The organism is Amycolatopsis echigonensis (assembly GCF_002846615.1).
In the GTDB taxonomy this organism is placed as follows: Bacteria; Actinomycetota; Actinomycetes; order Mycobacteriales; family Pseudonocardiaceae; genus Amycolatopsis; species Amycolatopsis echigonensis.
Map to the genome: position 1 here is coordinate 7,693,185 of NZ_PJMY01000003.1, position 113,107 is coordinate 7,806,291.

Below are 113,107 nucleotides of genomic sequence, written 5' to 3' on the forward strand. Positions count from 1 at the left end.
CCCGGCGACTGGGGCTCGGCACCGGTCACCCCGGTCGCCCCCGCGCCGCTCCGCGATCTCACCGGCACCGGCGTCGCCGCGCTCACCGACAACACCAGCCGCACCCAGGCCGTCTTCCGCACGCCCAGGCCGATCGTCGCCTTCACCGCGGACGGCGAGCCGCGTGAAGTCGTCCTCTACACGCTCACCTCCGGCAGGAGCGCGGGCGATCCGCGGGACTGGGTGCTCGAAGGCTCCGACGACGGACACCAGTGGCGGCCCCTGGACGAACGCTCCGGCGAGGTGTTCCGCTGGCGGCGCCAGACCCGGCCGTTCGTGCTCGCCGAGCCTGCCGCGTGCCGGCACTACCGGCTGCGGGTCCGCGCCTCGACCCGGCGGAGCGTCGCCCTCGCCCAGTGGGAGCTGCTGGCCCGATGATCACCGACGTGCGCAACGCCTTCCTCGACCGGCTGGCGGCGGCCGATCCCGGTCTCGTCCGGCTGCGGCTCGCCGCGTCGGCGGTGCTCGGCATCGTGATCGCGGTTCTCGCGCTGCAGCCGCTGCACTTCCCGCTCACCACCACGCTCGTCGCGGCCATCGCGGCGATGATGAGCGCGTTCACCGTCAACGACGCCACCAGCGGCGGCCAGGCCGTCACGCTGCTGCTCGCGTTGCTGGTCGGGGCCGCGTCGATCACCACCGCCTGTTTCGGCTCCGCCTACGCGCCGCTCGACAGCATCGTGTTCGTGCTGCTGATCTTCGTCGCGGTGTACGTCCAGCGGTTCGGCGCGCGCGGCACCGCGCTCGGGTCGATGGCGTTCTTCCTGTTCTTCTTCCCGATGTTCCTGCAGGCGCACCTCGCGCAGGTGCCGCGCCTGCTGATCGCGCTGGCGATCGGCGTCGCGTCGAACGCGGTCGTGCGGTTCCTTCTCTTGCGCCGCAACGCCGAAAGCGAGCTGATCCGCTACCGGCAGGCGTTCCGCGCGCGGCTCGGCGCGGCGGTGCGCGCGACCGAGGCGTACATCTCGTCCGGCGGTTCGGACCGCAGCAACCGGCAGATCCGCACCTCGATGGAACGGCTGCACGAGGTCGTCCTGCTGATCGAGGACCACGCGCCCGACGTGGTCGACGACCGCCGCGCCGACCAGCTGCGCCGCCGGGTGATCGAGGTCGAACTGGCCGTGCAGTGGCTCGTGATCACCGTGCGGCGGACGTGTTCGCAGCCGCTGCCCGAGGGCGTCGCGGACGATCTCGTGGCCCGGCTGGCGCGGTTCCGGTCGCTGATGGAACGCGATCCGCGCGACCTGCCGCTGATCAGCGAAACCGGCGAGTACAGCCGGATGCTCGTGGAGGGCAGCCGGATCGACGAACGCGCGCACCCCGGCGACGGCGTCCGCCGGGCGATCGCCGAACTGGCCGTCGCGGACGACCGGGCGCAGCGGACCGCGAGCCGCCAGGCAGGAGTGGACTTCCCCGCCGAAGAGGACGAGGAAGACGAACCGACCAAGGCCTTCGCCTACGACAACCAGACCCGCGGGGCGATCCAGGCGGTGCTCGGCGGCGGGCTCGCCGTGCTGGCCGGGCAGCTGATCTCGCCGCAGCGCTGGTACTGGGCGGTGCTGACGGTGTTCGTCGTGTTCATCGGCACGTCCAGCGCGGGCGCGCGGTTCGTGAAAGGCATGCGCCGCACCGGCGGGACTCTGCTGGGCATCGTCGGCGGCGTCGCGCTGGCGCTGCTGGTCAGCGGCAACACCCCGGCGATCCTCGCGCTCCTGCTGCTCTGCGTTTTCGGCATGGTCTACACCGCGCGCGTGTCGCAGTTCCTGATGGCGTTCTTCGTGACGAGCATGCTGGGGTTGCTCTACAGCCTGCTCGGCACGTTCAGCATCGAGGTGCTGTGGATCCGCGTCGCCGAGACCGCGGTCGGCGCGGCCTGCGGGCTGCTCGCCGCCGTCGTCGTGCTGCCGGTCCGCACCCGCGCGGTGATGCTGGACGACATCGCGGTCGCGCTCGACGAACTGCACGAATTCGTCGAGTCAGCCGCGACCCTGCTGTCCGGCCGCGAGAACGTGAACATCATCGAGATGTCCCGCGACCTCGACCGCGCGGTCGAGCAGGTGCGGCTGACGATCGAACCGCTCACCCACCCGATCAACCTGCGCAGCGCCCGGCGCGACTACGGCTGGCACGTGCTCACCACGTTGGAGGGCATCGCCTTCCGCGCCCGGCACGTGGCCGCCCGCGCTCAGCCCGGCCAGCTCGCCGGCCCGGTCTCGGAGCGGCTGGACCAGTTCGCCGGCCGGATCATCGCGAACGTCGACCTGGTGCACGAGGCGGTCAGCAATCCGGGCAGCACGCGGACGCGCAAACTCGTCCGCGACGACGGGACCCCGGTCGCCGACCGCATCGACGAGGCCGAGACCCGCGCCGTGCTGTCCAGCCTGAGCCATCTCGACGAAGGGCTCATCGCGCTGGGCCGCGTGCTGGGCGTCGGCGCACAGGACCCGCCGCGGCACAGCTGACCTACGCGGAAGCGGCGTCGAGGATCCGCAGCTCGTCGTCGCTCAGCCGCACCTCGTGGATCGCGACCAGCGCGGGCACCTGCTCGACCGTGCGCGCGGACGCGATCGGCGCGGTCACCGTCGGCTGCTGCGCGAGCCAGGCCAGCGCGACCGTCGCCATCTCCGCGCCGCGCGCCTTCGCGACCTCCTCCAGCGCGGCGAGCACCTTCACGCCGTGCTCGGTGTCCGCGTAACCGCCCGCGAGCCCGGGCAGGTTTCGGACGTTGTCGACCTGCTCGCCGGGCCGGTACTTGCCGGTCAGGAACCCGGACGCCAGACCGAAATACGGCACGCAGGCCAGCCCGTGCCGCTGCACGATCGCCCGCTTCTCGCTCTCGTACCCATCCCGCGCGACGAGGTTGTACTGCGGCTGCAGCGCGACGTACTTCGCCAGGCCTTCGCGGTCGGAGAACTCCAGCGACGCGGTCAGCCGCTCCGGGCTGATGTTCGACGCCGCGATCGCGCGGACCTTGCCTTCCTTCACCAGCTCGTCGAGTGCGGTGACGATGTCTTCGACCGGGACGGACTCGTCGTCGAAATGCGTGTAGTACAGGTCGATCCGGTCGACCCCCAGCCGCCGCAGCGATTCCTCGGCGGCGGCCTTGATGTTCGCCGGCGCGAGCCCCTTGAACTGCGGGTGGTCGCCGACCTTCGTAGCGACGACCACGCCGTCCCGGTTCCCGCGCGAGGCGAGCCACTTGCCGATGATGGTCTCGGACTGCCCGGCCTCGTTGCCCGGGAAGTGGTACATGTACGAATCGGACGTGTCGAGGAAGTTGCCGCCCGCCTCGGCGTAGGCGTCCAGCACGGCGAACGACGCCGGTTCGTCGGCGGTCCAGCCGAACACGTTCCCGCCGAGGCACAGCGGGGAGACGGCGAGGTCGGATGAGCCCAGTGTGCGAAGTGCGACCATGATCGCATTCAATCACTCCCGGACCGGGAAATGCCCCTGCCGACAGGAAAATCTGCCCTCTCGTACCTCGCCCGGAGCTGGCATGATCAACGGTCTCTGACAGCGTTCTGGGGAGGGCAGCTGATGAGAAGACCGGCGGTCGACGACCCGCTCTGGCTCGGGCGGTACCGGGTGCTCGCGGAACTGAGCCGAGGCGAGAAGACCCGGGTGCTGCTCGGCAGCGGACCGGACGACCGCCTGGTCGCCCTCATCCTCCGGCATTCGGCCGACGACAACGGATTCCGCACCGAGGCCGCGGCCTTGAGCGCGGTTCTCGAAGCCGATCCGGACGCGGCGACACCGTGGTTCGCGCACGAGTTCCATCCCGGGCCTTCGCTGCGGGACATCCTCGACACCGTCGGCACACTGCCCGAACCGGCGGTGCTTCGGCTGGCCGCCGGAATCGCGGCCGACTTGGCTCAGCTCCACAGCGCCGGACTGGTGCACGGAAACCTGGACCCGTCCCACGTCCGGCTCACCAGCACCGGAGCCAGGCTGATCGCCCGCGCGACCGGCGACGAGCCGGCCGACGACCTGTACGCGCTCGGCTCGCTCCTCGCCGCCGCTGCGGAGACCGCGCTGCCCGAGGCAATCCGCCCATGCCTGGCGGAAAACCCGGCCGACCGGCCCACCGCCGCCGAACTCCTGGAGGTGCTCGGACCGTCGACCGCCCCCTGGCCGCCCGCCGTCGACAAGCTCATCGCCGAGCGCACGGCCGAACTCGCCCCATTCCTCGACCAGCCGATACCGCAGGACGAGCCCGATCCGATCGTCTATCAGCTCTCCGACGCTCCTGCGTCCCCGCGACGCCCGGTCCCCCGTCGGCGGCTCCTCATCGGCGCGCTCGCCCTGGTGATCGCTGGACTGGCCGCTTGGATCGCGTGGCCGAATCCGCCCACACTTCCGCCCGCACCGCAGCCGCCGCTCGTCGAATCCGGATTCCTCCTCGCCCGCGGTCATCCGGAAGCCCTGCGGTTCAGCCACGACGGCAGACTGCTCGCCACGGTGAACGCCGACTTCACCATCGACGTCCTGGATGTCGTGACCCGCAAGCCGGTCGGCACGCGCCTCGGCCCCTTCCCCGACAACGGCCTCACCGGACTGGCCTTCAGCTCCGACAACGCCGCCCTGACCGTCTCGCGCGTCAAGGACAAGCAGCTCACGACGCAAACCTGGGACGCGCGAACCGGCCGGGAAACCGGCGCACCACTCGTGCTCGAGAACAGCGATCCCGACGGCGGCTGGCCCACGATCAGCCCCGACGGCATCCTCGCGGCGGTGCCGATGGACTCCCCGCGCCGACTGGAACTGTGGCGGATCGCCGACCGCACCCGTATCGGCAACATCGACACACCGGCAACCTTCCGGCACTCGGAGTTCAGCCCCGACGGCCGGACGCTCGCCGTGTACCAGTGGGACGGCCACTCCGCGCACACCAGCCAGCTCGGCCTGTGGGACACAGCTTCGCTGAGGCCGACCGGTGACCCGATCACCTGGACCGAAAACGACCGGCTCTGTTGCGTCGCCTTCCAGCCCGACAGCCGGACGCTGATCACCACCAGCGGCGAAGCCCGCAAGGCAGCGAGGGTGCAGCAGTGGGACACCGCCACGCGGAAGGAACTCCGACCAGGCTTTACTCTGGCACCCACGCGGATCGACGAGCAATCCGGCGACGCCTGGTTCGCCATGGCCTTGCCCGGCCTCGACGACCAGCACCTCCTCGCGCTCTCGGCGGGCACGCTCACCGTCGTCGGTCTCGACGGGAAACAGGAGGGCGCGGGCCTGCCCGGAATCGCCTCGCTCGCGGTCAGCCCGGACCGGAAGACCGTCGCCACCACCTCGGGCTCGACGGCGGACACCACCGTCCACCTGTGGCGCAAACCCTGACCCTGCACCGGGTGGCACCACTGCCCGGCCGGTCCGTGAAGGGCCCCTTCACGGACTTGGATTCCCATGCCAGCGCTTCAGTCGGCACGAAAGGCGCGGCTGCCTCAGGTCGAAGGAGCTCGCAGGTCCGGGCGAGCCGGTAGCGGGCCAGCCTGATGGCACGGACCACTAGACCCAGTCAAACGGTGGCAACTCGGGCGCTTCGCGGAGCTTGGCGTCCTTTGTGGACGCACACCAGCCGGTGAGGCCACGCCGCTCAATCCCCTGGCATTGGGCTTAGATTCCCTCAAGGAGCCCTTCACAACCCGCTTTCTCCACCGCGGACGCGCCCGATGTGGTGTTCGGCGCGTCCCTGCACCCAACGCCACGGGTGCGGAGGACGCACCCATCCGTCGAGTGCGCTCTCAGCGCGGGCAATGCGGCCCATCCGTTGAGACTGTGGCGCTCCGCCATACCTCTGCTGGGCCGCCCAATCCCGCATCGCGATCCCGGCTCAGCGGGCGAAAGCAGGCGGCGCGCCCATCGGGCTGAGATGCATCCCCGCGATCCGCCAGCCGTCCTCGCCGCGGACGAGCACGTGTGTCGCCCGGAACGTCCCGTCGACGCGGTTGCCCTGGTGGGTCGCGTCCTGATCGTGCACGCCGATCGCGATCGCGGTGTCGCCGTGCACGCGCACCTCGACGTCGCGCCAGTCGAGCCGGAGCGTCGCCAGCGCGCCGGACCGGTAACGGTCCAGCCACTGCTCCCGGTCGAGCACGAAGCCGAGCGGCCCGACGAGCCGGAATCCGTCGACGACCATGCCGCCCAGCGTGTCCGTGTCGCCCGCGACCTCGGCCGCGGCCCAGCGTTTGCCCAGTTCAGCGATCTCTTCGGGGTCCATGATGTCCTCCAGCGCCAGTCAGTGAGACACCATAAACGTTAGACATCTAATCCTTAGTCGTCAAACGGTTAGAGTTCGATGATCCTGGTGTACGGTCTTCCCCGTGCCCCGACCCGCCACCCCGCCGCTCGGCGTCCTCCTCGCCCGCACCGCCAAGACCGCGGGCCAGGCGTTCGACCGCGCGCTGGCCGAGGTCGGCGGCTCCCAACCGGTGTGGCAGATCCTCATCGCGCTCAAAACCCGCCGGCACGCGAGCCAGCGCGAACTCGCCGACGCCGTCGGCATCCAGGGCGCGACGCTCACCCACCACCTCAACGGCATGGAGACCGCGGGCTTGCTCACCCGCACCCGCGACCCGGAAAACCGGCGCGTGCACCAGGTCGAACTGACCGAGTACGGCGAACGGACCTTCCACCGCCTCGCCGACGCCGCGATCGCGCACGACAAACGGATGCGCCGGGGATTCACCGACGACGAGATCGCGACCCTGGCCGCATTGCTGACCAGACTCGCGGAAAACGTGACGCAGACGGACCCGTGAGCGGCCGAGGAAACGCTCACGGGTCCGGGTCGCGCCGTTACCGGACTGCCGGACAGCTCTTCCAGGCGAAGCGGTAAACCGTCTGAACACTGCCGTCCGTCGAATCCGTGGTCAGGAAGCTCGTCGTCTTCGCCGGGTCGGAAGTACCGGCATACGCACGCAATTCAGTGTTGAGGTTCAGGTTGCGCTCCTGGCCGCACGGTTCGTAGATAATCGCGTCGATGTCCGTCGAATCCGAGAACCGCCAGTCATTGTCGTAGAACCCGTCGAGCCGATGCGTCTCGTACGCGGTCGGCGAGTTTCCCTGGAAATAGTAGTTCGCGCGCTCCACGCCGTACGCACCGTTTTCGAGGTGCCCGAATCCGCGGTAGTCCGCCGAAACCGAAACCGCGGCGGTGTCCGGTGGGCAACCGGTCCCGGTCACCGTCGCCACGTCGATGATGATTTTGTCCAGCGGCGGATTCTGCGGCCAGGAATGCGGGGCAACCGTCGAAGAAAGGGCCAGCAGGGCAACCGCACCTGTTTCCGCGCCCCCTGCTTCCCGGCGGGTTTCGGGCGGGCAGCGCCGCCGCTGCCGTCCGCCGCGAACCGCGGCAGCTCCGCGCCCGCCACACCCGGTAACTGGATCGTGATGTGGAGTTACGCCCTTCGCCCCACGACTTAAGGCGGATCCGCGGCAGCGGGCCCGAACGTGATCCTGGCTACCGTGACTGGACGCACCCGGACGACGCCCGCCGGTAGGGCTAGCATCCTCGGTACTAGCCAAAGTCGTCTCAAGCTGGAGAAGCGCAATGACCCAAGCCCCTGTCAACGTCACCGTCACCGGTGCGGCCGGCCAGATCGGCTACGCGCTGCTGTTCCGCATCGCGTCCGGTCAGCTGCTCGGCGCCGACACCCCGGTGAAGCTGCGGCTCCTGGAGATCCCCCAGGCGGTCAAGGCGGCTGAGGGCACCGCGATGGAGCTGGACGACGGCGCGTTCCCGCTGCTGGCCGGCATCGACATCTTCGACGACCCGAAGCAGGCCTTCTCCGGCGCGAACATCGCCCTGCTGGTCGGCGCCCGCCCGCGCAGCAAAGGCATGGAGCGCGGCGACCTGCTCGAGGCCAACGGCGGCATCTTCAAGCCCCAGGGCGAGGCGATCAACGCCGGCGCGGCCGACGACATCAAGGTGCTCGTGGTGGGCAACCCGGCCAACACCAACGCCCTGATCGCCCAGTCGCACGCCCCCGACGTGCCCGCCGAGCGCTTCACCGCGATGACCCGCCTCGACCACAACCGCGCGCTGGCCCAGCTGGCCAAGAAGCTCGGCGTCGCGGTGACCGACCTGAAGAAGGTCGCGATCTGGGGCAACCACTCGGCCACGCAGTACCCGTCGGTGCAGCACGCCGAGGTCAACGGCAAGAACGTCGCCGAGACCATCAACGACCAGGCGTGGCTCGCCGACACCTTCATCCCGACCGTCGCCAAGCGCGGTGCCGCGATCATCGAGGCCCGCGGCCTGTCCTCGGCCGCCTCCGCCGCCTCGGCCGCGATCGACCACGTCTACACCTGGGTCAACGGCACCCCCGAGGGCGACTGGACCTCGGCCGGCGTCGTCTCCGACGGCTCCTACGGCGTCCCGGAGGGCCTCATCTCCTCCTTCCCGGTCACCGCGAAGGATGGCAAGTACGAGATCGTGCAGGGCCTGGAGATCGACGAGTTCTCCCGCCAGCGCATCGACGCCTCCGTGGCCGAACTGGCCGAGGAGCGCGACGCGGTCCGCAAGCTGGGCCTGATCTGAGGTTCGTTTTCCGCGATGGCCGCCCCGGTTTCCGGGGCGGCCTTCGTTCGTCTTCAGCTGTTCTTTCAGGGCTGAGGTTGGCGGCGGAAGTGTCTCGCGCTGGGTTGTTCTACCAATCGCCCGCTGTATAGGGCGTTATACAATTGAGAGTAGTTCGTGTAGTCGCCGGGCGACGCCGAAGTCCGGCACCGTGTGCGTGCCGTCTCGGAGGTCGGCGGCCAGCAGGTCGTAAACCCGGCCCACATTCGCGGCCTGGACCGGCAATCCGCTGACCTCGCTCACCGGAACCACCGTCCACTCCGGACTGCCGGGACGGGACGACTGGAGATCGAGCCAGCCGATCTGCGGTTGCGCCGCCCACGGATCGGTCTCCGGCGCGGAGGTCAGCGCAAGATTTCCTGCGGTCCCCGCGATCTCGATCCGCGTCCGGGGCATCGCCGCGTCCCCGTCGTGCAGATGGACGGACACCACTGCCCCACTGTCGAGCTCAGCGTGGGCCAGGAAGTGATCCGGCGCCGTGACTTCGAGCGGCTCTCCCGTCTCGGCGACGCGATGCGAGCCGTTCCGGATCGCCGTCCGGGCCGTCAGTTCACGGATCGGACCGAGCTGGTACTGCACCAGATCGAGCGTGTGTCCGCCGAGGACTTCGACCAGTCCGGCCCCGGCACGACGGTCGTAGGTGTAGGCCGTCCAGCCGGGGACGTCGCGAGTGTTTCCCTTGCCGCGCGAGCTGTACACGGTCGCGGACTGCACGGTGCCGATCTCGCCCGCTGAGATCATCGCGCGGGCGCGACTGACGCTCGGCGAGAACCTCGCCTGCAGGCCAACAGCAGTGTGGACCCCAGCCCGCTCCCCCGCCGCAGCCAGCGCGGCGGCCTCCTCCGCGGTTGTCGTCAGCGGCCACTCGCAGTAGACGTGCTTGCCTGCCTCCAGCGCAGCTGTCACCAACTCGACGTGCGCGGGCACCTTCACCGTGACGACAACCAGGTCGACATCAGGATGCTCGGCGAGGCTCCGGGCGGCGGTGAAGGCGTGTCGCGCCCCGAATCGGGTGCGCGCCGCTTCGGCAGTGCTGGACCGCGTGGTCGCGACGCCGACGAGAGAGAAGTCGGGCGACGCGGCGATCGCGGGAACGTGCGCCCGCCCAGCCCAGCTCCGATCCGGACTCGCGCCGAGGATTCCGACGCCGATCGGCTTGGTCAAACCTCCACCTCCACTAAGCGGGTCACCATGTTCCGGTTCTGCCAAGCTATCAGAAGCGGAACATGGTGACCCGCTTGGTTTAGACTGCGGGAATGCCGGACTCCGTCGCAGCGCTGCTCGCCCAAGACCGACCGCGTGCCGATGCGCAACGCAATGTCGAGCGACTGGTCGCAGCGACCCGCGAAGCACTGGACGAGCTGGGGCTCGCCGTCACGACCCGCGACATTGCGCACCGCGCGGGCGTCGGCCTCGGCACGCTGTATCGGCGGGTGCCCTCGCTGGACGCACTCCTCGCCGCGATCCTCACCGACACGATCGATGAAATGACGGACGGCGCCGCACACGCCCTCGACTCCCCCGACCCGTGGCAGGGATTCGCCGCGTTCGCCGAGACCTACGTCCAGTTGCGCGCCTCCAGCTGCGGCCTGCACGACGCACTTTCCGGCCGCGGCGAACGCCTTGACCTGGAGCCGCGCATCACCCGGCTGCGGCGGGCGATGCGCCAGCTGGTCCAGCGAGCCCAGGAGGCCGGGGTGTTGCGCGCTGACGTCGACTGGCAGGACGTCCCGTTCGCGCTCGCCACCGCGATCCCGCCAGGACACACGATCGGACTCGTCCCGCGCGACGATCAGTGGCGGCGGAACCTCCGGATCGTCCTCGACGGCCTGTGCCCGGCACGGTCACCTGCTCCCCCGGAATGAGCCCAGCTCGCGGCGAATCCAGGACGCGCCCGGTCGAGCCGCCGCTAGGGTCGGTCGTATGGCCCGGCTGATCCACCTGAACGGCCCGTCCGGCATCGGGAAATCCACCGTCGCGCGGCGCTATGCCGATCTTCACCCGGGAGTGCTCGATCTCGACGCCGACCAGGTAGTCATGATGATCGGCGGCTGGCGCACCGCGTTCTGGGACACGCTGCCCGCCGCGCGCCGGCTCGCGCTCGCCATGGCGGAAACCCATCTGCGGGCCGGGTACGACGTGGTCATGCCACAACTGGTGACTCGCCTCGATCAAGCCGAGCAGTTCGAGGAGGCAGCCCGCGCGGCAGACGGCGAGTACGTCGAGATCATGCTCACCGCGCCCCGTCCGCAGGCGAAAGCCCGCTTCGCCGCGCGCGGCGACCACGCGGCGACGGACGCGATGGCCGAACTGGGCGGCCCGGTCGTGCTCGACCGGATCCACGACCACGTCGGGGTGTACCTCGCGCTCCGTCCACAGTGCACAGTGCTGGACACCGAACACCTGGGCCCGGACGAAACCTGTGCGAAAGTCGCGGAAGTCGTTGCCCGCGGGGCAGCGTCAGAGCGTGCGCTGAACGGGGAGCAAAAGGGAAAGCGGCCGTCCGACCCAGTCTGAGCGCGGTCTGTGTCGAGGAGTGCCCCGACACAAAGCCGACGCGGTCCGGCCGGGTTGGACGGGCACCTCGACGTCCTCACCTCCCACCGGCGCGCGAACAGACTGCCCGCCGTGCTCGGCGCGGTGTCGGAAGCGAAGAACCAGTCCTGCTCGGCCCCGGCGAGAAGATGCCATCCGTCATCGGGTCCACCCGCGCCAGATCGCAATACTCAAGGCCATGAACAAGATCCGGACCGAGCCGCCGCCGCTCGCGGGACGCTCCGCGCTTACCCGGCCGCCGCCCGAAGCCGATGTACTGCCTGTACCGCGGCTTGATCTCGGCCCTCGGCCGGTCCTGAGCTTTTTGGTCGGTACGCAAGCCGGGCACTAGACAAACCTTGCCCAATGCCCGGCTGTATAGGTCGTTATACACCATTCAGCTGACCGAGATGTCGTCCGCGTAGATCGGGCTTTGGCCGTACCAACCGTGGATGTACACCGTCACCGCGCCGGACGAGCCGGTCGTGAACGGGACGGTGAGCTTGGTCCAGCTGGAGTTGGGCGTCCACGAACTGGCCGTCGCTCCCCCGCGGACCCCGGCGTAGGCGTAGCCGCCCTGCACCCACGCCGTCAACGTGTACGCGTGGTTCGGCGCGAGCGTCAGGTTCTGTGCCGCTTCCCCAGTGGTCGACGCCGTCGGCGCCACCTGCAGTGCGTGGCTGCCGGAGTGCACCGGCGAGGACACGATCGTTCCCCCGCTCCACGGGCTGAGCGCACCCGTTTCGAAGTTGCCGTTGACGACGCTGCCGGTCGGGCTGGTTCCGTTGACTGTCAACGTGTATGTGGCAGTGTGGCTGCCGCCGTCCGGTGTCGTGCCGGTGATGGTCAGCGGGTAGACGCCGGGCTGCGTCGCCGCCGTCGTCGTGATCGACAGGTTCGCGCTGTCCCCTGCCTGGACCGTGGCCGGGCTGACCGACGCGGTCACACCGCCCGGTGCACCGCTCACCGAAAACGAAACCTGTTGCGCCGCACCGGAAGTCACCGCGGTGGTCACCTTCGCCGTCGCCGAACCGCCCGGGTCGACCGAAGCCGAGGCCGGGCTCGCCGACACCGAGAAGTCGTTGCCCGGCACCGGGGTTCCGCCGCTGAACGGGGCGAACGTGTGGCTGAAGTACCAATTGTCCTGCGGGATGCCGGAGCAGGTGTCCTGCGCGCCGGTGCCCGGGCAGCTGCCGTTGTCGCGCTGCAACGCCCAGAACGACAGCAGGTTGATGCCCTTGGACACGGCCCAGTTGTAGACGGTGGTCGCGTCGGCAGTGGTGAACGTTTCCGCCGCGCCGAAGTCGTCGATGCCCGGCATCTCGGTAACGCCGACCATCCCCCACAGCTGCTGCTGCGTCTTGTCCGGATACAGCGACGCCAGCTGCGACACCAGACCGGCCGCGGCGGTCTCAGTGTCCTGCGCCATCTCGTGGGTGGCGTTGTCGTAGTAGTCGAAGGTCATCAAGTTGACCACGTCGACCTTGGCTCCGTTGGAAACCGCGTTCTGGAGCACGTCCAGCCCGCTGGCGAGACCGCTCGTGGTGGTCGGCAGCGTGTAGGAGATCTGCAGCTGGCGCCCATTCGCCGCGGCCCAGTCCTGGACCTTCTTGATCGCCTTGTTCCGGCGGTCGATGCCGGCCGAATTGGTCAGCGAGTTGTCCTCGATGTCCAGGTCCAGGCGCGGCACGTCGTAGGTGGTGATCAGCGATTCGTACGCCGCCGCGATCTGGTCGACGTTCGTGCAGCTGTCGGCGATCTCAGTGCCGTTGTGGTCGGCCGTGTAGCCGCCGAACGACGGGATCACGTCCCCGCCGCGCGAGCGGATGGTGCGGAAGTCGGCACCGAACGTCGAATCCGACACCGGCAGGCCAGCGTCGCCGTTCCACAGGACAGTGCACGAACCCGAGGACGCTGTCTGCAGGAACGCCATCGTCAGGTGTTTGACGCCGGCCTCCTGGGCCATCGCCGCCGGACTCTGGCCGTTCCAGGATTCGAAGTAGGGCGCGAACACGTGGTCCGGCAGCGGCGTCGCGGCGTGCGCGGGCGCCGCGGTGGCGACCAGCACCCCGAGCGGAGCCGCGGCTGCGGCCAGGACAGCGGACAATCGTGACAAGTGACTTCTTCGTCGCATGCGGGCTCCAGTGCCGGAAAAGGGGCCGTGCGGCGGCGGCGCACGGCCGGAACCTTCCCAGAATTGGACTGGACCAGTCACCCGTCAAGGTCTAGACCACTAATGCGGCCGAACGGCCGGGTCGGATCGTCGGGCGCCACCGGGGCTCGGTGGTCCGCTGCCGGACCGCCGAGCCCCGGTGGGTCAGCCCACCTGTTCCTTCGCCGGAGCAGGCGCGCCGAGGGACAGCTTCGTCGACCGCGTGGTCAGCGAAATCGCCGCCGCGGCCAACGTCGACACCGCCAGGAAGCCGAAAGCCGCGGCGAATCCGAACCGGTCCGCGAGCCAGCCCATCACCAGCGGCGCCAGCACGCCGGCGAGCTGCCCGCCGGTGTTGACCAGGCCCATGCCCGCGCCGACGAGGTCGCGCGGCAGCACCCGCAGCGGCAGCCCGACGATGCCGATCGAGGCGAGGCCGCTGATGAACATCGCGACGGTCTGCAGCACGGTGAATCCGGTCGCCGAATCCGACAGCAGCATCGCGACGAGCACCCCGGCCGCCGCGACGAGCGCGGGCACCACGAGCCAGCGCGGCCGCTGGTCGAAGTACCGGCTCATCAGCCAGCCGCCGAGCAGCACCGCCGCCGCGCTGACCAGCTGCGGGATCGCCGCCGAGATCCCCGCCGCGACGAGCGACAGGCCCTTGGTCTCGACCAGGTACGACGGGACCCAGGTGATCATTCCGTAGGCGAGCATGTTGAAGCAGGCGAACATCGCCGCACAGCGGATCACCAGCCGGTTCCGCAGCACCTGCGACACGGGCACCTTCACCGGGGCGACGCGCGCCTCGGGCTCGGTCAGCTCGCGCGGCAACGGCGCGGGCAGCAGCCGCCACAACGCCAGCCCGACGATCAGCCCGGCCACCGCGACGATCCAGAACGTGTGCCGCCAGCCCGCGGCGACCACGAGCGGCGCGACCAGCAGCGGCCCGAGTCCGGCCCCGACCGAGTTGGACGCGAGCAGCAGCCCGGCACCGCGGCTGCGGCCCTCCTGCGTCGTGCGCTCGGCCAGCGCCTTGAACGCCGCACCGGGGAACAACGCCTGCGCGAACCCGAACGCCGCGCGCAGCACCAGCAGCACGACCAGACCGGGCGCGAACCCGGTCGCCGCGGTGAACACCGACCAGGCCGCCAGCGATATGACCAGCAACGGCCGCGCGCCCACGCGGTCCGCGAGCAGCCCGCCGGGCATCTGCCCGACCAGATAGGCGATCGCGAAGGCGGAAACGACCAGCCCCTGCGTGGTCTTGGACAGCCCGAACTCCGCGCCGATCAGCGGCAGCGCGACCGCGATCATGACGCGGTCGATGTAGTCGATGATGAAGACGCCGACCAGCAGCGTCAACGTGGTCCGTTCGGTCCGCCGCACGACCGGGGCGGAACTGCCAATGCTCACCGTCGGATCCTCCTTGATTCGGCGACGCCGCATTGTGCGGTCATGCACCCCCTCCGCGGCTTCGTCGGATCCACCGACAGTCCGGCCCCGGATTCAGCCGATCCGACGAAGAGCCGGTTTCGCGCAGGTCAGGCGCTCTCCGCCGAGGCGGCCCGGTTCGCGTCGAAGCCGGTTCGGTCCGGTCTTTCGCGCGGAAACGCCAACGGCGGGGCCGGGATTTCTCGTCCCAGCCCCGCCGTATAGTTCGTTATACACCCAGCTTACGCGCCGGCGAGCCCCCGGCGCTTCAGCAGCGGCTCGATCTCCGGCGCGCGGCCGCGGAAGGCCTCGAACGCCTCCATCGGGTCGACACTGCCGCCGCGGCCCAGGAGGGTCGAGCGGAAGTGGTCGCCGTTCTCCCGCTTCAGGCCGCCGTTCTCGGTGAACCACTCGACGGTGTCCGCGTCGAGCACCTCGCTCCAGATGTAGGAGTAGTACCCGGCGCTGTAGCCGCCGGAGAAGACGTGGTTGAAGTACGTCGTCCGGTAGCGCGGCGGGACGCTTTCCAGTGCCACGCCCGCCTTTTCCAGCGCCTCGGCTTCGAACCGCTGCACGTCCTCCACCCGGTCGTCCGGGCCGAGGCGGTGCCACGCCAGGTCGAGCAGAGCCGCCGCGAGGTACTCGGTCGTGCGGAAGCCTTCGCCGTACTGCTGCGCGGCCTCCAGGAGCTCGACCTGCCCGGCCGGCAGCGGCTCCCCCGTCTCGTGGTGTTTCGCGTAGTTGGCCAGGATCTCCGGCCACAGCATCCACATCTCGTTGACCTGCGACGGGTACTCGACGAAGTCGCGCGGCACGTTCGTGCCGGTGAACGTCGGGAACTCGACGCTGGACAGCAGCGAGTGCAGCGCGTGCCCGAATTCGTGGAACGCGGTGCGCACCTCGTCGAGCGAGAGCAGCGTCGGCTCCCCCTCGCGCGGCTTGGTCACGTTCAGCACGTTGACGACGACCGTGCGCCGCCCGAGCAGCCGCGACTGGTCCACGAAGTTGTTCATCCACGCGCCGCCGCGCTTGGAGTCGCGGGTGTAGTAGTCCATCAGGAACAGGCCGAGACCGCTGCCGTCGGCGTCGAAGACCTCGAAGATCCGCACCTGCGGGTGGTACTTCGGCAGGTCGTGCCGTTCGGTGAAAGTCAAGCCGTACAACCGGTTCGCGGCCGTGAACACGCCGTCGTGCAGCACCCGGTCCAGCTCGAAGTACGGCCGCAGCGCCGCGGTGTCCAGCTGGAACCGCTCGCGCTCCACCTTCGACGCGTAGAACGCCCAGTCCCACGGCTCCAGCGTCGCGCCCGGCACGTCCGCTTCCAGCAGCTGCTGGAGTTCCGCGGCTTCGGTGCGCGCGTTCGCGACCGCCACCGGCGCGAGCCGCTCCAGCAGCCCGCCGGCGGCCTCGACCGTCTTGGCCGTCTCGTCCGCGATCACGTACGCCGCGTGGTTCGGGTAGCCCAGCAGTGCGGCCCGCTCGGCACGCAGCCGCGTGATCTCCTCGACGATCGCGTTGTTGTCGTGGGCGTTTCCGCGATTGCCGCGCGACACCGACGCGGTGAAAACGCGCTCGCGCACCGCACGGTTTTCCAGCGAGGCCAGGGCCGCCTGCGCGGTGGGCAGCGTCAGGGTCAGCACGTACTTGCCTTCGAGACCACGCTCGGCCGCCGTCTGCGCCGCCGCCGCGATCGCGCTTTCGCCGAGCCCGGCCAGTTCCGAAGCGTCGTCGAGCACGACCGCGAGATCATTGGTGTCCCGCAGCAGGTTCTGCGAAAAACGGGTCTGCAGGGTCGAAAGCTGCTCGTTCAGTGCGCGCAGCTTCGCCTGGTCCTCTTCGGGCAGCCCGGCTCCCGCACGGCTGAAGTCCGTGTACCGGCGCTCCAGCAGCCGCAGCTCCTCGGGGTTCAGGCCCAGCTCCGCGCGCTTCCGGTACAGCGCGTCGATGCGGGCGAACAGCCGCGGGTTCAGGTGGATCGCGTCCTCGTGCGCGGCCAGCTTCGGGGCCAGCTCCGCCTGGATCTCCTGGACCTCGTCGGTCGCGTTCGAGCCCGAGATGTTGAAGAACGTGCCGGACACCCGGGTCAGCAGCGCGCCGGCCCGCTCGAGCGCCGCGATCGTGTTCTCGAAGGTCGGCTCGGCGGGGTCGGCGGCGATCCGCTCCACGTCGGCGGCGTGCTCGGCGAGCCCGGCCTCGAAGGCGGGCCGGTAGTGCTCGTCGGCGATGCGGTCGAACGGCGGCAGCTCGTACGGCAGGTCGCTGGGGACGGCGAACGGGTTGTCCGGGGAAATCATTCGGGTTTGCGCTCCTGGTTCTCCACAGGGTTCTCCGCGTGGTTCCGCCCACCCTACGGGGTCCGGCATCCGACGGAAGGACTGTCGATCGTCAGCGGCCCGTGCTTCCTCCCACGACGGCGTCGCTGGACGCCTTGGTGCGGCCGCGCTTCTTCTTGGGCGGGGGCGGCACGATCGCGGCCAGATCGCCGCCGTGCTCGTTCACCCGCAGCACGAACGGCCGCGTTTCGGTGTAGCGCACGACCGACACCGCGGCCGGGTCCACGACGATCCGCTGGAAGGCGTCGAGATGCTGGCCCAGCGCGTCGGCCAGGATCGACTTGATCACGTCGCCGTGGCTGCACACCACCCACACCGCGTGGTCGCCGTGCTCGGCGGTGACGCGGGCGTCGTGCGCGCGGATCGCGGCCACCGCGCGCGCCTGCATCTCGGCCAGCCCCTCCCCACCGGGGAAGACCGCCGCCGACGGATGCGCCTGCACCACGCGCCACAGCGGTTCCTTGACGAGAGTCTTCAGTTCCCGTCCGGTCCACTCGCCGTAGTCCACTTCGGACAGCCGCGGTTCGACGACCTTCGTCAGGCCCTGCGCGGCGGCCAGCGGCGCGACGGTCTGCTTGCAGCGCAGCATCGGCGACACCACCAGCTCGGCGACCGGCACCCCGGCGAAGCGCTCGACCAGGGCGGCGGCCTGTGCCCGGCCGGTGTCGTCCAGCCCGACCTTCGGGGTGCGCCCGGCGAGGACGCCCGAGCCATTGGCTGTGGACTTTCCGTGCCGGAGCAAGATGACCGTACTCACGACGCCACCCTAACCGGTGATGCGCGGGTTCAGCCCCCGGCGGGTCCCGCGTTCGGGTCGAGCACGCCGCCGAAGACCAGGCCGAACAGCACCACGCCGAGCACGACGCGGTAGATCACGAAGGGCACGAAGCTGCGCTTCTTGATGTAGGCCATCAGCCAGGCGATCACCAGGTAGCCGACGCCGAAGGCGACCAGCGTGGCCAGGATCGTCGGCCCCCACTGCGCGTTCTCGCCGTTCTTGCCGATGTCGGTCAGCTTGTACAGCCCCGAACCGAACACCGCGGGCACCGCGAGCAGGAACGAGTACTCCGCGGCTTCCGACCGCGTGTAGCCCATCAGCAGGCCGGCGCTCGTCGTGCCGCCCGAGCGCGAGACGCCCGGGATCAGAGCGAGCGCCTGCGCGAAGCCGTACGCCAGGCCGTGCGGCACGTTCAGGTGGTCCAGCGTCCGCTGCTGCTTCGCGGTCCGGTCGGCGAACAGCAGGATCAGGCCGAACACGATCAGCGTCGCCGCGGTGATCCGCAGGTCGCGGAACGCCCGGTCGATCTCGTCCTGCAGCAGCAGGCCGAGCACGACGATCGGCAGCGAACCGACGATGATCAGCCAGCCCAGCCGCGCGTCCGGCTCGCGCCGCCAGTCCGGGCGGTAGAGGGAGAAGAACCAGGCGCGCAGGATCCGGCCGATCTTCGGTCCGAAGTAGAGGATCACCGCCAGCTCGGTGCCGATCTGGGTCACCGCGGTGAACGCCGCGCCCGGATCGCCCCAGCCCGCCAGCGCCGCGACGATCCGCACGTGCGCGCTCGAGGAGATCGGCAGGAACTCCGTGAGCCCCTGCACCAGCCCCAGGACCAGGGCCTCGAACCATCCCATCAGGCCGCTCCCGCCGGTTCGCCCGCCCGCACGGGGCGCAGTCCGATTCGCACGGTCGCGAACCTATCGGGTGGTTCGGGAAGACTCCCGCGAGGGCGCCGGTCCGACACGGGGCGACCTTGATCGGGCCGGGACGGGTCCGCCGACTACGCTCGGCGGTCGTGGAAAAGCGACAGCTCGGCCGGTCGGGACTGCGGATATCGCGGATGGCCCTCGGCACCATGACGTGGGGCGGCGACACCGATCCGGACGAGGCGGCCAGCCAGCTGGTCGCGTTCGTCGACGCGGGCGGCACGCTCGTGGACACCGCCGACCTCTACGCGGGCGGCGAGGCCGAGCGGATGCTGGGCGAACTGCTGTCCGACCTGGTGCCGCGCGAGGACATCGTGCTGGCCACCAAGACTGTCGCCCGCCGCACCGACGGCCCCTTCGGCGGCGGTGCTTCGCGCGGTGCGCTGCTGTCCGCGCTCGAAGGGTCGCTGCAGCGGCTTCGCACCGACCACATCGACCTGTGGCAGCTGCACGCGTGGGATTCCGGCGTGCCCATCGAGGAAACGCTCTCCGCGCTCGATTACGCCGTGTCGAGCGGCAAGGTCCGTTACGTGGGCGTCTCGAATTACGCGGGCTGGCAGCTGGCCACCGCCGCCTCGCTCGCCACGGTGCCGATCGTGTCCGGGCAGTTCGAATACTCGTTGCTGGAGCGCGGCATCGAACGCGAAGTCGTCCCGGCCGCGGCGCATCACGGGATCGGCGTGCTGCCGTGGGCGCCGCTCGGCCGCGGCGTGCTCACCGGCAAGTACCGCACCGGGACGCCCGCGGACTCGCGCGGCGCGTCCGCCGAGTACGCCGGATACGTCGAACACCACCGCACCGAGCGGGCCGCGCGGATCGTGCAAGCGGTCACGACCGCCGCCGAAGGCCTCGGCACGTCGCCGCTCGCGGTGGCGCTCGCCTGGGTCCGGGACCGGCCCGGAGTGGCCGCGCCGGTCGTCGGCGCGCGCGACACCGGCCAGCTCACCGGGTCGCTCGCCGCCGAGGACTTGACGCTCCCGCCCGCCATCCGCAGCGCGCTCGACGACGTGAGCGGCATCGACTTCGGCTATCCGGAACGGGGCACCCGGTGAGCCGCAGGTGTCGGCTCGGTGACACGGACGTGACGGCTCGGCGATCCTGGAGGATATTGGAGGGACCCGCTCGCCGGAGTTCTGCTGGAGGTTTCAAGGTGCGTCGGCTCACCGCCGCGTCGCGGATCGCGATCCCGCTGGCCGGTGCGCTCGCGCTGTCCGCCTGTTCGTCCTCGGCCCAGCCGAAGGACAATCTGCAGGTCGTGGCCAACCCGACGGCCGCGCAACCCGCCGTCTCCCCCGCTCGCTCGGTGCCTCCGGCCGGGCAGGTGCTGCCCATGCCGGTGGTGTCCGCGATCGCGGCCGACCAGCAGAGCCACACCCTCGTCGTCGCCCTCAAGCAACCGGCTGAGCTGCGGATTTACGATCTCGGCTCGCTCGGCGCGCCGAAGACGACCGTCGCCCTGCCCGGACCGGCGGAATCGCTCACCGTGTCCGCGGGCCAGGCGCTCGCCGGGATCCCGGGCAAGGGCGTGCTCGCGCGCGTCGCGCTGCCGAGCGGGCAGCTGACCGCCGAGAAGATCGCCGGGCAACCGGCCGCCGCGGTCGCCGACGGGCCGGACACCCTCGTCGCGGTCCGCGACCGCAAGGCCGTCGACGTGCTGACGAGCGGTTCGGTGGCGAAGACGATCACCGGGCAGCTCTACAGCGCCGACGACGTGGTCGACACCGGCAACGGCATCGTGGTCCTCGACCGGCTGCGCACCGCCGTGTTCAGCGTGGACGTGCAGGCCGGGACCATGGACGAAGGCCTGCGCGCGGGCGACGGCGCGGCCAACGCGGTCGCCGACTCCTACGGCCGCGTGCTGGTCACCGACGCGCGCGCGGGCGCGCTGCTGGCGTTCTCCACCAACCCGCTGATCCTCCGCCAGCGCTACCCGGTGCCGGGCGGCGCGTACGGCCTCGCCTACGACGCGAAACGCAGCCTGGCGTGGGTCACCCTGACCGGCCGCAACCAGGTCGTCGGCTACGACGTCCGCGGCGGAGAGCCCGTCGAGAAGTACCGATTCCCGACCGTGCGCCAGCCGGACACGGTGGGCGTCGACGACCAGAGCGGCCGCGTGTTCGTCGGCTCGGCCGCCGGAGAAGGGACCCAGGTGATCCAGCCATGACGACAGTCGACGAGGCGGTGGTCGAAGGGGATTGGGAGTATCGCCGCCTGCGCCTCCCCCCGGCGGTGTCCCGGCGCGCGGCGATGATCCAGCTCTCCATCCACGCGGAGTTCGCGGGCTGGGAACTGCGCACGGTCCGGCTGTACGCCGACGGGACGCGGCGGGTATGGCTGCGGAGGAAGCGCTCAGCGGCCGACCATTCGACGGGGCTACCGGTCTGACAACCGCTGGTGAGCGGCTATGCCGGTTCTCGCCGGGATGAACGCTCGCGGGCCCCTGGAGTTTCGGCTGCGCCGCGCCGTCAGCTGAGCGCGGCTATCCACTCCGTCCACTTGGCTTCTTCCGCCGCCGCGTCGACGTCTGGGGCCACGAGGTGGTGAGTCGCCACCAGCGGGCCGCGAAAGCCTTGCATGAAGCAGAAAAGCCCCTCGTCCGTGCGGATCCCGACGGTCTGGTCGTTGACCGCGTACACCGCGCCGTCCGACCCGGCCAGCCGGACTTTCGCGCCGACGGTCAGCTGTTCCACACCCACTTCTTTCGCCAGCGCGGCCCACAGCGCCGGCCAGTCCGTGACGACGTTCGGCCCGAACGCGGTGACCGGCTTCGCCATCCGGCCCGGGAAGTGCTGCACGAATTCCACCAGGTTGCGGAAGAACAGCGCGCCGCCCGCCTGCATGGCCTCGAACTCGTCGGCCCAGTCGTCGCCGGGCAGGAAGCCGCTCGTGACGCAGCGGATCACCGAACTGCCGCCGTCTCGTCCCTCGACCAGGAACTCGTAGGCGATCCGCCGTCCGTCCCGTTCCGGCTCGCCGCCGTAAGCCAGCCGGTTCGGCGGGTCCCACGCGGTGATCGGGTGCGTCGGCTCGTAGGCCGCGAACGCTCCGCGCACCGCGCCGCCGACCCCGCCTTCGACCTCGTTGCGGCCCATGAACCAGGAGTCGATGCCCGGCCCGGTCGCGATCGCGGCCCAGACCTGCTCCGGTTCGACCGGGACCTCGGCGACGTCGACCTCCCGGAATTCCTTACCCATGCTCGTTTTCCTCCCCCATCGGCACGCTCGGGTGCACCGCCAGCACCACGCGGTGCACGCGGCCGTTCTCGGCTTTCTCGTCGTGGTATTTCCCCACCAGCGTGGTCACGGCCGTCGCCAGTTCCTCCGCGAACGCGGCCCGGTCGGCAGCCGAAGCGAACCGCACCTCGCCGTCGAGCGCGAAGGTGGCCACGCGCTTCTTCGCTTTCGCCGCACCGGTGATCAGGATTCCGACGTCGCGCACCAGCCGTCCGGCGACGGCCAGCAGCCACCGCGCCGACAACCGGTCCGGCGACTGCGCCGGGTCGGGCTGCACAGCCGCGAGCGCGGACGGCGAAATCACGTACGACGCCGCGGTCGCCCGCATCATCCGCTCGGTGACGTTGCCCTTGCGCCGCTCTTCCACCAGCTCCACGAGCCCGTGCTTTTCCAGCGCGCGCAGGTGGTAGTTGACCTTCTGCCGGGGCAGGTCGACGCGGGCGGCCAGCATGGTCGCCGAGGCCGGCTGGGCCAGTTCGGCCAGCAGCCGGGCGCGGACCGGATCCAGCGACACCTCGGCCGCGGCCGCGTCCTCGATCACCGCAACGGGAAACATGGGTCCCATCGTGCGGTCTGAACACTCAGCTTGTCAAGACAGGTTTTCTTGTCGGTAGACCTCGTGCACCACCGAGGCGATCCGCGGGACGACCTGGGCGGCGGCCTCCAGCGGCACGACGTGCCCGACGCCGGGCAGCACGACGGCGTACCCCTGGGCCAGCCCGCGCACGAACTGCTCGACGTCGGCGGGCGCGACAATCCGGTCCCGCTCCCCGACGATCGCCGTCACCGGCAGGTCGCCGGCCAGCGACAACGCGGCCTCGCGCGCATAGGCGTCGAGTGCGGGCCGGAACTGCGCGATGGTGTGCGGCCAGTTGCCGCGGATCATCTTCACGGTCAGCTCGACCAGGTCCGGATCGGGATCGTCGCCGAACAGCCACCAGCGCAGCCCGGCGCTCACCGCGCGGCTCGTGTGCTCGCGGACCAGGCCGTAGAGCTTCGCGCCGAGCACCATTTCCAGGTCCTGCGCGAGCTTGCCGAGCGCGTTGGGCCAGGCCGCGGACGCCTCGGTGGCCAGCCGTCCGGACGACGTCGAGAGCAGGACCAGCCCGCCGGCGCGTGCGGCGAACAGCTCGGGATGCCGCTGGGTCAGCGACATGACGGCGAGCCCGCCCATGTCGTGGCCGACGAGCACGACGCGGCCGTGCGGGACGGCCCGCTCGATCACCTCGGCAAGGTCGTCGGCGAGCTGGCCCATCGTCGCGGTGCCGCGCGCGGCCCGGCCGGATTCGCCGTGCCCGCGGTGGTCGTAGCTGACCACCGCGAGCGGATGCTCGACCGCGTCCGGCAGCACCGGGGCGATCCGGCCCCAGCTGCGCTGGTCGAGCGCGTAGCCGTGCAGCAGCACGACGGTCACGGCCGCCGCCGGGTCGCCCCTGCGCACGAGGTGCAGGGGCGTGCCGTCGGCCAGCCGGAACCCGGGCATCAGGACGAGCGGAGGAACCGGTCCAGCACGCGGACGCCGAACTTCAGCGCCTCCACCGGGACGCGCTCGTCCACACCGTGGAACAGACCGGAGAAGTCGAGGTCGGCGGGCAGTTTCAGCGGTGCGAAGCCGAAGTTGCGGATGCCGAGCTGCTGGAACGACTTCGCGTCGGTGCCGCCGGAGAGCATGTACGGCAGGGTGCGGGCGCCCGGGTCTTCGGCGAGCACCGCGGCGGTCATCGCGTCGACGAGCGCGCCGTCGAACGTCGTCTCGACCGGCGGCAGCTCCATCCACTCCTTCTCGATGTCCGGGCCGAGCAGCTCGTCCAGCTCGCGGTCGAAGGCCTCGATCCGGCCCGGCAGGATCCGGCAGTCGACCGCCGCCTCGGCCACCGACGGGATCACGTTCGACTTGTAGCCCGCGGTGAGCATCGTCGGGTTCGCGGTGTCGCGCAGGGTCGCGCCGATCATCCGGGAGATGTTGCCCAGCTTGGCGACCGCGCCCTCGAGATCGTCCTCGGGGAAGTCCCAGCCGGTGATCTCGGTGACGCCGGCGAGGAACTCGCGCACGGAATCGGTCAGCACCAACGGGAACTGGTGCTGACCGAGCTTCGCCACCGCTTCGGACAGCTTCGTGACCGCGTTGTCGCGGTGGATCATCGAACCGTGGCCCGCCGTGCCGCGCACGCGCAGCTTCATCCAGCGGATGCCCTTCTCGGCCGTCTCGATCACGTACGCGCGGACGTTGTCCTTCAACGTGATCGAGAAGCCGCCGACCTCGCTGATCGCCTCGGTGACGCCCTCGAACAGCTCCGGCCGGTTCTCGACCAGCCACTGCGCGCCGTACTTGCCGCCCGCTTCCTCGTCGGCGACGAACAGGAACACCAGATCGCGCGGCGGCACGATATTGTTGATCTTGTAGTGCCGCGCCAGCGCCAGCGTCATGCCGACCATGTCCTTCATGTCGACCGCGCCGCGGCCCCACACGTACCCGTCCTGGACCGCGCCCGAGAACGGGTGCACCGACCATTCGGCCGGATCGGCGGGGACGACGTCGAGGTGGCCGTGGATCAGCAGCGCGCCCCGGCTCGGATCCGCGCCAGGCAGCCGCACGACGACGTTGTGCCGGTCCTTGCCGCCGGACTCGACATACGTGATCTCGTACCCGGCGTCGGTCAGCTTCTCCGCGACGTACTCGGCCGCGACCCGCTCGCCCACGAGGGTTTCGGGGTCGCCGGTATTGGTGGTGTCGATGCGGATCAGCTCGCTGGTAAGCGTGACAGCCTCGTCCGCGGCGGCGTCGATCAAGTTCGGTTGGGTCACCGGCCATTCCTATCATCCGGCGCGCCACGACGCCGTCGTCCCGGCGAGTGGAACCGAGCACCTGGGCGCGGCGGCCCGAAGTCCGCGGGGACCCCCTCACGGACCACAGCCGCTCAACCGCAACCGATGCGCCCAACAATCGAGGCACCCACCCCCTCCCCCGCACCCCGATACGAAGCCGCCCTGCGGTCGCCGGGTGCTTGTCAAGGCATCTTTCCCGCCTTGACAAGCACCCGGCGACCGTCAGCACAATCAGGCTTCGGGGTGCCCCACCGCACGAGAACACCCGACCGCACCGACTGATCCGCCAGTCAAACCAAGATCGCAACTCCTTGACACACAACGATTCTCCGAAACCGTTACACCCCGACCCCCACAACAGTTGCGATTTTCGCAACACCGGGTTAGCGTCTCCGGCCATGGACGAGACGGAGCAGCTGAGGGAGCGGGTGCGGCAGCTGATCCAGTCCATGCCCGGCGCGCAGCGGGAGTTCGCCGCCGCCATCGGGCTCGACCAGACGAAGCTCTCGAAGGCCCTCAACGGCACCCGCCGGTTTTCGCCGCACGAGCTGGTCCGCGTCGCGGAGTACTCGGGCGTCACGGTGAACTGGCTGCTCAACGGCAGCGACGACGCCAAAACCGTCACCGCGGTCCCGGCCCCCGCGGCGGGGACCGCGAGCGATCCCGACGACCTTGCCCATTCCGAGCCGCGGCGGCGGATCCTCGAGACCGCGTGGCAGCTCATCGCGGAGCGCGGCTACCACCGGGTGCGCATCGCCGACATCGCGCAGGCGTGCGGCACCAGCACCGCGGCCATCCACTACCACTTCCCCACCAAAACCGAAGTCCTCGACGAAGCGTTGCGGCGCAATGTGAAGCTCGCCTTCGACCGGCAGGTCGCCGAGCTGCACGCGGTGCCCGGCGCGCACGACCGGCTGCTGAAGCTGGTCGAACTCCAGCTGCCCACCGAGGGCCTGCTGCGCGCCGAATGGTCGGTGTGGCTGCAGGTCTGGAACGAGGTCGCGCTCGACCCGCGGCTGCGTTCGCTCTACACCGATTCCTACGACCGCTGGTACCAGACCATTCTCATGACCATCCGCACCGGCCAGGAGCAGGGCGTGTTCCGCCTGGCCGACCCCGAGGCCGCCACCGCCCAGCTCACCGCGCTGATCGACGGCCTCGGCATCCAGGTGCTGACCGGGCGGCCCGGCAGCACGGTGGGCGCGATGCGCGCGCACCTGCACGACTTCATCGACCGCTCGATCGTCCAAGGAGCCTGATGAACCACGAGGTCATCGTCACCTGCGCGCTCACCGGCGCGGGGGACACCACCCGCCGGAGCCCGCACGTTCCGGTCAGCCCGGCGCAGATCGCCGAGAGCGCCATCGAAGCCGCCCACGCCGGCGCGGCCGTGGTGCACATCCACGTGCGCGAGCCCGAAACCGGTGCCCCGTCGCGGGACGTCGCGCTGTACCGCGAGGCGGTCCGGCTGGTCAAAGAGTCCGGTGTGGACGTTGTCGTCAACCTCACCGCGGGCATGGGCGGCGACCTCGTCATCGACGCCGAGGACCCGCTCAAGCCGGTCGACGGCACCGACCTGGTCAACGCGCACGACCGGCTCCCGCACGTCGAAGAACTGCTGCCGGACATCTGCACGCTCGACTGCGGTTCGCTGAACTTCGGCGAGGGCAACCAGCTGTACGTGTCCACTCCGGACATGCTGCGCACCGGCGCGAAACGCATCCAGGAGCTGGGCGTGAAGCCCGAACTGGAGATCTTCGACACCGGCAATCTCTGGTTCGCCACGAAAATGGTCGAAGAGGGCCTGATCGACCCGCCGCCGCTGTTCCAGCTGTGCATGGGCATCCCGTACGGCGCGCCGCCGGATCCCGGGCTGCTGCAGGCGATGGTGCACCTGCTGCCGGAAGGCGCACAGTGGGCGTCGTTCGCCATCGGACGCGACCAGATGCCGTGGGTCGCGCAGTCGGTGCTGCTGGGCGGGCACGTCCGCGTCGGACTGGAGGACAACCTCTACCTGGCGCGCGGGGTCAAGGCCACCAACGGCCAGCTCGTGGAGCGCGCGGTGGACATCGTGCAGAAGCTCGGCGCGGACATCGCCAGCCCGGACCGGGCGCGCGAAATCCTGGGGCTGAAGGAGCGCGTCAATGCCTGACGAATCCACTGTGGACACGGTCGCCTGCATCGGAGCCGGAGTCATCGGCGGCGGCTGGGTCGCGCATTTCCTCGCCCAGGGCTTCGACGTCCGGGCCTGGGACCCCGCACCGGACGCCGCGGAAAAGCTGGCAAGGCTCGTCGACGCGGCCTGGCCCGCGCTCACCGAACTAGGCCTCAAACCGGGCGCGAGCCGCGACCGGCTCACCGTCACCGCGACGCTCGCGGAAGCCGTCGACGGCGTGGGCTTCGTACAGGAAAGCGCGCCGGAAGACCTGTCCCTCAAGCAGAAACTGCTCGCCGACATCGATGCGGTGACCGCGCCCGACGTCGTGATCGCCTCGTCCACTTCCGGCTACGGCATGACCGAAATGCAGGTCGCCGCGAAGACGCCGGAACGGCTCGTGGTCGGGCATCCGTTCAACCCGCCGTACCTGATTCCGCTCGTCGAGGTCGTGGGCGGGAAGCTCAGCGCGCCGTGGGCGGTCGAGCGGGCCGCCGCGTTCTACCGGCGCGTGGGCAAGTCCGTGATCACGATGGACCGCGAGGTGCCCGGCTTCATCGCGAACCGGCTCCAGGAAGCGCTGTGGCGCGAAGCCCTGCACATGGTCGCGAACGGCGAGGCGACGGTCGAGCAGATCGACCTCGCGATCACCGACGGACCCGGCCTCCGTTGGCCGGTACAGGGCCCGATGCTCACCTTCCACCTCGCCGGCGGCGAGGGCGGCATGGCGCACATGCTGGACCACTTCGGACCGTCGCTGAAGTCGCCGTGGACGCGGCTCGATGCGCCGGAACTCACCAAGGAGCTGCGCGACGCCGTGGTCGCCGGTTGCGACGAGGAGGCGGACGGGCGGACCATCGCCGACCTGATCGCCGAACGCGACCGGGCGGTCATCGCGATCCAGCGCGCGGTCGGGCAGGCCCGTCGTGGCTGAGTACCGCGACCGGGTCCGTCCGGAGTGGATCGACTACAACGGCCACCTCTCCGAGCCCTACTACGTGCTCGTCTTCGGCGACGCGACCACCGCGCTGATGGACATCGTCGGCCTCGGCCCCGGCTACCGCGAAAGAACCGGGGCGTCGCTGTACACAGTGGAGGCTCACGTGCGGTACCTGCGCGAAGTCGGCGCGGACGCCGAACTCGAGGTGACGACCTCCGTGTTGTCAGTCGGCGCGAAAAAAGTGCGGCTGTGCCACGAGATGCGGGTCGGCGGCGAACTCGTCGCCACCGAAGAGCTGCTGTGCCTGCACGTTTCCGGGGGCCGCGCGACGCCGTTCCCCGCCGAAATCGCCACCGCGCTCGAGACGCATCTCGCCCCGGTCCCGGACTACGCGGGACGTGCCATCGCCTGATCCCTCCCCTCCCCCCGTGAGCGGCGATCCCGGTTCGCGCCGGGATCGCCGCTCACCCACCCGAAAGTCACCCATGGAAGCCCGATGTAAACCGACCAACGTCTCCCGCCGCCGATTCCTGACCACCGCGCTCGCCGGCGCCGCGCTCGCCGGCACCGCTCCCCTTCTGGCCGCCTGCGGCCCCACGGTCGCCGCGGCCGTGCCCTCCGGCCCGCCCAAGCGAGGCGGCGCCCTCCGGGTCGGAGTCACCGGCGGCGGAGCGTCGGACACGCTCGACCCGCACATCCCCGCCACGAACCCGGACATCGCCCGGGTGCTCAACCTCTACGAACCGCTGCTGATGCGCGATCACGACTACCGGCTCCAGATGCTGGTGGCCGAATCGCTGAAGTCCTCGCCGGACGCGCGCACCTGGACCGCCGTGCTGCGGTCGGGCATCCGCTTCCACGACGGCCGCCCGGTGACCCCGGCCGACGTCGTCGCGACCTTCCGCCGGATCACCGACCCGAAGGCCCCGAAGAGCGGCGCGGCCGGGCTGACCATGCTCGGCGAGGTCGTCGCCACCGGCGACCGGACCGTCGAATTCCGGCTCACCACCCCGAATTCCGGCTTCGACGACCTGCTCGGGCAGTACAGCCTCGGCATCGTCCCCGCCGACTTCGACGTCAAGCGCCCGATCGGCACCGGACCGTTCAAGGCCGACACGTTCACCGCCGGCCTGCAGAGCACCTTCGTGCGCAACGAGCACTACTGGCGCCCGGGCGAGCCGTACCTGGACCGGTTGTCGCTCATCAACTTCTCCGACGACGACGCCCGGATCAACGCCTTGCTCTCGTCTCAAGTGGACGCGATCGACCAGGTCCCCGTGGCCCTCGTGGACGTGCTCCGCAGCGATCCGCGGGTCCAGGTGCTGCGATCGGAAACCGGGACCTGGCTGCCGTTCACCATGCGGGTCGACCGGCCGCCGTTCAACGACGTCCGGGTGCGCCAGGCGCTGCGCCTGGTGGTCGACCGCGAGCAGATGATCAACCAGGTGCTCAGCGGGCAGGGCCGGGTCGGCAACGACCTGTACGCGCCGTTCGACCCGGCGTACGACCGGCAGCTGCCGCAACGGAAGCAGAACATCGCCGAGGCGAAACGGCTGCTCGCCGAAGCGGGCAAGCCGAACCTCGACATCGAGCTGGTCACCGCGCCGATCCAGGCCGGTGCGGTCGAGGCCGCGCAGGTGTTCCAGCAGCAGGCCAAGGCCGCCGGCGTGAACGTGCGGATCCGGAAGGTCGACACCACCACGTTCTACGGCGAGAACTACCTGTCCTGGGATTTCGCGCAGGACTTCTGGTACACGCGCAACTACCTGCCGCAGGTCGCGGCCGGCGCGCTGCCGAAAGCTCCGTACAACGAAACCCATTGGAACGACCCGGAATTCACCGACCTCGTCACTCGGGCGAGCGAGACCATGGACGCGAAGGAGCGCACGGATCTGATTCACCGGGCGCAGCGGATCGAGTACGAACGCGGCGGGCTGATCGTCTGGGGGTTCGTCGACCAGGTCGACGCCTACCAGTCCTATGTGGCCGGACTCGTGCCGGACCGGACCGGGATCTCGTTGTCGGGCTACCAGTTCCGCCAGGTCTGGCTCGGCACGGCGGAAGGAGGCACGGCATGACCCGGCTGATCCTCAAACGGCTGCTCGTGAGCCTCGTGGTGCTGTGGCTGGTCACCCTGCTGGTGTTCGTCGCGACGCTGCTGCTGCCCGGCGATCCGGCACGGGCCATCCTCGGCCAGCAGGCGACCCCGGAGCGGATCGCCGCGCTGCAGCACCAGCTGCACCTCGACGAACCGGTCTGGCAGCGCTATCTCTCATGGCTGGGCGGCCTGTTCACCGGCGACCTCGGCACCTCGACCTCGACCCAGGGCCCGGTCACGACGCTGCTGGCGGACCGCGTGTCGGCCTCGCTCGTGCTGCTCGTGCTCGCCGCGGTGATCGCCACCCCGCTCGGGCTCGCGTTCGGCACGTGGAGCGCGATGCGCCGCGGCCGGGCCGGCGACCAGGTCGTCTCCGGCGTCAGCCTGGTGATCGCCGCGCTGCCGGAGTTCGTGATCGGCGTCGCCCTCATCGTCCTCTTCGCGACGACGGTGTTCCGCGTCCTGCCCTCGGTCACGCTCACGCCGCCAGGCGAAGCGGTCTGGGCGCAGCCGAGCCAGCTCGTCCTGCCGGTGCTCACCCTCGTGCTCGTCGTGACGCCGTACATCACGCGGATGATGCGCGCGACGATGGGCGAGGTCCTCGAATCCGGCTACGTGGAAATGGCGCGGCTCAAGGGAATGCGCGAGCGGACGGTGCTGCTGCGGCACGCCTTGCCGCACGCGGTCGGGCCGGTCGCGCAGGTCGTCGCGATCCAGCTGGCCTGGCTGGCCGGCGGCGTCGTGGTGGTCGAATTCCTGTTCCGCTACCCGGGCATCGGCCAGGCGCTGATCGACGCGGTCGGCAAACGCGACGTCGCCGTGGTCCAGGCGGTGACGCTGCTGATCGCCGCGGTCTACATCGTGGTGAACCTGCTGGCCGACGTGATCGGCATCCTCGCCGACCCCAAGCTCCGGACGGAGGCAGTGCGATGACCGCGGTCGAAGAAGAACAGGTGGTGCCCGCCGTCGCGGAGACGCCGCCGCGCGCGGCCGGGCTGATCCGTGCCGCTTGGTCGTTCCCGCAGGCCAAGGTCGGTGCGGCGCTGGCCGGAATCGTGATTCTCGTGGCGCTGCTGGGCCCGTGGCTCGGACCGGTTCTCACCGGGCACAGCACCACGGACTTCGCCGGAAAGCCGTTCAAACCGGACGGGATCGCGGGCACCGACGGCCTCGGCCGCGACGTTCTCACCCGCTTCCTCGCCGGCGGCACCACGCTGCTGCTGTACGCGGTGCTGGCCACCGCTCTCGGCATCGTGCTCGGCGCGCTCATCGGCATGATCGCCGGGTACGGCGGCGGCTGGCTGGACAGCCTGCTGATGCGCGGCAACGACGTGCTGCTGTCGTTCCCGCAGCTGGTCATCGCGCTGCTGGCGATCGCGGTCATCGGTCCGAAGGGCTGGCTGCTGGTGCTGGTCATCGGTCTGACGCACGCGCCGCGGACCGCGCGGGTCGCCCGGCAGGCGACGGTCTCGGTGCGCAACCACGACTACATCCGCGCGGCCGAGATGTACGCCGTGCCGCGCAGCCGGATCCTGCTGCGCGAGATCCTGCCGAACATCACCGGCCCGCTGATGGTGGAGCTGGGGCTGCGGCTGACCTATTCGATCGGCTACATCGCCTCGCTGTCGTTCCTCGGGCTCGGCATCCAGCCGCCGGCCGCGGACTGGGGCCTGATGATCAACGAGAACCGGATCGCGCTCGTCGTGCAGCCGTGGGGCGTGCTGCTCCCGGTGGCCGCGATCGCGGTGCTGGCCGTCGGCACGAACCTCGTCGCCGATTCGCTCGCCTCGGCCGCGGCCGGGCGGACCCGGGAGGCACGCGCATGACCAAGGCTCTGGAGGTGACCGGGCTGGCCGTGCGCACCGCGGCGGGCCGTCCGGTGCTGCATTCGGTGTCCTACGAGATCGCTCCCGGCGAGGTCCTCGCGCTGGTCGGGGAATCCGGTTCCGGCAAGACGACCGCCGGATTGGCCGCGCTCGGCCATTTCCGCCGCGGGCTGGTGTCCGGCGGCGGCAAGGTGGTGCTGCATCCACGCGAGGGCGAACCGGTCGACGTCTTGTCGCTCGACGACGCCGCACGACGCCAGTTGCGGGGCAACGCGGTCGCGTACATCCCGCAGGACCCGGCGCTGTCGCTGAACCCGGCGCTGCGGGTCGGGCGGCAGATCGCCGAGGTGCTGGAAACGCACGGCTACGCCGGGTCCGCCGACGAGCGAGTGGCCGAGGTGCTGGCCGAGGTCGGGCTGCCGTCCGACGAGGCCTACCAGCGGCGGTACCCGCATCAGCTGTCCGGCGGGCAGCAGCAGCGGGTCGGCATCGCGATGGCGTTCGCGTGCCGCCCGAGCGTGGTCGTGCTGGACGAGCCGACCACCGGCCTCGATGTGAAGACGCAGGCTTTGGTGCTGGAGACGGTCCGGCAGCTGACGTCCGAGCACGGCGTCGCGGCGCTCTACATCACGCACGACCTCGCCGTGGTGGCACAGCTCGCCGACCGGGTTGCCGTGATGTACCAAGGAAATCTGGTCGAATGCGGCGTCGCTGAGGAAGTACTGCGGCGGCCGAAGCACGCGTACACGAAGCGGCTGCTCGCGGCGGTGCCCGACCTCGGTGCGCAACCCGCCCCTGCTCCCCCGCCGGACGACGCGGTGCTGGCCGCACGCGACATCCGGGTGTCGTACGGGCTGCAGAAGGTGTTGCGCGGCATCGATCTCGCGGTGACGCGCGGGGAAAGCGTGATGCTGCTCGGCGAGTCCGGTTCCGGCAAAACCACGCTGTCGCAGTGCATCGCCGGACTGAACCGCGGTTTCAGCGGCACGGTCGCGCTCGAAGGAACCCCGCTCGCTCCGGCCGCCCGGCAGCGCAGCACCGACGAGCTGCGGCGGATCCAGTACGTTTTCCAGAGCCCGTTCTCGTCGCTGAACCCGCGCAAGACGATCGCGCAGTCGATCGAGGTTCCGCTGGTGCGCTTGACGTCCCTCTCCCGCACTGAGCGCCGTAAACGCGTCGCCGAGACGTTGGACCGGGTCCGCTTGCGGCAAGACCTCGCGAACCGGCTGCCGGACCAGCTCAGCGGCGGCGAACGCCAACGCGCCGCGATCGCCCGCGCGCTCGTGACCACGCCGGACGTCCTGGTGTGCGACGAGGTCACCTCCGCGCTGGACGTCTCCGTGCAGGCGACCATCGTCGAGCTGCTCGGCGAGCTGCGCCGGGAACTCGGCATGGCGATGCTGTTCGTGACGCACAACATCGCCCTCGCCCCGGAGGTGGCGGACCGGATCGCGGTCCTGCGCGGCGGCGAGATCGTCGAGGAAGGGCCCGTCGAAGCGGTGCTGAACTCCCCGTCGCACGAGTACACCAGCGAACTTCTGGCCACGACGCCAAGGCTGTGAGGAGCAGGATGACTGTCCATGGTGCGGTGAAGCCCGGTTACGAGGGCGTGCGGGAAGCGTTCGGCGACATCATCGAGGCGACCACCGGCGGAGCCGCGTTCAGCGTGTTCCGCGACGGCGCTCCGGTGGTGGAGCTGTGGGGCGGTTCAGCGGCGGACGGCGTGCCGTGGACCGAGGACACCCGCGCCGTGTTGTTCAGCGGCACCAAGGGCGTGGTCGCGACCGTCCTGGCGATGCTGACCGCACAGGGGAAGCTGGACCCGGACGAACGCGTCGCCCGCTACTGGCCGGAGTTCGCCGCGGCGGGCAAGGAGGAGGTGCCGGTCTCGCAGGTGCTGTCGCACACCGTCGGCCTGCCCTACGTCGAACCCGATCTGCCCATGCTGGACAACGCGGCGAACGCCCGTGCCCTCGCCGCCCAGCGTCCATTGTGGACTCCGGGCAGGCAGGTCGCGTACCACGCGCTCACCTACGGCTACCTGGCCACGGAACTGGCCCGGCGCGTCACCGGAGCCGACCTGGGCACGCTGGTGCGCGACCTCCTCGCCGGACCGCACGGCCTCGACCTGCGGCTCGGCACCCCGCCGTCCGTCCCGGTCGCCACGCTGCGGCGCGCGCCCGGGTACCGGATCAGCACGTTCCTGAAGGACGAGGAACGCCGCCGGATCGTCGAACGGATGTACCGCGGCCTGCTCGATTCGGGCGACTCGATGAACTCGCCGGAGTACCGCGGCGCGACGCTGGCGGCAGGCGGCGCAGTCGGCACCGCGACCGCGATGGCCCGCTTGTACGACCTGCTGCGCTCCGGCGAACTCGTCCCGGACGACGTCCTCGCCCAGGCCACTCGCACCTGGTCCGAAGGCATCGACGCGATCAATGACCGCCCGCTGCGCTTCGGCCTGGGTTTCGAACTGGCCGACCCGATCGGCACCTACGGCCCCGCCGCGGCCGACCCCGCCGCCTTCGGACACTCCGGTGCCGGCGGCGGCCGCCACGGCGCGTGGCCGACCCGGGGGTTGTCGTTCTCCTTCGTGCCGAACGAACTCCAGGCCGAGGACGTCGACCACCGGGCTTCCTCGCTGCTGGAGGCGCTGCACGAGGCCGCCTGACCTACCGTGGACGCATGCGGATCGTGTCCCTGCTGCCCGCCGCCACCGACCTGGTCGCCACTCTCGGCAAGGCGGGCGATCTCGTCGGCCGCACGCACGAATGCGACTGGCCCGCCGAGATCGCGTCGGTGCCGGTGGTGACCGCCGCGGACCTCGACTCCGACACGCTGACCAGCCGGGAGATCTCCACCGCCGTCGGCTCGTCCCACCAAGGCTCGTCGCTCTACTCAGTCGATCTCGACCGGCTGGCCGCGCTCGCGCCCGACCTCGTGCTCACCCAAGACCTGTGCGAGGTCTGCGCGGTGTCCTACACCCGCGTCGCCGCCGCGGTGCGGATGCTCGACGCCGGACCGCGCGTGCTCAGCCTCGAACCGCGCACCCTGGACGAGGTTCTCGACTGCCTGACCACCCTCGGCGACGCACTGGGCGTGCCGGAGGTCGCCGCCGCCCGCGTCGCCGAACTCCGCAGCCGGCTCGCCGCTGTCCGCCGCCAGGTCGCCGGGCTGCCGCGGCCCCGGGTGGTCGCGCTGGAATGGCTCGATCCGCTCTGGCCGGCCGGACACTGGGTGCCCGAGCAGATCTCCGCCGCGGGCGGCGCCCCGTCGCTCGCGGAACCGGGCGAGCACACCCACCCGATGACGTGGGACGCCGTGGTCGCCGCCCGCCCGGACGTCCTGCTCGTCCTTCCCTGCGGCTTCTCGCCGGACCGGACCGAGACCGAACTGGACGTCCTCACCTTGCGCCCGGGCTGGGCCGACCTGCCCGCCGTCCGGAACAACCGCGTCTGGCTGCTCGACGGTCCGGCCTACTTCAACCGCCCCGGCCCGCGAGTGGTGCGCGGCGCGGAAATCCTCGCGACGGTTCTGCACGACCGGCCCGCCGATCCCCCGGTCAGCCCTGCCGAAGCCCGGCGGATCTGACCCTTCTCACCCGGCTCCCGAAAACATCGCCCGACCGGGAAGCCGCAGACCCCCGTTCGTGTTGTCTTCCAAGCAGGACCGGCACGGAATGAGGTGCGTCGCATGGCAGCTCCGGAACGGCACGTGGCGGACTACCCGGCACCTCGGCCGGCGGTCGACCTCCCGATCGCGGCTCTCCTCATCGCCTCGCTCGCCCACTGGATCCGCGGCGCCCCCGCCGACAGCGTCATCTTCTTCGCCGCCGCGATCCTGCTGCTCTTCACCGAACGGCACGCCGGCGCCGCGGACGACCTCCTGGTCCCGGCCACCCGGCTGCCCGGCGCCTCGCTGATCATCGCCGTCGCTCTGGTCGCGCTGGTCTTCGGCCGCCAGACCGTGCCGATGTTCCTCGCCGTGACCGCGATCGGCGTCGGCGCGCTGGTCGTGGAATGGCGGGACCCTTCGCTCCCGTCCCAGCCGGTCCCGCGCCGCGGCTGGCTGTGGGTCGCGCTGGCGATCTCCTGGTGCCTCTGGGAACTGATCTCCTTCGTCTACGAACAGGCCGCGGGCGGGCTTTCGCTGACGCATCCGACGATGAGCGACCTCGTCGACCCGATGCTCGACAACCGCGTCGTGCAGGCTCTCGCGCTCGGCGTCTGGGTCGCCGCCGGGCTCGCGATGCTGCGCGCGGCCGCCGAGGCTAGGAGAACGGCATGAGCAGCAGGCTGATCACCGAAATCGGCTTCGGCGCGATCGTGGCCGCCGCCCTCCTGCTGTGGCTGGGCAGCCACCTGGTCCCTAAGAAGATCCCGCCGCTGACCAGCGTGCTCTCCGCGCTGATGCGCAAGCGGTCGACCCGGATCGCGCTCGTGCTGGCCTGGTGGTGGGTCGGCTGGCATTTCTTCGTCCAGAGCTGATCACGCGGACGGCAATCATCGATTATTTCTGCTATGATCGATGATATGAACGAACGTCTTGAGGTCTCCCGGCTCATCCCCGCCCCCGCCAGCGCGATTTTCGCCGTGCTCGCCGATCCGCGGGGCCACGTCGACATCGACGCGTCCGGAATGCTCATGGACGCCGAAGGCGAACCGGTCACGCAGGCCGGCGACCGGTTCGTGGTCCACATGGACCGGGAAGCGCTCGGCGACCGTCCGCTGGGCAAGTACACCGTCGAGGTCGTCATCACCACACTCGTCCCCGGCCAGGAGATCGCCTGGACCGTCGAGGGCAACTTCCGCCCGCACGTCCGCCACATCTACGGCTACCGGCTGGAGCCCGCCGAGGGCGGGACCCGCGTCACGTCCTACTACGACTGGTCAGAGCTCAGCGACGAGTGGAAGGAGCGCCTGACCTTCCCGGTCGTCCCCGAATCCGCCCTCAAGGCGACCCTCGGAATCCTGGAGCGCACCGTCCGCCGCCGCGCCGCCGCCTAGCGGTACCGCAGCGCGGTCGGCTTGCCCCGCTCCGCCAGATACTGCTCGAAGGTGACCACGCCGTCGGCGTGCTCCGGCGCCAAGTTCGCCCCAGCCGCGTAACCCCGGGCGATCCGCCCCGGCGCCGGCACCGAAACGAGCCGTTTCTCCTTCCCGGACGCGGCGAGCAGGGCACGCGCCAGATCAGCCGTCGTCCGCACCTCCGGCCCGCCGAAGTCCGCGACCCGCCCCCGCGGTTCGCCGCGGGCCAGCTCGACGAGCCGCGCCGCGACGTCGCGCACGTCGACGGGCTGGAACCGGAACTTCGGCACCGGCACCACCGGGAGCCGGGCGGCGCCGGCGAGGAGTGTCCGCACCAGCGAGTGGAACTGCGTCGCCCGCAGAATCGTGTGCGGCATCCCGGAATCCGCGACCAGTTTTTCCGCGGCCAGCTTCGCCTCGTAATACCCGAGCGGGATCTTGTCCACGCCGACGATCGAGACGTACACCAGATGCGGCGTCTGTCCGCTCCAGCGCGCCGCCTCGACGAGCGTGCGGACCGTGTCGACCTCCCGGCGGTAGTCGGTCGCGCAATGGATCACCGTGCTGACCCCGGCGACCGCGACGTCGATGCCCCGTCCCGTGCGCAGGTCGCCGGCCGTCCACTGGACACCTTCGCCGGACCGCCTCCGCCGGCTCAACGCCCGCACCGGAGCCTCCGCGGCTCGGAGCCGTTCCACGACCACCCGGCCCAGTTGTCCGCTTCCGCCGGTGACGAGGATCTGCTCGGCCACGTGGTCCTCCCGATGCCGCACCGCCCGGGCTCAGCCGGGTTACGCCCGCCATCCTGGCATGCCACGCGCCCGGCCGGTCAAAACCTCGAACGCCACCGCACCGTCGGCTCGTTCGCGCTGTCCCGGCGCGGCGTGTCCTTCCGCAGCAGCACCGACAGCCGCCCGTAGGCGGTGATCAGCTCCGAGTTCGCCTCGTTGCCCCGGCCTAGCCGGGCGTACTCGAACCCCTGCCGCAACGCCGCCAGCGCCTCCGGTTCTGCGGTCGCGAGCAGGCCCGCCGCCTCGGAAACGGTCTCGGCGAGGCCGTCGAGCATGGCGTTCGTCTCCGGCCGTCCCGGCGCGACGGTCAGCACCGGCGACAGCACGCGCAACTGGTGGTGCAGCCGATAGAGCACGGCCAGCGGATCGCCCTGCCCAGCACTGTCCATCGCGCTCTCCTCCGCTCGGTCCCCGGTGAGACGCGGCGGAGGAGCCCCCATGACGCCAGGCGCCCGATTGACTTCGCTCAGGAGTCCTCTGCCTCCAACCCGTCCCGGTCGGCCCACTCCAGCAACGGCTCGAGCGAATACGCCGTGTCGTCGATGCCCGCGTGCAGATCGCCGAGTTCGGCGAACCGCGCGGGCACGGTCGCGATCGTGCAGTCGTGCGGGTCGACGTCGTCGACCTCGTCCCACCGGATCGGAGTGGACACCAGCGCCTCGGGCACGCCGCGCACCGAATAGGCGCTGGCGATCGTGTGGTCCCGGGCGTTCTGGTTGTAGTCCACGAACAGCTTCTTCGGATCGCGGTCCTTGCGCCACCACGTGGTGGTGACGTCGTCCGGAGCCCGCCGCTCGACCTCGCGCGCGAACGCCAGCGCCGCGCGGCGGACATCGGCGAATCCCCAGCGCGGTTCGATCCGGACGTAGACGTGCATCCCGCTGCCGCCGGACGTCTTGGGCCAGCCGCGGATGCCCAGCTCGTCCAGGATTTCCTCGGCGACGTGCGCGACCCGGCGGACCGTGCCGAACCCGCATTCGGGCATCGGGTCGAGGTCGATCCGCCATTCGTCCGGCCGTTCGGTGTCCGCGCGGCGCGAGTTCCAGGGATGAAACTCCACAGTGGACATCTGCACCGCCCACGCAACGTGCGCCAGCTCGGTCACGCACAGTTCGTCGGCGTGCCGCTGGTACCGCGGGAACTGCACCCGCACCGTCTCCAGCCACGGCGGCGCACCATTCGGCACGCGCTTCTGGTGCACCTTCTCGCCGGTCACCCCGGACGGGAACCGGTGCAGCATGCACGGCCGTTCCCGCAGCGCGCGCACGATCCCGTCGCCGACCGCGAGGTAGTAGCGGACGAGATCGAGCTTCGTCTCGCCGCGCGCCGGGAAGTAGACCCGGTCCGGATTGGACACCCGGACCGTGCGGTCCCCCACCTCGAGCTCGACGGCCTCGCCCTTCGCCATGGCATCGACCGTATCGGGAAATCGCGCGGCGCGTCAGCGGTCGAACGGCACGAGGGTGAAATGCCCGACGCCCTTGGCCGCGGAGTAGACCGTCCACTGGTCCGGACCATGGCCCGGACCCTTGTCGTAGAGCAGCCGGTAGTCCGGGGTGCGCGGCGGCAGCCGCTTGAACCAGTGGTAGTTGATCCGCAGAAGCGTCTTGCTGACGAAACCGTCCTCGGCGAGCCGCTTGTTCACGATCTTCGTGACCTCGCTGCGGTCGGAAAAGACGTCGAGGATCTGGCAGTCGCAGTAGTACGCCAGGGTGCCGATCTCGCCCGGCCCCGCCACCGACTTGCCCTGCAGCCGCGCGCCGAGCTCCTTGCCGACGCGCGCGTAGTCGGTCGAGCTGGCCCAGTTGCCGAAGATGACCGGCGACGGCCACGGCACGCCTTGGGCCAGGTCCACGCCCACGTTGGCGAGCGCCACCGCCGCGCCGAGCCCGAGCGCGACGAGCGGCGGGACGCGGTTCAGCTTCGGCCGCTTCTTCGTCTCGGCGTGCCAGACGCCGATCATCAGGACCGCGAACGACGCCGTGCTGACGATCGGGGTGACGTAGTACCAGTGGTACGGGCCGACGCCGAGGGTCGAGTAGACGATGTAGTAGACGACGCCGCCCGCGCCGAGCGCGACGACCGGGGCCAGCCGCGGGAAGTCGTCCCAGCGGCGCGCGAAGCGCAGGGCGAGCCAGCCGAGCAGCACGGTCACGCCGACCAGCGCCGAGGCGAACGCGACCATCACGGTGAAGGGCAGGTACAGGAAGTACATCATCGGGCCGCTGAAGTAGCCCCAGGCACCGAACAGGCCTTCCTGGTCCTGCTTGATCACCAGCGTGTCGGGGATGAACGACCCGAGCGCGAACCAGCTCGTGAGGAACCACGGCGCGGACACGAGAACGGCCGTCGCGACCGCGGTCCAGAACTTCTTCCGGATCGCCGCCGTCGAGAACGCGATCACGAGCACGAACACGACCAGGTCGAGCCGGGTCAGCACGGTCAGCGCGGCGACCACGCCGAACAGCACCGGCCGCTCCTCCAGCGCGGCCACCACGAGCCACAGCAGGACGGCCGGGACCAGCAGCACCTCGAGGCCGGTGGCCGACAGCAGGAAGGGGTTGGCGATCACCAGCAGCAGGCCCAGCACGCCGGCCCACGGCGAGACGCCGAAGCGGCGGGTCAGCCGCGCCCACGCCCAGCCGATCGCGGCGCTGTTCAGCACGGTCAGCACGCCGAGCGCGAGCACCGGGTGCGCGGAGCCGCTGATCCGGGTGACGAAGGTCAGGAACCCGAGCAGCAGGACGTCGAGCGGCGAGGTCGCCGAGTTCGCGACGGACCCGGGCACGAGCGCCCATTCGCCGTGCAGCGCGAGGTTCTTCGCGTACGAGAGGGTGATGTACCCGTCGTCGGTGAGGCTGCCGCGCACGAGCAGGAACGAGAGCAGGCCGAACACCGCGGCGGCCAGGGGCAGCCACGCGGCGAAGCGGGACCGGACGGGACCGCCGGCCGGACGGGCGGAGCCGTTGGCGTCGCCCGAAGTCGTGAGCACAGATTCATCCACCGACATGATCCCGGAACAGTAGAGGGTGTCCGACAGGCAGATGCTAACGGGCTGTCCGAAACGTCGGCGCCGCCGTACCCGCTGTTTCGGCGGTACCGGTTTCGCAACGGTTTCCCGCCGCGCGGCGGAATTTGCCGCGGTTTCACGCCAGCGCGTGCCGCCCGCCCGCGCCGTCCGCGCCCTGGTCGAGGATCCGGGTCGCCACGCGGGTGATCGCGGCGTCCAGTTCGGACCGGTCCCCGCCGCCCCAGTCGCCGAGGCGTTCGGCGATCCAGTCGTGCCACGCGCGGACGAGCTTGTCCCATTCGCGCGCCCCCGATTCGGTGAGCGACCAGCTGCTGCGGGCGCAGTCGAGGTGCCCGGTCAGTTCCAGCCGCGCGAACGCCGGTTCGAGCACCTGCGCCGGGACGCCGTGGTCCTCTCCGATCGCTTCGAGCGTCGCCGCCCGTCCGGCGCGCTGCCGGAGGCGGACCTGCAGAACACACCACAGGCCGCCGACGTCCAGTTCCGAACCGGCGCGCGCGACGATGGCGGGAGCGGCCTTGCGGCGTTCCCGGAACAGCAGTGTCGCGATCGCCCGTTCGAGTCCCCGGTCGTGCTCGTGCGCTTCGGGCATCGCGAATCCGTCGCCGAGGTCCGGCGCGGCGGCGCGGGCGGTGTCGCGCAACGGCATTTCCTTGAGGAAGAACGCGAGCACGAAAGCGACCAGCCCGACCGGCGCGGCATAAAGGAACACAATGTGCAACGAATCCGCGTACGCGCCGATCACCGGTTCCGAAATCGTCGCGGGCAAATGGTGCAGCGCCAAGGGAATCTGGACGGCTTTCGGATCGACGCCCGGCGGAAGCGGATGTTCGGCGAGCGCCTTGGCTAGATTCGGGCCGAGCTGATTCGCGTAAACCGTGCCGAAAATCGCCGCGCCGAACGAACTGCCGATCGAACGCAGGAACGTCACCCCGGACGTCGCGACACCGAGATCCCGGTAGTCCACGGTGTTCTGCACCGCGATGGTCAGCACCTGCATGCCGAGCCCGATCCCGAGACCGAGCACCGCCATGTAGAGCGCCGATTCCCAGAACCCGGTGTGCGCGCCGAGCCGCGACAGCAGATACAGCCCGGCGGTCATCACCGCGGAGCCGGCGAGCGGGTAGATCTTGTACTTCCCGGTACGGCTCACCAGCGTGCCGGACAGGATCGAGGCGACCAGCAGCGCGAGCACCATCGGGAGCAGCCGCACGCCGGACGACGTCGCCGAGACGCCCTGGACGTACTGCATGTAAGTGGGCAGATAGGACAGCGCGCCAAGCATCGCGAACCCGACGACGAAGCTCATGATCCCCGCGACGGTGAACACCGGGTTCCGGAACAGCCGCATTGGGAGCATCGGCTCCGGCGCGCGCAACTCGACCGCGACGAACGCGCCCAGCAGCACCACCGAGCCCGCGGCCATGCCGATGATCACCGGCGAACCCCAGGCGTACGTGGTGCCGCCCCAGCTCGTGACGAGCGTCAGCCCGGTCGCGGCGAGGCCGATCAGCAGGATGCCGAGGTAGTCGATCACCGGTTTGACCGCCGCGCGCACGCTCGGCATCGCCGACGCGGCGACCGCGAGCACCACCACGGCGAGCGGGATGTTGACGTAGAACGCCCAGCGCCAGGACAGGTGGTCGACGAACAGCCCGCCCAGCATCGGCCCGGCCACGGTGACGACGCCGAACACCGAACCGAGCGCGCCCTGGTACTTGCCGCGTTCGCGCAGCGGGACGACGTCGGCGATCAGCGCGGTCGAGGTGACCATCAGCCCGCCGCCGCCGAGCCCCTGCACCGCGCGCCAGATGATCAGCCAGGTCATGCTGTCGGCGAAGCCGCAGAAGAACGAGCCCGCGCCGAACACGACCACCGACAGCTGGAACATCAGCTTGCGGCCGAACAGGTCGCCCAGCTTGCCGACGACGACCGTCATGATCGTCTCGGCCAGCAGGTACGCGGTGACGACCCAGGACAGGTGCCCGGCCCCGCCGAGGTCGCCGACGATGGTGGGCAGCGCGGTCCCGACGATCGTCTGGTCCAGCGCGGCGAGCAGCATGCCGAGCAGCACCGCGCCGAACACCGCGTGGATCCTGCGCCGGGACAGCGCCGGCGGGACCGGCTCCTCCCGGATCTCCTCCGCCGTGGCCGTCATCGGCTCCTCCTCGCGCGCCCGTGCCGGGCCGCTCCCGGCGCGTCCACGTAAGCACCTCGGTCCACCGCGGAATAGCCGCCCGGCCGCGTAGTCGCCCGTTCCGGTGACCGCGGCGGACCGCCGGATCCGATTGCCGTCGCGGCCGCCGGTGACCCGAACGCGGCGTCCTGGTCCGGCCTACTCGCTGACGGCGCGGGGCGCGTCGGCGTCGAGCACGGGCGCCTGCTTCGCCAGCCCGGACGTCGGCCGGGTGCTGTGTTCGACGGTCAGTCCCCGCATCGGGACCGGATAGTCGAACCGGTACACCGCGACCGGCTCGCGGAGTTTGTCGCCGCGCAGGTAGGTCGGGAGTTCGGTGGCCTTCGCGTCGGCGAACAACGGCACGTAAGGTCCCCCGGCGTCCGCGGAGTAGGCGACCCCGGCCAGCGACTGCGCGTCCGGCCCCGGGGCGAACCGGTACCGGACCGGCTGCACGATGCCGTCCGCCAAAGAGGCGGGTGTCCGGCACGGCACGACGAAAGCGTTGGTCCAGTCCAAGGTCACCGGCTCGCTCACCGGAACCTGGCTCGTCAGCGGCACCAGCCGCGGGATGCGGGGTGCGGTGACCGCGACCCAGCCGGACGGACCGGGGTCGGCGTCCCGCGCGACGACCCGGACCCGTTGCGCCCCAGGGGCCTGCCAGCGGGGGTCGAAGCGCGCGTCGCTCCACTTCCCGGTGCTGTCCCCCTTGGCCTTCACGGTCGCCAGCACGGTCCCGTCCGCCTTCGCGAACTCGACTGACACCTGTACTTTCCCTTGCCCGGCAAGGGAAATCACGACCGGAGCCGAATCCTTCGACGCAATGCCCGCCGGCAGGTCGTACCACCCGGTGGCGAGCGTGCCGGTCCCGGACGGCGACCGGTAGGAACTCCACGCCGGGTGCGCCGGATCGGTGCCGTACGGGGCCCGCGGCGCGGCGTCCGGCGGGAACGCGGTGTTCATCGCGAACCCTTCCGCCGAAGCCGGGGTCGACGGTCGAAGCACGCCGGCTCCGATGTCCGGCTCGACGTCCAGCCAGTCCTCGACACCGCAGGCGTTCCCGGCGCTGCCGGCACTCGCTGCGAGGCCGAGCGAAGCCAGGTTCGACCGGCCGACGGAGTAGGTGTCCCAGCGCAGTTTCACCGCCTGGGCCTGTCCGACCACCTCGACCGCCACCGTCGCGGCCGCCACCGCGACGATCACCCAGCCGGACGCCGGCAGCCAGCGCGGCGCCCCGGGCCGCCGTTTCGCGGTCCGCCAGGCCCCGGCGGCCACGCCCGCGAGCGCGACCGCCAGCCCGGCCCAGAGGACCAGATCCGCCAGCCGCACGCCCTTCACGGTGGGGACGGAATCGCCCCAGCGAACGTCGTAGTCGGACTGCATCCACCACCGGTTCGGCGAGGACCAGGCCAGCCACGTCGTCGCCGCGACCAGGCCCAGCGCCGCCGCCCGTGCCCACACCGAGGACAGCGCTCCGCGTGCGACGGTGTGGACCAGCATCGCGATCACCACCGTGCCGAATCCGGCCAGCGCACCGAAGTGGTGCGTCCACTTCGTCGGCGTGAACGCGAGCACGACGAGGCACAGGACACTGGCGACGACCATCCGGCGAGCCGGCCCGGCGGCCAGTCCCGGAGCGCGGCGCCAGATCAGCAGCACGGCCGTCATCGCCATCGCCAGGAGCATCAGCAGCACCGGCACCCGGCGGTTCAGCGCACCCTCGACGACCGAGGGATCGAGCAGGGTCGTGTACCGGGTGATTTCGCTCTGCCACGGGAGATCCGGGCCGATCTGCTGACGGACGGCGGTCGACTCCAGGACGGCGCTCAGCGGCTGGTCGTAGAACGCCGTGAGCAGTGCGCTGCCCGCCGCGCCGACGACCACCGCGATCGCGCCGAGCACCCGGAGGTCGGCACGCCTGCGCACCAGCCGGACGAGCGGGCGCACCCCGGCGATGAACGGCAGGAACGCCGCGATCCCGAGCGGGTTCGTCGTCGCGGTGGCACCGGCGACGACCAGACCGACCGCGACCGGCGTCACCGCACCGGTCGCCACCGCGCGCTCGACCAGGGCGAACACCGCCAGCGTGCCGAACACGATCCAGGGCTCCGGCCGCAGTCCGACGTCGAAGGCCACATACCAGGCCAGGAACAGCGCCGCGGCCGCCCAGCGGGTCCACCGGCCCGGCCGGTCGACCAGGCGCGGCAGCACCAGCCGATCGATCAGGAACCACGACGCCAGCCCCAGCAGCACCGACGGCAGCCGCATCCACACCATGGCCGGCGTCACGCGGCCGAGAAGCGCGTACAGCTCGTAGTACCAGCCCCACGGCGCTTCCGGCGCGTTGAACCAGCGGAAGTAATTGCCGGTGAACCCGCTCGTCTCGCGAGCGCGCAGCATAGTCGAGATGTATCCGTCGTCCACAGTGAGCGCACCGATGACGGACCAGACTCCGAGCACCCCGGTCACCGCGAGGTCCGCCGGCCGCGGCGCCCACGCCCGCCGCGGAAGCAGCCGGACCCGTCGTGCGACGGCCCGGTCGCGCCGGATCAGCAGCACGATCATGCCGAGCAGCGCGAGCACCGACACCACGCCGAGCGCGACCTTGAGCACGCTCGGCGTGCTGACCCACCGGGTGTCGGGTTCGATCTGCGCGGACGCCGTGCCCGGGTGGTCGGTGTACAGCCCGGTGACGTTCGGCCTCGCCGTCGTCCTGGCGGTGCCGACTGTGGTGCCTTGGCCGTCGGCGCGCACCGTCAGCCGGCAGTCGCCGCTGACCGGCCGGCGCACCAGCTCCTTATCGCCGAGTTTCGCGGTGACCGTCCCGGCGACCGCGCGGATCTCGAGCGCGCCGCCGAGGGGCTGCGCGCCCAGCTTGCTTCCCGGCGGCGCGGTCGCCAGCGCCAGCCCGTCCGGGTCGGCGCAACGGACGGTCGCGTCCATTCTGTCCGGGTGGTACGGGTACAACGGCAGCGCGGTGTCCTGCGCGCCGTCCCAGCGGTACGTCGTTGTCTCAGTGTTCACCGGCGCCACGGTGAACAGCACCGCGGTCAGTGCGGAGATGAGCCCAAGGCCGATGATGAGCCAACGGTCGCCGGCTTTCCTGCGCGCAGTGGAGTCGGAATCTGGGGTCGGCACCGCGCGGAGTTTAGTGTTCCGGCGTGTCTCCGCCGTGAAGCGGCCCGGCGGCCGACCGGATCCCCCGGTATGCGAACCTGGCGGGATCAGCCCCTGAGCGAATGCCTCCTCGGGCGCTTCCGTCCACTGTGGAACATCCGCGTGGCCCCGTCATCGCCGGATTCCGGCGAGCTCCGCGCTCTGGTGAGCGCTCCTGTCCCGCGGATACCCTGGAGATCGCCTGCGGCTGCCCGAAAGTCTCCGCGCGCACCGTCCACGGTGGACATCCGCGCAGCTCCAGCACCATTTCCGGAAATCAAACGGGCCCTGCCCGATTTACCCGGTTCCTCCACGGTGATCTGCAGCACACCTTAAGTCCAGCCTAGGTGTGCTGCATCACGCGGCCCGCTACCGCTAGCGTCACGCAACCATGGAATCCACAGTGGTCGCCAAAGAGGGCGACAACTACACCAAGGCACTGGGCAACCGCCAAGTGCAGATGATCGCGATCGGCGGGGCGATCGGGGTCGGGCTCTTCCTCGGCGCGGGCGGGCGGCTCCACGAAGCGGGGCCGTCGCTGGTCCTTTCCTATGCGCTGTGCGGCGTCGCGGCCTACTTCGTGATGCGGGCGCTCGGCGAACTCGTGCTGCACCAGCCCAGCTCCGGCAGTTTCGTGACGTACGCGCGGAAGTTCATCGGCCCGTGGGCCGGGTTCGTGTCCGGGTGGATGTACTGGCTGAACTGGGCGATGACCGGCATCGCGGAGATCACCGCGGTCGCGATCTACGTGCACAAGTGGCTGCCGGACGTGCCGCAGTGGATCACCGCGCTGGTCGCGCTCGGCGTGCTCATGGCGGTCAACCTGCTGAGCGTGAAGCTGTTCGGGGAACTGGAGTTCTGGTTCTCCGTGGTGAAGGTCCTCGCGATCATCGTGTTCCTGGTGACCGCGGTCGGGCTCGTGTTCACCGGCGCGAACATCGGCGGCACCACCGCCGGCGTGCACAACCTGACCGGCCACGGCGGGTTCTTCCCGGCCGGCGTCGGCATCGCGCTGATGACGCTGCAGGCGGTCGTGTTCGCCTACTCCGCGATCGAGGTCGTCGGCATCGCGGCCGGCGAGACCAAGGATGCGCGCAAGGTGCTGCCGAAGGCGATCAACGGCGTCGTGTGGCGGATCGGCGTCTTCTACGTCGGTTCGGTGCTGCTGCTGGCGATGCTGCTGCCGTGGCCGTTCTACAACGGCGGCGAAAGCCCGTTCGTCACGGTGTTCTCGCGCCTGGGCATCGGCGGCATCGGCGACGTGATGAACGCGGTCGTCCTCACCGCCGCGCTCTCCTCGTGCAACTCGGGGCTGTACTCCACCGGCCGCATCCTCCGCGCGCTCGCCGACGAGGGGGAAGCGCCGAAGTTCGTCGGCAAGATGAACTCGCGGCACGTGCCCTACGGCGGGATTCTCTTCACGTCCGTGGCCTACGTGCTCGGCGTGGTGCTGAACTACCTGGTGCCGAAGGAAGCCTTCGACATCGCCACCGCGGTCGCTTCGCTCGGTGTCGTCGCGACCTGGGCGACGCTGGTGTACTCGCAGATGCGCATGCGTCAGGCGGCGTTGCGCGGCGAGCTGGAGCGGCCGAGCTACCGCATGCCCGGCGCGCCGTACACCGGCTGGGCCACGCTCGGATTCCTCCTGCTGGTCGTGGTGCTGATGGGATTCTCCGACGGAGCCGAGAAGATCGCGTTCTACTCGATCCCGGCGATCGTCGTGGTGCTCGCCGTCGGCTGGCGGCTGGTGTCCCGCAAACGGCAGGCGCGCATCGGCGCCTGAACGCGGCCCGCGTTCCCCATCCCCGCGAACGCGGCATCGGCCCGGCCGTCCCTTCCGGCACCACCGGAACGGGCGGCCGGGCTCTTTCCGTTACCCCGGTTCTTTCACCACAGGGGGAAGTCGACCCCGTGCTCCTCCGCGGGCCGCGGCCCGAAGATGCGCCGCTCGGCCTCCTCGATCCGCCGGTCGTTGATCGACGCCTCGCGCCGGCTCATCAGGCCGTTCTCGGCGAACTCCCACAGCTCGTTGCCGTAGCTGCGCCACCACTGCCCGCCCGCGTCGCGGCTCTCGTACTGGAACCGCACCGCGATGCGGTTCTCGCGGAATCCCCAAAGCCCCTTGCGCAGCGCGTAATCCAGCTCGCGCTCCCACTTCGCGGTGAGGAACTCGACGATCGCGGCCCGGCCGACGACGTGCGTGTCGCGGTTGCGCCACACGGAATCCGGCGTGTACGCGAGCGAGACCTTCTCCGGGTCGCGCGTATTCCAAGCGTCCTCGGCCGCCTGGACCTTCTTCAGCGCGGAGGCGAGGTCGAACGGCTGGAACGGGGGCCGCGATTCGGTCATGACAGGGGTCCTTTCACTTGATGAGCCGAGGATTGCGCGGGTACGGCGTGTGCGCGACTTGCCGGGCCACCGGTCGGCCGGAGACGACGTGCTGGACTTCGAACCGGACGATCCGGCCGGTGCAGCCGTCATCGCCGGAGCGGCCCGCTTCTCCCCATTCGATCGCGGCGGTGCCGGAGACCTGCAGGATCCGGCCGGTCGCGAAGTCGAAGAAGAGCAGCGCGGCTTCCGGGTTCGCGGCGAGGTTGCCGAGGCTGTTGAAGAGGTTGTTTCCGGGATAATCGGGCCACCACAGGGCATTTCCCTCGACGCGGACGAACCCGGCCGCGCCGCCCCGATGGGACGCGTCCGCGCCGTGGCCGGGGTTGATCGTGCCGAGGAAGAACGTATCGGCTTCTCGGATCAGCTCGGTGTCGCCAGGACTCAGTCCCGTGCGCTCTTGCACCGGAGCTGGTTTGACCTCTTCGGACAGCACACGTTGCTGGATGTATTGGGGGCAGTTGCCGTACGCCTGCTCGATGTCGACGACCAGCCGATCTTTCTCGGCGCTCGACAGGCTGCCATTGATGCGAACCCGGCGCCGGGCGGCGAACTCGACGCTCGTCATTCCGAGCTGCTGCCCGGCGGGGAGCGCGTGCAACGGATCGCCCTCCGGCAGCGTCCGGTGGATCGCGAGCGTCGTCGCCGACCTGGTTTCCAGGAACCCTGGCGGGCCGACGACCGGCGAGGTCCACAGCCGTCCGGCCGCGTCGCGTCCGGTCACGACCAGGAACGTCCGTTCGGCCAGGAATCCCGCCATTCCCGGTGAAATCCCAGCCGGTTCGGCCATCCGGGACAGACGCGCGGCCTGGCGTTCGACCCCGGCCTCGCGCTGGACGGCCAGCTCTCCGGAATGGAAGGCCTGCTGGATCGTCGGGCTCACTGCGCCCACCTCACTTTCTCACGGGTCGCACCATGAGTTTCCGTGAGAAGTTCTAGCAGTCGCTTCTCACGGATGCAACCCAATCCATCCGTGATACCGTCTCGGCCATGGGGATGCTGCCGGACGAGGTCGTGCCGGTCCGCCTGATGGCGACCGTCTGGGCCGACACCAGCGGGCTCCACGACGACCTCCGCACCCGCGAAGACCTCGACGCATGGCTCGACGACGTCGGCATCGACCGCGGATCGCGGCAGTCGTCCGCGGCCGAACTCGAGCTGGCGCGGCGGCTTCGCGACGCCGTCCGCCGCCTTGCCGCCCAAGTCACCGCCGACGACCGGCAGCCTCCGGCCGTGGACCTCGACACGGCCCTCGGCGACCTGAACGACCTGGTGACCCACCTGCCAATCCCCCAACTGACCTTTGTGGCCGGGAAACTGCAGGAGAGTTCGTCGAGCAGCACTTCGCCGGTAGTCACCGGATTAGCCCGCGTGGCCCGGGAATCGATCGCGCTGCTGGGCGGACCGGACGCCGCGAAACTGCGTGCCTGTTACGCGCCGGGTTGCGTGCTCTACTTCATGAAGACGCATCCGCGTCGCGAATGGTGCTCCGTCACCTGCGGCAACCGAGCGCGCGCCGCACGGCATTACGAGAAGATCCGATCGACGCGCTGACGGCTCAGCCCAGCAGCACCACCGCCGTTTCCGCGGCGCGCGCGAAAACGTCCTCCGCGACCCGCATTCCCGCCATCACGACCGCGCCTTCGTGCAGCAGCATGATCTGCTCGGCCGCCTTGCGCGGTTCCGAAACGCCCGCCGATTCGGCCAATTCGACGAAGACGCCGAGCATCCACCGTTTGCTTTCGGTCACCACCGCGTACGCCGGATGCGCGGGGTCGCTGATCTCGGCGTGCGCGTTGATCATGCTGCAGCCCTTGCCGCCGTATTTCTTCGCCCACGCCTCGGACGCGGCGAACGCTGCCGCCAGCCGGTCCCGCGGCTCCGGCCCGGCCTTCTCCAGCCACTCGCCGAGGAACTCCCGCCAGCGCGCGTCGCGAGCGGACAAATACTCCACGACCAGCCGATCCTTCGAGCCGAACCGGTCGTAGAGCGTCTTCTTGGTCACCCCTGCCCTGGCCGCGATGACGTCGACGCCGACGGCGTGGATACCGCGCTCGTAGAACAACTCCGACGCGGCTGTCAGCACCGCTTGCGCCTTCGGGGTCCAGTCGATCGTCATGGCCCCAGTGTATACCGATCTGTATAGTCCGGTTCATGGGTAAACAGATCGGTATAGTCGGGGCGGCGATCCTGTTCGTGGTGTGCTGGTCGTCCGGGTTCATCGGAGCGAAGCTCGGCGCGGCGGACGCGGCCGTGCCGACCGTGCTGATGTGGCGGTTCCTCCCGCTGGCCCTGCTGCTGGCACCGTTTCTGCGGCCTCGCGGCACGCCGCTCCGCGAGTACGGCCGACACGTCCTGATCGGCTTGCTTTCCCAGTCGGGCTATCTGCTCACCGTCTACTGGGCCATCGGCGAAGGCGTCAGCACAGGCACGACCGCGCTCATCGACGGTGTGCAGCCGCTCGTCGCCGCGGCGCTCGCCGGTCCGCTCCTCGGCGTCGCCGCGACCGGACGGCAATGGGCCGGACTCGTGCTGGGACTCGTCGGCGTGGTCCTGGTCAGCTGGTCGGACGCCGCTTCGCACGCCCCGGCCTGGGCATATCTGATCCCGTTCGCCGGAATGCTCGGGCTGGTCGCCTCCACGGTCCTCGAACGCCGGTCTCGCGTCCCCGCTCCCCCGTTGCGTGCGCTCGCCATCCATTGCGGCACCTCGGCGGTCATCTTCACCGGGCTCGCGCTGGCGACCGGGAGCGCGGTTCCGCCCGCGTCCGGACATTTCTGGTTCGCCATGACCTGGCTGATCGTGCTGGCGACCTTCGGCGGGTACGGGTTGTACTGGCTGCTCGTCGGGCGGATCGGCATGACGGCGGTGAACAGCCTGATGTTTCTGATCGCACCGGTCACGTCGGTGTGGGGCACGGTGTTGTTCGGCGAGCCGTTCACCGTGCTGACCGGCGTGGGGCTCGGCTTGGCGCTGGTCGCCGCCGTCGTCGCGAACGGCCGGGTCAGCCGCCGTAGCGTTGCCGGACCACCTCCGGAGTCTCCAGGTTCTTCCCCGCGTCCATGTTATGCGCGAGCCGGAGGTACTGGCCTTCCGCCCACATCAACGGCGCCGCGCTCCCGGTCGGACGGCCCAGCCCGAAGCACGCGGCGTCGGCGCGATCCCACACCTGCTCGGGAATGAAGTAGCCGTCGTTCGCCGCGTCCGCCATCGACTTCAGGTACACCGCCGCCGAACGCCCGCTGGCCAGTTCGTACTCGCCCCGTTCGCCGGACAGGACCGGCCACAGCCGCCCGAAGCGTTGCGGCCCGTTCGCCGGCCAGCCGGTGCAGGCGGTCGTGCTCTCGCCGTAGTTGTCGTGCGGGTACCGGTGGAAGTAGATGTCGCCGTTCGGGGTCGTGACCTGCATCGGCGCGTTGCCGTCGCGAGCCGCCGCGGTCGGGGCCACCGACTCGGCGACCTCGGGGTCGGCCGGTCCGCGGACGCCGAGCCGGACGAGGTCGAGGAACCCGAAGTCGGTGATGTCGTGCTCGTAGAAGCAGCCTTCGTCGAAACAGATCTGCCCGGTGTCGTTCGGGTCGGTTCCCTTGTCGATCCGTTCGTAATACGTGTGGTTGCCCCAGTAGCCGGTGTTCGTCCGCGTCCAGCTGTCGAGCTGCGCCCGCCACGAGTCCGCGGTGGACTCCCACTGCTGCGCCGCCGCCGGGTCGCCGTTCGCCCGCGCGATCGCCCCGGCCGTGACGAGCCCGGCCACCTCCGCCGCGATCGACGACGGCGACCGGCCGTACTGCTCCTCCCACCGTTCCGTTGTCGCGGGACCGCTCGTGCGGATGTGCTCCGCCGTCACCTTGACCCGCGCGTACGTCGCCGCATCGGTCAGACCGGTCATCCAGGCGAGGATGATCGCGTCGGAGTCCTGGTCGAGCTGCTCGCAGCAGCCGAGCTGCTGCGGCGTCGCCCCGGGGACCCCGCTCACCGGGCTGTACCGCGGAAATGCGCCGGCCGGGTACGTCGTCCCATCGCCTTGCGTGGGCGCGGAAATCCACTGCGAGGACCACAGGAACTGCGCCATCCGCTTCGCCTGCGCCGCGTCGCCCGCCGCGAGCAGCCCGGTCGCCTGCTGGTACAGGTCCCGGCCCCACACGCGGTGGTACCCGTCGTTGAGCACGTCGCCGTTCACGACGTCGCCCCACGGCGTGGCCAGACCCGCGACACTCGCGCCGCGATGTGTCTTGTCCTCCGCCGCGTGCAACGCCATCAGCGCGACGTAATACGCGCGCCGCTGCCGCTCGTCGCCCGCCACACTGCCCGGTGCCGCTTTCAGGCTGCCGACATACTCCTCCCAGCCGTGCCGATACGACTGCTCGAGACTGCCGAACCCGCTCGCCAGCGACCCGTCCGCCGCGGCCGCCGCGCCCTGAGCGTCGCTCCCGTACCCGAGCGCGACCGAGAACGTCGTGTCCTGCCCGACCGGGATCTGTCCACATTGGACGACATTGCCGTAATCGGTGGAATCGAACTGATTCGTAAGACGTTGATGTGCTCGCAAGTCTACCAGGCAATCACTCGCGGCACCGGAATATCCGTTGTCATGCGCGACAAACCCGGTCGACGCTCGCAACGCCGACGCCACGGTTGTCTTGGCCCCGAACAGCTGCTCCGTCCCGCTGGCCGTCAGCCCAGTCCCGTCCCACGCCGCGGTGTCGTTCGCCGCGCCGCCCGCCATGGACGGATTCGCCAGCAGGTAGACCTGGTACTGGCCGCCGTCCAGCGACTGGAACCGGGTGCGGGTAAGGAGAGTCGGCCGCCCGGAGTCGGTGACGTACGTCGTGGTGATGCGGTAACGGCCGTTCTTGGCAGTGTTCGTGACCGTGTACTCGAGCGCCTTCTCGTCCGGCATCGCCACGACGTGCTGCGTCGCGTCGCGCTCAAGGTCCACAAAGGACTTCCCGTCGGTGACCACGTACTGCATGTCCTGCATGTTCGCCACGTCCGCACGCGGATAAAACACTTCCGACGTGACACCGCCGGCGACGGTGAACCACAGCGGGCTCGCAGTTCCGGCGGCCGTCCCGAGGGCGGATTTGTCCCCTGTTGTCCAGGATGACGGTCCGCCGCAGCAGTCTCCCGGCGTCCATCCCGCCGCTCTGCCTCCCACCGCCGCCGGGCCGGGCTCCGCCCCGACTTCCGCCGGAACAATCCCCTGGCCCACCGCCGAAATCCCCACGACCGCGAGCACCGCCGCCGCCCGTCCCCACTTGCCACCGACCATGCCGCTCATGCTGCCCGCCGCCTCGGCCCGGAACAACAGCCGAACGGCGGGAACCGTCTTGCCCTCTCCGCGCGGCTCCGGCACTCCCACCCGATGGAGTGACCGCGGAGGCCCGGAAACTGTCGTACCCGGATGATCTCCTAGTTCCCGAAGCGGCACCCGTCCCCGGGCCCGCACCGAACGGAGGAGCGCGCCATGGCCGGAGAGACCGTCCGCGCTGTGCTGGGAAACCTGGCCGCAGGCTCGGAGCTCGCCTTCACTCGGGTCTCGTCCCGCGGCATCTCGGAGACCAGTCCTTCGCCATTCCGACTTGCGGAGAGCAGCCCGTCGTTCTCCCGCATCCGGACCTCGCTCAGACCCAGGCAGAGGCTCAAGACGCACGGCTGCGGGGCGCCCTTGTTCGACCGTGTTCATTTCCGAATGCGCCACCACTGTCGCTACACGAAAAACGATTGATTCGAATCGATCCTCAGAGTCGTCGCCACGCACTTGGCGGCACGAGATCAGGGAGCTTGATCATGGCTGGAGAAACTGTCATCACGGTAGTCGGGAATCTGACTTCAGACCCCGAACTCCGCTTCACCCCGTCCGGAGCGGCGGTCGCGAACTTCACCGTCGCGTCGACGCCGCGCACGCTCGACCGGGAGTCCGGCGAGTGGAAGGACGGCGAGGCGCTGTTCCTCAGGTGCAGCGTCTGGCGTCAGGCAGCGGAAAATGTCGCGGAGAGCCTCACGCGAGGGGCGAGGGTCCTGGTCACCGGACGTTTGGTGCAGCGCTCCTTCGAAACCAAGGAGGGCGAGAAACGCACCGTGGTCGAACTGCAAGTGGACGAGATCGGTCCGTCGCTGCGGTATGCCACCGCCAAGGTCACCAAGGCCAGCCGGAGCAGCGGCGAAACAAGCGGACCGAGCGCGGATGGCTGGGGCGCCGCACCCGTTGCGGCCGGAATCGGTGCGGGTGAGGAGCCGCCATTCTGATCGTCTTGAAGGCGTCGCCGACCGGTCGTCGTGATGGTGTCGCCGAGCAGACGCCCTGATGGTGTCGCCGACCAGGACACACCTGATCGGCGACAGGACCGAGCGACATGTCCGCGACCGGGGTTGACCTCCCGCGGCGGGCCTGCCGCCGAAACGGCGTCGCCCAACCGGCCGATGAGCCCGAACCCGTCGCGCTCATCGGCCGCCGGGCAGCGCTGCGTCCGCTCGGGGCCGCCGACTGCGGGGATGGCCGTGCCTTGCCCTGACCATGCCCTTGGCCCAGAGCCTGGCCTTCGCCTTGGTCTTCACCCTCGCCCTCGCCTTAGCCCTGGCCCTGGCCCTGGCCCTTGCCCTTGCCCTTGCCCTTGCCCTGGCCTTCGCCATCGCCTTGGCCTTGGCCTTGGCCTTGGCCTTGGCCTTGGCCTTGGCCTTGGCCTTGGCCTTGGCAATCGCATTGCCCTTCGCCATCGCCCGGCCTTCGCCCTGGTCCTGACCCCTGGCCCTTCGCCCTCGCATTGCCCTTCGCCCTCGCCTTGGCCTTGACCCTGGCCTTGACCCTGGCTTTGGCTTTGGCTTTGGCGAGGAACTTTCCGCTCGGCCAACACGCGCCGAGGCCAACCCCATGGTCCGGGATGGTCGGCTCGGTGCCAGCCCTGGACGGCTGCATACTCAGTCCTGGCCACCTCGGACACCGGGCCAGGTGCGGCAGGAAGTGTTCATCCCGTCGCGCGACGCGGAGGCACAGGGAGTCCGGAACCCGGTCCGGCGTGGTCATCGGGAGCCGAAGCCACACCTCCTCAGTGGTCTGGTCCTTTTGCCAGGTAGGTCCATACCACTGAGCCCACATACGACGATCGGCCCTGCCCGGCCGGGAATCCCGCGGGTAGCTTCTGCGGGCATGCCCGCATCTCGCCGGACCAAGGCCGGAAGCACAGTCCTCGCCGCGATTTCCGTACTGCTGGCTCCGATGTCCGCGCCAGCCGCCCAGGCCGTACCCGCCAGGCACGCCAGCGTCGGCATCGGTGTGCAGGACGAATGCAGCACCCCGTCGATCAACCGGCTGCAGAAGTGGCTGGCCAGCGGCGAAGGCACGACCCTCCCGCCCACCGGCAGTCTGCTCGTCCCGGAGGGCGACCGCTACGCGGCGAAGATCGTCTTCCAAAACAACGAATGGCACGTCGCCGTGGTCTGGCTGGGCAACCAGTTCGACGCCCAGGCCGACCTCAGCCATTCCGCCGGATTTTGGCTGACCTACCGCGCCGACGACGACTTTTACGTCCAGCTGCGCCCCGCCTCCCACTGGAGCGGCGGCGACAAATGGCTCACCCGCATCCCCGCGACCGGTGGGCAGCTGGTGCGCAAGTTCATCCCGTTCGACCCCGACTCCTGGACCTGGCTGCCCGAACTGGGCCAGCCGCAGTACTCGTTCGCCTCCGCGCTGGCTGAGGCTCGAGGCCTGGTCTTCGTCGGCAAGACCCCCAACGCCCTCGACTTCCGCGAACTTCTCATCGACGGCTACCAGCCGCCCTGCCTCTGACCCCGGCCGGTCCCGAGCACCCGAGTTCGTCGAGACCTGACGGGTCCGCCACCCCTCGCTTACGGCCCTTGGCCGCACAACAGGAATCCCGAGCGCACAGCCGGCACGGTCGGGTGTTCGGCCGGGCGGCCGGGCGTTCAGGCGGGTGTTCGGGCGTGCGGCCGGACGTTCTGGCGTGCAGCCGAGCGGAGGTTCGGGCGCACGGCCGGTGGCCGGGCGGGGGTTCGGGCGCACGGCCAGTGGCCGGGCGGGGGCTCGGGCGTGCAGCCGAGCGACCCCCTCCGCCAACGACCCGGTGACCTTCAAGCACGCCTTCAACACCAGCCGCCGTAGCCGCCCGGCCCGCGACCGCCACTAATTCTGCACAGCCGGCCGGATCGTGATGTCTCCGATCTCCACCTCGTCCGGCTGCTCGATCGCGAACGCGATCGCCCGCGCCACCGCCGCCGGGTCGAGTGCGAACTGCTCGAACCGGCGCCGGACCTGCTCCCGCTCCTCCGGATCGTCGATCGAATCCGCCAGCTCAGTCCGGACGAACCCGGGCGAGACCGTCGTCGTCCGGAGAACCCCGTCCGTGGACTCTTGCCTCAGCGCCTCCAGGATCGTCCGCGCGGCATTCTTCGTCCCCGCGTACACCGCCTGTCCGGGCACGATCTTCAATCCGGACGTCGACACCGTCGTCACCAGATGACCCCGCCCCTGCTGACGAAAAACCGGCAGCGCGGCCGCGATCCCGTGCAGCACCCCGCGAACGTTCACGTCGATCATCGCCGACCATCCGTCGACATCCACGTCCGCCACCGGCCCCAACTTGGCGATCCCGGCGTTGCCGACCAGCACGTCGAGCCGGCCGAACTCCTCGACGGCTCGCTGCACGAGCCGGTCCAGGTCCGCGCGCTGGGTCACGTCGGTGACGCACGCGAGCGCGCGACCGCCGTCGTCGCGGATTTCCTTCACCAGCGCGTCGAGCCGATCCCCGCGGCGCGCACCGAGGACCACCGCCGCGCCCCGTTCGGCGAGCAGCCGAGCGGTCGCCTCGCCGATTCCGCTGCTCGCCCCGGTGATCGCGACGACTTTCCCTGCCAGAACGGACATTCCCCAACCCCTGACACCTATACGGACACGTGTCCGCATAGTTTACCGGACACGTGTCCGCATAAGCGAGCAGCATGGCGGCGTCAACATCGGCTGGTGTGCAGTCAAGGAAGCGTGAGCGCCGCCGAAATCCCGCTCCGTACCAGGCCATGCTCGAACGCGAGACGACCAACGGAGAAAGGCCCACCAAGGTGAGCGACCTAGCTGCCGCACTGCTGCTGATCGGCGTGTTCCTCGCGCTGGCCATGACTCTGCGCACCGTCCAGCGCCGCTGGACCCGCGATCAGCAGCAGTGCTCGCCCCGCCAGGCCTCGAGCCCCTCGCGGACCGCGACCGCCGCGATCGCCAATGCCGCGACCGGATCCGCCCAGTACCAGCCGAACAACGCGTTCGCCAGCAGCCCGGCCAACAGGACGCCGGAAAGGTAAGTACAGAGGAGCGTCTGCTTCGAGTCGGCGACCGCGCTCGCGGAGCCAAGTTCCCGCCCGGTCCGGCGCTGGGCGCCGGAAAGCACGGGCATCACGACCAAAGACACCGCGGCAAGCACGATTCCGACCGTCGAGTGCGAAGCCTCATCGCCGAACAGCGACCGCACCGAATCGACCGCGACATAGGCAGCCAGCAAGAAAAACGACACCGCGATCACGCGCAGCGCAGCCCGCTCCCGACGCTCCGGGTCCGCACTGGCGAACTGCCAAGCGACCGCCACCGCCGACAGCACCTCGGCCACCGAGTCGAGTCCAAACGCGACAAGCGCCGACGAGGACGCAACCGTCCCGGCCGACACGGCGACGATCGCCTCGGCCACGTTGTACGTGATCGTCCCGGCGACCAGCCACCGCACGCGACGACGCAAGACCGCTCGCCGCGCGGCATCCATCGGACGCGACTGACCCGAAGCACAGCAACTGTCCGGCCCGAGCGACAAAGTCTCGCCGACCGGCGGGCCCGCACGACGGTCCGGACAGGGCTCAGTCATCGCACGCGTCCGTCGGCGCGACAGCCAAAACCACCTGCGTCAACTCAGTCAACGCGTGCGCGAGATGCGGATCGGCGATCGAGTACCGGACCTGCCGACCCTCGTACGTGGCGATCACCAGGCCGCACCCGCGCAGGCACGCGAGATGGTTCGAGACGTTCGACCTGCTCAGCCCCAGCTCCGCGGCCAGCTGCGCCGGATACACGACCCCGTCGAGCACCGCCACCAGGATCCGGCAGCGCGTCGGGTCGGCCAGCGCCCGGCCGAGCCGGGCGAGCGCCAGTTCGCGAGTCTCAGATGTCAGCACAGCCGCAACAGTACAGCGAATGCTGAATCAAATACACTGGCGAAGTGGACAACCTCCTCGGCGACTTCCTCCGCGCCCGACGAGAGCGGGTCGCCCCGGCCGACGTAGGGCTGCCGGACAACGGACGACGCCGCGTGAGAGGACTGCGCCGCGAGGAACTCGCGCTCCTGGCGGGAATCAGCAGCGACTACTACATCCGGCTGGAACAGGGCCGCGACCAGAATCCGTCAGCACAGGTGCTCGACGCGCTGGCCCGGGCACTCGGCCTCGACGAAGCGTCCCGCCGGCACCTGCATCAGCTCGCGGGCCCGCCCCCGCCCGGCCAAGCCGAGCCGCAGGCGCCCGCGAGCATCGTCGAGCTCATCTCCACTTGGGCGACGAACCCGGCCTACGTCCAGGACCGGCTCACCAACGTCCTCGCCGCGAATCCCATCGCCGCAGCGGTTTCGCCGAACTACGCGGTCGGCCGGAACCTGCTCCGCGCGATTTTCCTCGACCCGGCCGAGCGGGAACTGCGCCGCGACTGGGACCAGATGGCGGCCGACGGCGTCGCCGGCCTGCGCGCCGCACTCGGCCCCGACATCGCCGACCCCGCGGCGGCCGAACTCATCGCCGGCCTCACCGCCAGCAGCAGCCAGTTCCGGGAGCTCTGGGCCCAGCACGACGTCAAACCGCGCACCGGACACCTCGTCCGCTTCCGCCACCCCGCTGTCGGGAACCTGGATCTGCACAGCGACAAACTCGACATCCCGGGCCCGGCACCCCTGCAACTCGTGGTCTTCCACGCGACACCCGGCACGCGCGACGCCGAAGCACTCGCCTCCCTGGCAGACCTGGCTCCCGCGCGATAGAAACCGGGCCGGAGCACGCCTGCCCCGGCCCGGTTCCCGTTCAGTCGGCCGCTTCGAACTCGCGCACCGCGTCCAGTGCGGCGCCCATCGCGGCGTTGCCCTCGCGTTCGATCATGATCTCGACCAGCACCGGCCGCCGGGTGCGTTCGGCTTCCTTCCGAGCCCATTCGAGCGACGACCGGATCTCGCCCGGGTCCTCGACGCGCGTGCCCGAGCAGCCGTAGGCCTCCATGATCTTCACGGTGTCCGTGCCGTGGACGTCGTAGTGGATGTCGACCTGGTAGTTCATCTCGTACGGCAGTTCGGACTGGCGGATCAGACCCAGGTACTCGTTGTTGAGCATGACGAGCACGAACCCGACGTCGTACTGCGCGGCGACCGCCAGCTCCTCCACCAGGAACTGGAACGAGTAGTCGCCGACCACGCCGACGACCTCCGCGTCCGGACGGGCCTTCTTCACGCCGATCGCGGCCGGGATCTCCCAGCCGAGCGGACCGGCCTGGCCGCACACCTGGTAGTGCCGCGGCAGGTGCGCGCGCTGGAACTGCCCGGACCAGATCTGGTACAGCCCGATCGCCGTCACGAAATACGTCTCGGGTCCGTAGAACTCGTTGAGTTCCTTGAACACCCGCGGCGCCTTGATCGGCGTGCAGTCGAAGTCCTCCTTGCGCGGCAGTTCCGCCTTGAGGTCGCCGAGCCGCTTGACCCACGCGCGGTCGCGGGCGGGTGCCTCGCGCGCGTCGAGCGCGGCCAGCAGCGCCTCCAGGAACTCCCGCGTGTCGGAAACGACGCCGAGGTCCGGGCCGAACACCTTGCCCAGCTGCGTGGGCTCGATGTCGACGTGGATGAACTTCCGGTCGCCGCGGTAGACCGACAGCTCGCCGGTGTGCCGGTCGCCGAACCGCGCACCCAGCGCCAGGACCAGGTCGGACTCCAGGAACGCGGCATTGGCCCAGCGCTGCGACGTCTGGATGCCCGCCATGCCGGCGAAGAGCTCGTGGTCCTCCGGGAAACTTCCCTTGCCCATCAGCGTGACGCCGACCGGGACGCCGAGCCGCTCCGCCAGCCGCCGCAACGGTTCGTGCGCTTCGCCGAGCACGACGCCGCCACCTGCCAGGAGCAGCGGGCGTTCAGCGGCGAGCAGCATGTCCAGCGCCCGCTCGACCCGCGCCGGTGACGGTTTGACCGTGCTGACCGGCAGCGCCGAATCAATCGACGAATCCCACTCGATCGTCTGCTTCTGCACGTCGATCGGGAGGTCGATGAGGACCGGGCCGGGACGTCCGGACCGCGCGATCCGGAACGCCTCGCGGAAGATCCACGGCAGCTGCGCGGCCTCCTTCACCTGGACCGCCCACTTCGTGACCGGCCGCGCGATCTCGACGATGTCGACCGCCTGGAACGCTTCCTGGTGCAGTTTGGTCGTCGCGGCCTGCCCGGTGATGCACAGGATCGGGACGGAATCCGCGTGCGCGGTGTAGAGGCCGGTGATCATGTTGGTGCCGGCCGGACCGGACGTGCCGATCGCGACGCCGACGTTGCCGGTGGTGCGCGCCCAGCCATCGGCCATGTGCGTCGCGCCCTCTTCGTGGCGGACCACCAGATGGTCGATGCCGCGGCCTTGCATCGCGTCGTACAGCGGCAGGATCGCCGCTCCTGGGCAGCCGAAGGCGACGTCGATTCCTTCGTCGACCAGCACGTCGACGACTGCCTGCATAGCGGGGACCCGGGCCATGGTCAAACCTCCTCGGACGAGCGACCGGACAGTTCTTCGACGACCTTCAGCAGCGCGGAGTGGTCCAGCGAGCCGTAGCCCATCGCCCGCCCGGCCGCGACCAGCTGCGCGACCAGGCCGGTCAGCGGCAGCGCCACGTCGGACTGCCGGGCCGCGGCCAGCGCGATGCCCATGTCCTTGTGGTGCAGGTCGATCCGGAAGCCCGGCTCGAACTGCCGCGCGACCATCGACTTCCGCTTCAGTTCCAGGATCCGGCTGCCGGCGAGACCGCCCGCCAGCACGTCGAGCCCGGTGCCCGCGTCCACTCCGGACGCTTCCAGCAGCACGATCGCCTCGGCGACCAGCGCGTACGTCCCGCCGACCACCAGCTGGTTGGCCGCCTTCACGACCTGGCCCGCGCCGTGCGGCCCGACGTGCACCACGGTCTTGCCGAGCGTGTCGAAAACCGGCTTCGCCGCGGCGAAATCGGCCTCGTCGCCACCGACCATAATGGACAGAGCGGCCTGCTCGGCTCCGGCTTGGCCGCCGGACACCGGAGCGTCCAGCACGCGGATTCCCTTGGCCGCACCGGCTTTCGCGACCTCGATCGACGTCTCCGGCCGGATGGTGCTCATGTCGGCCAGCAGCGTGCCGGGCGCGATCGTGTCCAGCACGCCGCCCGGGGCGAGCACGACCTGCTCGACCTGCGGGTGGTTCGGCAGCATGGTGATGACGACCTCGGCCCCGGACACCGCGTCGGCGACGTCCTTCGCCGCGCGTCCGCCGGCGGCCTCCAGTTTGGCCAGCGCGTCGGCGTTGAGGTCGAACCCGCTCACCTCGTGTCCGGCGGCGGCCAGGTGCGCGGCCATCGGCGTGCCCATCACGCCCAGTCCGATGAACCCGATCCTGCTCATCAGTTTCCCCTTCGCTCGTACGGCAGCCAGGCCAGCGAGTCCACAGTGGATCCGTCCGGTTTGTACTCGATGCCCACTTCTCCGGCGTAGCCGGCCGCCTGCAGTTTTTCCAGATGTCCTTCGAGATCCAGCTCCCCCGTGCCCGGCTGGTGCCGGCCCGGCGCGTCGGCGATCTGCACGTGCCCGGTGCGCGGGGTGTAGCGGGCGATCACGGTGTCGAGGTCGTCGCCGTTGACCGCCAGGTGGTAGAGGTCCGCGAGCAGCCGGACGTTGTCCAGGCCCAGCTCGTCGAGCACCGCGACCGCGTCGGCCGCGGTCTTCAGCGGGTACGCCGGGGTGCCGGACAGCGGTTCGAGCACCAGCTGCGCGCCGATGCCGTCGGCCGCCTTCGCCGCGGTCGCGAGGTGCGTGCGGGCCAGATCGTCCTGTTCGGACGGTGCGATCCCGTCGATCCGGTTGCCGTACAGCGCGTTGAAGCTGCGGCAGCCGAGCCGTTCGGCAAGCCCGAGCGCGATCGTCAGGCTCGTCGCGAACTCCGCCTCGCGGCCGACCCACGACACGAGCCCGCGCTCGCCCGCGGCCATGTCGCCCGCGTAGAAGTTCAGCCCGGTCAGCTGGACGCCCGCCTGCTCGATCGACCGCGCGAACCGGTCGACCTCCTCCCCGGACGGGTCGGCGCCGTCGAACGGCCACCAGTACTCCACCCGCGTGAAGCCCGCTGCCCGAGCGGCCTGCGCGCGCTCGAGCAGCGGGAGTTCCGTGAACAGGATCGACAGGTTGGCGGTGTAGGGCAGCGAGTGCCGCTCCCCGGCGGGACCGGTCATGAGTACCTCGGCTCCTCACATCTCGATCAGCTAATTTCGCTTTGTGGAAGTTTTCTTCCGTAGTTCGAGAATAGCTGGACGCGGAGGCTCCGGTCAACGGGAAGCGGGCAGGTTTCCTCGCGGCAGGAGGGCAGCAAGATCCATCGCGGCTTCGCCTGCCTCGAATGCCGCGGCCTGGACACGCCCTGCCCGACAGTCGCGCGGCGAGGCGTGAATCTAATTTGGACTGTCCACAGTGTTGTGCTCCACAGTGGACGATTGCGTGCTTTTCGTTTCAGCCGAACGGAATCGCCGTCGCCGTGCGATTGAGCAACGAGATCGCGGCGTGCACGTGCCGCAAGGCGGGAGCATCGACGCCGGTGAGCTCCGCGACTTCCACGACCGCACCGATGATCGCGTCGATCTCCAGCGGTTTGCCCGCTTCCAAGTCCTGCAGCATGGACGTCTTGTGGTGCCCGACGCGCCACGCGCCGTCGATCCGCTTCTCGACCGAGACCTGCGGGTCCGCGCCCGCGGCACGGGCGATCGCGAGGGTTTCGGCCATCATCGTCGCGACGAGCGCGCGCGTTTCGTCGTGCTCGCACATCTGCGCCATGGTCGCCCGGGTGAGCGCGGAAAGCGGGTTGAACGCGACGTTGCCCATCAGCTTGACCCAGATGTCGTCGCGCAGCCGCGGCTCGACCGGCGCCTTGAGCCCGCCCGCGACCATCGCGTCGGCGAGGTTCCGGCAGCGGACGGAGATTTCCCCGGACGGTTCGCCGAGGGAAAACCGCGTGCCCTCGAGATGCCGGATGACGCCCGGCTCCTCGATGACGGTCGAGCAGTAGACGACACAGCCGATCGCCCGCTCGACGGCGAGCACCCGACTGGTCGCCCCGCCCGGATCGACCGCTTCGACGCGGTGCCCGGCCAGCGGATGACCGGTCAGCCCGTGGAAGTACCACCACGGAATGCCGTTCTGCGCCGCGACGAGCGCGGTGTTCTCCCGCAGCAGCGGCTCGAGAAGGGCACCACAGTCCGGGTAGGAATGCGCTTTGAGGCCAAGGAAAACGTAGTCGACCGGCCCGACCTCGCGCGGATCAGACGTCACATGCGGACGCGCGGTGAAGTCGCCGCGAGGGCTCCGGACACGCACCCCGTCCGCCGCCATCGCGGCGAGATGCGCACCGCGGGCGATGAGGTGGACCTCGGTGCCGCCGCGATGGAGGGCCGCGCCGACGTACGCGCCGATCGCTCCTGCGCCCAGAACCGCCACCCGCATGGTTGCCTCCCGGTCGGGATCCTGCCGATGTTAGATTGCATACAGTATCCCGTTTGGTGACTGCGAAGCTAGGCTCTGGTCATCGGAAGCGGCGATGACGAACTGCGGTGTCGGCCAGGTTGGCCCGCCCGTCTCGGCCAGGTCAGCCCGCGGCTAGGCAGCTGGCGATGACGGTGCCGGAGGGGTCTCGTGCGTGGCGACGCGGGAACGAACGCCCCATGCCGACCGCAGTCACGGCCCCGGCACTGGCTGGAGTTCCTCGCCGCGCGGCACCGCGTACCGAGCCGTGGCCGAGGTCAGACCTCGCGCACCGACTCCGCGACGAACCCGGTCAGCACCAGCCGCGCGGTGCATCGGGTCTGTCCGGAGGCCGTCGAAACCGTCCGGCGCACCGCTACCTCGTACCGCCGTCCGCCCGCATTCACCAGCACGTTTCGGGTGTCGCCCAGGGATTCCTCCGCCACGGCCAGCACCGCGTCGAGGCCACGCAAGCCTGTACGTCCGCGGATCTCGATCTCGGCGAACTGCGACCACGCGCTCTCCGCCGAGGTGCGGCCGCGCAGGTTCTCCAGCCGGACGTTGCCGCTGAGTGCTTCCTTCGCGGCCAGTTCGGCGTCGGGCACCGCGAGGCTGCCGTGGAGACAGCCGTCGGGCACGGTCAGGAGGTTGCCTGCCCACCGGTCCCCGCCGACGTGGCTGACTTCCCACACCCGCCCGGGATGGTTTTGCGCCAGGCTGGTCGCCAGCGGACGGCCGAAAACCGCGCAGCACATGTCCTTGCTGCCGTGGGTGCACACGAGAAAGAGCGGGCCGGACACCGGTTCGCCGTGCCCGCGGCGTCCGGCGGCGACGGCTTCGAGGTCGAGATGAGCGAGTTCGGCCAGGTCAGCGATGTCGAGCCGTTCCGTCCAGCGGTTGCCGGGCAGTCCGCTGGCGACATACACCGTGCGCGGTGCACCGGGCGCCCGCACGTGGCGACCCGGCTTCCGGATCAGCAACGGACGCAGGCCGGCGGCACGCGCCGCGTCGAGACGTTCGGGGGAAAACACGCTGGCCAGCACGTCTTCGAGCGCGTCCGGGCCCCACGAACCCGGCTGCTCGACCAGCAACCAGGACGTCATGCGCGCGGCCGTCCCGGCGGGCTCGCCACCGAGCTCCCGCGTCAGGGCGGCGCATCCGGGCGCGGCATTCCGGCCCGGGAAGCAGATCCCCGGACCCGAGTGCGGCACGTCGCGCTTAGGCATGCCTAAGTATAGCTGACCGCGCGCGGTGCCCTTTCGCCCCGACCCGTCCCTGTCGCGCTACGTCACTCGATCGGGCGCTGGTCGCCGGGCCCTCGGCTCAACCCAGGCCGACGCCGTCGACGATCAGCACGCCCAGAAACGCGCGCATCGTCCAAGGATGCCCGGCGAAGACCTCACGCAGGCCCGGACTGCGGGGCGAGCCCAAAGAGCTGCCCGCGCCATCGCTGGGACCCCGACGTCAAGCCCATAGCCACAAGACCCCGCAGCACCAGCAACCCAAGTCAAGCCAGAGCCACTACGCCCTGCGCCACCAACTGACGCAAGAGCGCTCGGACACGCCCGGCGAGGCCTCAAGTCAAGCCCGAGCCACCAGCCCCTGCACCACCAGCTCACGCAAGAGCGCCCGCACTGTCTCCGGAGGCACCCCAGGCGCCGCGTCGACCAGCACCTTGAACGGCTGCGGGCCGCATCCGAGCAGCGCGGCGAGCACCGGTCGCGCCGCTTCGGCGAAGACCAGCCGCTTCCCCGCCCCGACCAGGGCTACCGTGCCCTCGTCGTCGACCAGCGCGGCGCGCGGGACGAGCAACCGGACCTCGAAATCGTCGTCCGGCGGCAGCAGGTCCGCGGTCGCCGCCCACGGCAGGCCGATGCGGGTCTGGGCCGGAGCCTGGGCGTCGCGGTCGGCGAGGAACCGGTCGACCACGTCGCCCGCGGCTACCTCAGCGAGTCGACGGCGGAGCGCTCCGGCCCGCTCGGCCCGCGCCTCCGGACCCGCGAACCGCGGCAGATCGGCACGGAACAGTTCGTCGGACCGCAGCTGGTCGGCCAGCCACGCGACAAGGTCCACGCCGGTGGCGGCGTTGAACCCGATCGTCAGGTGCAGCGACTCCTCGCCGACGGCGGACACGTCGTGCCAGTGTCCGCGCGGCAGATAGAGGACGTCGCCGTCTTCCAGCAGGAAGTCGTCGTGCGGCTCGCCTTCCGGGCGTTCCGGCAGTTCGACGTCCCGCTGCAGCGGCGCACGCCGGGTGACCCCGTGCAAGCGCCACCGCTTCCGCCCGGAAAGCTGGATGATGAACGCGTCGTGGTCGTCCCAGTGCACGTCGAAGCCGTGCGTAGTGCCCCAGCCCGCGTACAGGTTGACCTGGATCCGCTCGCGAAGGTCATGTTCGAGTTGGGTCGCCAGCTCGCCGACTTCGCCGACCAGTTCGTTGACCGAGTCGAGCACGAGCGTCGCGCCGGAGCGCAGGTGTTCGGCGAACGGAGCCGGCAGCACGCGCGGGACCAGGCCGTTGCGGCGGGTCGACACCATTTCGGTGTAGGTGTGCGCGGGGACGACGTCGCCGTCGAGCGCGAGCCGCAGCCGCGGGAACTCCAGCCGGTGCTGGCGCAGCACGCGGTCCAGCTCCGGCCACGGGAGCAGCGACGCGAACCGCCCCTTCTCCCCCGGGAACCGCCGCGGCTCCTTGCCGAGGACCTCGGTGAAGAACTGGCCGGCCTCGAGCGGTGCCACGAGGCCGGCCAGTCCGGGAATCTCCGTCATGGAGCGGGACAACGGCTAGTCGTTGCCGTCGTTGTCGGCCACGGCGCCGTTGGCCTTGCCGCGGTCCACGGCGGCGGTCAGCGGTTCCACGCTCAGCAGCAGACCGCTGGCGGCCGTGTCGGTGTCGGTTGTCATGCGTTCTTGAGCCATCCGGACCTCGCAACGTCGACGACTGGGCGCGCCTCACGCTACGGGACATCGCCGGGACGGACATCGGTCATTTGAGTAATCTTCGCCGCGCCGATGATCACTCTCGGCCGAACCGGCTGTTCAGAGAGTCCACCGGTAGCCGTGGTCGAGACGGCCGCGGCAGGTCGGCGGCAGCAGCTACTCCCACCAGGCCGCCTTCGCGGCGGCTGCCGTCCGCGAACCCACCCAGTGCAACGACCCGCCACCCCACCTCCGGGGGAAGGTCGCATCCACTATCCGGAAGCCTGGGATTTTGCATACCAAAACCTGTATCCTGAAAACTGAGTTCCTCGAATCCCGCCGCTGATCCCGCCCGAGGTGCACCGTGACCGAGTCCGTTTCTCCCCTGCCCGAACGCGGGCCCACCGGCCGCCGGACGGCCAAGGGGTCGCTCGCCGGCAAGAGCGCCAACCGGGTGGAGCGGCCGGCGCCGCTGCGGCAGGTCGTGTACGACGCGCTCGCCGAGCTGATCATCAACCGCACGCTCGAGCCCGGGCAGCATCTGGTCGAAGCCGATCTGGCCGAGTACCTGGGCGTCAGCCGCCAGCCGGTGCGCGAGGCGCTGCAGCGGCTGCAGAGCGAAGGCTGGGTCGACCTCCGGCCGGCGCAGGGCGCGTTCGTGCACCTGCCCACCGACGAGGAAGCCGACCAGCTGCTCGGCGTCCGGGCGGTGCTGGAGACCCACTCCGCGCGGCTGGCCGCGGCGTGCGCAACCGACGAGGACATCAAGCGGCTCTGGGAGCTGCAGGACGTCGGCATGAAGGCCCTGGCCGCCGACGACAGCGAGCGGCTCGTCGCGGCGAACGCCGATCTGCACGCGTACATCACCGAACTGACCGGCAACGCGGTCCTGTCCGAGCTGATCGGATTGGTCGACCGCCGGGTGCGCTGGTACTACACGCCGATCGCCCGGCCTCGCGGACGCGACGCGTGGCAGGAGCACGCCGCGCTGATCGAGGCCATCGCGGCGCACAACGTCGAGAAGGCGGAGAAGATCATGGCGCAGCACACCGAACGCACGCGCCAGGCCTTCCACGAACGGCCGGACGCGCCGGAATAGAGCACAGCAGCCCGGGAGCGACGGGGCGGATGCCAGCCGTCCCGTCGCTCCCGGGCCCGCGGGGGAAACTCAGCTGCCGGCCGCCGGAGCGGTGCGGGCGATCCGCGTGCCCGCCTTTTCCGTCGAGCCGCGGCCGGAACGACCGGGCTGGCGCAGGAACAACGTCATCACCGCGGACAGCAAGGCGATGCACCCGGCCAGCACGTACGCGCCGGTGTAACCCCACGCGGCGATCACTCCCGCCGCCAGACCACCGCCACCGACTCCGCCGACCAGTTTCGCGCTGTAGACGATGCCGTAGTTGGTCGCGTTGTGGTTCTCGCCGAAATAGTCCGGGACCAACGCGGCGAACAGCGGGTAGAACGCGCCGCTGCCGAATCCGGTCAGCACCGCGAACACCATGAACCAGAACAAACTGTGCGACTTGCCGGACCAGAGCACGCCGAATTGGGCTACGGCCGCGATCACCAGCACCCAGAACAACGTCGCCTTGCGGCCGATCCGGTCGGACGCCCAGCCGACGATTCCGCGGCCGACACCGTTCACAATGGCCAGGATTCCCGCCGACGACGCCGCCACGAAGGCGCCGAACTGGCTTTCCTTGGCGAAATCGACCTGGAAATTGATCCCGAACAGCGAGACCCCGCCGATCACCACGAGGGTGACCCACATCAGCGGCAGCATTCCGGTGCGGATCGCCTCCATCGGCGTGAACTGACGCACCGCCGGCGGGTTCTTCGACAGGCTCTTGGCTTTCCCCGCCGCGCTGCCCTTCAGCCACGCGATCGGGTCGACCTCGGCCGGCCACCAGTTCTTCGGCGGGTCCTTGAACAGGAAACCGCACAGTCCGACCACCACGAGCATGTACAGGCCGATCGCGTCGAGCGTGATCGTCACGTTCTCATGGCCGAGAAAAGCGCTGAACAGATAAATGAACGGCACCGAACCGTAGGCGAACCCGCCGTTCACGAAACCGGTGCGGGCACCGCGTTTCTCCGGATACCACTTCCCGACCATGTTGATGCACGTCGCGTACACCAGTCCGGCGCCGATTCCGCCCAGCACCGAGTACCCGATGAACGCCACCACCAGATTTCCGCTGTGCGCGATGGAGAAGTAGCCGATCCCGGAGCACGCAGCCCCGGCCAGCATCGCCGTTTTCGCCGACACGACGTTCTTCTCGCGCAGCCGCCCGGCCGGGAACGCGACCCCGGCCTGGAACACGGCCCAGATGCTGGCCAGCCAGAACGCGTCCGACAAGGACCAGCCGTATTTCTCTTCGAGCGTTCCTTCGACGGCTCCCCAGCCGTATTCGAAAACGCTCACCGCCATCATGGCCACCCATGGCAGCCAGACCATCCAGCTGCGGGACCGGCCCATCAGGTCCCGGGGGCTCTCCCCGATCCGGTACGTCCGCCCGTTTTCGTCGACGATCTCCTGGTATGTCGGTTGGGCTGCGGTCATGAGAATTCTCTTTCGTCACCGTTGACTTCGGTTCCCGTGCCGGGCTGTCTCCGTTCTTCCCCCGAGCCGGGACGCGACCCCGCGCCCCGGCGTCCCTTCCTCGCCGCACTCCGCTGACCAGCGGTTAGGTGTCGGGCAACGTACGCCTCCCTCCGGACTTGATCAAGAGAGCAGACCCGCCGAACGCGCCCAGCGGTACTTGGCGCCGAGCACCGCGACCGGCTTTTCGGTCGTGTAGGGATAAGCGACGACGCCGTGTGCGTACAGGTGCTCGCTGGCCTGCTCGACCTCGACATCTCCGGACAGCGAAGCCACCACCGGCTTGTGGACGCCTTTCCGCCGGAATTCCTCGACGACGTCCACGACCAGCTCCGCGAACACCATCGGCGGCGTGACGATCGTGTGCCAGTAACCGAGAACCAACGAGTGAATACGATCGTCGGACAGGCCGAGCGCGATGGTGTTCCGATAGGTGGACGGCGGTTCGCCACCGGTGATGTCCACCGGGTTTCCCGCCGCGCCGAACGGCGGGATGTATTCGCGGAACGCGGCGTCGAGGTCGTCGGGGATCCGCATCAGCGTGAGCCCGTTGTCCACGCAGGCGTCCGACAGCAGCACTCCGGAACCGCCCGCACCGGTGATGATCACGACGTTTTCGCCCTTCGGCGTGGGCAGTTTCGGCACGCCTCGCGCGTATTCGAGCAGGTCGTTGAGCCCGGGCGCGCGAATGACGCCGCTTTGGCGCAGGATGTCGTCGTACACCCGGTCGTTGCCGGCCAGTGCGCCGGTGTGCGACCCGGCCGCCTTCGCGCCTTCCGACGTCCGGCCGGCTTTCAGCACCACCACCGGTTTCTTCGCCGACACCCGTTTCGCGGTCTCGGCGAACGCGCGGCCGTCCTTGAGGTCTTCCAGGTGCATGGCGACGAGTTCGGTGTTGTCGTCGTGTTCGAAGAACGTGAGGAGGTCGTCTTCGTCGATGTCGGCTTTGTTTCCGACGCCGACGATCGCGGAGACGCCCATCCCGGCGGAGCGGCTGAAGCCCAGGATCGCCATCCCGATCCCGCCGCTCTGCGAGGACAGCGCGACGCCGCCTTTGACGTCGTACGGGGTGCAGAACGTGGCGGACAGATTCTCCGGCGTGTAGTAGTAGCCGTAGATATTCGGCCCGAGGATCCGCACGCCGTGCTTGCGCGCGATGGCCAGGACTTCGTTCTGCAGCTCGATGTTTCCGGTCTCTCCGAAGCCGGACGGGATCAGGATCGCCCCGGCGACGCCCTTCTCGCCCGCCTCTTCCAGCGCTGCCGGCACGAACTTGGCCGGGATCGCGAAGACAGCCACGTCCACGTCGCCGGGCACGTCCTTGATGCTCGGATACGCCTTGCGGTCGAGGATTTCCGCGGCTTTCGGGTTGATCGGATAGATCTCGCCCGCGTAGCCGCCGTTGACGAGGTTCTTCATCACCGAATTGCCGATCTTGCCGTCCTCGGCGGACGCGCCGATCACCGCGACCGCGGCCGGTTTCATGATCCGGTTCATCGCGGCCAGGATCTCGTCCTGGCCGAATCGCACCGGTTCCGCGGCCGCCGCCGGATCGACGAGGATCCGCACGTCCACCGCGGTCGCCCCGTTTCCGGTGGCGAGCACCGGGTTGAGGTCGACCTCGGCCAGCTGCGGAAAGTCGGTGACCAGGCGCGACAACCGGTGCACGATCCCGGCCAGCGCGGGCTTGTCCACCGCCTCGCTTCCGCGCACTCCATTGAGGATTTCCGCGGCGGCGATACCGTCCACCATGGACAGGGCCTCGTCGGTACTGGTGGGGGCCAGCCGGAACGTGACGTCCTTCAGCACCTCGACCAGAACGCCGCCGAGTCCGAACGCGACAATCTTGCCGAAGCTCGGATCGGTGACCGCGCCGATGATCACCTCCTGTCCGCTCGACAGCATCTGCTGCACCTGTACGCCGGTGATCCGCGCCGATGCGTCGTAAGCCTTGGCGTTAGCCAGAATCGTGGCGTAACCGTCAGCGACTTCCTGTTCGCTGCCGAGGCCGACGAGTACGCCGCCGGCTTCGGTTTTGTGCAGGATGTCCGGCGACACGATCTTCAGCACCACCGGCAGGCCTATTTCCCGGGCCTGCGCCACCGCTTCCTCCGCGGAGGAAGCGAGCCGTTCCTGCGGCGTCGGAATACCGTATGCCTCGCAGACCGCACGACCTTCCGGTGCGGTCAACGCGGAACGGCCTTCTTCGGCTGCTCGCGCCAGGATTTCTTCGACCGCCGCGCGGTCAGTCTCCGTGGTCATCCTCAGATCACGCCCGCCGTGCGCAGCTGCTCGACGTCCGCCGCGCTGTAGCCGAGTTCGCCGAGCACCTCGTCGTTGTGTTCGCCGAGCAACGGAGAACGCTCGACGTCCACCGGAGAATCCGACAGCTTCAACGGGCAGCCGACGGTTTTGAACGCTCCACGCTCCGGATGCGGCACTTCGACCACCGTCCCCAGCTCGGCCAGCGTCTCGTCCTCGATCAGCTCCTTGGTGGACAGAATCGGTCCACAAGGGATGTTGCGGGCATTGAGCAGCTCCATGACCTCCCATTTGGTGCGCTGCTCGGTCCACTCCTCGACCATCGCGAACACCTTGTCCAGTTTGGACAGCCGGGCCTCCGGGGTCGCCCAGTCCGGATCGGCGGCCAGTTCCGGCCGTCCGATCAGCTCGGTCAGCGGAGCCCAGCCGACCGGCTGGACGATGACGTAGATGTAGTCGTTCGGCCCGCCCGGCGCGCAGCGCACCGCCCAGCCCGGCTGGCCGCCGCCGGACGCGTTGCCCGACCGCGGCACCTCGTCGCCGAACCGCTCGTTGGGGTACTCCCCCAGCGGCCCGTGCGCCAGCCGCTGCTGGTCGCGCAGCTTGACCCGGCACAGGTTGAGCACCGCGTCCTGCATCGCGACCTGCACCCGCTGGCCGCGCCCGGTGCTCGTGCGCTGGTACAACGCCGCGAGAATCGCCGCGACGAGGTGGATGCCGGTGCCCGAGTCGCCGATCTGCGCCCCGGTGGCGGTCGGCGGGCCCTGTTCGAAGCCGGTCGTGCTCATCGACCCGCCCATCGCCTGCGCGATCACCTCGTAGGCCTTGAAATTCGCGTACCGGCCGGGCCCGAATCCCTTGATGGACGCGTAGATCAGGCGTTCGTTGATCTCGTGGAGCCGCTCCCAGGGGAACCCGAAGCGGTCCACCACGCCGGGCCCGAAGTTCTCCACCAGGACGTCCACTGAGGACACCAGCTTGGTGAAGACTTCCTTGCCCTGCTCGCTTTTCATGTTGAGCGTGATGCTGCGCTTGTTGGCGTTCAGCATCGTGAAGTACAGGCTGTCCACTCCGGGCAGATCGCGCAGCTGGCCCCGGGTGATGTCGCCGCGGCCGGGGGTTTCGAGCTTCACGACGTCCGCGCCGAGCCAGGCGAGGATCTGGGTCGACGACGGTCCGGATTGGACGTGAGTCATGTCGAGGACGCGGACGCCCTCCAGTGCCTTTCCCATCTTCGGCTCCTCCCGACTACTTGTACATCGTCTGGTTCATGGTTCCGGGGGCGTAGGCGTCCGGGTCGACCCAGACGTTGATCAGCGACGGCTTGCCGGATTCCCGCGCGCGGCGCAGCGCCGGGGCGATGTCCGCCGGGTCGCGGACCTCCTCGCCGTAGCCGCCGAGCATCCGGGCGAACTGGTCGTAGGGCACGTCGCCGAGGGTGTTTCCGACACGCTCGCGGGCCAGGCCGTACTTCTGCGCCTGTCCGTAGCGGATCTGATTCATCGACGAGTTGTTGCCGACGATCCCGACGAACGGCAGGTCGAACCGGACGAGGGTCTCGAAATCCCATCCGGTAAGCGAAAACGCCCCGTCGCCGAAGAGTGCGACGACTTCCTGGTCCGGACGCGCGTGCTTCGCGGCCATCACGAACGGGATGCCGACCCCGAGTGTCCCGAGTGGACCGGGATCCATCCAGTGCCCCGGCGCTTTCGGCTGCACGACCTGGCCGGAGAACGTGACGATGTCGCCGCCGTCGCCGATGTAGATCGAATCCTCGGTCAGGAACTCGTTGATCTCGTGCACCAGCCGGTACGGATGGATCGGGTTCGCGTCGGAATGCTGCTGTGGCAACCGCTTCTGCTTGGCTTTCTCCTCGACCGCGCGCAATTCCTCCAGCCACGGCTTGCGCCCGACCGCCCCGTTGTCCACCCGGCCCGAGGCGGCTTCCGCGACCGCGGCGAGGATCTGTCCCGCGTCGCCGACAAGGCCGAGGTCGATGTCGCGGTTCTTGCCGACGGTGCGGTAGTCGAGGTCGATCTGCACCACTTTCGCGTCCGCGGAAAGCCGTTTGCCGTAACCCATCCGGAAGTCGAACGGCGTGCCGACGATGACGATCACGTCCGCGTGGTCGAACGCGTAACGACGGGAAAGCTGGAAGTGGTGTGGATCGCCCGGCGGCAGAGTTCCCCGGCCGGCGCCGTTCATGTACGCCGGGATGTTCAGCGTGCGCACGAGGTCCGTCGCGGGCTCGGTGGCGCGGGTCGTCCAGACCTGGCTGCCGAGCAGAATGGCCGGTTTCCTGGCGTGCACCAGGAGATCCGCGAGCTTTTCGACGTCGGCCGGATCGCCGGCGTTCCGCGTGGAGGCACGATAGCGGCCGGACTGCGGGACGCGCGCGTTCTCCCGCGGCACCCGCGCGTCGAGAACGTCGCGGGGAATCTCCAAAAAGGACGGTCCGGGCGCACCCGCGAAAGCTTCCCGGAACGCCATCGACACGAGGTCAGCCGCCCGCGCGGTGTGCGGGACGGTGGCCGCGAACTTGGTGATCGGGGTCATCATGTCCACGTGCGGGAGGTCCTGCAACGAGCCCATTTTGTGCTGGCTCAACGCGCCTTGGCCGCCGATCAGCAGCATCGGGCTCTCGGCGCGCAACGCGTTCGCGACGCCGGTGACCGCGTCGGTGGTGCCCGGTCCCGCCGTGACGACCGCGCAGCCGGGACGGCCGGTGATCCGCGCGTACCCGTCGGCCGCGTGCGCCGCGACCTGTTCGTGGCGCACGTCGATGACGCTGATGCCCTCGTCGACGCAGCCGTCGTAGATGTCGATGATGTGGCCGCCGCAGAGGGTGAAGACGGTGTCCACACCCTCCGCTTTCAGGGCTTTCGCGACCAGGTGGCCGCCGGAGATCGTGTCCGCTGACTCCGTCGTCGCGGGCGGGCGCTGGCCCGCGGATCCGCTGTTCTCGCCGGCCTGGTTCCCGGTCTGCCCGCGAGCGTTCGCGCCGGTGTGCTGGCCTGCTTGCCGGCCGGTCGTGGTGGGCGACATGCGCAACTCCTCCTGTCCCGCGCCGGACCTCTCTGACCCGCGCGCTCGTCCCGGTCTGCTCGTGCCTCTCCGCGGCCGCCGGATATGTCGCCGCAGGTCAGCGGCTCGTCGCCGGAAAACTGTAGATTGCATACCGTATGAGGTAGGCATTAGACTTACTCTTCGAGCAGCCCGCTGTCCAGGGCCATCCGCAGGTTTGTCCGACTGGCCGACAGCCGCGCCGGACGTGTCCGGGACCTCAAACGGTGCGGCTGCGGGAGTCCGGCTGGAGCGTGTCCGCGGGCGGATCCAGCCGCGTGGAATCCCCACCGCCGTGTTCGAGCCCCGACTCCACCGCCCCAGCCGGGCCCGCCGACCGAGAAGCACAGGGCAACCGGTCCGCGGAAACCACCGAGATGACCGACCCGAAGATCCGAAGAAAAGATCCGAAGATCCGCTCCCCTGCCTCCGCTAGGAAGGAATTCCGATGGACCTCTTGGAACACCAAGCGCGCGACCTCTTCGCCGCGCACGGCGTGCCGGTTCCCCGCGGCCGCGTCGCCGCGACGCCTGACGAAGCAAGAGCGGCGGCCGTCGACCTTGGCGGCGCGGTGGTGGTCAAGGCACAAGTCAAGACTGGCGGCCGGGGCAAGGCGGGCGGGGTGAAACTCGCGGCCGGGCCGGACGACGCGGCGCGGATCGCGGACGAGATCCTCGGCATGGACCTCAAAGGGCACCGCGTGCATCGCGTCCTCGTGACCGAGGCGAGCGACATCGCCGACGAGTACTACGTCTCGTATCTCCTCGACCGCGCCGACCGGACCTTCCTCGCCATGGCGTCGGCGGCGGGCGGGATGGACATCGAGGAGGTCGCCGCGACCCGCCCGGAGGCGCTGGTCAAGGTGCCGATCGACCTCCGCGTGGGGGTGGATTTGGTGCGGGCGCGCAGGATCGCCGCGGCGGCGCGGCTTCCGGTCGAAGCGGCGGGCGTGCTGGTCCGGTTGTGGGACGTGTTCACCGCCGAGGACGCCACGCTGGTCGAGGTCAATCCGCTCGCCCGCACGCGCGGCGGGGAAATCGTCGCGCTCGACGGGAAGGTCACGCTGGACGACAACGCCGCGTTCCGGCATCCCGGGCACCGGGCGTTCGCGGAGGCGGATACCGGCGATCCGCTGGAGCAGCAGGCGGCCGAGCAGGGCCTCAATTACGTGAAGCTGGACGGCGACATCGGCGTGATCGGCAACGGGGCGGGACTGGTGATGTCCACTCTGGATGTAGTGGCAGCCGCCGCGCAGGACGCGGGAGCGGTCGGGCCGGCGAATTTTCTCGACATCGGAGGCGGGGCGTCCGCCGAAATCATGTCGGCCGGGCTGGGGGTGATTCTCGGGGATCCGGCGGTGCGCAGTGTGTTCGTGAACGTCTTCGGCGGCATCACCGCCTGCGACGCGGTGGCGGACGGCATCGTGAAAGCGCTCGCGCTGCTGGGAGACCGGGCGACGAAACCGTTGGTGGTCCGGCTCGACGGGAACAACGTCGCGGAAGGAAGGCGGATCCTCGACGAGGCAGCGCATCCGCTGGTCACGGTGGTCGCGACGATGGACGACGCCGCGCGCGAGGCGGCCAAGCTCGCGGCCGGGACGGAGGGCTGACCGATGGCGATCTTCCTGGACGGCACCAGCCGGGTCCTCGTTTCTGGCATCACCGGCGCGGAGGGCGCCAAGCACACCCGTCGGATGCTGGCCGCGGGCACGAATGTCGTGGGCGGGGTGAATCCGCGCAAGGCCGGGCACACTGCTTCCTTCGACGGGCACGAGCTGCCGGTCTTCGGCAGCGTCGCCGAGGCGATGGCGGAGACCGGTGCGGACGTAGTGGTCTTGTTCGTGCCGCCGCCGTTCGTGAAGGACGCGGTGCTCGAGGCGGTCGACGCGGGCATCGGGCTCGCGGTGGTGATCACCGAGGGCGTCCCGGTGCACGATTCCGCCGCGTTCTGGGCGCACGCACGCGACAGCCGCACCCGGATCATCGGGCCGAACTGTCCCGGCCTCATCTCCCCCGGGCTGTCGAACGCCGGGATCATCCCCGCCGACATCACCGGCCCGGGACGGATCGGGCTGGTGTCCAAATCCGGAACGCTCACCTACCAGCTCATGCACGAGCTCCGCGACATCGGCTTCTCCAGCTGCATCGGCATCGGCGGCGACCCGGTCATCGGCACCACGCACATCGACGCGGTGGAGGCGTTCGAGAAGGACCCGGACACCGACGTGATCGTGCTGATCGGCGAGATCGGCGGCGACGCGGAGGAGCGCGCGGCGGCGTATGTGCGGGAGAACGTGCGTAAGCCGGTGGTCGGGTACGTCGCGGGATTCACCGCTCCGGAAGGCAAAACGATGGGGCACGCGGGAGCGATCGTGTCCGGGTCGTCCGGGACCGCGGCCGCCAAGAAGGAGGCGCTCGAGGCGGCCGGGATCCGGGTGGGCCGAACCCCCAGCGAAACGGCGCGGCTGGTTCGCGAGGTTCTCGCCGGAACCAGCTGACGCCACGCAAGCCGGTACCGGCGCAGTGCTCCAGGCAGAGTTGTTCGAATCCAGGAGGGCCGATGGACCTGCGGCAGCTGGAAACCGTCGTGGCGGTCGCCGAGGAAGGCGGCTTCACCGCTGCCGCGCGTCGGCTGCACACGGTGCAGTCGACTGTGTCCACTGTGGTCCGGGCGCTCGAACGGGAGCTCGGCACCGAACTGTTCGAGCGCACCACCCACCGCGTCGCGCTGACACTCGCGGGCAAGGCGTTCCTCCCGGCCGCTCGAGCCGCGCTGGAGGCGGCCAGTCACGCTCGGGCGACGGTCGACCGGGCGCGCTGGCAGGTGACCGGGGAGGTCCGGATCGGGGTCATGCCCGGGGCGTGGCCGGAACCGCACCGGGCGCTGAGCGCGTTGCGCCGCGACCATCCTGGCGTGCGAGTGCTGGTGCGGACCGCGCCGCCGCATCAGCTGCGCGAGGCGGTCGTGACGTCCACTGTGGACATCGTGGTGGCGGTCGCCGGCTGCGCCCCGGGCGAGGGATTGGTGAGCCGTCCGGTCCGGCGGGAGGAGATGGTGCTGGTCACCGCGGCGGGCGACGGAGCGGCGGACCGGCCGGTGTCGGCCGCCGAAGCCGCCGGCGCCGCGGTGGTCGATTTCGCGCCGGGATGGGCGATCCGGGAGGCCACCGACCGGACGTTCCAGTCGGCTCGCGTGCGCCGGACCGTCGTGCACGAGGTCACCGACGCGTCCGCCGCGGCGGAACTGGTCCGGCACGATCTCGGCGGGTGCGTGCTGCCGGTGTCCGTCGCCGCGCAGTTCCCCGACCTGACCGGCCGCCGGTTCGCCCGCGGCGGGCCGACGTGGCACATCACGGCGACCCACCCGAACGACCCGCGTCCGGCGGTGGCGGCGGTGTTGCGGCACCTGACCTGAACCGAGACCGGCGAAAGGGCCCGGGCACCCCGGGCAGTGCCGGAGACCACGTCCGAGCGGGTCGGCTCTTACCGTTTTCTCACCCTGGTCAAGCCGCAGGCTCACCGGGCTCGGCAAATGTGGTCTGAGAGATCACCCCTTCCGGAGCCGCCCCATGTCCGCCACCTTCGCGACGCCCCGCCTCGCCCGGAGGCGGCCGCGTCCGGTCCGTGCGTGGTGGCGGGACGCCGCGGGCCTGACCGCCTGGCTGAGCCTGCTGTTCGTGACCGCGCTGTGGGTGTCGGGCCGCGGCGTGCAGCAACTCGGCTCCCCCGCCGGATTCCTCACTTCCGCCGGACGGCTCGCCGGGTTGCTGTCGGCGGACCTGCTCCTGCTGCAAGTGCTCCTGATGGCGCGGGTGCCCTGGGTCGAACGCAGCTACGGCCAGGACGAACTGGCCAGACGCCACCGGCTCGCCGGGTTCTCCTCGATTGTCCTGATGACCGCTCACGTCGTCCTGATCAGCCTCGGGTACGCCGCGACCGACCGGTGGGGCTTGATCGCCGAAGTCTGGTCGCTGGTCACCACGTACCCCGGAATGCTCCTGGCGACCGCGGGAACCGCCGCGCTGGTCATGGTCGCGGCTACCTCGGTGCGCGCGGCACGGCGCCGGATGCGGTACGAATCGTGGCACCTGCTGCACCTCTACGCCTACCTCGGCGCCGGTCTCGCGCTGCCGCACCAGCTGTGGACCGGAGCCGACTTCACCGCCTCGCCGGTCGCGACCGTTTTCTGGTGGACCGCGTACGCCGCGGCGGCTGGCGCGGTGCTGGTATTCCGGCTCGGGCGGCCGGTGTGGCTCAACGCGCGCCACCGGCTTGTCGTCGAGCGGGTCGTGCGCGAGGGCCCCGGCGTCGTCTCGGTCTACCTGCGCGGCCGCCGCCTCGACCGGCTTCCGGTGTCGGCGGGCCAGTTCTTCGTCTGGCGGTTCTTCCCGGGCCCGGGCTGGACCCGCGGCAAACCGTTCTCCCTCTCGGCGGCGCCGGGCCGCGACCAGTTGCGGATCACCGCCAAAGACCTCGGCCCGGGCAGCCGCCGCCTGGCCGCCCTGACGCCCGGGACCCGCGCCCTGTTCGAAGGCCCGTACGGCAGGCTCACCGGCACTGTCCGAAAAGGACCGAAGCTGGCGATGTTCGCGTCCGGCATCGGGATCACGCCGTTGCGCGCGCTACTGGCGGAGCTGCCCTACCACCCCGGCGGCGCTGTCCTGCTGTACCGGGCCGGGCGGCCGGACGAGCTGCTCTTCCGCCGCGAGCTGGACGATCTGGCCGGCCGCCGGGGCGTCCGGATCCACTACCTGGTCGGCAGGCGTTCCCGCGACCGTTCGTCGTGGCTGCCCGCCGGTTACGCCCCGGCGCCCGACGACGTCGTGCTGCGCGACCTCCTGCCCGACATCGCCGACCGCGACGTCTACGTCTGCGGCCCCGATGCCTGGACCGCCGCGGTGATCGGCAGCGCACGCCGCGCCGGCGTCCCCGCCGAGCGGGTCCATTCCGAACTCTTCGCTTGGTAGGAAAGGACTTCCGATGCGCAGGATCGCTCTCGCGTTCGCCGCGACCGTCTCGGTCGTCGTGCTGTTGTTCAGCTACCGCACCAGCACTGGCACCAGCTCCAGCCCGGCTCCGGCCGCCGCGAGCCGCCCGCTCGGCGGGAACCAGGCGCCGCCGTCCGCCTCCGCCGCACCGGATCCGTCGGCTTCGGCGAAACCGTCGGCCTCCGGCGGAGACGGCACGTTCACCGGTGCCGCCGCCGACACCGACTACGGTCCCGTCCAGGTGCGGATCACCGTCGCCGGCGGCCGCATCACCGACGCCCAAGCCGTCCAGTACCCGCAGGAAAGCGGCCGTGACGTCCGGATCAACTCCTCGGCCGTGCCCGAGCTCAACCAGGAGGTGCTGCGGGCCCAGAGCGCGCAGATCGACGCGGTCAGCGGAGCCACCTACACCTCCGAGGGCTACCAGCAGTCCCTCCAGTCGGCGCTCGACGCCGCCCACCGATGACCGGCGCCGACCCGCAGCGGCGGTCCTGGAGCGAGCCGGTCATGGGCACCCACCTGAGCGTCCACCTGCGAGGCTCGCTCGCCGGCGCGGGCCCGGTCGTCGAAGCGGTGTTCGCGGATCTGCGCCGCGCCGACGAACTGTTCAGCACCTACCGGCCCGACAGCCAGGTCAGCGCGATCCGCCGCCGTGAACTCTCGCCCGCGCAGGCACACCCGTGGGTCGCGGAAGTAGCGGCGCTCTGCGACGAGGCCAGGGAACGCACGGAGGGGTACTTCGACGCGTGGCTGCCCGGCGGGTTCGACCCGTCCGGGATCGTCAAGGGATGGGCGGCCGAGTGCGCCGCCGCCCGTCTCGCGCGGCTGCCCGGCGTCGACTACTACCTCAACGCTGGCGGCGACATCACCGGTCGCGTCGCCACTGCCGGGGGCACGCCGTGGCGCGTCGGCGTCCAGGACCCCGGCCGGCCGGACGCCTTCCTCACTGTCCTCGAACTGCGCGACGGCGGGATCGCGACCTCCGGCTCCGCCGAACGCGGTCCCCACATCCTCGACCCGCACACCGGGAACGCCGCGAGCGAGCTGATCTCCCTGACGGTCACCGGCCCGGCGCTGCTCTGGGCCGACGTGTTCGCCACCGCCGCCTTCGCGCGCGGCGGACCCGACGTCGAACGCTGGGTCGCGGCCCGCGCTCCGGGTTACCGTGTCGCCGCGGTCGTCCGGGCCTGACAACCGGCGCGCGCTGACCGGGCGAAGTCAGTGCACCGCCCGCTGCCTCCCGCCCCAGTGCCGCGCACGGAGGTCGCGCTTGAGAATCTTGCCCGCTCCGGACAGCGGGAGGCTTTCCACGAATTCCACGCTCCGCGGTGTCTTGTACCCGGCGATGCGCTGCTTGCAGAACTCGCGGAGCTCTTCCGCGTCGGCGGTTCGGCCCGCGGCGAGCACGACGACGGCGTGGACGCGTTCGCCGAACTCGCTGTCCGGCACGCCGATGACCGCGCAGGTTTCGACCGCGGGGTGCAGCGCGAGTGCCTTCTCCACTTCGACGGAATAGACGTTTTCGCCGCCGGTGACGATCATGTCCTTGATCCGGTCGACGATGTAGACGTAGCCGTCGTCGTCCATGCGGCCGCCGTCGCCGGTGTGCATCCAGCCGTCCCGGACCGCCTGCGCGGTGGCCTCGGGCTGGTTCCAGTAGCCCAGCATCACGTGCCCTCCGCGCGAAACGACCTCCCCGACCGTGCCGCGCGGCACCTCCTCGCCGTGCTCGTCGACGATCCGGACCTCCGCGTGCGGCGCGGCCCGGCCCGCCGAGAGCCGGCGCCGCGGGTCGTGGTGGTCCTCCGGCAGCAGCAGGGTCGCTACCGGCGACAGCTCGGTCATGCCGTAGGCCTGGACGAAACCGGCATTGGGGAAGAGCGCCATGGCTTTCTTCAACACGGGTTCGGAAATCGGCGAAGCACCGTAGATCAGGTGGCGCACGCCGGAAAGGTCGTAACCGTCGGCGCCCGGATGGCTGACGAGCATCCCGATCATGGTGGGGACCAGCAGCGCGCTGGTCACCTGGCGTTCGCTGAGCGCTGCGAGCACCCCGGCCGGGTCGAACGCGGGCACGATCACGTGCGTGCCGCCGAGCGCGGTCTGCGCGGCCCAGGCCGCGCCGTCGGCGAGATGGAACATCGGGGCGGCGTGCAGCATCCGGCCGCCCGGCTCGCAGAACCGGCCGGTGGCCGTCGAGCCCAGCGCCGAGGTCAGCAGGTTGGCGTGGCTGAGCATGACGCCTTTGGCCGACCCTGTCGTGCCGCCGGTGTAGTAGACGCCGGCCAGCGATCCCCCGCCGCGGCGGGCGTCCTCGATCGGCTCGGCCGCGGCGAGCAGCTGTTCGTAGCCGAGCATGCCCTCGGGCGGTTCCCCGTCGCCGCAGTAGACCACGGTGGCCAGCCCAGGATGTTTCTCGCGCACCGCGGGGACCATCGGGGCGAACTTCTCGTCGACGAACAACACGCGAGCGTCGCACTCGACGAGCGAGCCGCTGATCTCCGGCACCGCCCAGCGGATGTTCACGGGCACGAACACCGCGTCCGCCCACGGAACGGCGAGCAGGAATTCGGCGTAGCGGTCGGAATTCAGCGCGAGGATCGCCACGCGGTCCCCTTGCCGCACCCCCGCCTCGCGAAGCGCGCCGGCGAGCCGGGCGACCCGGTCAGCGGTCTCGGCGAAAGTCCGCTCGCGATCCCCGAAGACTGTCGAAGGAGCGCCGGGAGTTTGCTGCACCGACCTGTGCAGCCCCTGGGTCAAGTACATCTTCGTCGGCTCCGTCCACCGCGTTGTGAACTTCTGCTAGCACACTTCGAGAAACAATGACCCCTTGACACCGCACTGTCAAGGACGCCACTCTTCGAAGTGAATGACGACTAGTCTTAGGCGGGTGGGATGAAAGAACGGGTCCGGGTAGCGGGCGTGGGCATGGCGCCCTTCGCGACGCCCAGCAAGAGCGAGCCTTACGACGTGCTGGCCGAGCGTGCGGTCAAAGCGGCGCTGGCCGACGCCGGGATCGGCCTGGCCTCGATACAGCAGGCCTACGCCGGCTATGTGTACGGCGATTCGACCTGCGGGCAGCACGCGCTGTACCGGGTCGGGATGACCGGCGTGCCGGTGGTGAACGTCAACAACAACTGCTCCACCGGGTCGTCGGCGCTGTTCCTCGCCCGGCAGGCGGTCGCGTCCGGTGCCGCTGATTGCGTGCTGGCCTTCGGGTTCGAGCAGATGCAGCGGGGCGCGCTCAAGGCGCATTGGGACGACCGGCCCGATCCCTTCCATCGCTTCGACCAGGTGCTGGAGAAAGCGCAAGGTCCCGCGGAGGGCGTGCCGATGGCACCCCGGTATTTCGGCGGCGCGGGTGCGGCCTACGCCGAGCGCTACGGCACCGCGCCGGAGACCTTCGCGGCCATCTCGGTCAAGGCGCGCCGGCACGCGGCGAACAACCCGTACGCGGTGTTCCGCGATCCCGTCACGGTCGAGGATGTGCTTGCCGCACCGCACATTTACGGTCCGCTGACCCGGTTGCAATGCTGCCCGCCGACCTGCGGGGCCGCCGCCGCGGTCATCGCCAGCGAGGAATTCGCGCGTGCGCACGGGCTCCGCACCGACGTGGCGATCGCCGCGCAGGCGATGACCACCGACACGGAAAGCTCGTTCGACGGCGACCCGATGAAGCTGGTCGGCTACGACATGGCCAAGGCCGCGGCGCAGCAGGTGTACGAGGCGGCCGGGATCGGGCCGGAGGACATCCGCGTCGCCGAACTGCACGACTGCTTCACTTCCAACGAACTGATCAGCTACGAGGCGCTCGGGCTCACCGGCGAAGGCACCGCGGAGAAGTTCATCGCCGACGGCGACAACACCTACGGCGGCCGCGTGGTCACGAACCCGTCCGGCGGACTGCTGTCCAAGGGACATCCGCTGGGCGCGACCGGACTGGCCCAGTGCGCCGAACTCACCTGGCAGCTGCGCGGCGAGGCGGGACCGCGCCAGGTCGAGGACGTCACCGTGGCTCTGCAGCACAACATCGGGCTCGGCGGGGCCGCGGTCGTGACGCTGTACGAGAAGGCGCGGTGAACATGCCGGTCGACGCATCCGCCAAGGGCCGGTCCCTGCCGCCGGTCGCCATGACCGTCGAGGCCGGGCGGCTCGCGTTCTTCGCCAAGGCGATCGGGCAAGCCGACCCGCGTTCTTCCGCTCCGGACGGCCGGCTGCCAGTGCCGCCCACGTTCCTCTTCGGCATCGAACTGGAGCAGCCCGACCCGTTCGCCTGGCTCGCCGGCCTCGGCGTGGACCTGCGCCACGTGCTGCACGGCGAGCAGTCGTTCACTTACCACTCGATGGCCTACGCCGGCGACACTCTGGTCGCGTCCCCGCGGATCGCCGACATCTACGCGAAAAAGGGCGGAGCGCTGCAGTTCGTGGTCAAACAGACCGCAGTCGCCCGCGACGACGGCACCCCGGTCGCCGATCTCGAGAGCGTCCTCGTCATCCGGGATCCGGAGGCCGCGCGATGACCGGCGGCGTCACGGCGGGGACCGAGCTGCCGCCCCTCGAACTGCCGGAGATCTCCCGGACCGCCCTCGCGCTGTTCGCCGGTGCGTCCGGCGACCACAATCCGATCCACCTCGATCTCGACGTCGCCCGGTCGGCCGGGCTCGAGGACGTCTTCGCCCACGGCATGTTGTCGATGGCCTACCTCGGGCGGCTGCTGACCGGATGGATTCCGCAGGAGCGCCTCCGGTCGTTCCGGGTGCGGTTCGCCGCCGTCACCCCCGTCCGGGGCAAGCCCACCTGCACCGGCCGGGTCGTCTCCGTCGAGGACGGCCTGGCCACGCTCGAACTCGCTGTCACGCTCGCCGACGGCACGACCACGCTCACCGGCGAAGCGATCATCGCTCTCTGAAAGGGAAATCCATGGGCAAGCTGGACGGCAAGACCGCCGTCGTCTCCGGCTCCGGCCGCGGCATCGGCCGGGAAATCGCGCTCAAACTCGCCTCGGAAGGCGCCGCTGTCGTGGTCAACGACCTCGACGACGCTCCGGCCAAGCAGACTGTGGCCGACATCCAGTCCGCGGGCGGCCAGGCAGTGGCGTGCGCGGGCAGCGTTACCGAGGACGGGTTCGCCGAACGGTTCGTGCAGACGGCGACCGATTCCTTCGGCGGCCTGGACATCATCGTGAACAACGCGGGCTACACCTGGGACGCAGTCGTCCAGAAGATGACTGACGAGCAGTGGGACGCGATCCTCGACGTGCACCTCAAGGCACCGTTCAAGATTCTCCGGGCCGCTCAGCCGGTGCTGTCCGCCGCCGTGAAGTCCGCGCGCGCCAAGGGAGAACCGGTCCCGTGCCGCAAGGTCGTCAACATCTCCTCGATCGCCGGGCTGGGCGGCAACGCGGGCCAGGCGAACTACGCCGCCGCGAAAGCCGGCGTAGTCGGGCTGACCAAGACGATGGCCAAGGAATGGGGCCGCTACAACGTCACTGTCAACACTGTCGCGTTCGGACTGATCAAGACCCGGCTGACCGAGGCCCAGGCCGGCGGCGGCAGCACGATCGACGTCGCGGGCCGCGAAATCAAGGTCGGCGTCAACCCCGACCTGCTCGCCACGATGGAACAGCAGATCCCGCTCGGCCGCGCCGGCACCCCGGCCGAAGCCGCCGGCGCGGTGTACCTGCTGTGCACGCCGGAATCCGACTACATCAGCGCGCAGACCCTGATCTGCGGCGGCGGGTTCTTCCTGTGACCATCTTCTTCGGACCGTGACCAGCACGGCGGCGGACCGGGTTCCCGGGTCCGCCGCCCCCGCTGCGATCATGAAAGGAGGCCGCCGGCCGCGCTGATCACCGACCGAGAGGACCGGGCATGACGGCAGCATCCGCCGCCCCCGCCGCGGGGAAGCGACCGCGCAACCGCCGTGCGCTGATCGTCGCCGCCGCCTCCGACCTGTTCGCCCGCGACGGCTACGACCAGACCACGATGAGCGATATCGCCGCGGCGGTCGCCATCGGCCCGTCCGCGGTGTACCGGCATTTCCCCGGTAAACAGCAGCTCCTCGCCGAGGTCGTCACCGCCGGGCTGGAGCCGGCGCAGCAGCTGGTCGACGCGCTCGACCTCCGCGACCGGGCGGCCGCGCTCCCCCGGCTCGCCGCGCTCACCCTCGACCAGCGCCATCTCGGCGTGCTGTGGCAACGCGAAGCCCGGCACCTCGCCGACGACGACCGCGTCCGCCTGCGTACTCAGCTCCGCGGGATCGGCCACGTGCTCGCCGAGCGCGTCCAAGCCGTCCGCCCGGCGCTCGGCCCGGCCGCCGCCGACCTGCTCTCCTGGTCCATGATCGCGGTTCTCTCCAGTCCCGGGTTCCACCGCATCGAGCTGCCGCGCCCCCGGCACGACCGCCTGCTCGCCGATCTGCTGGCGACCGTGCTCGACACCGATCCGCCCGCCGCGTTCACCACCGCCCCGCCCGCGCCGCCGGCAGCCGGGCTCACCCCGGCCTCCCGCCGCGAAGCCCTCCTCAACCAGGCCGTGCGCATGTTCGCCGCGCACGGCTACCGCGAGGTCGGGGTCGAGGACATCGGCGCCGCCGTCGGGATCAGCGGCCCGAGCGTCTACAACCACTACCCCAGCAAACTGGACATGCTGACGACCGCGTTCCACCGCGGAACCGCCGCGCTCTTCACCGATGTCGCGGCGGCCTACACCACCGCCGCGAGCGCCGAGGACGCCCTCCGCACGCTCATCCGGTCCTATGTCGCGTTCGGCCGCGCCCACCACGACCTCCTCGGGCTGCTCGTCACCGAGATCAGCCACCTCCCCGCCGACGAACGCGAGCGCCGCCGGCAGGCCCAGCGCGACTACCTCGCCGAGTGGACCCACCTGCTCCGCCAGGTCCATCCCGGACTCGACGCCACCGCCGCGCGGCTCCGGGTGGACGCCGCGATCGACGTCGTCAACAGCGCGGTCCGCACTCCGCACCTGCGCCGCAACCCGGATCTCCCGGCGGCGCTGGGAATTCTTGCGGCGCGGTTGCTTCAGCTTCCCGAAGCGGGGCAGGCGCGGTAAGCCCGCGCGTCAGCGGAGCCCGGATCGCCCGAACGCGTCCATCACCGGCCGCTGCGACACCAGGTACGCCGCGGCCGGGTCCACAGTGGAGTGTGCTCACCCCTTGGCTCCCAAGAGCTTCCGGCTCAGCGGCTTCCCCGCGGACGGCGCGGAACCGGACCGATCGATCCGCGTTCGACCAGTTCGGCCGGGAGCGGCGGCAACGGTTCGGCCGCTCGCGCACCGCCGACGAGGGCAGCCAGCCGGGAGCCCGCCGCGTAGCCGATGTCGTAGGTCGGCTGCGCCACGACCGTGATCGGCGGCGTGACGAGTTTCGCCCACGGCTGGTCGTCGTACATCAGGATCGAGACATCGTCCGGGATGCGCAGGCCTTGCTCCTGCAGGGCTCCCACGGCGGCGAGGCCGATCAGGCTGTCCGATGCGATCAGCGCGGTCGCCGGCTCCGGACCGGTGACCAGATCCGCGACGGCGGCGCGGATTTCGGTCTCGTCGCCGCCGCGCAGGCCCGACCGCAGCAGAGAGCGGTCCCATTCCAGCCCGCGATCGGCGAATCCGGCCACGAGACCGTCGATCCGAGAGGCCACCGACGACGGGAGCGGCTCGGTGCCGTCCCGCCCGCCGGCCGTGGTGACGTACCCGATGCGCCGGTGCCCGGCGTCCAGGAGGCGATCCGCGGCCAGCCGGCTCGCCGCCGCGACGTCGGCGAGCGCGGCGTCGACCTCGAGCCCCGGCACGGCGCGGTCGAGCAGCACGAGCGGCCGCCCCGCGTCGACCACCGCGCGCAGATGCGCCTGGTCGTCCGTGGACGCCGGGGCGACGATCAGCCCGTCGACGCGTTTGTCCATCAGCATCCCGACGGCCGTGCGCTCGGCCGCCACCCGCTCGCCGCTGTTCGCGAGCACGAGCCCCAGCCCGGCCCGCTCGACCGCGTCCGAAATCCCCCTCGTGGCAAGGGAAAAGTACGGGTTCTCGATGTCGCCGACCACGACTCCGACACTCTGCGAACGACCCGTGCTCAGCGCACGGGCCGACGGGTTCGGCCGGTAGTTCAGCCGGGCCGCGGCCGCCAGCACCCGTTCCCGGACGCCCCCGCTCACCGCTCCGTAGGCGCCGAGCGCCCGCGCGGCCTGCGCCTTGGACACCCCGGCCTCGCGGGCCACGTCCGCCACCGTGTGCTCCCGCTGATTGCCTGCCCTCGCCACGTCCCCTCCTCGTCTCCGCTTCCCGGTCCCGCGGCGGAGCAGCTCCGCCGACGCGGCGCTTGACGCGCGGGCCGACGGCGTCCTACTCTCCCAAAATCCCATTGAGACCGGTCTCAGCCAGAGTACACGCACCGTTGAGACCGGTCTCAACTTCACCGGACAAAGGACGGGTCCGTGTCTCCTACCCCTCGCAAGCTCCTCGCGACCGTGCTCGCGGCCGTCGTCGCGCTGCTCGGCCTGACCGCGTGCGGCGGCTCGCAGTCCTCCGCGGACAACCCCTACGGCCTGATCACCGCCGGCCAGCTGCGCGTCGCCAGCCTCGGCGACGCCAAGCCCTACACCTTCACCGGCAGCGACGGCACGTTCACCGGTTTCGACGTCGAACTCTTCCGCGACGTGGCGCGCCGGATCGGCGTCAAGGACGTCGAATTCACCGGACAGGACTTCTCCGCGATCCTGCCGGGCGTCGCGAACGGCCAGTTCGACGCCGGAGTCGCCGCGATCGGCATCACCGCCGCTCGCAAGCAGACGGTCGACTTCAGCAACGGCTACCTCGCCGGCTACCTCACCGTGATCACGACGAAGGACTCCGGCATCGCCAACGCCGACGCGCTCGCCGGGCGCCGGCTGGGCGTCGTGCAGGGCTCGCTGCAAGAGGCCTACGCGGTGAAGCACTTTCCGCAGGCTCAGCTGGTTCGTTTCCCGGACAACAACACCGCCGTCTCCGCGCTCACCCGCAAATCGGTCGACGCGCACTTCCTCGATTTCGAGGCCGCCAAGGCGTATCTCACGCAGTTCGGCCTCGCGAGCGTCGCGAACTTCCCGTCGTTCGACGCGCCGGCCGGCTTCGCGGTCCGCAAGGGCTCCACGGCGCTGAAGGCCGCGCTGGACAAGGGCCTGGCGGCGGCGATGGACGACGGCACCTGGAAGCGGCTGCACGAGAAGTGGTTCCCCGGCACGCCGATGCCCGCGCAGTACCTGCCCGGCGGCAACCACACCGCGACGCCGTCCGGCCAGTGACTCTGCCCGGCGCACACCGAAAGGGGTTGGCATGGGCTGGGTGAACGACCTGCTCCACACCTTCTTCGACTTCTCCGCGATGGCCGAGGTCCTGCCGCAGATGCTGTCGGTCGGGCTGGTCAACACGCTGATCATCTCCGTCGCGGCGACCGGCATCGGGCTGGTCGTCGGGATGATCGTCGCGATCATGGGCATCTCCGCCACCGCGTGGCTGCGGATCCCGGCCCGGATCTACACGGACCTGTTCCGCGGGCTGCCCGCGATCCTCACCATCCTGGTGATCGGCCAGGGCTTCGCACGCTTCAGCCAGAGCGTGTTCGGGCCCTCGCCCTACCCGCTGGGCATCCTGGCGCTGAGCCTGATCGCCGGCGCCTACCTCGGCGAGATCTTCCGCTCCGGCATCCAGAGCGTCGAAGCGGGCCAACTGGAGGCCTGCCGCGCGCTCGGCATGAACTACGCCAAGGCGATGCGCCTGGTCGTCGTGCCGCAAGGCGTGCGGCGGGTGCTGCCCGCGCTGGTGAACCAGTTCATCGGGATCGTCAAGGATTCGAGCCTGGTGTATTTCCTCGGGCTGCTCTCCGGGGAGCGGGAGCTGTTCCGCGTCGGCCAGGACGCCGCGGTGCTGTCGGGCAACCTGTCGCCGATGGTGCTGGCCGGAGTGTTCTACCTGGTCATCACGGTGCCGTTGACGCATCTGGTCAACCACTTCGACCGCCGCTTCCGCGTCGGACGGCGAAAAGCCGCACCGGTGAGCGGCCTCCGGGAACTCGACGAACTCGACGCTCCGCCACTCGTCACCGGGAGCAAAGCATGACGCGCACCCCCTCCTCGTCCGCGACCGGCGAGGCCCCCGCGTTCCGCGGGGCAAGTTTGGAACTGTCCGGTGTTTCCTTGGCCTACGGCAGTTTCGAGGTGGTCCGCGAAGTCGGCTTCACCGTCGAGCCGGGCACCACGACGTGCGTGATCGGCCCGTCCGGCTCGGGCAAGTCGACGCTGCTGCGCGGGATCAACCGGCTGCACGAACCGAAAAGCGGCGAGGTCCTCCTGGCGGGCGAGCCGGCCTCGGCCATGGCGCCCGAACGGCTCCGGCAGCGCATCGGGCTGGTGTTCCAGCATTTCAACCTCTTCCCCGACCACACCGCGCTGGACAACGTCGCGCTCGCGCCGTGGAAGGTCAAGGGCCTGCCGCGCGGGCAAGCCCGGGAACGAGCCGCTCGAGCGCTCGCCGACGTAGGCCTCGCCGAACGGGCGGGCCACCGCCCCCGCGATTTGTCCGGCGGGCAGCAGCAGCGCGTCGCCATCGCCCGGGCGCTGGCGATGGAACCCGAGGTGATGCTCTTCGACGAGGCGACCAGCGCACTCGACCCGGAACTCGTCAAAGGCGTGCTGACGCTGATGGCCGGGCTGGGCGAACGCGGCATGACCATGGTCGTGGTGACGCACGAAATGGGCTTCGCCCGGCGGGCCGCGGACCAGGTCGTGTTCATGGACGAGGGCGAGGTCGTGGAAAAGGGCACTCCCGACGAGATCTTCGGGAACCCGCGGAGCCCGCGGCTGCGGCGTTTTCTGGCGGAAGTCCTGTGACCGCGCCGATCCGGACCGGAATCCTCGGTTACGGAACGGGCGGGCGCGTGTTCCACGGGCCGCTCCTCGCCGCCGATCCCCGCTACGCCGTCGCCGCGGTCGTCACCTCCGATCCGACCCGGGCGGAGCACGCGCGTCGAGCACACCCGGGCGTCGCGGTGCTGCGGACGGCCGAGGAGCTCTTCGCCGCGGGCGGACTCGACCTGGTCGTCGTCACGACGCCGCCGGGGTCTCACTACGAGCTCGCGCGGACCGCGCTCCGGCACGGGCTCGCGGTGGTCGTGGACAAGCCGTTCGCGGTGCGGGCCGAGCAGGGCCGCGAGCTGATCGCCGAGGCGAACCGGCGCGGCTTGCTGCTGACCGTCTTCCAGAATCGGCGCTACGACGGCGATTTCCGGACCGTGCGCCGGTTGATCGCCGAGGGCGCGCTCGGCGAGATCCGCACGTTCGAGTCCCGCTTCGAATGGTGGAAACCGTCCGGGGAGAAGGCGTGGAAGGCGCAGGCGGGCCCGGACAGCGGCGGCGGGATGCTCTTCGACCTCGGGCCGCATCTGATCGACCAAGCGCTCCAGCTGTTCGGCCCCGTCGCGGAAGTGCACGCGGAGCTCGCCCGTTACCGGAACGGCGAGGGCGCGGACGACGAAGCGTTCGTGTCGCTGCGGCACGAATCCGGGGTGCGCAGTCATCTCGCGATGAGTTCGCTCGCGCCGGTGGCCCGGCCGCGGTTCACCGTCGTCGGGTCGAAGACCGGCTTCGTGAAGTCCGGTTTGGACGTCCAAGAAGGACAGCTCGCCGCCGGCCTCCGTCCCGGCGACCCCGAATACGGACGGGAACCGGAAGCGCGCTGGGGCCGGCTCGGCACCGCGCCGGTGCCGACCGAGGCCGGCGAATACGCCGGGCTCGCCGCCGCGCTGCGTTCCGGTGCCCCGCCTCCGGTGCGGGCCGGCGACGCGCTCGCCGCCGTCGAACTGATCGAGCGGATCCACGCCACGACCGAGATCCGCCACCGCAACTGAACCCCAGGAAAGGACCACGAGTCTGATGCGCACCACCTCCCCCACCGTCGTCGTCGGCGGCGGGATCCTCGGTCTGTCGACCGCCCGGGCGCTGGCCGCGGCCGGGGCCGATGTCGCCCTGGTCACCGAGGGCGAGCTGACGTCCGGAGCCTCCGGCCGCTCGCTGTCCTGGCTGAACTCCGCCGGGGTGCGCAGCGAGGAATACCACCGGCTGCGCGTGGCCGGCATCGACCGGTACCGCACCCTGGCGGCGCGGCATCCGGACGCGGACTGGCTGCGGTTCGACGGCGGGCTCGCCTGGTCCGGCGCGGATCTGCGGGCCCAGCACGACCACGAAACCGCGCACGGCTACGACAGCCGCCTGCTCTCCCGCGACGAGATCGCCCGGCTCGTGCCGGGGGTCGACCCCGCGGCGGTCCCCGGCGGGCAAGCCGTGTGGAATCCCGGCGAGGGCTGGGTGGACCTGCCCAGCCTCGCCCAGGTGCTGGCGAAGGAGTTCGCCGAGCACGGCGGACGGCTCGTCGCCAACGCCGGGCCGGTCCGGGTCGAGCATCAGGGCGGAGCGGTGACCGGAGTCCGAACCGCCGCGGGCGACTCGCTCCCCGCGGACGCCGTCGTGCTGGCCACCGGCCCGGCGGTGCCGGAGATGGCCGCGGAACTCGGCATCGCCGTGCCGGACGCGACCCCGATCTCGCTGCTGGTCACGACCGCGCCGGTGGACACCCCGCTGCGCGCGGTCCTGAACACGCCCCGCGCGTCGATCCGGCCGACTCCGCACGGCGGTCTCGCCGTCGACTCCGACTGGACGACCGCGAGCATCCGGCACACCGGCTCCGGATACGAGGTCCCCGCCGAAATCGTGACGGAGCTGCTGGCCGAGGCGTCCGGCTTGCTCGCGGGCAACCCGCCGCTGACCGCCGAACGCCAGGCGATCGGGCGCAAGCCGATCCCCGGCGACGGCGACCCGGTTCTCGGCCGCGCCGACGAGCTCGGCGGCCTGTACCTCGCGTTCACCCACAGCGGCGCCACCCTCGCCCTGATCGCGGGGGAACTGCTGGCGCACGAGATCACCGCGGGCGAAGCACATCCGATGCTGGCTCCGTTCAACCCACGCCGTTTCCGCTGACGCGCACGCGGCGATGCGGCGCGCCTCGCGCGGGGTGCCGCATCGCCGCCGCTCCATTCCGATCGCGGATCGAACCGGCCCCGTTTTAGGCAAACCTTCGCCGCGCGGCAAGAAAATCGGTCGCGGGCGACCACTCCGGGAGGGCCTCCCCTGCCGTCCGGCGGCCCGACGTTAGTGAACAGTAAAGCGGCCGTTCCTCCCCCCGCCAGCCCTCACGTCTCTGTCCACTTGAGACACGCGACCCGCCTCGAGACTTCCCCGTCGGAGGTTTGGCTGCCCGCGACAGTGGCCGCGTTCTTCGTACTCGGCACTGTCCTACCGCGCCGGAAACTCACTCTTCGCCCGCGGATTCCGCGCTAGCCGGAAAGGTCGCGAGGCCGTCGCGGATCAGTGCGGCGGCGCGATGCACCTCGCGGGCCGCGGCCTTGATCGCGGGCCGGACCGCGCGTCCGGGGCGCAAGTGCGTGCGCAGGGAGCGGAACTGGAGCCGCCACAGGCCGAGAAGTGCGGTCGCGGCGATCTGGGGTTCTGGGTCGGCACGGCGGAATCCGCCTCGTGCGGCGAGCACTTCGGCGGCGATTTCGGTGAACCGGTCGGCGATTTCGCTCTGGTAAGCCCGCAATGCGGGAGTGTCGCGGATGAGGTCGCCGAATTTGCGATACCGCGCGAGGGCCTCGTCTTGGCGGTCCCCGGTTGTCAGGCTCGCGGCGACGTCGTCCCGTTCGCCGTCCAGGATCTTCAGCATCGCGTCGACCGGGGGAACCTGCGGGTCGGCCAACTGGGTGCGCAGCGCGTCGGCGGTCGCTTCCAGCCGGTCGAGGACGAGAGCTTCTTTCCGAGGGAAGTAGTTGAAGGCGGTCTTCTCGGACACGCCGCAGGCCTCGGCGACGTCGGCGACGCGGACCGCGTCGAAGCCGTGTTCGAGGAACATCCGGGCCGCGGTGTCCGACAGCTGCTGGCGCATCGCGCGCTTCTTGCGCTCGCGCAGGCCCTCGCCGCCCGCTGCCCGCATGGTCGTCATGAGGGCAGACTACGCCAGTCGCTAGACATTTACTGCTACAGTATTTTTATAGCCGCTGAACTTTCCGCGCCGAGGAGCCCGCCATGCCTGAGATCAACATCGTGTGCGACTACCGCCATTCGCCCGGCAAGGTCTGGCGGGCGGTGACCGACCCGGACCTGATCCCGTACTGGACCTCCACCGGCAAGGGTGCTCGCGCCGTCGGTTTCGAGCCGGTTCCCGGCAACCGGTTCCAGTTCGTCGCGAAGCCGATGCCCGGATGGCGCGGGATCGTCGACTGCACGGTGCTGGAGGTCCGCGAGGAGGAACTGCTGCGCTACACCTGGGTCGGAGCCGAGGGCGAGGAACCCAGCTACGTCCGCTACGAGCTCGAACCGACCGCCCAGGGAACCCGTTTCGCCTATCGCCACACCGGATTCACCGGCATCGGCGGGTTCGCCATGGCGAAGATGCTCGGCAGGATCCGGCGGAAGATGCTCACCGCCGGGATGCCCGCGCTGCTGTCCGAAATGGACGAAGCCGGTGTTCTGCTTCCGGATGCGCCGCTGCGGCTCAAAGACCGCGGGTGAGCAGCCCCGCCCTGCCGGGCCGCGCCCTCGAACGGTCTGGTCCTGCACACCTGTCGCCGTCGCCGACGATCTGCCCGACGGCCAGTGCCTCGCCCGCCAGGCCGTACCCACTACGGATGTAGTGCTCGATGAGTGAGGCTGGTCACCCCTAACTACGCAAACCCGTTCAGGGGTGCGAAATCGGGCATCCGGAGTGCATCATCTGCGGATGGCTCTTGAGCAGACATCGCGCGACGTGTACGAGGACATCGTCCGGAGGAACCCGGCCGAACCGGAGTTCCACCAGGCGGTGTACGAGGTGCTCGAAGCGATCCGGCCCGCGCTGCGGCGGGACCCGGGCCTGCGCGACGCGGCGATGCTGGAGCGGCTGTGCGAGCCGGAGCGGCAGGTGATGTTCCGGGTGGTCTGGACCGACGACGCGGGCGCGGTGCACGTCAACCGCGGCTTCCGGGTCGGGTTCAGCTCGGCGCTCGGACCGTACAAGGGCGGGCTGCGCTTCCGCGGCGACGTCACGCTCGGCACGGTCAAGTTCCTCGCCTTCGAGCAGATCTTCAAGAACGCGCTCACCGGCCTCGGCATCGGCGCGGGCAAGGGCGGGTCCGATTTCGACCCGGCCGGCCGCAGCGACGGCGAGATCATGCGGTTCTGCCAGGCGTTCATGACCGAACTGGTCCGGCACATCGGCCCGGAGACCGACGTCCCGGCGGGCGACATCGGCGTCGGCGGGCGCGAGATCGGCTACCTCTTCGGCCAGTACAAACGGCTGACCAACCGTTACGACGCGGGCACGATCACCGGCAAGAACCCGTTGCTGGGCGGCATTCCGGCGCGTCCGGAGGCCACCGGTTACGGGACGGTGTACTTCCTCGAAGCGATGCTCGGCACCGGCGACGACTCCTTCTCCGGCCGCACCGCGGTGGTGTCCGGTTCGGGCAACGTCGCCTACCACGCGATCGCGAAACTCCAGGAGCTCGGCGCGAAGCCGGTCGTGTGCTCGGACTCCGGCGGATATGTCCACGATGCGCGCGGGATCGATCTCGAAGTGCTGCATGAGTTGAAGGTGGCGCGGCGCGGGCGGTTGTCCGAGTACGTCGACCACGTGCCGTCGGCGAAGTACGTCACCGACGGCACGCCGTGGGAGGTCCCGTGCGACCTCGCGCTTCCGTGCGCGACGCAGAACGAGCTGGACGAGCAGTCCGCGCTGCGGCTGGTGAAGAACAACGTCCGCGCGGTCGCCGAGGGCGCGAACATGCCGTGCACGCCCGGTTCGCTGCAGATCTTCCGCGAGGCCGGGGTCGCGGTCGGGCCCGGCAAAGCCGCGAACGCGGGCGGCGTCGCGGTGTCGGCACTGGAGATGCAGCAGAACGCGGCGCGCGAGCGGTGGGCGTTCGAGCGCGTGGACCGCACGCTGCGCGACATCATGACCGACATCCACCGGACGTGTCTCGAAACCGCCGACGAGCACGGGGTGCCCGGGGATTACGTGAGCGGGGCGAATATCGCGGGGTTCCGGAAGGTCGTCGCCGCGATGGACGCCTGCGGGTACCTCTAAGCCGGTGCGTGCGGACAGTCTTCGTTCGGCAGGATTTTGTATGCAGTATTTGAGTCGTAGGTCTGCCGGTCGACTGAGTGGTGGATGGGGTTCACCGTGGACAGGATTCTCCGCGGTCTGAGCTCGGGACTGCGGTTGTCCCGGTGCCTGGGTCTGCCAGGTCTGCGCAGTGGACGAGCCGGATTGTGGCACCCCGGCACCGGATTCCCGGTCTCGAGGCCGATGTGGCCGCTTGGCAGCAACCAAGCCATGGCAGCGCTTGTGGTGAGCAAGCGTGGCGGCTGGTGACCGCGCAGAAGAAAGCGTGACCGGAACGACGCCGGGGACAGCGCTACCCAGATAGCCAGGCTGGTGGCGGGAGAAGATCCTCCGGATGGGGACTCGCGACCCAGGCCCGCTCGCGCGCAGCCTTCGGCGGACCTACCCGATTCTCGGCCGGAAGCACTGGCGGGCCAGGTGGCACCGGCTGGCACTTGACGCGCACCCGGGGCGAACGCTTCGGTACGGGGATGACCGCGTATGTGGAGCGTCCGCCGGTGCCGGGCCTGGCGGGAGTCGTACGCACGGTGTGGATCCAGCGCACCGGCGATGCTCCATACGTCCAGCGGCATCTGCCGACCGGCGGCGTCGAGATCCACTTCCCGGTCGGCGGGCGTCCGCAACTGCTCGGGCCGTTGACCGGGCCGCGGATCGAGGTCCTCCCGGCGCACACGACAGTCGTCGGCGTGCGGTTCCGGCCCGGGGCCGCGCCTCCCCTGCCGACGGGGCTCGACGAGCTGGCCGATCAGCAGGTCGGGCTGGGTGAGGTGTGGGGCCGGACCGTCGAGCAGCTGGTGGAGGCCGTCGCCCTCGCCGCGACGCCTGAGCTGGGGCTGGCCGCGCTGCAGGCGCACCTCGTGCGGGAGTTCCGTCTGGCCGGCGGGTCGGACCCGTTGGTCGGGGAGGCGGTGCGGGTGCTGATGCCGTGGGACCCGGTCGGCGTCGACGCGGTCGCCGCGCATCTCGCGCTCTCTGCCAGCCAGCTGCGCCGACGGTGCCTGCACGCGGTCGGAATGAGCCCGAAGGTGCTGCAGCGGACGTTGCGGTTCCAGGGGTTTCTCGCGCTCGCCCAGTCGGGAGCGATCGCGACCGGGCGGCGGGGCGCGGACGGGATGGCGAGTCTCGCGGTCGACGCCGGGTACGCCGACCAGGCCCATCTCAGCCGCGAATGTCTTCGGCTGACCGGAGTTACGCCAAGGCAGCTGCTCGGGGGCGACCTCGACCGGTGCGCGTGCGGGCACGATCATTCCGCGTCCTACACGCCGTTCCTCGCCGGACGCGGCCGTTCGCCGTTCCGCGGTTGACGAGCGCTGCCCGAGCCGAGCCGGAGCTGTCCACGGCCTACAACGCGTCCCGGCCGCGTTCCCCGGTGCGGACGCGGACCACGGTCTCCACCGGCGTCACCCAGATCTTGCCGTCGCCGATCTTGCCGGTGTGCGCGGTGTCCAGCACGGTGCGGAGCGCGGTCTCGACCTGGTCGTCGTCCAGCAGGATCTCCAGCCGGTACTTGGTGATGAAATCGACCTCGTACTCCGCGCCCCGGTAGATCTCGGTGTGCCCCTTCTGCCTGCCGTAGCCGCGGACCTCGCTCACCGTCATCCCGGCGATGCCGAGTTCCTGCAGCGCGATCCGGACGTCGTCCAGCACGAACGGTTTGACGACGGCGGTCAGCAGCTTCATCGGTTCTCCTCGCGCGCCGGCCGGTGCGATCCCGGTCCGCCGGCGGGCGCGCTCCCCCGGCGTCCGGACTGGACTGCCAGCTCGTACGCGCCTTCGGCGTGCTCGGCCTCGTCGACGCCGTCGATCTCGGCCTCGCGGTCGATCCGGAATCCCATGAACTTGTGCATGACCCAGCCGATCAGGAGGGTCATCGCCAGCGAATACCCTAGTACCGCCAGCGTTCCGACCGTCTGCCGCCACAGCTGGTCGAATCCGCCGCCGTAGAACAGGCCGTTCACGCCGCCGGGAGCCACGCCGGCCGTCGCGAACAGGCCGATCAGCAGCGTTCCGGAGAACCCGCCGAGGCCGTGCACCGCGACCACGTCCAGGGAATCGTCGAAGCGGTACCGGTATTTCAGGCTCACCGCGAACGAGCACACGACGCCCGCCACGATCCCGATCGCGGCCGCTCCGAGCGGTTCGACGTAAGCGCAGCCGGGCGTGATCCCGACCAGGCCGGCGACCGCGCCGGACGCGGCGCCGAGCGTGGTCGGCTTCCCGTCGCGGAACTGCTCGACCAGCAGCCAGCCCAGCACGGCGGCCGCCCCCGCGACAGTGGTGTTCAGGAACGACGTCGCCGCCGGGCTCTTCGCGGCCAGCGCGGACCCGGCGTTGAACCCGAACCAGCCGAACCACAGCAGGCCGGCGCCGAACATCACGAACGGCAGGTTGTGCGGCCGGACCGCCTGCTTCGGCCAGCCGTGCCGCCGGCCCAGCACGAGCGCCAGCGCCAGCGCGGCCGCGCCGGAGTTCACCTCGACCACAGTGCCGCCCGCGAAATCCAGCACGTGCAGCTTCGCGGCGATCCACCCGTCGGGCGCGAAAACCCAGTGCGCCACCGGCACGTACACCAGGGTGGTCCAGACGACGGAAAACACCGTCCACGTCCAGAACCTCGCGCGCTCGGCGATCGCGCCGGCCAGCAGCGCCACCGTGATCACCGCGAACATCATCTGGAACGCGACGAACGCGAACAGCGGCACCTGGTTCCCGGCGGGCCCGACCGTCTGCTCGGCGAGCCCGTGCAATCCGGCCAGCCGCAGCGTGCCGAGCAGGCCGCCGAACCAGTCAGGGCCGAAGGCGAGCGAATACCCGTAGAACACCCACACCAGGCCGACGGTGGCGAGGCAGACGAAGGTCATCGCCATCACGTTCAGCACGCTCCGGGCGCGCACCATCCCGCCGTAGAACAGGGCGAGGCCCGGCGTCATCAGCATGACCAGCGCGGCGCTCCCCAGCAACCACGCCGTGCTTCCGGTATCGACCACGATCCGACACTCCTCGTTTCCTCGCTCGGCCGCTGGAAGCTAACCGGGCGGTGTTACCGGAATGTTTCCGTCGTGCTTCCGCTAGCGACCCCAGTCCGGCGAAACGGTCGAACCAGCTCGAAAGGGCGGCATCAGGCCCGAGGCGACCGGAAATACTTCGCGGACAGAACGAATCGGCGATTCATTCTGTCCGCGCCCTTTTCGGAGCTTCGGACGCGACTTGCCGCCGACCGGTCAACTCTGATACTAGTTGTGGGCGAGCAGGAAGGCGCGTGAGATGGATTCGTTGGCGGGCAAGGTCTGCGTCGTCACCGGCGCCGGGCGCGGGATCGGCCGGGCGATCGCTGAACGGCTCGCCGCGGCGGACGCGCGGGTGGTCGCGGCTGACCTGGACGCCGACAGCGCCGCCGCGACCGCCGCGGCGGTGGGCAACGGTGCGCTCGGCATCCGGACCGACGTCGGATCGCGCGACTCGGTCGACTCGCTCGTCGGCGCGGTCCTCGACCGCTTCGGCCGGATCGATGTCCTGGTGAACAACGCCGGATGGGACAAGGCCGGTCCCTTCGTGGAATCCGACCCCGACGACTGGGACCGCATCGTCCGCGTCAACCTGTACGGCGTCCTGCACACCTCGCGAGCAGTACTGCCCGTCCTGGCGGAGCAGGGCACGGGATCGGTCGTGAACATCGCTTCCGACGCTGGCCGGGTCGGATCGTCCGGCGAGGCGGTCTACTCGGCCGCGAAAGGCGGGATCATCGCGTTCACCAAGACCACTGCCCGCGAACTCGCGCACCGCGGCGTCCGGGTCAACTGCGTCTGCCCCGGCCCGACCGACACTCCCCTGCTCGCCTCCTTCGCCGGCGAAAAACTCCGCAACGCCCTCGTGCGCGCCATCCCGCTCGGCCGGGTCGGCGTCCCCGCCGACGTCGCAAACGCGGTCGCCTTCCTCGCCAGCGACGAAGCCGGCTTCATCACCGGCCAAACCCTCAGCGTCAGCGGCGGCCTGACCATGGCCTAACCGCCCGGGCCTCCGGCGCCCGCGACCGGGTCAGGCGTCCCGGTCGCCGGACAGGACCTCGTCGACGTCCGGCCACAGGATCCGGCGCTCCAGGCTCGCGGGCTGGTCCCGCTGCAGGCCGTCCACCACCGATTTGATCATCACGTGCGTGACGGCCCGCGCCGTGGAACCGTCCCCGGACCGGATCGCGTCCACCACGGTCGAGATGAGGCCGGTCAGTTCTTCGCGGCTGCCGTGGGGAAAACGCCACGGCACCGTCGTGGTCATCACCGCGAGCGCGGGCACGATCGTCGCCAGCACGTCGTTGTGCGACGCCTCCGCCACCCGCAAGTGGTAGCGCCCGCTGTGCGCGGCGAACTCCGGGCCGCGTTTGCGGCGCGCCGAGCGCAGCGACGCGACGGACTCGACGAGCAGTTCCAGGTCGCTGTCCTTGCGATGCGCCGCGGCCAGTGCGGCCACCTCGGGTTCGATCGCCAGCCGCGATTCGAAGACCGTGCGCAGCGTCGCCCCGCGGAACTGCACCACCATCCCCAGCGCGCTGCCGACCACGGACGGGCCAGGCGTGACCAGCCGCGCCCCGCCCTGCGGGCCCGCCTTCACGACGACCGCGCCCAGAAAAGTGAGCAGTCGCAATGCTTCCCGGAGCGTGCCGCGCGAGACGCCGTACCGCTCGACGAGCGTCGCCTCGTCCGCGAGCGCGTCGCCGGGTTCGAGGCCGCGCGCCAGGAAGTCCCGCAGGATCCGCCGCGCGGTGTGCGCGGGCAGCGAGCCTCTGCGGACCGCCGGTTCGGTCGCTGTCATGGCCGTTCCCCCGATCGCTCGCCGAGAAAACTAGTGTATCGATTACCCGGCCGCCCCCACCGCACCGGGCGGTGCGGCAAGGCCGTGACCAGCGAGGAACCGGCCGATCCGGGCCAGGCCCCCGGCGTGTCCCGGGTGCGTGGGCAGTTGGAGGAACCCGTGCGGAGCGCCGCCGACCACGGCCAGTTCGTGCGGCGCCCCGGCCTCGGCGAGCCGGTCGGCCAGCGAAAGGGATTCGCCGAGCAGCGGGTCGTCCTCGCCGACAAGGACCAGGCTGGGCGGGAAACCTGCGCAGTAGCGTTCGGGATGCAGCCGCGGATCGTCGAGCAGCCGCCGGGCGTCGTCGGGTTCCAGGTAGAGCTGGGTGTCCGGATCGCGCCCGCCGACCAGGTGTTCCACCACCGGCAACGCTCGCTGAACGTCGTAGATCCCGTAGCACAGCAGCGCGGCGGCGACCGGCCCGGCGGCGCCGGTCGCCAGTGCCGCGGCGGCGAGGTTCGCCCCGGCCGAATCCCCGCCGAGCAGCAGCCGGGCAGGGTCTCCCCCGAAGCTCTCCGCGGTCGACCGCGCCCAGCCGACCGCGTGCAGCGTGTCTTCGACCGCCGCCGGAAACCGGTGCCGGGGCGCGCGTCGGTAGTCGACGCTCACCGTCAGCAAGCCGAGCACGGCCAGGTCCGCGGCCAGCCGCCGGTGGGTGGCGGGAGTGCCCAGCACCCACGCGCCGCCGTGCAGGTACACCAGCGTCGGGAACGGCGGTTCGCCCAGCGGCCGGTAGACGTCGGCGGTCACCTGCCAGCCGTTCACCTCGCGGAGCGGGACCTTCAGCTCGATCCCGCCGACCGCGGGCATGCCCTGGTTCGTGTACGCGTCGAAAGAAGCCAGCAGCTCCCGCGCGTCCCCGGACTCCGGAGGCCTCAGCGTCCGCTGGAACTCCAGAAGTTCCGGCGGCAGCGCGATTTCCGCCATCAGGCGGCCACCCGGATCGTCTGCCCGGTGACGTGCCTGCTGTCGCTCGAGGCGAGGAACAGGATCACATCGGCGACCTCGTCCGGTTCGCCGTCGCGGCCCAGCGGCTGCACGTCCCGGTACGCCTGGACGTAGTCCGCCGCGACGGCTTTCGTCAGGCTGTCGTTCCAGATCAGGCCCGGCATCACGGCATTGGCCCGGATGCCGTCCGCCGCTCCTTCCTTGGCCAGCGCGCGGGTGAGGCCGAGAACGCCCGCTTTCGCCGCCGCGTAAGCGACTTCCCCGAACGGCGCGGGCGATTCCGCGGCCAGCGAGGACACGTTCACGATCGCCGGGGAGGCCGACTGCCGCAGCAACGGCCACGCGGCGCGGGCATGCAGGAAGTGCGCCGTCAGCGACGTGGACAGCACCCGGTTCCAGTTCTCCAGGCTGGTATCCGGAAACGGGGCCAGCTGATTGAGACCGACGCTGTTGACCAGAACGTCCAGCTGCCCGAACGTCTCGGTCACGTCGGCGAACAGCGCCCGCACGCCAGTTTCGTCGGCGGCGTCGAGAGCGCGCGCGAGCACGTTGTCCTCGCCCGCGGCCGCGGTCAGTTCGTCCCGGAGCCGGTCAAGCCGCTTCGCGCTGAGGTCGGTGACGACCACGCGCGCGCCCTCGGCCAGCAGCCGCCGCGCGACCACGCCGCCGATTCCCGCGCCGGCGGCGGCGTTGACCATCGCGACCTTGCCGTCGAACCGTTTGCTCATCGTCGTCCCTCCGCCGGACCGTCGATCCGGTAGTCGGCCAGATCGGCTTCCTTGGTCATCCGCCACCAGTCGAGCACCCGCCACGGATTGCTCACCACGACCCGGCCGCGCGAGTTGCGGTAGTAGGTCGTGATGCCCGGATGGGTCCAGATCATCCGCTCGTGCGCGGCGGCGACCTCGGCGTTGTACTTCTCGCTGACCTCCGGGCGGCAGTCGGCGACCGTCGCGCCCGCCCGCCCCATCCGGTCCAGCAGGCTGAGCACGTACCGCATCTGGCATTCGAGGTAGAAGATCAGGCTGCCGCCGTGCCCGGCCTGGGTGTTCGGGCCGTACAAGCAGAAGAGGTTGGGGAAGCCGGGGATCGCGGTGCCCAGGTAGGCCTGCGCGTCATCGTCGTCCCAGACCTCGCGCAGCGTCCGCCCGTCCCGTCCGGTCACCTCGAACGACGCGAGGAACCGCACGACGTCGAAGCCGGTCGCGAAGATCAGCACGTCGAACTCGACCTCGCGGCCCGATCTCAGCCGGGCTCCGGTCGGCAGGATCCGCTCGATCGGGTCGGTGACCAGTTCGACGTCGTCGCGGCGCAGCGTGCGGTACCAGCCGTTGTCGAGCAGGATCCGCTTGCCGAACGGCGGGTAGTCCGGGGTGGCCTTCTCGATCAGGTCCGGGCGGCCCGCCAGTTCGCTTTCCAGGTAGCGGGTGAAGAACCGGCGGTGCCCGTCGTTGATCGCGTTGATCGACCGCTCCGGATGCGGCCAGTCCGGATCCCGTTGCAGGGATTCGTACAGCGTGTCGTTGAGCACCCAGGCGAGCCGTTCCCGGTACCAGAACCGGTAAAGCGGGACTTCCCGCAACAGGAACCGGACCGGTTCGGGGATGTCCTGCTGGAACTTCTCGAACGGCGCCACCCAGTGCGCCGACCGCTGGAACAGCGTCAGCGAGGCAGCCGTGCCGGCGATCGCGGGCACCGCCTGCATCGCGCTCGCTCCGTTGCCGATCACGCCGACCCGTTTGCCGGCGAGGTCGAGCCCTTCCGGCCACTGCGCGGTGTGGCACGACTCCCCGGCGAAATCCGCCAGCCCCGGCAGGTCCGGCAGCTTCGGCGTGCCGAACGCGCCGACCCCGCTGATCAGGATGTTGGCCTGGAGCCTTTCCCGTCCTTCCGGGCCGTCGATCTCGACCGTCCACACTCGCGCCGCCTCGTCCCAGGCCGCGGAAAGGACCACCGTGGACAGCCGGATGCGGTCGCGCAGCCGCCATCGGTCGGCGACCTCTTCGAGATAGTCGTGCAGCTGGTCCCGGGACGCGTAGTAGCGCGGCCAGTCCGCCACGACGGTCGAGTACGAGTAGAGGTGGCTCGGCACGTCGACTCCGCACCCCGGATAACGGTTGTGCCACCAGGTGCCGCCCACGTGGTCGTCCTTCTCCACGACAGTGCACTCCACCCCGGCCGCGCCGAGCCGGTGCGCGGCGAGCAGGCCGGAGATCCCGGCGCCGACGACGATCGCGGTGAAGCCATCGGGCACTGCTGTGTCGCGGACCGGATCCTCGCCGCGCGTGGCGATGGCCAGGTCGTCGGCGACCATCGGCCCGTATTCGGCCGGGATCGCCTCGCCCATCGCGACCGACAGCATCCGGGTCAGCAGGTCCTCGCCCGGGTCCGGCAACGCCACCGGTTTCCCGTGGCGCCAGGCGATGATCGCGTCGGCGGCGGCCGCGCGGATCTCGTCCCGCACCGGCTCGGGCAGGCCGCCGGTGTCGTTCTCGTCCAGCCCTCGCCCGCGGGTCGGCCGGTACGGCGCTTCCAGCCACCGCCGGTCGCCGGTGAGCTGCACCAGGACCATCAGCAGCGTGGGCACGTTCGCGTCCCGGACCGCGGCACGCACCGTCGCCGCGAACGCTTCGCGCATCGCGGGGGTTCCTTTCGCATCGCCCGTCATCCGTTCACCAGCCGGTCGCGGCCCGCCCAGTACCGCGCCTTCAGCTCGCGGCGCATGATCTTCCCGGTGCCGGTCTTGGGCAGCTCGTCGGCGAATTCCACGGTGCGCGGCCGTTTGTAGGCCGCGATCGACCCGAGACAGACCTGCTGGACGTCCTCGGCGGTCACCGCCGCTCCCGCGCGCCGGACCACGACCGCGCGCACCGTCTCGCCCCACCGGTCGTCGGGCACGCCGATCACGGCGACCTCCGCGACACCGGGCAGCGCGTAGATCGCGTTCTCCACCTCGGTCGGGTACACGTTGAACCCGCCGCTGACGATCATGTCCTTCTTGCGGTCGACGATCCGCAGGTACCCGTCGACCATCCGGCCCACGTCTCCGGTCGCGATCCAGCCGCCGTCGAGGATCGTCTCCGCGGTCTCCTCCGGCAGGTTCCAGTAGCCGGCCATCCCCGCGTCCCCGCGCAGCTGGATCTCGCCCGCCTCGCCGTCCGCGACCGGCTGCCCGGCGCCGTCCGCCAGCCGCATCTCGATGAACGGGCTCACCCGGCCCGCCGAGCCCAGCCGCGCCGGCAGCTCGCCGCCGGGGTCGAAGAGATGGTCCTGCTTCGGCAGCCACGAGGACCACGGCATTTCGGTGAGCCCGTAGGACTGCACGAACACCGGGCCCAGCACGGCGATCGCGCGGGCGAGCCGGTCCGGCGCGATCGGCGAACCGCCGTAGAGCACGGTGTGCACGCTCGACACGTCGTGTTTGCCGGACTCCAGCACCGGAAGCATCAGGTTGATCATTGTCGGCACCAGCGGCAGCACGGTCACCCGGTGCTTTTCGACGATCTCCGTCAGCTCTTCGGCGTCGAACCGGCCGAGCGCGATCTGGCTCGCGCCGCGCAGGAAGTACGCGAGCATCGCGTAGCCGCTGAGGTGGGTCAGCGGCGCGGTGTGCGCCAGCACGTCGGAGCTCGCCGCGCCGTGCAGCTCCACGAGCATGTTCCGGATGATCGCCAGCAGGCTCCGGTGCGTGTGCACGACGCCCTTCGGCCGCCCGCTGGTGCCCGAGGTGTAGGGCATCCAGGCGACGTCGCCCGGCCAGACCTCCGCCGGATCGGCCTCCCGCACCGGGAAAAGCTCCTGGAACGGCACCGCGTCCCCGGCCGGATCGTCCAGCGCCACCAGGGTTTCGCTGACCACCGAGCTGATCTCCGCCAGCCGTTCTCCGTCCACGACCACGGCACGGGCCCCGCAGTCGGCGACGATCTCGGCGACCTCGCGCGGATGCAGCCGGTAGCTCAGCGCGACGCGGACGAAACCGCCGATCGCCAGCGCGTGGTCGAGCACGAAGCATTCGGGCCGGTTCTTCGTCAGCACCACGACCCGGTCGCCCTTGGCCAGCCCGAGCGAGCGCAGGCCGCCGACCAGCCGCCGCGCCAGCGAACCCAGTTCCCGGTAGGAAACCGTGCGGCCGCCGGGTTCCACGATCGCCGGGCGGTCCCCGTACTCGCGGTGCCCGCGCAGCAGCACGGACGCGACGGTCGGGCCGCCGCGGGCTTGCCGCGCGGTGCGCGCCGGGTCGTTCACGTCGATACCTCCTCGGATAACTCTGATACTAGTAAGCGCGAGCTGCCGAGGAGCTGTCAAGAGGCGAGAACTATGATACTGGTTAGAGCGGACGAAGGGAGCCGCCATGACCTCAGCGGACGGGGAAATCGCGCTCGTCACCGGAGCCGGGGGCGCGATCGGGACGGAAATCTGCCGGGCGTTGCGCGCCGCCGGGGCGCGGATCGCGCTGGCCGACGTCGACGAAGCCTCGCTCGAATGGACCACGGCCGAACTGGGTCCAGGAGACGACCTCGCCTCCTTCGCGGCCGATCTCGCCGACGACCGGCAGACCGCCGAACTGCCGGGCCGGGTGCGCGAGCACTTCGGCGGACTGGACATCCTGGTCAACAACGCCGGGGTCCGCGAAGTGCTCCCGCTGCTCGACCTCACTCCCGAACAGTGGCGGCGCACCCTCGACATCGACCTCGTCGCGTCGTTCACGCTGGCGCGCGCGGCCATTCCAGGCATGATCGCCCAGGGCGGCGGCAAAATCGTCAACATCGCCTCGATGGCCGGGCTCGCCGCGTTCCGCGACCGCGCCGCTTACAGCAGCGCCAAAGCGGGCTTGATCATGCTGACGAAGGTCATCGCCGTCGAGTGCGGCGACCAGGGCATCCGGTGCAACGCCGTCGCGCCCGGCGTCGTCGAAACCCCGATGACCAGTTCGTTCTTCCACTCCGCCGGCATGACCGCCTCGATCCGCGCCAACACCCCGATGCGGCGCTGGTGCTGCCCGGCGGAGATCGCCGAACCGGTCGTGTTCCTGTGCGGCCCGCAAGCCCGGTTCGTCAACGGCACCGTGATCCCCGTCGACGGCGGCTGGACCGCGGGCTACTACGGCGCCGAACTCTCGCCCCGCCCGAAGGAGGCCTGACATGCTGACCCACGAAGAACTGGCCGCGAAACAGGAAATCGCCGACCTGCTGCTCGGCTACTGCCGCGGCATCGACCGGTGCGACGCCGAACTGGTCAAACAGGCGTTCTGGCCGGACGCCTACGACAACCACGGCGCGGACGCGGGCCCGGCCTGGGAGTTCGCGGACCGGATCGTCGCGGCGAAACTCGCGACTACGGAATGGACAACGCACACGGTCGCCAACCACCTCGTCGAACTCGACGGCGACCGAGCGTTCTCCGAGGCGATCGTGCTGACCTTCCAGAAACAGAAGGACCAGGACGAGATCAACGTCTTCTGCGGCCGCTACGTCGACCGCGTCGAACGACGCGACGGAAGCTGGCGCATCGCCTACCGGCAGATGGTCCACGACTGGAGCGGTTCCACCGTGCTCGCCCCGTGGGCGCTGGGCAGTGTCGCCAGCGGAGCGTTCGTCCAGGGCGCCCGCCGTGACGCCGATTTCGTCACCGGCCCCGGCCGCTCGGACCTGATGGGAGCGAAATGAAAGCCCGCGCCGCGGTGCAGGTCGCCGACCGGCGCTTCGAGATCGAAGAGTTCGCCGTGCCCCGGATCGGCCCCGAGGAAGCGCTCCTGCGGGTGGACGCCTGCGGCATGTGCGGCAGCGACGTCGAACAGTACGACGGCGGATTCGCCGCGCTCGGCGTGACCTATCCGGTCATCCCCGGCCACGAACCGATCGGGACCGTCGCCGAGATCGGTTCTGAGGCCGCCCGCCGCTGGGGCGTGCGCACCGGAGACCGGGTCGCGGTCGAACCGGTGCTCGGCTGCGGTTCCTGCCGGGCCTGCCTCACCGGTTCTTACCGCCGCTGCAAGGGATCCGGCAACGGCGCGGCCATCAATGCCTACGGCTACCTGCCGACCTCGCTGACGCCGAGCTTGTGGGGCGGCTACGCCGAATACCTGTACTTGCACCCCCGCACCGTGCTGCACAAGCTCCGCGACGATCTGCCCCTGGAACTGGCCGCGCTCTATCAACCGATGGCCGCCGGGATACGCTGGTTCGCCCACGATTCCGGGTTGCGCAGCGGAGACACCGTGGTCATCCTCGGCTGCGGGCAGCGCGGGCTGGCCGGCGTCGTCGCCGCCCGCGACGCCGGAGCCGGCCGGATCATCGTGACCGGCCTGGCGCGCGACGCGCACAAACTGGAACTGGCCAAGCTTTTCGGCGCCGACGTCGCCGTGGTCGCCGACCAGGAAGACACCGTCGCGGCCGTCTTCGAGCACACCGGCGGCGAAGGAACCGACGTGGTCGTGGACGTCACCGCGGTCTCGACTCAACCCATTGTGGACGCGATCGCGGTCGCCAAACCCGGCGCGACCGTCGTGCTGGCCGGGGTCAAAGGCTCCGGCGCGACCGTGCCGGGCTTCCTGCCGGACGCGGTCATCACCAAGGAACTCACCGTGAAAGGCCTGTGGTCGCAAGACATCCGCGCGTTCGAACCCGCACTCCGGCTCATCGAAGCGGGCAAGTACCCGCTCGAGCGGATGCACACCCACACCTTCGGCCTCGACTCCGTCGCGCGAGCCGTGGAGACGTTGGCCGGACGCGTGCCCGGGGAGGACGCGGTGCACGTGATGATCGCCCCGGACTTCGGCTGAACGCGCGTCAGGGGCGAGTGCGGACCAGGTAGGACATCAGGCCGGTCTGCGCGACGACGCCGTCCTGGGTCACCAGGTCGTACCGCACCCGGACGACCCCGGCATCGCCGCGGCCGGTCATCCGCGCGCCGGTCACCCGCGCCCTCGTGTGCACGGTGTCGCCGAACCGCAGCGGTGCCCGGAACTCCCAGTTCTCGATACCCAGCAACGCCAGCGCCGAGCCCTCGAACGCGCCGGTCCGCGAACTGAGGCCGAGGCACCACGACAACCCGAGCGCGCCGTGCGCGACCCGTTCGCCGAAGCGCCCTTCCGCCGCGGCGACCGCGTCGGTGTGCATCGGGTTGTAATCGCCGGTCGTGGCGGCGAACGAGACCACGTCCGCTTCGGTCACCGTGCGGCCGGGCGAAACGAGGGCCTCGTCCGCGCCCATCACCGCGAAATCCTCGAACCACAACGGCACCGTCAACCACCTCCGAACGCGCTCAGGCTATCCCGCGCGGAACGCCACGGCGCTCAGCAGGCATGCGCGTTTCGTTCAAGAACAGCAGCGCCGCGAAGCCTAGCGTCAGCTCCGTGATCGACCTGACCTCGCAAGACGGCTTCTCCCCTGGCTCGCCGGGCACCGAGGCCGGTCCACGGTTGGTGCTTCGGTGCCGGTCGGTCTCCGATGTCGTTCAAGCCATGGCTTACGCGGCGGAGACCGGCGCACGCATCGTGCCGCGCGGTGGCGGGCATTGCTTCGTGAACCGGTGTCCGGCCGACGGGATCGTCGTGGAGCTGTCCGGGCTGGACCGGATCACGGTCGACGACACCGGCGTGGCGACGATCGGTGCTGGCGCGCGGCTGGGAGCGGTGTACGCGGCGCTGCACGGCGAGGGTCGGACGATTCCAGCTGGCTGCGGCGACACGGTCGGCATCGCGGGGCTGACGCTCGGCGGCGGGATCGGCATTCTCGGCCGCCAGTACGGGCTGACCTGCGACCGGCTCGTCGGCGCGCAGGTGGTGCTCGCCGACCGGAGTGTCGTGGAGTGCGGCGAACACCGGGAATCCGAGCTGTTCTGGGCGTTGCGCGGCGCGGGCGGCGGACAGTTCGGCATCGTCACGGAGCTGCGGTTCGCGACCGTGCCGGAGCCGTCGGTCTGCCGGATCGAGGGACACTGGCCGGCACCGCAAAACCTCGTCCCGGCATGGCAGGACTGGGCGCCCGACGCGCCCGACGGATTGACCGCGAACCTCACCGTCCAAACCGGACGCACGACGCTCTTCGGCGCCTCCACCCTGCCGCCCGCCGAGACCGAGGAGCTGCTCAGGGAGCTCACCGCGCGGGCCGGTGTTCTGTATGCAATAGACCTCCGACTGGATGTTCCCTACAGCATGGTGAAGCCGACCTTCAGCGTGCTGGACCCGGTCGGCGGGAGCCGCCGGGTCCGGTCGGAGTTCTTCTCCCGCACGCTGTCGGACCGCACCACGAGCCAGCTGCTCGATCAGCTGACCGGAAACCGGCGGCTGGCGTTCACGGCGATGGGCGGGGCGTACCACCGGGTCGCGGAGGAAGCGACCGCGTTCGCCCATCGCGGCGAGCGGTTTCTGCTGGAACAGGTCGGCGACCCGGGCGATCCGTGGGTGGACGAGGCGTGGCGCGCGGCGCACGCGGAGGGCTCCGGCCGGGTTTACCCGAACTTTCCGGACCTCGCGCTCGAGGATCCGGCCCGGGCGTACCACGCGGACAACTACCCCAGACTCGCCGCGCTCAAGAACAGGTACGACCCGCTTCGGGTTTTCGACTTTCCCCAGGCTCTGTGAACGACTACTAAGGAGCATCATGACCAAGGTGTTCAGCGCCCTCTCCGTCTCGGTCGACGGCTACATCAGCGGCCGCCGCCCGGAGGGGGCCGACGAGGTCGGGAGCGGGCTCGGCGACGCCGGGGCGCTGTTCGACTGGTACTTCACCGGCGACACCCCGAGCAAAGTCTTCGACGGATTCAGCCTTTCCGAGCCCAGCGCCCGGGTTTTCGACTCGCTCGCCGCCCGCGTCGGGGCGACCGTCGTCGGGCACGCCACCTACGACCATTCAAGCCACTTCGGCGGCAGTGGTCCGCATCCGACCGCGCCGTTGTTCGTGGTCAGCCACCAGCCGGTGCCGGAGCTGAGCGAGGCGCAGACCCAGGCGACCAGCGTCGAAGAGGCCGTCGCGGGCGCGCGGGCCGCGGCGGGCGGCAAGGACGTCGCGCTCATGGGCGGCGTGCTGGTCACCGAGGCGATCAAGGCCGGGCTGGTCGACGAGTTCGTCCTGCACCAGGTCCCGATCCTGCTGGGCGGCGGGCGGAGCTTCTTCGGCGAGCTGCCCGAGCACGTCCGGCTGCGGCTGGTCGAAGCCGTCCCGGCGCCCGGCGTCACCCACCTGCACTACGAAATCCTCCGCTGAAAGGAATCCCCATGCTGAATCCCGACGTCCGCCGCGTCCTCGACGGCACCCCGATCGCCCACCTCGCGACCGTGCTCCCGGACGGGTCGCCGCACGTCGTCCCGGTGTGGATCGGCACGCGCGGCGACCGGATCGTCTTCCTGACCGGCCCGGACAGCCGCAAGGCCCGCAATCTCCGCCGCGACCCGCGCGTGGCGATTTCCCTGACCCCGCCGGACAATCCGTTCGAGCCGATCACCATCCGCGGCCGGGTCGCCGAATGGATCGAGGGCGACGAGGCGTGGGCGATCATCGACGAGGTGGCCAAGAAGTACATCGGGCAGCCGTACACGCGGGAGCAGGTGCGCGTCGTCGGCCTGATCGAGCCGGAGACTCAATCGGTCGGGATGTAGTCAGAACGCGACCGACGCGCCCAACTCCTGTTGTGCTTCAAGGCGGTTCAGCCGTTCGGTGAGTGCATCGTTGGACGGCGGAGCAGGTGTCCGAGCCCAGGGAAAGGCGCAGGGATGGGTTCGGCTGGAGGGTGGTCTCGTACCGGAGCGCGGCGATCTTGGCCGGGTCGCCGGGAAGGTCGCTGTCTTCCAGCGACTGCAGAGAGCGCCGGGGCCGGCCGACCGGATTGTCGCGGCAGGGCTCGGTTTCGGTCGTGTAGCGCAACGCCGGCACGAAGCCGGTCCGCGCCCCGCCGAGCTGCGCCACGGTGAGGTGGATGCCGAAGTCCGCGACCTCGCGGCTGACGCTCTCGGTGTATCCCTCCAGGCCCCTTTTGCCCGCGTGGTACGCGCTGTGCGCGGGCGAGCCGAGCTGGCCGCCCATGCTGGAGATCTGGATGATCCGGCGGCCGCCCCGCTCGCGCATCGGGCCGAGGAACGCGCGGGTGATCAGCAGCGGGGCGAGCAGCAGCGCCTCGATCTGGTGGCGGATCTCCCCGGGCGTCATCTCCTCGGCCGCGCCCACGACGGCGGACCCGGCGTTGTTCACGACCACGTCCACCGGCCTGGCCCGCTGCGTCCGGTCGATCACGGCGGCGACCTCGGCCGGACGGGTGAGGTCTCTCCGCTCCACGACGAGACGGGGCGACGCGGGCAGCGCGTTCTGGCCGCCGGGCCGTCGCGTCACGTAGTCCCCGCGGTCGAGCGCCTCCCGGACCAGAGGACGGCCGAGGCCGCCGGAACCGCCGGTCACGAAGCAATGCCGAGGTGCGGACGTCACGAGAGCTCCCGGAGGCTAGGGTTATTCGGAATGCGTTCCGCTTGGCCTTATCCGGAATTCGTTCCGGATAGCCATCCGGAGGAACCCGTGCCCGACGCCCCGCGCCGCACCAGGCGAGACGCGCTCGAAAACCGTGCGCGGCTGCTGGAGGTCGCCGCGCAGGCCTTCGCCGAACAGGGGCTCGACGCTGCGCCGGCAGCGATCGCCAAGCAAGCCGGGGTCGGCGTCGGCACGCTCTACCGGCATTTCCCGACCCGCGAAGCCCTCGTCGACGCGGCCTACCGGCATCAGCTCGCAGGGGTTTGCGAGCAGGCGCCGGCGCTCCTCGCGCAGTACCCGGCCGCCGAAGCGATGCGGGCGTGGCTGCGGCGGTTCCTCGCCTACGTCAGCGCGAAGCACGGGATGTCCGAAGCGCTCACCACCGTGATCGCGTCCGGCGTCGATCCCTTTTCGACAGCCGGAAGCTGCTCCTCGACGCCGTCGGCGAACTGCTCGCGGCCGACGCGGAAGACGGCACGCTCCGGTCCGAGGTGCCCGTCGAAGACGTCCTGCTCCTGATCGGCGGCGTCGCGTATTCCGCGCAGCGCTGCGAAGAACCGCGGGCGCGGCGGCTCATCGACCTGGTGCTGGATTCCCTCGCCCGCTGATCACCGGCCCACGAGCGGGCGCATGCCGGGCGGCAGCCGAGCGACCCCG

Annotated in this window: 107 protein-coding genes and 1 pseudogene (2 of these 108 only partly in view); 59 read left to right on the forward strand and 49 right to left on the reverse strand. The window is 70.3% G+C overall.

Annotation, left to right across the window (positions count from 1 at the left end; translation table 11 throughout):
• Window positions 1–417, forward strand: partial view of a GH92 family glycosyl hydrolase gene (locus ATK30_RS41315; protein ID WP_101440110.1) — the 3' portion only. Its footprint begins 2,682 nt before the window's first position; 417 of the gene's 3,099 nt are visible here — the last part of the coding sequence; the start codon falls outside the window, past its left edge; its stop codon occupies window positions 415–417.
• Window positions 414–2,501, forward strand: a complete 2,088-nt coding sequence (locus ATK30_RS41320; protein ID WP_101440111.1) for an FUSC family protein — start codon at window positions 414–416, stop codon at window positions 2,499–2,501. The genes ATK30_RS41315 and ATK30_RS41320 overlap by 4 nt, the downstream gene beginning before the upstream one ends.
• A gap of 1 nt (window position 2,502) precedes the next feature.
• On the opposite strand, the gene ATK30_RS41325 is transcribed toward ATK30_RS41320, so the two are convergent.
• Entirely contained in the window at window positions 2,503–3,453 is a 951-nt protein-coding gene (locus tag ATK30_RS41325) for an aldo/keto reductase (RefSeq protein WP_101440112.1), read from the reverse strand.
• 123 nt (window positions 3,454–3,576) lie between these two features.
• On the opposite strand from ATK30_RS41325, the gene ATK30_RS41330 reads away from it, so the two are divergent.
• The gene (locus ATK30_RS41330; protein ID WP_101440113.1) at window positions 3,577–5,379 is read left to right on the forward strand and encodes a WD40 repeat domain-containing protein kinase family protein; all 1,803 of its coding nucleotides are present in this window, start codon (window positions 3,577–3,579) and stop codon (window positions 5,377–5,379) included.
• A 493-nt stretch (window positions 5,380–5,872) separates the two neighbouring features.
• Here ATK30_RS41330 and ATK30_RS41335 read toward each other — a convergent pair whose 3' ends face one another.
• Window positions 5,873–6,259: a nuclear transport factor 2 family protein gene (locus tag ATK30_RS41335; RefSeq protein ID WP_101440114.1), complete on the reverse strand. Its 387-nt coding sequence runs from the start codon at window positions 6,257–6,259 to the stop codon at window positions 5,873–5,875.
• A 103-nt stretch (window positions 6,260–6,362) separates the two neighbouring features.
• Between ATK30_RS41335 and ATK30_RS41340 the strand changes: the two genes are divergently transcribed.
• On the forward strand, window positions 6,363–6,800 hold the full coding sequence (locus ATK30_RS41340; RefSeq protein ID WP_101440115.1) for a MarR family winged helix-turn-helix transcriptional regulator: 438 nt from the start codon (window positions 6,363–6,365) through the stop codon (window positions 6,798–6,800).
• A 37-nt stretch (window positions 6,801–6,837) separates the two neighbouring features.
• Here ATK30_RS41340 and ATK30_RS41345 read toward each other — a convergent pair whose 3' ends face one another.
• On the reverse strand, window positions 6,838–7,305 hold the full coding sequence (locus ATK30_RS41345) for a DUF4360 domain-containing protein (RefSeq protein ID WP_101441345.1): 468 nt from the start codon (window positions 7,303–7,305) through the stop codon (window positions 6,838–6,840).
• Between the two features lie 286 nt (window positions 7,306–7,591).
• On the opposite strand from ATK30_RS41345, the gene ATK30_RS41350 reads away from it, so the two are divergent.
• On the forward strand, window positions 7,592–8,581 hold the full coding sequence (locus tag ATK30_RS41350) for a malate dehydrogenase (RefSeq protein ID WP_101440116.1): 990 nt from the start codon (window positions 7,592–7,594) through the stop codon (window positions 8,579–8,581).
• Window positions 8,582–8,716: 135 nt separating this feature from the next.
• On the opposite strand, the gene ATK30_RS41355 is transcribed toward ATK30_RS41350, so the two are convergent.
• Window positions 8,717–9,784, reverse strand: a complete 1,068-nt coding sequence (locus ATK30_RS41355) for a Gfo/Idh/MocA family protein (protein ID WP_101440117.1) — start codon at window positions 9,782–9,784, stop codon at window positions 8,717–8,719.
• A 92-nt stretch (window positions 9,785–9,876) separates the two neighbouring features.
• On the opposite strand from ATK30_RS41355, the gene ATK30_RS41360 reads away from it, so the two are divergent.
• Both ATK30_RS41360 and ATK30_RS41365 read left to right on the forward strand, forming a co-directional pair.
• Window positions 9,877–10,485: a TetR/AcrR family transcriptional regulator gene (locus tag ATK30_RS41360; protein ID WP_101440118.1), complete on the forward strand. Its 609-nt coding sequence runs from the start codon at window positions 9,877–9,879 to the stop codon at window positions 10,483–10,485.
• 58 nt (window positions 10,486–10,543) lie between these two features.
• Entirely contained in the window at window positions 10,544–11,137 is a 594-nt protein-coding gene (locus ATK30_RS41365) for a P-loop nucleotide/nucleoside kinase family protein (protein WP_101440119.1), read from the forward strand.
• A 415-nt stretch (window positions 11,138–11,552) separates the two neighbouring features.
• Here ATK30_RS41365 and ATK30_RS41370 read toward each other — a convergent pair whose 3' ends face one another.
• From ATK30_RS41370 to ATK30_RS41390, 5 genes are all read right to left on the reverse strand, one after another.
• Window positions 11,553–13,289 carry a glycosyl hydrolase family 18 protein gene (locus tag ATK30_RS41370; RefSeq protein ID WP_167442084.1) on the reverse strand — a complete coding sequence of 579 codons (1,737 nt, stop codon included), beginning with the start codon at window positions 13,287–13,289 and terminating at the stop codon, window positions 11,553–11,555.
• Between the two features lie 183 nt (window positions 13,290–13,472).
• The gene (locus tag ATK30_RS41375) at window positions 13,473–14,723 is read right to left on the reverse strand and encodes an MFS transporter (RefSeq protein WP_208637562.1); all 1,251 of its coding nucleotides are present in this window, start codon (window positions 14,721–14,723) and stop codon (window positions 13,473–13,475) included.
• Window positions 14,724–14,983: 260 nt separating this feature from the next.
• Window positions 14,984–17,035 carry a M3 family metallopeptidase gene (locus ATK30_RS41380; protein ID WP_101440122.1) on the reverse strand — a complete coding sequence of 684 codons (2,052 nt, stop codon included), beginning with the start codon at window positions 17,033–17,035 and terminating at the stop codon, window positions 14,984–14,986.
• Between the two features lie 91 nt (window positions 17,036–17,126).
• Window positions 17,127–17,831 carry a histidine phosphatase family protein gene (locus tag ATK30_RS41385; RefSeq protein ID WP_101440123.1) on the reverse strand — a complete coding sequence of 235 codons (705 nt, stop codon included), beginning with the start codon at window positions 17,829–17,831 and terminating at the stop codon, window positions 17,127–17,129.
• Window positions 17,832–17,860: 29 nt separating this feature from the next.
• Window positions 17,861–18,703 carry an undecaprenyl-diphosphate phosphatase gene (locus ATK30_RS41390; RefSeq protein WP_101440124.1) on the reverse strand — a complete coding sequence of 281 codons (843 nt, stop codon included), beginning with the start codon at window positions 18,701–18,703 and terminating at the stop codon, window positions 17,861–17,863.
• Window positions 18,704–18,864: 161 nt separating this feature from the next.
• Between ATK30_RS41390 and ATK30_RS41395 the strand changes: the two genes are divergently transcribed.
• The 3 genes from ATK30_RS41395 to ATK30_RS41405 all read left to right on the forward strand — a co-directional run bounded on the left by ATK30_RS41395 (window position 18,865) and on the right by ATK30_RS41405 (window position 21,160).
• Window positions 18,865–19,827 (forward strand): aldo/keto reductase, encoded by a 963-nt coding sequence (locus ATK30_RS41395; RefSeq protein ID WP_167442085.1) that lies wholly within the window; start codon window positions 18,865–18,867, stop codon window positions 19,825–19,827.
• A 98-nt stretch (window positions 19,828–19,925) separates the two neighbouring features.
• A complete protein-coding gene (locus ATK30_RS41400) occupies window positions 19,926–20,939 on the forward strand; it encodes a YncE family protein (RefSeq protein ID WP_101440126.1) in 1,014 nt (337 codons plus the stop codon).
• Complete coding sequence (locus tag ATK30_RS41405; protein WP_101440127.1) at window positions 20,936–21,160, forward strand: DUF5703 family protein; 225 nt, start codon at window positions 20,936–20,938, stop codon at window positions 21,158–21,160. The genes ATK30_RS41400 and ATK30_RS41405 overlap by 4 nt, the downstream gene beginning before the upstream one ends.
• Window positions 21,161–21,240: 80 nt before the next feature.
• Here the strand turns inward: ATK30_RS41405 and ATK30_RS41410 are convergent, their stop codons facing one another.
• The 4 genes from ATK30_RS41410 to ATK30_RS41425 are packed head-to-tail and all read right to left on the reverse strand — an operon-like array spanning window position 21,241 to window position 24,813.
• A complete protein-coding gene (locus tag ATK30_RS41410; RefSeq protein ID WP_101440128.1) occupies window positions 21,241–21,969 on the reverse strand; it encodes an SRPBCC family protein in 729 nt (242 codons plus the stop codon).
• Window positions 21,962–22,564: an ArsR/SmtB family transcription factor gene (locus ATK30_RS41415; RefSeq protein ID WP_101440129.1), complete on the reverse strand. Its 603-nt coding sequence runs from the start codon at window positions 22,562–22,564 to the stop codon at window positions 21,962–21,964. Before ATK30_RS41415 ends, ATK30_RS41410 begins: the two co-directional genes overlap by 8 nt.
• 33 nt (window positions 22,565–22,597) lie before the next feature.
• Window positions 22,598–23,491 carry an alpha/beta fold hydrolase gene (locus tag ATK30_RS41420; RefSeq protein WP_101440130.1) on the reverse strand — a complete coding sequence of 298 codons (894 nt, stop codon included), beginning with the start codon at window positions 23,489–23,491 and terminating at the stop codon, window positions 22,598–22,600.
• On the reverse strand, window positions 23,491–24,813 hold the full coding sequence (locus ATK30_RS41425; RefSeq protein ID WP_101440131.1) for a M20/M25/M40 family metallo-hydrolase: 1,323 nt from the start codon (window positions 24,811–24,813) through the stop codon (window positions 23,491–23,493). Before ATK30_RS41425 ends, ATK30_RS41420 begins: the two co-directional genes overlap by 1 nt.
• A gap of 419 nt (window positions 24,814–25,232) precedes the next feature.
• Here ATK30_RS41425 and ATK30_RS41430 point away from each other — a divergent pair, with 419 nt between their 5' ends.
• From ATK30_RS41430 to ATK30_RS41490, 13 genes are all read left to right on the forward strand, one after another.
• The gene (locus tag ATK30_RS41430; RefSeq protein WP_101440132.1) at window positions 25,233–26,093 is read left to right on the forward strand and encodes a TetR/AcrR family transcriptional regulator; all 861 of its coding nucleotides are present in this window, start codon (window positions 25,233–25,235) and stop codon (window positions 26,091–26,093) included.
• Entirely contained in the window at window positions 26,093–26,986 is an 894-nt protein-coding gene (locus ATK30_RS41435) for a beta-keto acid cleavage family enzyme (RefSeq protein ID WP_101440133.1), read from the forward strand. Before ATK30_RS41430 ends, ATK30_RS41435 begins: the two co-directional genes overlap by 1 nt.
• Window positions 26,979–27,923, forward strand: a complete 945-nt coding sequence (locus tag ATK30_RS41440; protein ID WP_101440134.1) for a 3-hydroxyacyl-CoA dehydrogenase NAD-binding domain-containing protein — start codon at window positions 26,979–26,981, stop codon at window positions 27,921–27,923. The genes ATK30_RS41435 and ATK30_RS41440 overlap by 8 nt, the downstream gene beginning before the upstream one ends.
• The gene (locus ATK30_RS41445) at window positions 27,916–28,341 is read left to right on the forward strand and encodes a thioesterase family protein (protein WP_101440135.1); all 426 of its coding nucleotides are present in this window, start codon (window positions 27,916–27,918) and stop codon (window positions 28,339–28,341) included. Before ATK30_RS41440 ends, ATK30_RS41445 begins: the two co-directional genes overlap by 8 nt.
• A 73-nt stretch (window positions 28,342–28,414) precedes the next feature.
• Entirely contained in the window at window positions 28,415–30,007 is a 1,593-nt protein-coding gene (locus tag ATK30_RS41450) for an ABC transporter substrate-binding protein (protein ID WP_101440136.1), read from the forward strand.
• Complete coding sequence (locus ATK30_RS41455; protein WP_101440137.1) at window positions 30,004–30,960, forward strand: ABC transporter permease; 957 nt, start codon at window positions 30,004–30,006, stop codon at window positions 30,958–30,960. The genes ATK30_RS41450 and ATK30_RS41455 overlap by 4 nt, the downstream gene beginning before the upstream one ends.
• Complete coding sequence (locus tag ATK30_RS41460) at window positions 30,957–31,853, forward strand: ABC transporter permease (protein WP_101440138.1); 897 nt, start codon at window positions 30,957–30,959, stop codon at window positions 31,851–31,853. The genes ATK30_RS41455 and ATK30_RS41460 overlap by 4 nt, the downstream gene beginning before the upstream one ends.
• A complete protein-coding gene (locus ATK30_RS41465; RefSeq protein WP_101440139.1) occupies window positions 31,850–33,415 on the forward strand; it encodes an ABC transporter ATP-binding protein in 1,566 nt (521 codons plus the stop codon). Before ATK30_RS41460 ends, ATK30_RS41465 begins: the two co-directional genes overlap by 4 nt.
• 8 nt (window positions 33,416–33,423) lie before the next feature.
• On the forward strand, window positions 33,424–34,524 hold the full coding sequence (locus ATK30_RS41470) for a serine hydrolase domain-containing protein (RefSeq protein ID WP_101440140.1): 1,101 nt from the start codon (window positions 33,424–33,426) through the stop codon (window positions 34,522–34,524).
• Window positions 34,525–34,538: 14 nt separating this feature from the next.
• A complete protein-coding gene (locus tag ATK30_RS41475) occupies window positions 34,539–35,444 on the forward strand; it encodes a cobalamin-binding protein (RefSeq protein ID WP_101440141.1) in 906 nt (301 codons plus the stop codon).
• Between the two features lie 102 nt (window positions 35,445–35,546).
• Window positions 35,547–36,140: a hypothetical protein gene (locus ATK30_RS41480; RefSeq protein WP_101440142.1), complete on the forward strand. Its 594-nt coding sequence runs from the start codon at window positions 35,547–35,549 to the stop codon at window positions 36,138–36,140.
• Entirely contained in the window at window positions 36,137–36,340 is a 204-nt protein-coding gene (locus ATK30_RS41485; RefSeq protein ID WP_101440143.1) for a DUF6186 family protein, read from the forward strand. Before ATK30_RS41480 ends, ATK30_RS41485 begins: the two co-directional genes overlap by 4 nt.
• Window positions 36,341–36,385: 45 nt before the next feature.
• Window positions 36,386–36,859 (forward strand): SRPBCC family protein, encoded by a 474-nt coding sequence (locus tag ATK30_RS41490; RefSeq protein WP_101440144.1) that lies wholly within the window; start codon window positions 36,386–36,388, stop codon window positions 36,857–36,859.
• On the opposite strand, the gene ATK30_RS41495 is transcribed toward ATK30_RS41490, so the two are convergent.
• The 6 genes from ATK30_RS41495 to ATK30_RS41520 all read right to left on the reverse strand — a co-directional run bounded on the left by ATK30_RS41495 (window position 36,856) and on the right by ATK30_RS41520 (window position 46,013).
• Window positions 36,856–37,632, reverse strand: coding sequence for an SDR family oxidoreductase (locus ATK30_RS41495; protein ID WP_101441346.1), 777 nt, complete (start codon window positions 37,630–37,632; stop codon window positions 36,856–36,858). The two genes, ATK30_RS41490 and ATK30_RS41495, sit on opposite strands and share 4 nt — an antisense overlap.
• 77 nt (window positions 37,633–37,709) lie before the next feature.
• Window positions 37,710–38,060 (reverse strand): hypothetical protein, encoded by a 351-nt coding sequence (locus ATK30_RS41500; protein ID WP_244194877.1) that lies wholly within the window; start codon window positions 38,058–38,060, stop codon window positions 37,710–37,712.
• 77 nt (window positions 38,061–38,137) lie between these two features.
• Window positions 38,138–39,079, reverse strand: coding sequence for a non-homologous end-joining DNA ligase (gene ligD, locus ATK30_RS41505; RefSeq protein ID WP_101440146.1), 942 nt, complete (start codon window positions 39,077–39,079; stop codon window positions 38,138–38,140).
• Window positions 39,080–39,112: 33 nt separating this feature from the next.
• On the reverse strand, window positions 39,113–40,675 hold the full coding sequence (locus tag ATK30_RS41510) for a hypothetical protein (protein ID WP_416332871.1): 1,563 nt from the start codon (window positions 40,673–40,675) through the stop codon (window positions 39,113–39,115).
• A 142-nt stretch (window positions 40,676–40,817) separates the two neighbouring features.
• Entirely contained in the window at window positions 40,818–42,857 is a 2,040-nt protein-coding gene (locus ATK30_RS41515; protein WP_101440148.1) for an MDR family MFS transporter, read from the reverse strand.
• Window positions 42,858–43,034: 177 nt separating this feature from the next.
• Window positions 43,035–46,013 carry an arabinosyltransferase domain-containing protein gene (locus ATK30_RS41520; protein ID WP_101440149.1) on the reverse strand — a complete coding sequence of 993 codons (2,979 nt, stop codon included), beginning with the start codon at window positions 46,011–46,013 and terminating at the stop codon, window positions 43,035–43,037.
• A gap of 409 nt (window positions 46,014–46,422) precedes the next feature.
• Here ATK30_RS41520 and ATK30_RS41525 point away from each other — a divergent pair, with 409 nt between their 5' ends.
• Window positions 46,423–47,814 (forward strand): amino acid permease, encoded by a 1,392-nt coding sequence (locus ATK30_RS41525; RefSeq protein WP_101440150.1) that lies wholly within the window; start codon window positions 46,423–46,425, stop codon window positions 47,812–47,814.
• A 104-nt stretch (window positions 47,815–47,918) separates the two neighbouring features.
• On the opposite strand, the gene ATK30_RS41530 is transcribed toward ATK30_RS41525, so the two are convergent.
• On the reverse strand, window positions 47,919–48,380 hold the full coding sequence (locus tag ATK30_RS41530) for a nuclear transport factor 2 family protein (protein ID WP_101440151.1): 462 nt from the start codon (window positions 48,378–48,380) through the stop codon (window positions 47,919–47,921).
• A gap of 13 nt (window positions 48,381–48,393) precedes the next feature.
• Complete coding sequence (locus ATK30_RS41535) at window positions 48,394–49,302, reverse strand: pyridoxamine 5'-phosphate oxidase family protein (RefSeq protein WP_101440152.1); 909 nt, start codon at window positions 49,300–49,302, stop codon at window positions 48,394–48,396.
• 107 nt (window positions 49,303–49,409) lie between these two features.
• Between ATK30_RS41535 and ATK30_RS41540 the strand changes: the two genes are divergently transcribed.
• Window positions 49,410–49,973 (forward strand): CGNR zinc finger domain-containing protein, encoded by a 564-nt coding sequence (locus ATK30_RS41540; RefSeq protein WP_101440153.1) that lies wholly within the window; start codon window positions 49,410–49,412, stop codon window positions 49,971–49,973.
• Between the two features lie 4 nt (window positions 49,974–49,977).
• On the opposite strand, the gene ATK30_RS41545 is transcribed toward ATK30_RS41540, so the two are convergent.
• A complete protein-coding gene (locus ATK30_RS41545; RefSeq protein ID WP_101440154.1) occupies window positions 49,978–50,538 on the reverse strand; it encodes a TetR/AcrR family transcriptional regulator in 561 nt (186 codons plus the stop codon).
• Between the two features lie 35 nt (window positions 50,539–50,573).
• On the opposite strand from ATK30_RS41545, the pseudogene ATK30_RS47830 reads away from it, so the two are divergent.
• Window positions 50,574–50,969, forward strand: a pseudogene (locus tag ATK30_RS47830) (EamA family transporter); the annotation flags it as partial.
• A 454-nt stretch (window positions 50,970–51,423) separates the two neighbouring features.
• On the opposite strand, the gene ATK30_RS45860 reads toward ATK30_RS47830, so the two are convergent.
• The gene (locus tag ATK30_RS45860) at window positions 51,424–53,700 is read right to left on the reverse strand and encodes a glycoside hydrolase family 15 protein (RefSeq protein ID WP_101441347.1); all 2,277 of its coding nucleotides are present in this window, start codon (window positions 53,698–53,700) and stop codon (window positions 51,424–51,426) included.
• A gap of 509 nt (window positions 53,701–54,209) precedes the next feature.
• Here ATK30_RS45860 and ATK30_RS41560 point away from each other — a divergent pair.
• The 3 genes from ATK30_RS41560 to ATK30_RS41570 all read left to right on the forward strand — a co-directional run bounded on the left by ATK30_RS41560 (window position 54,210) and on the right by ATK30_RS41570 (window position 56,205).
• A complete protein-coding gene (locus ATK30_RS41560) occupies window positions 54,210–54,668 on the forward strand; it encodes a single-stranded DNA-binding protein (RefSeq protein WP_101440155.1) in 459 nt (152 codons plus the stop codon).
• 274 nt (window positions 54,669–54,942) lie between these two features.
• Entirely contained in the window at window positions 54,943–55,161 is a 219-nt protein-coding gene (locus tag ATK30_RS41565; RefSeq protein ID WP_158242577.1) for a hypothetical protein, read from the forward strand.
• Between the two features lie 405 nt (window positions 55,162–55,566).
• Entirely contained in the window at window positions 55,567–56,205 is a 639-nt protein-coding gene (locus ATK30_RS41570) for a hypothetical protein (protein ID WP_101440157.1), read from the forward strand.
• Window positions 56,206–56,559: 354 nt separating this feature from the next.
• Here the strand turns inward: ATK30_RS41570 and ATK30_RS41580 are convergent, their stop codons facing one another.
• From ATK30_RS41580 to cmtR, 3 genes are all read right to left on the reverse strand, one after another.
• Window positions 56,560–57,300 carry an SDR family oxidoreductase gene (locus tag ATK30_RS41580; protein WP_101440159.1) on the reverse strand — a complete coding sequence of 247 codons (741 nt, stop codon included), beginning with the start codon at window positions 57,298–57,300 and terminating at the stop codon, window positions 56,560–56,562.
• 283 nt (window positions 57,301–57,583) lie between these two features.
• Window positions 57,584–58,180 carry a cation efflux transmembrane domain-containing protein gene (locus tag ATK30_RS41585; protein ID WP_101440160.1) on the reverse strand — a complete coding sequence of 199 codons (597 nt, stop codon included), beginning with the start codon at window positions 58,178–58,180 and terminating at the stop codon, window positions 57,584–57,586.
• Window positions 58,181–58,271: 91 nt separating this feature from the next.
• A complete protein-coding gene (gene cmtR, locus ATK30_RS41590; RefSeq protein ID WP_101440161.1) occupies window positions 58,272–58,586 on the reverse strand; it encodes a Cd(II)/Pb(II)-sensing metalloregulatory transcriptional regulator CmtR in 315 nt (104 codons plus the stop codon).
• Window positions 58,587–58,630: 44 nt separating this feature from the next.
• Here cmtR and ATK30_RS41595 point away from each other — a divergent pair, with 44 nt between their 5' ends.
• The gene (locus ATK30_RS41595; RefSeq protein ID WP_101440162.1) at window positions 58,631–59,437 is read left to right on the forward strand and encodes a helix-turn-helix transcriptional regulator; all 807 of its coding nucleotides are present in this window, start codon (window positions 58,631–58,633) and stop codon (window positions 59,435–59,437) included.
• Between the two features lie 40 nt (window positions 59,438–59,477).
• Here the strand turns inward: ATK30_RS41595 and gcl are convergent, their stop codons facing one another.
• The 6 genes from gcl to ATK30_RS41625 form a co-directional block, all read right to left on the reverse strand.
• Window positions 59,478–61,172: a glyoxylate carboligase gene (gene gcl, locus ATK30_RS41600; RefSeq protein ID WP_101440163.1), complete on the reverse strand. Its 1,695-nt coding sequence runs from the start codon at window positions 61,170–61,172 to the stop codon at window positions 59,478–59,480.
• Window positions 61,173–61,174: 2 nt separating this feature from the next.
• Window positions 61,175–62,065, reverse strand: coding sequence for a 2-hydroxy-3-oxopropionate reductase (locus ATK30_RS41605; RefSeq protein WP_101440164.1), 891 nt, complete (start codon window positions 62,063–62,065; stop codon window positions 61,175–61,177).
• A complete protein-coding gene (locus ATK30_RS41610) occupies window positions 62,065–62,889 on the reverse strand; it encodes a hydroxypyruvate isomerase family protein (RefSeq protein WP_101440165.1) in 825 nt (274 codons plus the stop codon). The genes ATK30_RS41605 and ATK30_RS41610 overlap by 1 nt, the downstream gene beginning before the upstream one ends.
• A gap of 274 nt (window positions 62,890–63,163) precedes the next feature.
• Complete coding sequence (locus tag ATK30_RS41615) at window positions 63,164–64,150, reverse strand: 2-dehydropantoate 2-reductase (RefSeq protein ID WP_101440166.1); 987 nt, start codon at window positions 64,148–64,150, stop codon at window positions 63,164–63,166.
• A gap of 296 nt (window positions 64,151–64,446) precedes the next feature.
• Window positions 64,447–65,394, reverse strand: coding sequence for a sucrase ferredoxin (locus ATK30_RS41620; protein WP_167442087.1), 948 nt, complete (start codon window positions 65,392–65,394; stop codon window positions 64,447–64,449).
• A gap of 355 nt (window positions 65,395–65,749) precedes the next feature.
• Entirely contained in the window at window positions 65,750–66,937 is a 1,188-nt protein-coding gene (locus ATK30_RS41625; protein ID WP_101440167.1) for a cupin domain-containing protein, read from the reverse strand.
• Window positions 66,938–67,451: 514 nt separating this feature from the next.
• On the opposite strand from ATK30_RS41625, the gene ATK30_RS41630 reads away from it, so the two are divergent.
• Window positions 67,452–68,186, forward strand: coding sequence for a GntR family transcriptional regulator (locus tag ATK30_RS41630; RefSeq protein ID WP_101440168.1), 735 nt, complete (start codon window positions 67,452–67,454; stop codon window positions 68,184–68,186).
• A gap of 69 nt (window positions 68,187–68,255) precedes the next feature.
• On the opposite strand, the gene ATK30_RS41635 is transcribed toward ATK30_RS41630, so the two are convergent.
• From ATK30_RS41635 to ATK30_RS41650, 4 genes are all read right to left on the reverse strand, one after another.
• Complete coding sequence (locus tag ATK30_RS41635; RefSeq protein ID WP_101440169.1) at window positions 68,256–69,650, reverse strand: OFA family MFS transporter; 1,395 nt, start codon at window positions 69,648–69,650, stop codon at window positions 68,256–68,258.
• A gap of 162 nt (window positions 69,651–69,812) precedes the next feature.
• Complete coding sequence (locus ATK30_RS41640; RefSeq protein WP_101440170.1) at window positions 69,813–71,951, reverse strand: acetate--CoA ligase family protein; 2,139 nt, start codon at window positions 71,949–71,951, stop codon at window positions 69,813–69,815.
• A 2-nt stretch (window positions 71,952–71,953) separates the two neighbouring features.
• A complete protein-coding gene (frc, locus tag ATK30_RS41645) occupies window positions 71,954–73,183 on the reverse strand; it encodes a formyl-CoA transferase (protein ID WP_101440171.1) in 1,230 nt (409 codons plus the stop codon).
• A gap of 16 nt (window positions 73,184–73,199) precedes the next feature.
• Complete coding sequence (locus ATK30_RS41650; protein ID WP_208637564.1) at window positions 73,200–74,996, reverse strand: thiamine pyrophosphate-binding protein; 1,797 nt, start codon at window positions 74,994–74,996, stop codon at window positions 73,200–73,202.
• A gap of 466 nt (window positions 74,997–75,462) precedes the next feature.
• On the opposite strand from ATK30_RS41650, the gene sucC reads away from it, so the two are divergent.
• The 6 genes from sucC to ATK30_RS41680 all read left to right on the forward strand — a co-directional run bounded on the left by sucC (window position 75,463) and on the right by ATK30_RS41680 (window position 81,192).
• Complete coding sequence (sucC, locus tag ATK30_RS41655) at window positions 75,463–76,623, forward strand: ADP-forming succinate--CoA ligase subunit beta (protein ID WP_101440172.1); 1,161 nt, start codon at window positions 75,463–75,465, stop codon at window positions 76,621–76,623.
• Between the two features lie 3 nt (window positions 76,624–76,626).
• Complete coding sequence (gene sucD, locus ATK30_RS41660; protein WP_101440173.1) at window positions 76,627–77,511, forward strand: succinate--CoA ligase subunit alpha; 885 nt, start codon at window positions 76,627–76,629, stop codon at window positions 77,509–77,511.
• A gap of 62 nt (window positions 77,512–77,573) precedes the next feature.
• A complete protein-coding gene (locus ATK30_RS41665) occupies window positions 77,574–78,428 on the forward strand; it encodes a LysR family transcriptional regulator (RefSeq protein WP_101440174.1) in 855 nt (284 codons plus the stop codon).
• Window positions 78,429–78,582: 154 nt separating this feature from the next.
• The gene (locus ATK30_RS41670) at window positions 78,583–79,980 is read left to right on the forward strand and encodes a ferredoxin reductase family protein (RefSeq protein ID WP_101440175.1); all 1,398 of its coding nucleotides are present in this window, start codon (window positions 78,583–78,585) and stop codon (window positions 79,978–79,980) included.
• 13 nt (window positions 79,981–79,993) lie between these two features.
• Window positions 79,994–80,467 carry an FMN-binding protein gene (locus ATK30_RS41675; protein WP_101440176.1) on the forward strand — a complete coding sequence of 158 codons (474 nt, stop codon included), beginning with the start codon at window positions 79,994–79,996 and terminating at the stop codon, window positions 80,465–80,467.
• A 41-nt stretch (window positions 80,468–80,508) separates the two neighbouring features.
• Window positions 80,509–81,192, forward strand: a complete 684-nt coding sequence (locus tag ATK30_RS41680) for an FAD:protein FMN transferase (protein ID WP_101441350.1) — start codon at window positions 80,509–80,511, stop codon at window positions 81,190–81,192.
• Between the two features lie 27 nt (window positions 81,193–81,219).
• Here the strand turns inward: ATK30_RS41680 and ATK30_RS41685 are convergent, their stop codons facing one another.
• A complete protein-coding gene (locus tag ATK30_RS41685; protein ID WP_101440177.1) occupies window positions 81,220–82,767 on the reverse strand; it encodes a long-chain-fatty-acid--CoA ligase in 1,548 nt (515 codons plus the stop codon).
• A gap of 129 nt (window positions 82,768–82,896) precedes the next feature.
• On the opposite strand from ATK30_RS41685, the gene ATK30_RS41690 reads away from it, so the two are divergent.
• The 5 genes from ATK30_RS41690 (at window position 82,897) to ATK30_RS41710 (ending at window position 87,071) form a co-directional block, all read left to right on the forward strand.
• Window positions 82,897–84,081 carry a lipid-transfer protein gene (locus tag ATK30_RS41690; protein WP_101440178.1) on the forward strand — a complete coding sequence of 395 codons (1,185 nt, stop codon included), beginning with the start codon at window positions 82,897–82,899 and terminating at the stop codon, window positions 84,079–84,081.
• A 2-nt stretch (window positions 84,082–84,083) separates the two neighbouring features.
• Window positions 84,084–84,521 (forward strand): MaoC family dehydratase N-terminal domain-containing protein, encoded by a 438-nt coding sequence (locus ATK30_RS41695; protein WP_101440179.1) that lies wholly within the window; start codon window positions 84,084–84,086, stop codon window positions 84,519–84,521.
• Window positions 84,518–84,910: a MaoC/PaaZ C-terminal domain-containing protein gene (locus ATK30_RS41700; protein ID WP_101440180.1), complete on the forward strand. Its 393-nt coding sequence runs from the start codon at window positions 84,518–84,520 to the stop codon at window positions 84,908–84,910. Before ATK30_RS41695 ends, ATK30_RS41700 begins: the two co-directional genes overlap by 4 nt.
• 11 nt (window positions 84,911–84,921) lie before the next feature.
• On the forward strand, window positions 84,922–85,752 hold the full coding sequence (locus ATK30_RS41705; RefSeq protein WP_101440181.1) for an SDR family NAD(P)-dependent oxidoreductase: 831 nt from the start codon (window positions 84,922–84,924) through the stop codon (window positions 85,750–85,752).
• Window positions 85,753–85,871: 119 nt separating this feature from the next.
• On the forward strand, window positions 85,872–87,071 hold the full coding sequence (locus ATK30_RS41710; protein WP_101440182.1) for a TetR/AcrR family transcriptional regulator: 1,200 nt from the start codon (window positions 85,872–85,874) through the stop codon (window positions 87,069–87,071).
• Window positions 87,072–87,196: 125 nt separating this feature from the next.
• Here the strand turns inward: ATK30_RS41710 and ATK30_RS41715 are convergent, their stop codons facing one another.
• A complete protein-coding gene (locus ATK30_RS41715; RefSeq protein WP_101440183.1) occupies window positions 87,197–88,273 on the reverse strand; it encodes a LacI family DNA-binding transcriptional regulator in 1,077 nt (358 codons plus the stop codon).
• Window positions 88,274–88,447: 174 nt separating this feature from the next.
• On the opposite strand from ATK30_RS41715, the gene ATK30_RS41720 reads away from it, so the two are divergent.
• The 5 genes from ATK30_RS41720 to ATK30_RS41740 are packed head-to-tail and all read left to right on the forward strand — an operon-like array spanning window position 88,448 to window position 93,019.
• A complete protein-coding gene (locus ATK30_RS41720) occupies window positions 88,448–89,293 on the forward strand; it encodes an ABC transporter substrate-binding protein (RefSeq protein WP_101440184.1) in 846 nt (281 codons plus the stop codon).
• Between the two features lie 40 nt (window positions 89,294–89,333).
• Window positions 89,334–90,107 (forward strand): amino acid ABC transporter permease, encoded by a 774-nt coding sequence (locus tag ATK30_RS41725; protein ID WP_208637751.1) that lies wholly within the window; start codon window positions 89,334–89,336, stop codon window positions 90,105–90,107.
• Complete coding sequence (locus ATK30_RS41730; RefSeq protein WP_101440186.1) at window positions 90,104–90,877, forward strand: amino acid ABC transporter ATP-binding protein; 774 nt, start codon at window positions 90,104–90,106, stop codon at window positions 90,875–90,877. The genes ATK30_RS41725 and ATK30_RS41730 overlap by 4 nt, the downstream gene beginning before the upstream one ends.
• Complete coding sequence (locus ATK30_RS41735; protein WP_101440187.1) at window positions 90,874–91,893, forward strand: Gfo/Idh/MocA family protein; 1,020 nt, start codon at window positions 90,874–90,876, stop codon at window positions 91,891–91,893. The genes ATK30_RS41730 and ATK30_RS41735 overlap by 4 nt, the downstream gene beginning before the upstream one ends.
• A 25-nt stretch (window positions 91,894–91,918) precedes the next feature.
• A complete protein-coding gene (locus ATK30_RS41740) occupies window positions 91,919–93,019 on the forward strand; it encodes an NAD(P)/FAD-dependent oxidoreductase (protein ID WP_101440188.1) in 1,101 nt (366 codons plus the stop codon).
• Between the two features lie 331 nt (window positions 93,020–93,350).
• Here the strand turns inward: ATK30_RS41740 and ATK30_RS41745 are convergent, their stop codons facing one another.
• The gene (locus ATK30_RS41745) at window positions 93,351–94,040 is read right to left on the reverse strand and encodes a TetR family transcriptional regulator (protein ID WP_244194879.1); all 690 of its coding nucleotides are present in this window, start codon (window positions 94,038–94,040) and stop codon (window positions 93,351–93,353) included.
• An 83-nt stretch (window positions 94,041–94,123) separates the two neighbouring features.
• On the opposite strand from ATK30_RS41745, the gene ATK30_RS41750 reads away from it, so the two are divergent.
• The 3 genes from ATK30_RS41750 to ATK30_RS47030 all read left to right on the forward strand — a co-directional run bounded on the left by ATK30_RS41750 (window position 94,124) and on the right by ATK30_RS47030 (window position 97,504).
• Complete coding sequence (locus ATK30_RS41750; protein WP_101440189.1) at window positions 94,124–94,609, forward strand: SRPBCC family protein; 486 nt, start codon at window positions 94,124–94,126, stop codon at window positions 94,607–94,609.
• A gap of 208 nt (window positions 94,610–94,817) precedes the next feature.
• Entirely contained in the window at window positions 94,818–96,161 is a 1,344-nt protein-coding gene (gene gdhA / locus ATK30_RS41755; RefSeq protein ID WP_101440190.1) for an NADP-specific glutamate dehydrogenase, read from the forward strand.
• A gap of 509 nt (window positions 96,162–96,670) precedes the next feature.
• A complete protein-coding gene (locus ATK30_RS47030) occupies window positions 96,671–97,504 on the forward strand; it encodes a DUF6597 domain-containing transcriptional factor (RefSeq protein ID WP_101440191.1) in 834 nt (277 codons plus the stop codon).
• Between the two features lie 37 nt (window positions 97,505–97,541).
• Here the strand turns inward: ATK30_RS47030 and ATK30_RS41765 are convergent, their stop codons facing one another.
• Together ATK30_RS41765 and ATK30_RS41770 are read right to left on the reverse strand one after the other, a co-directional pair.
• The gene (locus tag ATK30_RS41765) at window positions 97,542–97,880 is read right to left on the reverse strand and encodes a P-II family nitrogen regulator (RefSeq protein ID WP_101440192.1); all 339 of its coding nucleotides are present in this window, start codon (window positions 97,878–97,880) and stop codon (window positions 97,542–97,544) included.
• Entirely contained in the window at window positions 97,877–99,187 is a 1,311-nt protein-coding gene (locus ATK30_RS41770; RefSeq protein WP_101440193.1) for an ammonium transporter, read from the reverse strand. Before ATK30_RS41770 ends, ATK30_RS41765 begins: the two co-directional genes overlap by 4 nt.
• A gap of 277 nt (window positions 99,188–99,464) precedes the next feature.
• Here ATK30_RS41770 and ATK30_RS41775 point away from each other — a divergent pair, with 277 nt between their 5' ends.
• Window positions 99,465–100,205, forward strand: coding sequence for an SDR family NAD(P)-dependent oxidoreductase (locus ATK30_RS41775; RefSeq protein WP_101440194.1), 741 nt, complete (start codon window positions 99,465–99,467; stop codon window positions 100,203–100,205).
• A gap of 30 nt (window positions 100,206–100,235) precedes the next feature.
• On the opposite strand, the gene ATK30_RS41780 is transcribed toward ATK30_RS41775, so the two are convergent.
• From ATK30_RS41780 to ATK30_RS41800, 5 genes are read right to left on the reverse strand one after another with little or no spacing between them, the layout of a single operon-like run.
• Window positions 100,236–101,006 (reverse strand): FadR/GntR family transcriptional regulator, encoded by a 771-nt coding sequence (locus ATK30_RS41780; RefSeq protein ID WP_101440195.1) that lies wholly within the window; start codon window positions 101,004–101,006, stop codon window positions 100,236–100,238.
• 42 nt (window positions 101,007–101,048) lie between these two features.
• A complete protein-coding gene (locus tag ATK30_RS41785; protein ID WP_101440196.1) occupies window positions 101,049–101,972 on the reverse strand; it encodes an alpha/beta hydrolase in 924 nt (307 codons plus the stop codon).
• Complete coding sequence (locus ATK30_RS41790) at window positions 101,972–102,721, reverse strand: SDR family NAD(P)-dependent oxidoreductase (protein ID WP_101440197.1); 750 nt, start codon at window positions 102,719–102,721, stop codon at window positions 101,972–101,974. Before ATK30_RS41790 ends, ATK30_RS41785 begins: the two co-directional genes overlap by 1 nt.
• The gene (locus tag ATK30_RS41795; protein WP_101440198.1) at window positions 102,718–104,631 is read right to left on the reverse strand and encodes a flavin-containing monooxygenase; all 1,914 of its coding nucleotides are present in this window, start codon (window positions 104,629–104,631) and stop codon (window positions 102,718–102,720) included. The genes ATK30_RS41790 and ATK30_RS41795 overlap by 4 nt, the downstream gene beginning before the upstream one ends.
• A 26-nt stretch (window positions 104,632–104,657) precedes the next feature.
• The gene (locus ATK30_RS41800) at window positions 104,658–106,238 is read right to left on the reverse strand and encodes a class I adenylate-forming enzyme family protein (protein ID WP_158242578.1); all 1,581 of its coding nucleotides are present in this window, start codon (window positions 106,236–106,238) and stop codon (window positions 104,658–104,660) included.
• Window positions 106,239–106,344: 106 nt separating this feature from the next.
• Between ATK30_RS41800 and ATK30_RS41805 the strand changes: the two genes are divergently transcribed.
• From ATK30_RS41805 to ATK30_RS41815, 3 genes are read left to right on the forward strand one after another with little or no spacing between them, the layout of a single operon-like run.
• On the forward strand, window positions 106,345–107,133 hold the full coding sequence (locus ATK30_RS41805; RefSeq protein WP_101440200.1) for an SDR family NAD(P)-dependent oxidoreductase: 789 nt from the start codon (window positions 106,345–106,347) through the stop codon (window positions 107,131–107,133).
• A 1-nt stretch (window position 107,134) separates the two neighbouring features.
• Complete coding sequence (locus ATK30_RS41810) at window positions 107,135–107,659, forward strand: nuclear transport factor 2 family protein (protein ID WP_101440201.1); 525 nt, start codon at window positions 107,135–107,137, stop codon at window positions 107,657–107,659.
• A complete protein-coding gene (locus ATK30_RS41815) occupies window positions 107,656–108,774 on the forward strand; it encodes a zinc-dependent alcohol dehydrogenase (RefSeq protein WP_101440202.1) in 1,119 nt (372 codons plus the stop codon). Before ATK30_RS41810 ends, ATK30_RS41815 begins: the two co-directional genes overlap by 4 nt.
• A gap of 7 nt (window positions 108,775–108,781) precedes the next feature.
• On the opposite strand, the gene ATK30_RS41820 is transcribed toward ATK30_RS41815, so the two are convergent.
• Window positions 108,782–109,234, reverse strand: coding sequence for a MaoC/PaaZ C-terminal domain-containing protein (locus tag ATK30_RS41820; protein ID WP_101440203.1), 453 nt, complete (start codon window positions 109,232–109,234; stop codon window positions 108,782–108,784).
• Between the two features lie 113 nt (window positions 109,235–109,347).
• Here ATK30_RS41820 and ATK30_RS41825 point away from each other — a divergent pair, with 113 nt between their 5' ends.
• The 3 genes from ATK30_RS41825 to ATK30_RS41835 are packed head-to-tail and all read left to right on the forward strand — an operon-like array spanning window position 109,348 to window position 111,591.
• A complete protein-coding gene (locus ATK30_RS41825; RefSeq protein ID WP_244194880.1) occupies window positions 109,348–110,577 on the forward strand; it encodes an FAD-binding oxidoreductase in 1,230 nt (409 codons plus the stop codon).
• A gap of 19 nt (window positions 110,578–110,596) precedes the next feature.
• Window positions 110,597–111,199 (forward strand): dihydrofolate reductase family protein, encoded by a 603-nt coding sequence (locus tag ATK30_RS41830; RefSeq protein WP_101440205.1) that lies wholly within the window; start codon window positions 110,597–110,599, stop codon window positions 111,197–111,199.
• 11 nt (window positions 111,200–111,210) lie between these two features.
• Window positions 111,211–111,591, forward strand: a complete 381-nt coding sequence (locus ATK30_RS41835; protein ID WP_101440206.1) for a PPOX class F420-dependent oxidoreductase — start codon at window positions 111,211–111,213, stop codon at window positions 111,589–111,591.
• 37 nt (window positions 111,592–111,628) lie between these two features.
• On the opposite strand, the gene ATK30_RS41840 is transcribed toward ATK30_RS41835, so the two are convergent.
• Entirely contained in the window at window positions 111,629–112,411 is a 783-nt protein-coding gene (locus ATK30_RS41840) for an SDR family NAD(P)-dependent oxidoreductase (protein ID WP_208637565.1), read from the reverse strand.
• Window positions 112,412–112,498: 87 nt separating this feature from the next.
• Here ATK30_RS41840 and ATK30_RS41845 point away from each other — a divergent pair, with 87 nt between their 5' ends.
• Window positions 112,499–112,969, forward strand: coding sequence for a TetR/AcrR family transcriptional regulator (locus ATK30_RS41845; RefSeq protein ID WP_244194881.1), 471 nt, complete (start codon window positions 112,499–112,501; stop codon window positions 112,967–112,969).
• On the forward strand, window positions 112,900–113,058 hold the full coding sequence (locus ATK30_RS47170; protein ID WP_341867397.1) for a hypothetical protein: 159 nt from the start codon (window positions 112,900–112,902) through the stop codon (window positions 113,056–113,058). Before ATK30_RS41845 ends, ATK30_RS47170 begins: the two co-directional genes overlap by 70 nt.
• Here ATK30_RS47170 and ATK30_RS41850 read toward each other — a convergent pair whose 3' ends face one another.
• Window positions 113,059–113,107: the 3' end of a LysR family transcriptional regulator gene (locus ATK30_RS41850; protein ID WP_101441352.1), read on the reverse strand. It continues 875 nt past the right edge of the window; only the last 49 of its 924 coding nucleotides appear in the window; its start codon lies beyond the right edge, outside the window — the gene reads right to left on this strand; it ends in the stop codon at window positions 113,059–113,061.

Coding starts and splice junctions, on each gene's coding strand:
- ATK30_RS41320 (WP_101440111.1), top strand. CDS start 414: ATGATCACCGACGTGCGCAACGCCTTCCTCGACCGGCTGGCGGCGGCC.
- ATK30_RS41325 (WP_101440112.1), bottom strand. CDS start 3,453: ATGGTCGCACTTCGCACACTGGGCTCATCCGACCTCGCCGTCTCCCCG.
- ATK30_RS41330 (WP_101440113.1), top strand. CDS start 3,577: ATGAGAAGACCGGCGGTCGACGACCCGCTCTGGCTCGGGCGGTACCGG.
- ATK30_RS41335 (WP_101440114.1), bottom strand. CDS start 6,259: ATGGACCCCGAAGAGATCGCTGAACTGGGCAAACGCTGGGCCGCGGCC.
- ATK30_RS41350 (WP_101440116.1), top strand. CDS start 7,592: ATGACCCAAGCCCCTGTCAACGTCACCGTCACCGGTGCGGCCGGCCAG.
- ATK30_RS41360 (WP_101440118.1), top strand. CDS start 9,877: ATGCCGGACTCCGTCGCAGCGCTGCTCGCCCAAGACCGACCGCGTGCC.
- ATK30_RS41365 (WP_101440119.1), top strand. CDS start 10,544: ATGGCCCGGCTGATCCACCTGAACGGCCCGTCCGGCATCGGGAAATCC.
- ATK30_RS41370 (WP_167442084.1), bottom strand. CDS start 13,289: ATGCGACGAAGAAGTCACTTGTCACGATTGTCCGCTGTCCTGGCCGCA.
- ATK30_RS41380 (WP_101440122.1), bottom strand. CDS start 17,035: ATGATTTCCCCGGACAACCCGTTCGCCGTCCCCAGCGACCTGCCGTAC.
- ATK30_RS41390 (WP_101440124.1), bottom strand. CDS start 18,703: ATGGGATGGTTCGAGGCCCTGGTCCTGGGGCTGGTGCAGGGGCTCACG.
- ATK30_RS41405 (WP_101440127.1), top strand. CDS start 20,936: ATGACGACAGTCGACGAGGCGGTGGTCGAAGGGGATTGGGAGTATCGC.
- ATK30_RS41410 (WP_101440128.1), bottom strand. CDS start 21,969: ATGGGTAAGGAATTCCGGGAGGTCGACGTCGCCGAGGTCCCGGTCGAA.
- ATK30_RS41415 (WP_101440129.1), bottom strand. CDS start 22,564: ATGTTTCCCGTTGCGGTGATCGAGGACGCGGCCGCGGCCGAGGTGTCG.
- ATK30_RS41420 (WP_101440130.1), bottom strand. CDS start 23,491: ATGCCCGGGTTCCGGCTGGCCGACGGCACGCCCCTGCACCTCGTGCGC.
- ATK30_RS41430 (WP_101440132.1), top strand. CDS start 25,233: ATGGACGAGACGGAGCAGCTGAGGGAGCGGGTGCGGCAGCTGATCCAG.
- ATK30_RS41435 (WP_101440133.1), top strand. CDS start 26,093: ATGAACCACGAGGTCATCGTCACCTGCGCGCTCACCGGCGCGGGGGAC.
- ATK30_RS41440 (WP_101440134.1), top strand. CDS start 26,979: ATGCCTGACGAATCCACTGTGGACACGGTCGCCTGCATCGGAGCCGGA.
- ATK30_RS41450 (WP_101440136.1), top strand. CDS start 28,415: ATGGAAGCCCGATGTAAACCGACCAACGTCTCCCGCCGCCGATTCCTG.
- ATK30_RS41455 (WP_101440137.1), top strand. CDS start 30,004: ATGACCCGGCTGATCCTCAAACGGCTGCTCGTGAGCCTCGTGGTGCTG.
- ATK30_RS41460 (WP_101440138.1), top strand. CDS start 30,957: ATGACCGCGGTCGAAGAAGAACAGGTGGTGCCCGCCGTCGCGGAGACG.
- ATK30_RS41465 (WP_101440139.1), top strand. CDS start 31,850: ATGACCAAGGCTCTGGAGGTGACCGGGCTGGCCGTGCGCACCGCGGCG.
- ATK30_RS41470 (WP_101440140.1), top strand. CDS start 33,424: ATGACTGTCCATGGTGCGGTGAAGCCCGGTTACGAGGGCGTGCGGGAA.
- ATK30_RS41475 (WP_101440141.1), top strand. CDS start 34,539: ATGCGGATCGTGTCCCTGCTGCCCGCCGCCACCGACCTGGTCGCCACT.
- ATK30_RS41480 (WP_101440142.1), top strand. CDS start 35,547: ATGGCAGCTCCGGAACGGCACGTGGCGGACTACCCGGCACCTCGGCCG.
- ATK30_RS41485 (WP_101440143.1), top strand. CDS start 36,137: ATGAGCAGCAGGCTGATCACCGAAATCGGCTTCGGCGCGATCGTGGCC.
- ATK30_RS41490 (WP_101440144.1), top strand. CDS start 36,386: ATGAACGAACGTCTTGAGGTCTCCCGGCTCATCCCCGCCCCCGCCAGC.
- ATK30_RS41500 (WP_244194877.1), bottom strand. CDS start 38,060: ATGGACAGTGCTGGGCAGGGCGATCCGCTGGCCGTGCTCTATCGGCTG.
- ligD (WP_101440146.1), bottom strand. CDS start 39,079: ATGGCGAAGGGCGAGGCCGTCGAGCTCGAGGTGGGGGACCGCACGGTC.
- ATK30_RS41515 (WP_101440148.1), bottom strand. CDS start 42,857: ATGACGGCCACGGCGGAGGAGATCCGGGAGGAGCCGGTCCCGCCGGCG.
- ATK30_RS41525 (WP_101440150.1), top strand. CDS start 46,423: ATGGAATCCACAGTGGTCGCCAAAGAGGGCGACAACTACACCAAGGCA.
- ATK30_RS41530 (WP_101440151.1), bottom strand. CDS start 48,380: ATGACCGAATCGCGGCCCCCGTTCCAGCCGTTCGACCTCGCCTCCGCG.
- ATK30_RS41540 (WP_101440153.1), top strand. CDS start 49,410: ATGGGGATGCTGCCGGACGAGGTCGTGCCGGTCCGCCTGATGGCGACC.
- ATK30_RS41545 (WP_101440154.1), bottom strand. CDS start 50,538: ATGACGATCGACTGGACCCCGAAGGCGCAAGCGGTGCTGACAGCCGCG.
- ATK30_RS45860 (WP_101441347.1), bottom strand. CDS start 53,700: ATGAGCGGCATGGTCGGTGGCAAGTGGGGACGGGCGGCGGCGGTGCTC.
- ATK30_RS41560 (WP_101440155.1), top strand. CDS start 54,210: ATGGCTGGAGAAACTGTCATCACGGTAGTCGGGAATCTGACTTCAGAC.
- ATK30_RS41570 (WP_101440157.1), top strand. CDS start 55,567: ATGCCCGCATCTCGCCGGACCAAGGCCGGAAGCACAGTCCTCGCCGCG.
- ATK30_RS41580 (WP_101440159.1), bottom strand. CDS start 57,300: ATGTCCGTTCTGGCAGGGAAAGTCGTCGCGATCACCGGGGCGAGCAGC.
- ATK30_RS41585 (WP_101440160.1), bottom strand. CDS start 58,180: ATGGATGCCGCGCGGCGAGCGGTCTTGCGTCGTCGCGTGCGGTGGCTG.
- gcl (WP_101440163.1), bottom strand. CDS start 61,172: ATGGCCCGGGTCCCCGCTATGCAGGCAGTCGTCGACGTGCTGGTCGAC.
- ATK30_RS41605 (WP_101440164.1), bottom strand. CDS start 62,065: ATGAGCAGGATCGGGTTCATCGGACTGGGCGTGATGGGCACGCCGATG.
- ATK30_RS41610 (WP_101440165.1), bottom strand. CDS start 62,889: ATGACCGGTCCCGCCGGGGAGCGGCACTCGCTGCCCTACACCGCCAAC.
- ATK30_RS41615 (WP_101440166.1), bottom strand. CDS start 64,150: ATGCGGGTGGCGGTTCTGGGCGCAGGAGCGATCGGCGCGTACGTCGGC.
- ATK30_RS41620 (WP_167442087.1), bottom strand. CDS start 65,394: ATGCCTAAGCGCGACGTGCCGCACTCGGGTCCGGGGATCTGCTTCCCG.
- ATK30_RS41625 (WP_101440167.1), bottom strand. CDS start 66,937: ATGACGGAGATTCCCGGACTGGCCGGCCTCGTGGCACCGCTCGAGGCC.
- ATK30_RS41635 (WP_101440169.1), bottom strand. CDS start 69,650: ATGACCGCAGCCCAACCGACATACCAGGAGATCGTCGACGAAAACGGG.
- ATK30_RS41640 (WP_101440170.1), bottom strand. CDS start 71,951: ATGACCACGGAGACTGACCGCGCGGCGGTCGAAGAAATCCTGGCGCGA.
- frc (WP_101440171.1), bottom strand. CDS start 73,183: ATGGGAAAGGCACTGGAGGGCGTCCGCGTCCTCGACATGACTCACGTC.
- ATK30_RS41650 (WP_208637564.1), bottom strand. CDS start 74,996: ATGTCGCCCACCACGACCGGCCGGCAAGCAGGCCAGCACACCGGCGCG.
- sucC (WP_101440172.1), top strand. CDS start 75,463: ATGGACCTCTTGGAACACCAAGCGCGCGACCTCTTCGCCGCGCACGGC.
- sucD (WP_101440173.1), top strand. CDS start 76,627: ATGGCGATCTTCCTGGACGGCACCAGCCGGGTCCTCGTTTCTGGCATC.
- ATK30_RS41665 (WP_101440174.1), top strand. CDS start 77,574: ATGGACCTGCGGCAGCTGGAAACCGTCGTGGCGGTCGCCGAGGAAGGC.
- ATK30_RS41670 (WP_101440175.1), top strand. CDS start 78,583: ATGTCCGCCACCTTCGCGACGCCCCGCCTCGCCCGGAGGCGGCCGCGT.
- ATK30_RS41675 (WP_101440176.1), top strand. CDS start 79,994: ATGCGCAGGATCGCTCTCGCGTTCGCCGCGACCGTCTCGGTCGTCGTG.
- ATK30_RS41680 (WP_101441350.1), top strand. CDS start 80,509: ATGGGCACCCACCTGAGCGTCCACCTGCGAGGCTCGCTCGCCGGCGCG.
- ATK30_RS41685 (WP_101440177.1), bottom strand. CDS start 82,767: ATGTACTTGACCCAGGGGCTGCACAGGTCGGTGCAGCAAACTCCCGGC.
- ATK30_RS41690 (WP_101440178.1), top strand. CDS start 82,897: ATGAAAGAACGGGTCCGGGTAGCGGGCGTGGGCATGGCGCCCTTCGCG.
- ATK30_RS41695 (WP_101440179.1), top strand. CDS start 84,084: ATGCCGGTCGACGCATCCGCCAAGGGCCGGTCCCTGCCGCCGGTCGCC.
- ATK30_RS41700 (WP_101440180.1), top strand. CDS start 84,518: ATGACCGGCGGCGTCACGGCGGGGACCGAGCTGCCGCCCCTCGAACTG.
- ATK30_RS41705 (WP_101440181.1), top strand. CDS start 84,922: ATGGGCAAGCTGGACGGCAAGACCGCCGTCGTCTCCGGCTCCGGCCGC.
- ATK30_RS41710 (WP_101440182.1), top strand. CDS start 85,872: ATGACGGCAGCATCCGCCGCCCCCGCCGCGGGGAAGCGACCGCGCAAC.
- ATK30_RS41730 (WP_101440186.1), top strand. CDS start 90,104: ATGACGCGCACCCCCTCCTCGTCCGCGACCGGCGAGGCCCCCGCGTTC.
- ATK30_RS41740 (WP_101440188.1), top strand. CDS start 91,919: ATGCGCACCACCTCCCCCACCGTCGTCGTCGGCGGCGGGATCCTCGGT.
- ATK30_RS41745 (WP_244194879.1), bottom strand. CDS start 94,040: ATGACGACCATGCGGGCAGCGGGCGGCGAGGGCCTGCGCGAGCGCAAG.
- ATK30_RS41750 (WP_101440189.1), top strand. CDS start 94,124: ATGCCTGAGATCAACATCGTGTGCGACTACCGCCATTCGCCCGGCAAG.
- gdhA (WP_101440190.1), top strand. CDS start 94,818: ATGGCTCTTGAGCAGACATCGCGCGACGTGTACGAGGACATCGTCCGG.
- ATK30_RS47030 (WP_101440191.1), top strand. CDS start 96,671: ATGACCGCGTATGTGGAGCGTCCGCCGGTGCCGGGCCTGGCGGGAGTC.
- ATK30_RS41765 (WP_101440192.1), bottom strand. CDS start 97,880: ATGAAGCTGCTGACCGCCGTCGTCAAACCGTTCGTGCTGGACGACGTC.
- ATK30_RS41775 (WP_101440194.1), top strand. CDS start 99,465: ATGGATTCGTTGGCGGGCAAGGTCTGCGTCGTCACCGGCGCCGGGCGC.
- ATK30_RS41780 (WP_101440195.1), bottom strand. CDS start 101,006: ATGACAGCGACCGAACCGGCGGTCCGCAGAGGCTCGCTGCCCGCGCAC.
- ATK30_RS41785 (WP_101440196.1), bottom strand. CDS start 101,972: ATGGCGGAAATCGCGCTGCCGCCGGAACTTCTGGAGTTCCAGCGGACG.
- ATK30_RS41790 (WP_101440197.1), bottom strand. CDS start 102,721: ATGAGCAAACGGTTCGACGGCAAGGTCGCGATGGTCAACGCCGCCGCC.
- ATK30_RS41795 (WP_101440198.1), bottom strand. CDS start 104,631: ATGCGCGAAGCGTTCGCGGCGACGGTGCGTGCCGCGGTCCGGGACGCG.
- ATK30_RS41805 (WP_101440200.1), top strand. CDS start 106,345: ATGACCTCAGCGGACGGGGAAATCGCGCTCGTCACCGGAGCCGGGGGC.
- ATK30_RS41810 (WP_101440201.1), top strand. CDS start 107,135: ATGCTGACCCACGAAGAACTGGCCGCGAAACAGGAAATCGCCGACCTG.
- ATK30_RS41815 (WP_101440202.1), top strand. CDS start 107,656: ATGAAAGCCCGCGCCGCGGTGCAGGTCGCCGACCGGCGCTTCGAGATC.
- ATK30_RS41830 (WP_101440205.1), top strand. CDS start 110,597: ATGACCAAGGTGTTCAGCGCCCTCTCCGTCTCGGTCGACGGCTACATC.
- ATK30_RS41835 (WP_101440206.1), top strand. CDS start 111,211: ATGCTGAATCCCGACGTCCGCCGCGTCCTCGACGGCACCCCGATCGCC.